This window comes from Aeromicrobium choanae (assembly GCF_900167475.1).
Classification (GTDB): domain Bacteria; phylum Actinomycetota; class Actinomycetes; order Propionibacteriales; family Nocardioidaceae; genus Aeromicrobium; species Aeromicrobium choanae.
The window spans coordinates 2992813-3103588 of the sequence record NZ_LT796768.1 but is presented as its reverse complement, the minus strand read 5'-3'; the positions used below and the strand labels follow the sequence as shown (position 1 = coordinate 3103588).

At 70.9% G+C, this 110776-nt stretch carries 123 protein-coding genes and 4 tRNA genes (2 of these 127 running past the window's edge); 50 read left to right on the top strand and 77 right to left on the bottom strand.

The window, feature by feature from the left end; translation table 11 throughout:
* Positions 1 to 342, bottom strand: partial view of an alcohol dehydrogenase catalytic domain-containing protein gene (locus tag B5D60_RS15065; RefSeq protein ID WP_078701477.1) — the start only. The gene continues 786 nt to the left of window position 1, outside the view; the window shows 342 of its 1128 coding nt (coding positions 1–342); the start codon lies at positions 340 to 342; the stop codon falls past the left edge of the window.
* A 98-nt stretch (positions 343 to 440) separates the two neighbouring features.
* Between B5D60_RS15065 and B5D60_RS15060 the strand changes: the two genes are divergently transcribed.
* The gene (locus B5D60_RS15060) at positions 441 to 758 is read left to right on the top strand and encodes a DNA gyrase subunit A (protein WP_078700913.1); all 318 of its coding nucleotides are present in this window, start codon (positions 441 to 443) and stop codon (positions 756 to 758) included.
* On the opposite strand, the gene B5D60_RS15055 is transcribed toward B5D60_RS15060, so the two are convergent.
* Positions 759 to 1604, bottom strand: coding sequence for an SDR family oxidoreductase (locus B5D60_RS15055; RefSeq protein WP_078700912.1), 846 nt, complete (start codon positions 1602 to 1604; stop codon positions 759 to 761).
* Between the two features lie 80 nt (positions 1605 to 1684).
* Here B5D60_RS15055 and B5D60_RS15050 point away from each other — a divergent pair, with 80 nt between their 5' ends.
* Both B5D60_RS15050 and B5D60_RS15045 read left to right on the top strand, forming a co-directional pair.
* Complete coding sequence (locus tag B5D60_RS15050; protein ID WP_078700911.1) at positions 1685 to 2161, top strand: Rrf2 family transcriptional regulator; 477 nt, start codon at positions 1685 to 1687, stop codon at positions 2159 to 2161.
* A gap of 5 nt (positions 2162 to 2166) precedes the next feature.
* Positions 2167 to 2910: an alpha/beta fold hydrolase gene (locus tag B5D60_RS15045; protein ID WP_078700910.1), complete on the top strand. Its 744-nt coding sequence runs from the start codon at positions 2167 to 2169 to the stop codon at positions 2908 to 2910.
* Here the strand turns inward: B5D60_RS15045 and B5D60_RS15040 are convergent.
* The 4 genes from B5D60_RS15040 to B5D60_RS15025 all read right to left on the bottom strand — a co-directional run bounded on the left by B5D60_RS15040 (position 2848) and on the right by B5D60_RS15025 (position 5375).
* Positions 2848 to 3270 (bottom strand): DUF6069 family protein, encoded by a 423-nt coding sequence (locus tag B5D60_RS15040; protein ID WP_078700909.1) that lies wholly within the window; start codon positions 3268 to 3270, stop codon positions 2848 to 2850. The genes B5D60_RS15045 and B5D60_RS15040 overlap by 63 nt on opposite strands.
* Entirely contained in the window at positions 3267 to 4253 is a 987-nt protein-coding gene (locus tag B5D60_RS15035) for an RNA polymerase subunit sigma-70 (protein WP_078701476.1), read from the bottom strand. Before B5D60_RS15035 ends, B5D60_RS15040 begins: the two co-directional genes overlap by 4 nt.
* A 76-nt stretch (positions 4254 to 4329) precedes the next feature.
* Positions 4330 to 4857, bottom strand: a complete 528-nt coding sequence (locus tag B5D60_RS15030; RefSeq protein WP_153303055.1) for a (2Fe-2S)-binding protein — start codon at positions 4855 to 4857, stop codon at positions 4330 to 4332.
* A 59-nt stretch (positions 4858 to 4916) separates the two neighbouring features.
* Positions 4917 to 5375, bottom strand: a complete 459-nt coding sequence (locus B5D60_RS15025) for a GNAT family N-acetyltransferase (protein ID WP_172806385.1) — start codon at positions 5373 to 5375, stop codon at positions 4917 to 4919.
* A 425-nt stretch (positions 5376 to 5800) separates the two neighbouring features.
* Between B5D60_RS15025 and B5D60_RS16840 the strand changes: the two genes are divergently transcribed.
* The gene (locus tag B5D60_RS16840; RefSeq protein ID WP_172806384.1) at positions 5801 to 6349 is read left to right on the top strand and encodes a C40 family peptidase; all 549 of its coding nucleotides are present in this window, start codon (positions 5801 to 5803) and stop codon (positions 6347 to 6349) included.
* 60 nt (positions 6350 to 6409) lie between these two features.
* Here B5D60_RS16840 and B5D60_RS15015 read toward each other — a convergent pair whose 3' ends face one another.
* From B5D60_RS15015 to B5D60_RS14985, 7 genes are read right to left on the bottom strand one after another with little or no spacing between them, the layout of a single operon-like run.
* Complete coding sequence (locus B5D60_RS15015; protein ID WP_078700906.1) at positions 6410 to 7366, bottom strand: NAD(P)-dependent alcohol dehydrogenase; 957 nt, start codon at positions 7364 to 7366, stop codon at positions 6410 to 6412.
* Positions 7367 to 7392: 26 nt separating this feature from the next.
* On the bottom strand, positions 7393 to 8565 hold the full coding sequence (locus B5D60_RS15010) for an SGNH/GDSL hydrolase family protein (RefSeq protein WP_078700905.1): 1173 nt from the start codon (positions 8563 to 8565) through the stop codon (positions 7393 to 7395).
* Positions 8562 to 9158: a TetR/AcrR family transcriptional regulator gene (locus B5D60_RS15005; protein WP_078700904.1), complete on the bottom strand. Its 597-nt coding sequence runs from the start codon at positions 9156 to 9158 to the stop codon at positions 8562 to 8564. The genes B5D60_RS15010 and B5D60_RS15005 overlap by 4 nt, the downstream gene beginning before the upstream one ends.
* 33 nt (positions 9159 to 9191) lie before the next feature.
* Positions 9192 to 9572, bottom strand: coding sequence for a YciI family protein (locus tag B5D60_RS15000; RefSeq protein WP_078700903.1), 381 nt, complete (start codon positions 9570 to 9572; stop codon positions 9192 to 9194).
* The gene (locus tag B5D60_RS14995) at positions 9569 to 10327 is read right to left on the bottom strand and encodes an alpha/beta fold hydrolase (RefSeq protein ID WP_078700902.1); all 759 of its coding nucleotides are present in this window, start codon (positions 10325 to 10327) and stop codon (positions 9569 to 9571) included. The genes B5D60_RS15000 and B5D60_RS14995 overlap by 4 nt, the downstream gene beginning before the upstream one ends.
* A 31-nt stretch (positions 10328 to 10358) precedes the next feature.
* On the bottom strand, positions 10359 to 10598 hold the full coding sequence (locus B5D60_RS14990; protein ID WP_078700901.1) for a hypothetical protein: 240 nt from the start codon (positions 10596 to 10598) through the stop codon (positions 10359 to 10361).
* On the bottom strand, positions 10591 to 11553 hold the full coding sequence (locus B5D60_RS14985; protein ID WP_078700900.1) for a hypothetical protein: 963 nt from the start codon (positions 11551 to 11553) through the stop codon (positions 10591 to 10593). Before B5D60_RS14985 ends, B5D60_RS14990 begins: the two co-directional genes overlap by 8 nt.
* Positions 11554 to 11638: 85 nt before the next feature.
* On the opposite strand from B5D60_RS14985, the gene B5D60_RS14980 reads away from it, so the two are divergent.
* Genes B5D60_RS14980 through efeB form a run of 4 tightly spaced genes read left to right on the top strand, consistent with a single transcriptional unit; the run spans position 11639 to position 16214 of the window.
* Positions 11639 to 12889 (top strand): HNH endonuclease signature motif containing protein, encoded by a 1251-nt coding sequence (locus B5D60_RS14980; protein WP_078700899.1) that lies wholly within the window; start codon positions 11639 to 11641, stop codon positions 12887 to 12889.
* Between the two features lie 15 nt (positions 12890 to 12904).
* Positions 12905 to 13762, top strand: coding sequence for an iron uptake transporter permease EfeU (gene efeU / locus B5D60_RS14975; RefSeq protein WP_078700898.1), 858 nt, complete (start codon positions 12905 to 12907; stop codon positions 13760 to 13762).
* Entirely contained in the window at positions 13759 to 14970 is a 1212-nt protein-coding gene (gene efeO / locus B5D60_RS14970; RefSeq protein ID WP_078700897.1) for an iron uptake system protein EfeO, read from the top strand. The genes efeU and efeO overlap by 4 nt, the downstream gene beginning before the upstream one ends.
* Positions 14967 to 16214 carry an iron uptake transporter deferrochelatase/peroxidase subunit gene (gene efeB, locus B5D60_RS14965; protein ID WP_078700896.1) on the top strand — a complete coding sequence of 416 codons (1248 nt, stop codon included), beginning with the start codon at positions 14967 to 14969 and terminating at the stop codon, positions 16212 to 16214. The genes efeO and efeB overlap by 4 nt, the downstream gene beginning before the upstream one ends.
* Here the strand turns inward: efeB and nusB are convergent.
* Genes nusB through B5D60_RS14875 form a run of 18 tightly spaced genes read right to left on the bottom strand, consistent with a single transcriptional unit; the run spans position 16146 to position 33285 of the window.
* Complete coding sequence (gene nusB, locus B5D60_RS14960) at positions 16146 to 16646, bottom strand: transcription antitermination factor NusB (protein WP_078700895.1); 501 nt, start codon at positions 16644 to 16646, stop codon at positions 16146 to 16148. The two genes, efeB and nusB, sit on opposite strands and share 69 nt — an antisense overlap.
* Complete coding sequence (gene efp, locus B5D60_RS14955; RefSeq protein ID WP_241733185.1) at positions 16646 to 17212, bottom strand: elongation factor P; 567 nt, start codon at positions 17210 to 17212, stop codon at positions 16646 to 16648. Before efp ends, nusB begins: the two co-directional genes overlap by 1 nt.
* Positions 17209 to 18282 (bottom strand): M24 family metallopeptidase, encoded by a 1074-nt coding sequence (locus tag B5D60_RS14950; protein WP_231948903.1) that lies wholly within the window; start codon positions 18280 to 18282, stop codon positions 17209 to 17211. Before B5D60_RS14950 ends, efp begins: the two co-directional genes overlap by 4 nt.
* A complete protein-coding gene (gene aroB / locus B5D60_RS14945) occupies positions 18275 to 19357 on the bottom strand; it encodes a 3-dehydroquinate synthase (protein ID WP_078700892.1) in 1083 nt (360 codons plus the stop codon). Before aroB ends, B5D60_RS14950 begins: the two co-directional genes overlap by 8 nt.
* Positions 19354 to 19866 (bottom strand): shikimate kinase, encoded by a 513-nt coding sequence (locus B5D60_RS14940; protein ID WP_078700891.1) that lies wholly within the window; start codon positions 19864 to 19866, stop codon positions 19354 to 19356. Before B5D60_RS14940 ends, aroB begins: the two co-directional genes overlap by 4 nt.
* Positions 19863 to 21041 (bottom strand): chorismate synthase, encoded by a 1179-nt coding sequence (gene aroC, locus B5D60_RS14935; RefSeq protein ID WP_078700890.1) that lies wholly within the window; start codon positions 21039 to 21041, stop codon positions 19863 to 19865. The genes B5D60_RS14940 and aroC overlap by 4 nt, the downstream gene beginning before the upstream one ends.
* 37 nt (positions 21042 to 21078) lie before the next feature.
* The gene (locus tag B5D60_RS14930; RefSeq protein WP_153303053.1) at positions 21079 to 21735 is read right to left on the bottom strand and encodes a prepilin peptidase; all 657 of its coding nucleotides are present in this window, start codon (positions 21733 to 21735) and stop codon (positions 21079 to 21081) included.
* A 10-nt stretch (positions 21736 to 21745) separates the two neighbouring features.
* Positions 21746 to 22549 carry a shikimate dehydrogenase family protein gene (locus tag B5D60_RS14925; protein ID WP_078700888.1) on the bottom strand — a complete coding sequence of 268 codons (804 nt, stop codon included), beginning with the start codon at positions 22547 to 22549 and terminating at the stop codon, positions 21746 to 21748.
* A 1-nt stretch (position 22550) separates the two neighbouring features.
* Positions 22551 to 23690 carry an endolytic transglycosylase MltG gene (mltG, locus tag B5D60_RS14920; RefSeq protein ID WP_078700887.1) on the bottom strand — a complete coding sequence of 380 codons (1140 nt, stop codon included), beginning with the start codon at positions 23688 to 23690 and terminating at the stop codon, positions 22551 to 22553.
* On the bottom strand, positions 23687 to 24166 hold the full coding sequence (gene ruvX / locus B5D60_RS14915; protein ID WP_078700886.1) for a Holliday junction resolvase RuvX: 480 nt from the start codon (positions 24164 to 24166) through the stop codon (positions 23687 to 23689). Before ruvX ends, mltG begins: the two co-directional genes overlap by 4 nt.
* Complete coding sequence (gene alaS / locus B5D60_RS14910; protein WP_078700885.1) at positions 24163 to 26820, bottom strand: alanine--tRNA ligase; 2658 nt, start codon at positions 26818 to 26820, stop codon at positions 24163 to 24165. Before alaS ends, ruvX begins: the two co-directional genes overlap by 4 nt.
* Entirely contained in the window at positions 26820 to 27089 is a 270-nt protein-coding gene (locus B5D60_RS14905; protein WP_078700884.1) for a DUF6167 family protein, read from the bottom strand. Before B5D60_RS14905 ends, alaS begins: the two co-directional genes overlap by 1 nt.
* Positions 27086 to 27592, bottom strand: coding sequence for a hypothetical protein (locus tag B5D60_RS14900; RefSeq protein ID WP_078700883.1), 507 nt, complete (start codon positions 27590 to 27592; stop codon positions 27086 to 27088). Before B5D60_RS14900 ends, B5D60_RS14905 begins: the two co-directional genes overlap by 4 nt.
* Before the next feature lie 10 nt (positions 27593 to 27602).
* On the bottom strand, positions 27603 to 28964 hold the full coding sequence (locus B5D60_RS14895) for a replication-associated recombination protein A (RefSeq protein ID WP_172806383.1): 1362 nt from the start codon (positions 28962 to 28964) through the stop codon (positions 27603 to 27605).
* Between the two features lie 16 nt (positions 28965 to 28980).
* Positions 28981 to 29517 (bottom strand): DinB family protein, encoded by a 537-nt coding sequence (locus B5D60_RS14890; protein WP_197684337.1) that lies wholly within the window; start codon positions 29515 to 29517, stop codon positions 28981 to 28983.
* On the bottom strand, positions 29514 to 31274 hold the full coding sequence (aspS, locus tag B5D60_RS14885) for an aspartate--tRNA ligase (protein ID WP_078700882.1): 1761 nt from the start codon (positions 31272 to 31274) through the stop codon (positions 29514 to 29516). The genes B5D60_RS14890 and aspS overlap by 4 nt, the downstream gene beginning before the upstream one ends.
* Positions 31271 to 32593 (bottom strand): histidine--tRNA ligase, encoded by a 1323-nt coding sequence (gene hisS / locus B5D60_RS14880; RefSeq protein ID WP_078700881.1) that lies wholly within the window; start codon positions 32591 to 32593, stop codon positions 31271 to 31273. The genes aspS and hisS overlap by 4 nt, the downstream gene beginning before the upstream one ends.
* Positions 32590 to 33285, bottom strand: a complete 696-nt coding sequence (locus tag B5D60_RS14875) for an MBL fold metallo-hydrolase (protein WP_078700880.1) — start codon at positions 33283 to 33285, stop codon at positions 32590 to 32592. Before B5D60_RS14875 ends, hisS begins: the two co-directional genes overlap by 4 nt.
* Positions 33286 to 33341: 56 nt before the next feature.
* Between B5D60_RS14875 and B5D60_RS14870 the strand changes: the two genes are divergently transcribed.
* Positions 33342 to 34565 (top strand): DUF349 domain-containing protein, encoded by a 1224-nt coding sequence (locus B5D60_RS14870; RefSeq protein WP_078700879.1) that lies wholly within the window; start codon positions 33342 to 33344, stop codon positions 34563 to 34565.
* Positions 34566 to 34642: 77 nt separating this feature from the next.
* Here the strand turns inward: B5D60_RS14870 and B5D60_RS14865 are convergent, their stop codons facing one another.
* The 21 genes from B5D60_RS14865 to thrS form a co-directional block, all read right to left on the bottom strand.
* Complete coding sequence (locus tag B5D60_RS14865) at positions 34643 to 36964, bottom strand: RelA/SpoT family protein (RefSeq protein WP_078700878.1); 2322 nt, start codon at positions 36962 to 36964, stop codon at positions 34643 to 34645.
* 127 nt (positions 36965 to 37091) lie between these two features.
* Positions 37092 to 37622 carry an adenine phosphoribosyltransferase gene (locus B5D60_RS14860; protein ID WP_078700877.1) on the bottom strand — a complete coding sequence of 177 codons (531 nt, stop codon included), beginning with the start codon at positions 37620 to 37622 and terminating at the stop codon, positions 37092 to 37094.
* Positions 37619 to 37906, bottom strand: coding sequence for a preprotein translocase subunit YajC (yajC, locus tag B5D60_RS14855; RefSeq protein WP_172806382.1), 288 nt, complete (start codon positions 37904 to 37906; stop codon positions 37619 to 37621). Before yajC ends, B5D60_RS14860 begins: the two co-directional genes overlap by 4 nt.
* 10 nt (positions 37907 to 37916) lie before the next feature.
* Entirely contained in the window at positions 37917 to 38969 is a 1053-nt protein-coding gene (ruvB, locus tag B5D60_RS14850) for a Holliday junction branch migration DNA helicase RuvB (RefSeq protein ID WP_197684336.1), read from the bottom strand.
* Between the two features lie 2 nt (positions 38970 to 38971).
* The gene (gene ruvA / locus B5D60_RS14845; protein ID WP_078700874.1) at positions 38972 to 39562 is read right to left on the bottom strand and encodes a Holliday junction branch migration protein RuvA; all 591 of its coding nucleotides are present in this window, start codon (positions 39560 to 39562) and stop codon (positions 38972 to 38974) included.
* On the bottom strand, positions 39559 to 40071 hold the full coding sequence (gene ruvC, locus B5D60_RS14840) for a crossover junction endodeoxyribonuclease RuvC (protein ID WP_197684488.1): 513 nt from the start codon (positions 40069 to 40071) through the stop codon (positions 39559 to 39561). Before ruvC ends, ruvA begins: the two co-directional genes overlap by 4 nt.
* 87 nt (positions 40072 to 40158) lie before the next feature.
* Positions 40159 to 40551 carry a hypothetical protein gene (locus tag B5D60_RS14835; protein ID WP_078700872.1) on the bottom strand — a complete coding sequence of 131 codons (393 nt, stop codon included), beginning with the start codon at positions 40549 to 40551 and terminating at the stop codon, positions 40159 to 40161.
* A gap of 24 nt (positions 40552 to 40575) precedes the next feature.
* Positions 40576 to 41334, bottom strand: a complete 759-nt coding sequence (locus tag B5D60_RS14830) for a YebC/PmpR family DNA-binding transcriptional regulator (protein WP_078700871.1) — start codon at positions 41332 to 41334, stop codon at positions 40576 to 40578.
* 19 nt (positions 41335 to 41353) lie between these two features.
* Positions 41354 to 41947, bottom strand: coding sequence for a pyridoxal 5'-phosphate synthase glutaminase subunit PdxT (pdxT, locus tag B5D60_RS14825; protein WP_078700870.1), 594 nt, complete (start codon positions 41945 to 41947; stop codon positions 41354 to 41356).
* 17 nt (positions 41948 to 41964) lie between these two features.
* Entirely contained in the window at positions 41965 to 43029 is a 1065-nt protein-coding gene (locus B5D60_RS14820) for a signal peptidase I (RefSeq protein ID WP_153303052.1), read from the bottom strand.
* A gap of 2 nt (positions 43030 to 43031) precedes the next feature.
* The gene (locus tag B5D60_RS14815) at positions 43032 to 43586 is read right to left on the bottom strand and encodes a hypothetical protein (RefSeq protein WP_078700868.1); all 555 of its coding nucleotides are present in this window, start codon (positions 43584 to 43586) and stop codon (positions 43032 to 43034) included.
* A 138-nt stretch (positions 43587 to 43724) separates the two neighbouring features.
* The gene (locus tag B5D60_RS17135) at positions 43725 to 44732 is read right to left on the bottom strand and encodes a signal peptidase I (RefSeq protein ID WP_197684335.1); all 1008 of its coding nucleotides are present in this window, start codon (positions 44730 to 44732) and stop codon (positions 43725 to 43727) included.
* A gap of 4 nt (positions 44733 to 44736) precedes the next feature.
* Positions 44737 to 45339 (bottom strand): SipW-dependent-type signal peptide-containing protein, encoded by a 603-nt coding sequence (locus B5D60_RS14805; protein ID WP_078700866.1) that lies wholly within the window; start codon positions 45337 to 45339, stop codon positions 44737 to 44739.
* A 16-nt stretch (positions 45340 to 45355) separates the two neighbouring features.
* Positions 45356 to 45991 carry a SipW-dependent-type signal peptide-containing protein gene (locus B5D60_RS14800; RefSeq protein WP_172806381.1) on the bottom strand — a complete coding sequence of 212 codons (636 nt, stop codon included), beginning with the start codon at positions 45989 to 45991 and terminating at the stop codon, positions 45356 to 45358.
* Positions 45984 to 46667: a hypothetical protein gene (locus tag B5D60_RS14795; RefSeq protein ID WP_078700864.1), complete on the bottom strand. Its 684-nt coding sequence runs from the start codon at positions 46665 to 46667 to the stop codon at positions 45984 to 45986. The genes B5D60_RS14800 and B5D60_RS14795 overlap by 8 nt, the downstream gene beginning before the upstream one ends.
* A complete protein-coding gene (locus B5D60_RS14790; RefSeq protein WP_231948902.1) occupies positions 46664 to 47257 on the bottom strand; it encodes a signal peptidase I in 594 nt (197 codons plus the stop codon). The genes B5D60_RS14795 and B5D60_RS14790 overlap by 4 nt, the downstream gene beginning before the upstream one ends.
* A 22-nt stretch (positions 47258 to 47279) precedes the next feature.
* Positions 47280 to 47783 (bottom strand): alternate-type signal peptide domain-containing protein, encoded by a 504-nt coding sequence (locus B5D60_RS14785; protein ID WP_153303051.1) that lies wholly within the window; start codon positions 47781 to 47783, stop codon positions 47280 to 47282.
* 279 nt (positions 47784 to 48062) lie between these two features.
* Positions 48063 to 48974, bottom strand: a complete 912-nt coding sequence (gene pdxS / locus B5D60_RS14780) for a pyridoxal 5'-phosphate synthase lyase subunit PdxS (protein WP_078700862.1) — start codon at positions 48972 to 48974, stop codon at positions 48063 to 48065.
* A 70-nt stretch (positions 48975 to 49044) separates the two neighbouring features.
* The gene (pgsA, locus tag B5D60_RS14775) at positions 49045 to 49650 is read right to left on the bottom strand and encodes a phosphatidylinositol phosphate synthase (RefSeq protein ID WP_078701471.1); all 606 of its coding nucleotides are present in this window, start codon (positions 49648 to 49650) and stop codon (positions 49045 to 49047) included.
* Positions 49650 to 50156, bottom strand: a complete 507-nt coding sequence (locus B5D60_RS14770) for an HIT family protein (protein WP_078700861.1) — start codon at positions 50154 to 50156, stop codon at positions 49650 to 49652. The genes pgsA and B5D60_RS14770 overlap by 1 nt, the downstream gene beginning before the upstream one ends.
* The gene (thrS, locus tag B5D60_RS14765) at positions 50156 to 52126 is read right to left on the bottom strand and encodes a threonine--tRNA ligase (protein ID WP_078700860.1); all 1971 of its coding nucleotides are present in this window, start codon (positions 52124 to 52126) and stop codon (positions 50156 to 50158) included. Before thrS ends, B5D60_RS14770 begins: the two co-directional genes overlap by 1 nt.
* 146 nt (positions 52127 to 52272) lie before the next feature.
* Here thrS and B5D60_RS14760 point away from each other — a divergent pair, with 146 nt between their 5' ends.
* Positions 52273 to 53031: a hypothetical protein gene (locus B5D60_RS14760; protein WP_078700859.1), complete on the top strand. Its 759-nt coding sequence runs from the start codon at positions 52273 to 52275 to the stop codon at positions 53029 to 53031.
* A 24-nt stretch (positions 53032 to 53055) separates the two neighbouring features.
* On the opposite strand, the gene B5D60_RS14755 is transcribed toward B5D60_RS14760, so the two are convergent.
* From B5D60_RS14755 to B5D60_RS14740, 4 genes are read right to left on the bottom strand one after another with little or no spacing between them, the layout of a single operon-like run.
* Positions 53056 to 54363, bottom strand: coding sequence for a PucR family transcriptional regulator (locus tag B5D60_RS14755; RefSeq protein WP_078700858.1), 1308 nt, complete (start codon positions 54361 to 54363; stop codon positions 53056 to 53058).
* Positions 54360 to 55793 (bottom strand): phytoene desaturase family protein, encoded by a 1434-nt coding sequence (locus B5D60_RS14750; protein WP_078700857.1) that lies wholly within the window; start codon positions 55791 to 55793, stop codon positions 54360 to 54362. Before B5D60_RS14750 ends, B5D60_RS14755 begins: the two co-directional genes overlap by 4 nt.
* Positions 55790 to 57583, bottom strand: a complete 1794-nt coding sequence (locus B5D60_RS14745) for a DUF3556 domain-containing protein (protein ID WP_078700856.1) — start codon at positions 57581 to 57583, stop codon at positions 55790 to 55792. The genes B5D60_RS14750 and B5D60_RS14745 overlap by 4 nt, the downstream gene beginning before the upstream one ends.
* Positions 57584 to 57607: 24 nt before the next feature.
* Positions 57608 to 59071, bottom strand: coding sequence for a class I adenylate-forming enzyme family protein (locus tag B5D60_RS14740; protein WP_078700855.1), 1464 nt, complete (start codon positions 59069 to 59071; stop codon positions 57608 to 57610).
* Between the two features lie 230 nt (positions 59072 to 59301).
* Here B5D60_RS14740 and B5D60_RS14735 point away from each other — a divergent pair, with 230 nt between their 5' ends.
* From B5D60_RS14735 to B5D60_RS14725, 3 genes are read left to right on the top strand one after another with little or no spacing between them, the layout of a single operon-like run.
* Complete coding sequence (locus tag B5D60_RS14735; protein WP_078700854.1) at positions 59302 to 60078, top strand: MBL fold metallo-hydrolase; 777 nt, start codon at positions 59302 to 59304, stop codon at positions 60076 to 60078.
* A complete protein-coding gene (locus tag B5D60_RS14730) occupies positions 60075 to 62117 on the top strand; it encodes an alkaline phosphatase family protein (RefSeq protein WP_078700853.1) in 2043 nt (680 codons plus the stop codon). The genes B5D60_RS14735 and B5D60_RS14730 overlap by 4 nt, the downstream gene beginning before the upstream one ends.
* Positions 62114 to 62296: a hypothetical protein gene (locus tag B5D60_RS14725; protein ID WP_078700852.1), complete on the top strand. Its 183-nt coding sequence runs from the start codon at positions 62114 to 62116 to the stop codon at positions 62294 to 62296. The genes B5D60_RS14730 and B5D60_RS14725 overlap by 4 nt, the downstream gene beginning before the upstream one ends.
* A gap of 1 nt (position 62297) precedes the next feature.
* On the opposite strand, the gene B5D60_RS14720 is transcribed toward B5D60_RS14725, so the two are convergent.
* The gene (locus B5D60_RS14720; protein WP_078700851.1) at positions 62298 to 63302 is read right to left on the bottom strand and encodes an asparaginase; all 1005 of its coding nucleotides are present in this window, start codon (positions 63300 to 63302) and stop codon (positions 62298 to 62300) included.
* Between the two features lie 50 nt (positions 63303 to 63352).
* On the opposite strand from B5D60_RS14720, the gene B5D60_RS14715 reads away from it, so the two are divergent.
* Positions 63353 to 63811 carry an RrF2 family transcriptional regulator gene (locus B5D60_RS14715; protein WP_078700850.1) on the top strand — a complete coding sequence of 153 codons (459 nt, stop codon included), beginning with the start codon at positions 63353 to 63355 and terminating at the stop codon, positions 63809 to 63811.
* Positions 63812 to 63824: 13 nt separating this feature from the next.
* On the opposite strand, the gene B5D60_RS14710 is transcribed toward B5D60_RS14715, so the two are convergent.
* Together B5D60_RS14710 and B5D60_RS14705 are read right to left on the bottom strand one after the other, a co-directional pair.
* Positions 63825 to 64004 carry a hypothetical protein gene (locus tag B5D60_RS14710; protein WP_078700849.1) on the bottom strand — a complete coding sequence of 60 codons (180 nt, stop codon included), beginning with the start codon at positions 64002 to 64004 and terminating at the stop codon, positions 63825 to 63827.
* Between the two features lie 93 nt (positions 64005 to 64097).
* Positions 64098 to 64703: a phosphoribosylanthranilate isomerase gene (locus B5D60_RS14705; protein ID WP_078700848.1), complete on the bottom strand. Its 606-nt coding sequence runs from the start codon at positions 64701 to 64703 to the stop codon at positions 64098 to 64100.
* 59 nt (positions 64704 to 64762) lie between these two features.
* Between B5D60_RS14705 and B5D60_RS14700 the strand changes: the two genes are divergently transcribed.
* A complete protein-coding gene (locus tag B5D60_RS14700) occupies positions 64763 to 65131 on the top strand; it encodes a bleomycin resistance protein (protein ID WP_078700847.1) in 369 nt (122 codons plus the stop codon).
* Here B5D60_RS14700 and B5D60_RS14695 read toward each other — a convergent pair.
* Positions 65128 to 65715: a TetR/AcrR family transcriptional regulator gene (locus B5D60_RS14695; protein ID WP_078700846.1), complete on the bottom strand. Its 588-nt coding sequence runs from the start codon at positions 65713 to 65715 to the stop codon at positions 65128 to 65130. The two genes, B5D60_RS14700 and B5D60_RS14695, sit on opposite strands and share 4 nt — an antisense overlap.
* A 79-nt stretch (positions 65716 to 65794) precedes the next feature.
* Here B5D60_RS14695 and B5D60_RS14690 point away from each other — a divergent pair, with 79 nt between their 5' ends.
* The 3 genes from B5D60_RS14690 (at position 65795) to B5D60_RS14680 (ending at position 68851) form a co-directional block, all read left to right on the top strand.
* Entirely contained in the window at positions 65795 to 66943 is a 1149-nt protein-coding gene (locus B5D60_RS14690) for an MFS transporter (protein WP_078700845.1), read from the top strand.
* 55 nt (positions 66944 to 66998) lie between these two features.
* Positions 66999 to 67391, top strand: a complete 393-nt coding sequence (locus B5D60_RS14685) for a DUF1304 domain-containing protein (RefSeq protein ID WP_231948900.1) — start codon at positions 66999 to 67001, stop codon at positions 67389 to 67391.
* Between the two features lie 92 nt (positions 67392 to 67483).
* The gene (locus tag B5D60_RS14680) at positions 67484 to 68851 is read left to right on the top strand and encodes a YncE family protein (protein ID WP_231948898.1); all 1368 of its coding nucleotides are present in this window, start codon (positions 67484 to 67486) and stop codon (positions 68849 to 68851) included.
* On the opposite strand, the gene B5D60_RS14675 is transcribed toward B5D60_RS14680, so the two are convergent.
* The 4 genes from B5D60_RS14675 to B5D60_RS14660 form a co-directional block, all read right to left on the bottom strand.
* Positions 68852 to 69646, bottom strand: coding sequence for an MBL fold metallo-hydrolase (locus B5D60_RS14675; protein WP_197684334.1), 795 nt, complete (start codon positions 69644 to 69646; stop codon positions 68852 to 68854).
* Positions 69647 to 69655: 9 nt separating this feature from the next.
* Positions 69656 to 70492, bottom strand: coding sequence for an alpha/beta hydrolase (locus B5D60_RS14670; protein WP_078700844.1), 837 nt, complete (start codon positions 70490 to 70492; stop codon positions 69656 to 69658).
* Positions 70493 to 70525: 33 nt separating this feature from the next.
* Complete coding sequence (locus B5D60_RS14665) at positions 70526 to 71428, bottom strand: alpha/beta hydrolase (protein ID WP_197684333.1); 903 nt, start codon at positions 71426 to 71428, stop codon at positions 70526 to 70528.
* 147 nt (positions 71429 to 71575) lie between these two features.
* On the bottom strand, positions 71576 to 72400 hold the full coding sequence (locus B5D60_RS14660; RefSeq protein ID WP_078700843.1) for an alpha/beta fold hydrolase: 825 nt from the start codon (positions 72398 to 72400) through the stop codon (positions 71576 to 71578).
* Positions 72401 to 72652: 252 nt separating this feature from the next.
* Here B5D60_RS14660 and B5D60_RS17130 point away from each other — a divergent pair, with 252 nt between their 5' ends.
* Entirely contained in the window at positions 72653 to 73297 is a 645-nt protein-coding gene (locus B5D60_RS17130; protein WP_197684332.1) for an ATP-binding protein, read from the top strand.
* Positions 73297 to 75465 (top strand): helix-turn-helix domain-containing protein, encoded by a 2169-nt coding sequence (locus tag B5D60_RS14655; RefSeq protein ID WP_197684331.1) that lies wholly within the window; start codon positions 73297 to 73299, stop codon positions 75463 to 75465. The genes B5D60_RS17130 and B5D60_RS14655 overlap by 1 nt, the downstream gene beginning before the upstream one ends.
* A 3-nt stretch (positions 75466 to 75468) precedes the next feature.
* Here the strand turns inward: B5D60_RS14655 and B5D60_RS14650 are convergent, their stop codons facing one another.
* From B5D60_RS14650 to B5D60_RS14635, 4 genes are all read right to left on the bottom strand, one after another.
* Entirely contained in the window at positions 75469 to 76434 is a 966-nt protein-coding gene (locus B5D60_RS14650) for a helix-turn-helix domain-containing protein (RefSeq protein WP_078700842.1), read from the bottom strand.
* Positions 76435 to 76732: 298 nt separating this feature from the next.
* Positions 76733 to 76804 (bottom strand) — tRNA-Val (locus tag B5D60_RS14645).
* A gap of 68 nt (positions 76805 to 76872) precedes the next feature.
* Positions 76873 to 77064: a hypothetical protein gene (locus tag B5D60_RS14640; RefSeq protein WP_153303050.1), complete on the bottom strand. Its 192-nt coding sequence runs from the start codon at positions 77062 to 77064 to the stop codon at positions 76873 to 76875.
* 45 nt (positions 77065 to 77109) lie between these two features.
* On the bottom strand, positions 77110 to 77943 hold the full coding sequence (locus B5D60_RS14635) for an aminotransferase class IV (protein ID WP_078700840.1): 834 nt from the start codon (positions 77941 to 77943) through the stop codon (positions 77110 to 77112).
* Positions 77944 to 78024: 81 nt separating this feature from the next.
* On the opposite strand from B5D60_RS14635, the gene B5D60_RS14630 reads away from it, so the two are divergent.
* From B5D60_RS14630 to B5D60_RS14610, 5 genes are all read left to right on the top strand, one after another.
* Positions 78025 to 78096, top strand: a tRNA-Gly gene (locus tag B5D60_RS14630).
* 28 nt (positions 78097 to 78124) lie between these two features.
* Positions 78125 to 78195: transfer RNA gene (locus B5D60_RS14625), tRNA-Cys, on the top strand.
* A gap of 21 nt (positions 78196 to 78216) precedes the next feature.
* Positions 78217 to 78288, top strand: a tRNA-Val gene (locus B5D60_RS14620).
* 150 nt (positions 78289 to 78438) lie between these two features.
* Positions 78439 to 79197, top strand: coding sequence for an SGNH/GDSL hydrolase family protein (locus tag B5D60_RS14615; RefSeq protein WP_078700839.1), 759 nt, complete (start codon positions 78439 to 78441; stop codon positions 79195 to 79197).
* Between the two features lie 22 nt (positions 79198 to 79219).
* Entirely contained in the window at positions 79220 to 79693 is a 474-nt protein-coding gene (locus B5D60_RS14610) for a YbaK/EbsC family protein (RefSeq protein ID WP_078700838.1), read from the top strand.
* Here the strand turns inward: B5D60_RS14610 and B5D60_RS14605 are convergent, their stop codons facing one another.
* Both B5D60_RS14605 and B5D60_RS14600 read right to left on the bottom strand, forming a co-directional pair.
* Positions 79694 to 80602, bottom strand: coding sequence for a zinc ribbon domain-containing protein (locus B5D60_RS14605; protein ID WP_078700837.1), 909 nt, complete (start codon positions 80600 to 80602; stop codon positions 79694 to 79696).
* A complete protein-coding gene (locus B5D60_RS14600) occupies positions 80599 to 80853 on the bottom strand; it encodes a helix-turn-helix domain-containing protein (protein ID WP_172806380.1) in 255 nt (84 codons plus the stop codon). Before B5D60_RS14600 ends, B5D60_RS14605 begins: the two co-directional genes overlap by 4 nt.
* 90 nt (positions 80854 to 80943) lie before the next feature.
* On the opposite strand from B5D60_RS14600, the gene B5D60_RS14595 reads away from it, so the two are divergent.
* The 4 genes from B5D60_RS14595 to B5D60_RS14580 all read left to right on the top strand — a co-directional run bounded on the left by B5D60_RS14595 (position 80944) and on the right by B5D60_RS14580 (position 85566).
* On the top strand, positions 80944 to 82587 hold the full coding sequence (locus B5D60_RS14595) for an acyl-CoA dehydrogenase family protein (protein WP_078700835.1): 1644 nt from the start codon (positions 80944 to 80946) through the stop codon (positions 82585 to 82587).
* 264 nt (positions 82588 to 82851) lie between these two features.
* Positions 82852 to 84528 (top strand): nitrite/sulfite reductase, encoded by a 1677-nt coding sequence (locus B5D60_RS14590; protein WP_078700834.1) that lies wholly within the window; start codon positions 82852 to 82854, stop codon positions 84526 to 84528.
* 79 nt (positions 84529 to 84607) lie between these two features.
* Positions 84608 to 84808 (top strand): hypothetical protein, encoded by a 201-nt coding sequence (locus B5D60_RS14585; protein ID WP_078700833.1) that lies wholly within the window; start codon positions 84608 to 84610, stop codon positions 84806 to 84808.
* The gene (locus B5D60_RS14580; RefSeq protein ID WP_078700832.1) at positions 84805 to 85566 is read left to right on the top strand and encodes a sirohydrochlorin chelatase; all 762 of its coding nucleotides are present in this window, start codon (positions 84805 to 84807) and stop codon (positions 85564 to 85566) included. The genes B5D60_RS14585 and B5D60_RS14580 overlap by 4 nt, the downstream gene beginning before the upstream one ends.
* 30 nt (positions 85567 to 85596) lie before the next feature.
* On the opposite strand, the gene B5D60_RS14575 is transcribed toward B5D60_RS14580, so the two are convergent.
* Entirely contained in the window at positions 85597 to 86433 is an 837-nt protein-coding gene (locus tag B5D60_RS14575) for a PPK2 family polyphosphate kinase (protein ID WP_078700831.1), read from the bottom strand.
* Between the two features lie 37 nt (positions 86434 to 86470).
* Here B5D60_RS14575 and B5D60_RS14570 point away from each other — a divergent pair, with 37 nt between their 5' ends.
* The 5 genes from B5D60_RS14570 (at position 86471) to B5D60_RS14550 (ending at position 89546) form a co-directional block, all read left to right on the top strand.
* A complete protein-coding gene (locus B5D60_RS14570) occupies positions 86471 to 87169 on the top strand; it encodes a pyrimidine reductase family protein (RefSeq protein WP_172806379.1) in 699 nt (232 codons plus the stop codon).
* 9 nt (positions 87170 to 87178) lie between these two features.
* Positions 87179 to 87676, top strand: a complete 498-nt coding sequence (locus B5D60_RS14565) for a universal stress protein (RefSeq protein ID WP_078700829.1) — start codon at positions 87179 to 87181, stop codon at positions 87674 to 87676.
* A complete protein-coding gene (gene msrB / locus B5D60_RS14560) occupies positions 87673 to 88092 on the top strand; it encodes a peptide-methionine (R)-S-oxide reductase MsrB (protein ID WP_078700828.1) in 420 nt (139 codons plus the stop codon). Before B5D60_RS14565 ends, msrB begins: the two co-directional genes overlap by 4 nt.
* Positions 88093 to 88305: 213 nt before the next feature.
* Positions 88306 to 88839: a DUF6318 family protein gene (locus B5D60_RS14555; protein ID WP_153303048.1), complete on the top strand. Its 534-nt coding sequence runs from the start codon at positions 88306 to 88308 to the stop codon at positions 88837 to 88839.
* Between the two features lie 275 nt (positions 88840 to 89114).
* Positions 89115 to 89546, top strand: a complete 432-nt coding sequence (locus tag B5D60_RS14550) for a hypothetical protein (protein ID WP_078700826.1) — start codon at positions 89115 to 89117, stop codon at positions 89544 to 89546.
* Between the two features lie 31 nt (positions 89547 to 89577).
* On the opposite strand, the gene hemQ is transcribed toward B5D60_RS14550, so the two are convergent.
* From hemQ to hemE, 3 genes are read right to left on the bottom strand one after another with little or no spacing between them, the layout of a single operon-like run.
* The gene (gene hemQ / locus B5D60_RS14545) at positions 89578 to 90270 is read right to left on the bottom strand and encodes a hydrogen peroxide-dependent heme synthase (RefSeq protein WP_078700825.1); all 693 of its coding nucleotides are present in this window, start codon (positions 90268 to 90270) and stop codon (positions 89578 to 89580) included.
* 10 nt (positions 90271 to 90280) lie between these two features.
* Complete coding sequence (gene hemG / locus B5D60_RS14540; protein WP_078700824.1) at positions 90281 to 91615, bottom strand: protoporphyrinogen oxidase; 1335 nt, start codon at positions 91613 to 91615, stop codon at positions 90281 to 90283.
* Between the two features lies 1 nt (position 91616).
* A complete protein-coding gene (gene hemE / locus B5D60_RS14535; RefSeq protein WP_078700823.1) occupies positions 91617 to 92678 on the bottom strand; it encodes a uroporphyrinogen decarboxylase in 1062 nt (353 codons plus the stop codon).
* 66 nt (positions 92679 to 92744) lie between these two features.
* Between hemE and B5D60_RS14530 the strand changes: the two genes are divergently transcribed.
* From B5D60_RS14530 to B5D60_RS14520, 3 genes are all read left to right on the top strand, one after another.
* Positions 92745 to 93323, top strand: coding sequence for a DUF3000 domain-containing protein (locus B5D60_RS14530; RefSeq protein WP_078700822.1), 579 nt, complete (start codon positions 92745 to 92747; stop codon positions 93321 to 93323).
* Positions 93320 to 94555: an HRDC domain-containing protein gene (locus B5D60_RS14525; RefSeq protein ID WP_078700821.1), complete on the top strand. Its 1236-nt coding sequence runs from the start codon at positions 93320 to 93322 to the stop codon at positions 94553 to 94555. The genes B5D60_RS14530 and B5D60_RS14525 overlap by 4 nt, the downstream gene beginning before the upstream one ends.
* Before the next feature lie 70 nt (positions 94556 to 94625).
* A complete protein-coding gene (locus B5D60_RS14520; RefSeq protein ID WP_078700820.1) occupies positions 94626 to 95216 on the top strand; it encodes a hypothetical protein in 591 nt (196 codons plus the stop codon).
* A 170-nt stretch (positions 95217 to 95386) separates the two neighbouring features.
* Here B5D60_RS14520 and B5D60_RS14515 read toward each other — a convergent pair whose 3' ends face one another.
* Positions 95387 to 96355: an aldo/keto reductase gene (locus B5D60_RS14515; RefSeq protein ID WP_078700819.1), complete on the bottom strand. Its 969-nt coding sequence runs from the start codon at positions 96353 to 96355 to the stop codon at positions 95387 to 95389.
* A 31-nt stretch (positions 96356 to 96386) separates the two neighbouring features.
* On the opposite strand from B5D60_RS14515, the gene B5D60_RS14510 reads away from it, so the two are divergent.
* The 8 genes from B5D60_RS14510 to tgt all read left to right on the top strand — a co-directional run bounded on the left by B5D60_RS14510 (position 96387) and on the right by tgt (position 104496).
* Positions 96387 to 96731, top strand: a complete 345-nt coding sequence (locus B5D60_RS14510; RefSeq protein WP_078700818.1) for a hypothetical protein — start codon at positions 96387 to 96389, stop codon at positions 96729 to 96731.
* A gap of 65 nt (positions 96732 to 96796) precedes the next feature.
* A complete protein-coding gene (gene secD, locus B5D60_RS14505) occupies positions 96797 to 99097 on the top strand; it encodes a protein translocase subunit SecD (RefSeq protein ID WP_078700817.1) in 2301 nt (766 codons plus the stop codon).
* Positions 99098 to 99117: 20 nt separating this feature from the next.
* Complete coding sequence (locus B5D60_RS17255; protein ID WP_078700816.1) at positions 99118 to 99528, top strand: TM2 domain-containing protein; 411 nt, start codon at positions 99118 to 99120, stop codon at positions 99526 to 99528.
* A 36-nt stretch (positions 99529 to 99564) separates the two neighbouring features.
* Positions 99565 to 100938 carry a cystathionine beta-synthase gene (locus B5D60_RS14495; protein WP_078700815.1) on the top strand — a complete coding sequence of 458 codons (1374 nt, stop codon included), beginning with the start codon at positions 99565 to 99567 and terminating at the stop codon, positions 100936 to 100938.
* Entirely contained in the window at positions 100935 to 102080 is a 1146-nt protein-coding gene (locus B5D60_RS14490) for a cystathionine gamma-synthase (RefSeq protein ID WP_078700814.1), read from the top strand. The genes B5D60_RS14495 and B5D60_RS14490 overlap by 4 nt, the downstream gene beginning before the upstream one ends.
* A 49-nt stretch (positions 102081 to 102129) precedes the next feature.
* The gene (locus B5D60_RS14485; RefSeq protein ID WP_078700813.1) at positions 102130 to 102795 is read left to right on the top strand and encodes a hypothetical protein; all 666 of its coding nucleotides are present in this window, start codon (positions 102130 to 102132) and stop codon (positions 102793 to 102795) included.
* Between the two features lie 56 nt (positions 102796 to 102851).
* Positions 102852 to 103256, top strand: a complete 405-nt coding sequence (locus B5D60_RS14480; protein WP_078700812.1) for a hypothetical protein — start codon at positions 102852 to 102854, stop codon at positions 103254 to 103256.
* A 34-nt stretch (positions 103257 to 103290) separates the two neighbouring features.
* Positions 103291 to 104496 (top strand): tRNA guanosine(34) transglycosylase Tgt, encoded by a 1206-nt coding sequence (tgt, locus tag B5D60_RS14475; protein ID WP_231948888.1) that lies wholly within the window; start codon positions 103291 to 103293, stop codon positions 104494 to 104496.
* Here tgt and B5D60_RS14470 read toward each other — a convergent pair.
* Entirely contained in the window at positions 104481 to 105203 is a 723-nt protein-coding gene (locus tag B5D60_RS14470; protein ID WP_407922760.1) for a queuosine precursor transporter, read from the bottom strand. The two genes, tgt and B5D60_RS14470, sit on opposite strands and share 16 nt — an antisense overlap.
* Before the next feature lie 65 nt (positions 105204 to 105268).
* Between B5D60_RS14470 and B5D60_RS14465 the strand changes: the two genes are divergently transcribed.
* The 5 genes from B5D60_RS14465 (at position 105269) to cspE (ending at position 109679) form a co-directional block, all read left to right on the top strand.
* Positions 105269 to 106525 (top strand): geranylgeranyl reductase family protein, encoded by a 1257-nt coding sequence (locus tag B5D60_RS14465; RefSeq protein ID WP_078700809.1) that lies wholly within the window; start codon positions 105269 to 105271, stop codon positions 106523 to 106525.
* A 51-nt stretch (positions 106526 to 106576) separates the two neighbouring features.
* On the top strand, positions 106577 to 107377 hold the full coding sequence (locus B5D60_RS14460; protein ID WP_078700808.1) for an exodeoxyribonuclease III: 801 nt from the start codon (positions 106577 to 106579) through the stop codon (positions 107375 to 107377).
* A 33-nt stretch (positions 107378 to 107410) separates the two neighbouring features.
* Positions 107411 to 107836 (top strand): MarR family winged helix-turn-helix transcriptional regulator, encoded by a 426-nt coding sequence (locus tag B5D60_RS14455; protein ID WP_078700807.1) that lies wholly within the window; start codon positions 107411 to 107413, stop codon positions 107834 to 107836.
* A complete protein-coding gene (locus B5D60_RS14450) occupies positions 107823 to 109115 on the top strand; it encodes an MFS transporter (protein WP_078700806.1) in 1293 nt (430 codons plus the stop codon). The genes B5D60_RS14455 and B5D60_RS14450 overlap by 14 nt, the downstream gene beginning before the upstream one ends.
* 360 nt (positions 109116 to 109475) lie before the next feature.
* Entirely contained in the window at positions 109476 to 109679 is a 204-nt protein-coding gene (cspE, locus tag B5D60_RS14445) for a transcription antiterminator/RNA stability regulator CspE (protein WP_078700805.1), read from the top strand.
* A 269-nt stretch (positions 109680 to 109948) separates the two neighbouring features.
* Here cspE and B5D60_RS14440 read toward each other — a convergent pair whose 3' ends face one another.
* Positions 109949 to 110776, bottom strand: the 3' portion of a protein-coding gene (locus B5D60_RS14440) for a PQQ-dependent sugar dehydrogenase (protein ID WP_078700804.1). The gene runs 297 nt beyond the window's last position; the window shows 828 of its 1125 coding nt (coding positions 298–1125); its start codon lies off the right edge, out of view; its stop codon occupies positions 109949 to 109951.

The window sequence follows — 110776 nt, the reverse complement described above, 5'->3', positions numbered from 1 at the left end:
GTAGGTGAAGCCGGGCTGCTGCTGGTCGGGGCAGACCTGCGCGTCGCCGGCCAGGCACCACTCACAGGTGCCGCAGCCGGCGACGAACGGAACCGTGACGCGGTCGCCCACCTGCCAGAGCGTGACGCCCGGCCCGACCTCGGAGATCACACCCGCCAGCTCGTGGCCCGGCACGTGGGGGAACGCGACGCCGTCGTCGTGGCCGGCCCACGCGTGCCAGTCGCTCCGGCACAGGCCCGTGGCGACCACGCGGACCACCACTCCACCGTCCGGAGCCGCCGGCTCGGGGACCTCACGGATCTCCGGCCGGGCCCGGACGGCATCGAGGACGAGCGCGCGCATCGGCATCACCTTTCGAACACGTGGGGCGTGACCATTCTGACCGGTGCGCCCATTGCGCGAACACACCCTCCGCCCGCGTCGGCCCATGGAATGCGCGCATGGACGACGAGGCATACGAGTACTCAGACGACGACGTCCGCCTCATCCGTGAACGCCTGCACGTCCTGCAGCCCATCCACGACGCTTTGCAGCGGTGGCCCGAGGTCTCCGACGTGGTCCACTCCTCGAAGTCGGAGCAGCACGCCAGGCGTCGACTGCGCGAGCTGATGGGGTTCGACGACCTCCAGGCACAGGCCGTGATGGACACCCAGCTGAGACGGACCTCCGAGCACGAAAGAGAGCGGCTCAGCCAGCAGCTCGACGAGCTGAAGGACGAACTGGTCGTCGCCCTGGAGCAGCAGCGCCGTCGGTCCTGATCAGGAGAGCAGGCTCTCCAGGGCGGTGGGCGTGCGGCCACCGACCCGCTCGACCACGTCGGTGACCCGGGCGAGCTTGCCGAGCCGGATCGAGGCGCCGAACGACACGAGCAGCGGCGCGAACGCCTCGGGCACGCCGGCGGCGACGAGTCCTCCCTCGTAGGCCTCGTCGTCGACGTTGATGACCTCGATGGGGCGTCCGGCGAGCTTCGTGGCGAGCGCGGCCAGGTCGGTGGCGGTCACGGCCGCGGGACCGGTCACGTCGTAGGCCTGGCCCTCGTGGCCCTCGCCAGTCAGGACGCCCACCGCGACGGCGGCGACGTCGTCGCGGGTGACGTAGGCGGCTCCGCCGTCACCGGTGTTGGTGAACAGCTGGCCGCTGGCGGCCGCCTGCTCGACCGTGCCGACCTGCATCTCGGCGTAGAGGTTGTTGCGCAGCATCGTCCAGGACAGGCCGCTCTCGCGGAGCGCGTCCTCAGTGGCCGCGTGGTCGGGGACGACGCCCGAGGGGTTGTCCTCCGTCGGCTCGGGGATCGACGTGTAGGCGACGTGCCGCACGCCGGCCTTCACCGCGGCCTCGATGGCGGCGCGGTGGCCGTCGAGCCGGGCTCCGACGACGTCGGTGGAGATCAGCAGCATCCGCTCCACGCCCGCGAGCGCGTCGACGAGTCCCTCCGGCTGGCCGAAGTCGGCGGCGCGGACGGTCGCACCGCGGTCGGCGTAGTCCGAGAGCTTGGCGGGGTCGCGCGTGAGCAGCACGACCTCGGAGGGATCGACGGTGGCGAGGAGCTGATCGGCGACGAGGCGGCCGAGCTGGCCGGAGGCACCGGTGATGGCGAGGGTCATGGGGGTTTCCCGATCTGTAGTTACGGTGATGACAGTTCCTAACTGTAGTCACGCCGATGGCGATATGACAAGATGGGGGCATGGCCAGGTCGACCAACACCCAGTTCGCGGTGGCAGTGCATGTGCTGACGTACCTCGCCGCCAGCGCGGCGGCGGGTCGCGTCGCGCCCGTGGGCTCCGAGGAGCTGGCCGGCAGCACCGCGGTGAACCCCGTGCACGTGCGCAAGGTCCTGGGCCCCCTCCGCGCCGGCGGGCTGGTGCGCTCCCGCCCCGGCGCCCGCGGTGGCTGGGAGCTGGCCGCCGACCCCGCAGCCGTCACGCTCGCGCAGGTCTGGAAGCTGCTCCAGGGCGACGATCCGGTGCTCGGGATCCACGGCCCGAACCCGGCGTGCGCCGTCGGCGGCAGCATCCAGGGGGTGCTGACCGACCTCGACCGGCGCGTGGCGGACGCCATCGTCGCGCGGCTCGACGCGATCTCGCTGAAGGACGTCCTCACGGACGCGGGCTTCGACGCCGACGACTACGCGGCGCTCACGTCGATGGCCGGGATGCCCTGAGGCCCATGGCCGAGCTCGACGGGGTCTGGTGGTCCTCGGTGGGCGAGGGGCCCGCGGTCGTCGTGCCGCGCCTGAACGTCGACTGGTCGTCGATGGACCTGTCCGCCCTCACGGAGCGGTGCCGGGTGGTGATCGTGGCCCCGCGCGGCTTCGGGCCGAGCGAGCGTCCGGGGTCGTACGACATGAGCGGTTTCGTGCGCGACGTCGAGCGGGTGCTGGACCACCTCGGCATCGACTCGTACGCCACGTTCGGGTACTCGATGAACGGCGTGATGGCCGCACGGCTCGCCCGGAGCAGTGCCCGCGTCACCGCGGTGGCCTGCGGCGGCTTCCCGCTCACCGCCGACCTCACCGGCATGGGCCATCGTGCTCGGGCCCGCAACGCCGCGGCGCGCCAGGACCCGCAGGCGTGGGAGGAGGTCCTCGCGACCTACGACCCGGTGGCCGCCGAGGCCTTCTGGGACGACATCGCCTCGCTGCCCCGCGCCGCGCTGGCGGACCTCGACCGCCCGCTCCGCGCCTGGTGGGGCGAGGAGGACGCCGTGGTGGCGTCGCTCCTCTCCCCCGTCCAGCTGGAGCGAGACCTCGACGCACGCGGCATCCCGTACGAGGTCGTGCCGGGGCTCGACCACGACGGGATGCTGCGGCGCATCGATCTCGTGCTGCCCGCGATCAGCGCGTGGCTCTCACGGAGTGCGGAGCGCCCGCGCCACGACCGGGATCACCACGGCCGCGGCGACGAGGTGTAGCCCGACCAGGGTGGCGGTCGTCGCCGCGTTGCCTCCGGCGAGGAACGGCGGGACCAGCGAGGCCGTGGTCAGGGCCAGCGTCACCTGCAGGAACCGCTGCGCCGGGCGAGCGCTCCTGCGCCCGAGTGCGAGCGCGACGGCCACGCCGACGAGCGAGAAGAACCCGGTCACCGTGGCGAAGCCGCCCACGGGGATGGCCTCGCCCCCGTCGGGGACCTCGAAGTCGACGCCGGCCGCCTTCGCGAGCGCGGCGCAGGCCGTGGTGACCGCCGCCGCCACGACCGCGGCACCGACGCCGGTGACGGTGACCCTGCCGAGCCGGGGCCGGGTGCCGATCCGGGCCTCCGTGGCGCCGCTCATGACGCCGCCTCCAGACGCTCGGGCAGTCCCAGCCGCGGGAACTGGTCACCGTGGAACGTGAGGATCTCGCTGATCTTCCCGCCCTCGATCCGCAGCACGTCGACCGTGAGGGGCAGGTAGGCGTTCTCCTGCTCCCGCCACAGGTAGGCCCCGACGGCGGGCTGCCGGTTGGCCGAGGTGGCGACGACGCGCAGGCCCGTCATGCTCTCGAACCCGCTCTCGACCCAGTCGCCCACGACCGCATCGCGGCCGATCTGCAGTCCCGGCGTCGGCGGCATCGAGCAGCGCACGTCCTCGCGCAGCATCCCCGCGATCGAGTCGATGTCCGTGGCGACGCAGGCCTCGGTGTAGCGGCGCACCAGCTCGAGCGTCTCGGGGTCGTCAGCGCCTCCGGTCCAGTCCTGGCGTTCGGCCGGAAGGTGCTCGCGCATCCCGGCGCGGGCCCTCTGCAGTGCCGAGTTCACCGAGTTCACGGAGTCGCCGAGGAGCTCAGCGACGTCCTTCGCCGGCCAGCCGACCACGTCACGCAGGATCAGCGCGGCGCGCGGCCGCGGCGCAAGGTGCTGGACCGCGATCAGGTAGGCCAGCTCGATCGTCTCCCGTGCGACGACCTGCGACTCGGGCTCGTCGGCGTCGTCGGCGCGCAGCTCGTCGAGCAGCCGGTCGGGGTAGGGCTGCAGCCACAGCACCTCTCCGCCGGTGGCCGGCTCCGGGCGTCGCTTGGCCAGCAGGTCCAGGCAGGCGTTCGTCGCGATCTTGTAGAGCCAGGCGCGGAACGTCGAGCGACCCTCGTAGGTCTCCCGGCGCCGCCAGGCCCGCAGGAACGTCTCCTGCACGGTGTCCTCGGCGTCCTCGAAGGAGCCGAGCATCCGGTAGCAGTGCACGTGCAGCTCCCGCCGGTGCCGCTCGGCCATCGCCGAGAACGTCGTCTCGTCGACCTCGGTCATGTCGCCCCGCTCCCCCACTCGCGTGTCCACACTCATGGTCATCCTCTTCCGTCTCGTCAAGTCCTGTCACAGGTAAGACGGCAGAGGGAGCGGGAACTCATCACCCGGGTGGTCAGGCGCTCGGAGCGGCGCCTCTGGCAGACGTGCGGTTCGCCGTTCCCTTCGTGAGGGCCAGGTGCCCTCCGAGCAGGCCGGCACCGACCATGACGAGGTTCCCCGCGATCGCGAACTTCGAGCCGGCGGCATGGTTCCCGCGCATCCGCGCGACGAGGGAGCCGAAGAGCAGGCACGTGGCGATGTCCGTGCCGGCGGCGTGCACCGCACCGATCCTGCGTTCCGCGCCGGACAGCTCCGTCCAGTCCGCGGCGCCGGCGAGGGCCGTCGGCACCGACGCGGCGAGTCCGCTCGCGACGAGGAGTCTTGCGCTGGCGCGCGCGCCCGACCCTCCCGCGGCGTCGAGGATCGAGGCGCTGAGCCAGCACCCGAGGGTGACGTCCGTGAGCACGGGATGCACCGAGTGGCCGAGCACCCCTGAGTGAAGGGGGCTTCGCCTGGCCCACTCGAGCAGCGGGCGGTAGACGGTCTGCTGGGCGTCGGAGAGTGCCTCCGCGACCGGGCTCTCGCCCACGGCCCGGATCACGCCTTGCACCATCGAGCCCGACGACACCCTTTCAACGTACGCCCGTGCTCCGGTCGGGGCTAGGGGCGCGGGCGCCTCAGGACGATCTCGTCGTCGGAGAGCTCGCCCGTCTCGATGAACCCCAGCGACCGGTAGAGCCCGAGCGCGACCTCGTTGCCGGCCGAGACCGACAACGCCGCCTCGCGGTACTCCGTGCCCGAGAGCGACGGCTCCTCGCGCTCCCAGAGGGTCAGCAACGCCTCGACGGTGGCACGACCCAGGCCTTCGCCCTGTCGTTCGGCGTCGATCACGAGACCACCGATCCAGTGGCTGTCGTCGTCGGGATCGACGGCCCACATGACGTGGCCGACGGTCGTCCCGTCCTCAGTCCGCACCGCACACGAGCGCCACAGTCCGTCGTACGCCGAGAGGCACAGGTAGTACGTGGGCTCGGCGACCCATTCCGACTGGGACTCGAGAGGGCGGACCCGTGCGATGTCGCGCCAGTTCTCGGCGGTGGCGGGGCTCAGGACGACCATGGCCCCATCCTCCATGATGTGACCCGTGGGGCTCCTGAGCGTGAGATGGATCACGTTGCGCCGTCTCCGGCAACCCACGTTTTTCCCTGCAATCACAGTCCGGGCCTGTCCCGAGGAGCCGAAGTGGCCGAATCCCTCCGATTCGTGGTCGCCCTCGGGTCGTGCCTATGGTCCCTGAGGCCCCTCTTGGGCCAGGCCGTGAGCACGCTGAACTCGCCGAGGTTCACGGGACCAGTCAATCCACACACAATCGGCGAGCCGGGGAAACCAGCATTGCGTCGCGTTTTCGCGACTTGGGGCTAACCACCGAACGTGGGGCACACCTTCACTGCCAGTCCGACAGGTCTCTCCTCGAAGGCGTTGAAGGAGATCCCCCTATGCGACATGTCGCAACGATTCTCGCTGCCTCACTGGCAGCCTCCATCATGACCGTCAGTGCTCCCGCCCAGGCGGCACCGGCCACCGTCAGCTCGAGCGGCGCCCAGAGCACCGCCGCCACCACGACCGCGGCCCCGACCGCGGCCCAGCTCCGCTACCAGCGCATCGTGAAGCGCAAGGCCGCGATCAAGCGCAAGAAGTACGTCATCGCCCGCAAGAAGGCGATCAAGCGCAAGCGCGCCATCGTCCGCGGCAAGAAGATCATGAACGCCGCCGCGAAGTACAAGGGCACCCCGTACCGCTATGGCGGCGCCAGCCCCTCGGGCTTCGACTGCTCCGGCCTCGTCAAGTACGTCGTGAAGAAGTCCGTCAAGAAGAGCATGCCGCGCGTCGCCGGTGCCCAGATGAAGAAGGGCAAGAAGGTCTCCAAGGGCAACAAGCGCAAGGGCGACCTGATCGGCTTCTACAACGGCTCGGGCGTCTACCACATCGCGATCTACGCCGGGAACAACAAGATCTGGCACTCGCCCCGTCCGGGCAAGTCCGTCGAGAAGGTCAAGATCTGGACCGGCTCCTACAAGGTCCGCCGGGTCTGATCACCCGCAGATCCCGTCGAGGGCGAGTCACCGCACGGTGGCTCGCCCTTGGCATGTCCATCACGAGGTCGGGACCACCACGACCTTGCCGAGCGCCCGCCCCTCGCCGACACGGGCGAGTGCCTCCGGAACCTCGTCGAGGCTGTAGGTCCGGTCGGTGTGAACCGTCACCTCGCCGCGGCTGACCAGGTGCGCGAGCGGCGCGAAGTGCCCGGGGCCCTCCTTCACCGCGAGGACGCCCAGCGAGCGGCCGGTGGCCTTCCCGACGAGCGCGCCGGCGGTGAGCACCCTCAGGAGCGTGCCGACCGAGCCGCCCACACAGCGGTAGGTCCCGCCGCGAGCGACCGAGCGCCGGTAGGCCAGGACCGAGCGGTGGGCCACCAGATCGAGGACGAGGTCGTACGGCCCGGTCCGGGTGAAGTCCTGAAGCCGGTAGTCGAGGACCTCGTCGGCCCCGACCGCGCGCATGAACTCCAGCTTCGTGGCGTTGTCGACGCCGGTCACGTGGGCGCCGAGCCGCTTCGCGAGCTGGATCGCGAACGAGCCCGAACCACCGCCGGCGCCGTTGACCAGCACGCGCGAGCCCGGCCGCGCCCAGGCGGTGCCCTGGATCGCGATCGCCCCGGCCTGGGGAAGCGTCGAGGCGTCGGTGAACGAGAGCGCGGCCGGCTTGGCCGCGAGCGCCGACTCCGGGGCCACCGCGTACTCCGCGAAGCCGCCCTTCAGCGCGAGATTGTCGCCGTACACCTCGTCGCCGGGACGGAACCCCGTCACGCCCGCTCCCACGGACTCGACGACGCCGGCGATGTCGGACCCGAGGGTCCGGCGGGCCGGGGCCCGCAGACCGCCGATCCGCGCGTACGCCGGCGACCCGACGAGGCACTCCCAGTCGCTCAGGTTCACCGAGGTCGCCTCGACCCGCACCAGCACCTGACCGGACGACGGCGTCGGGACGGGCACGTCCTCGACCCGCAGGACCTCCGGTCCGCCGTACCGGTCGTGGACCACCGCTCTCATGTGCGACATCATCCCCCAGGGCGGGATCACTCACCGAAGATCCCGCCCGCGGCGAACGCGAGCGTTGCGAAGCGCTCCCCCATGAGGCGGTGGGTGGCGGCACTGGGGTGGAGCGCGTCGGGCAGCGGGTCGGTCTCGAAGTCGGCCTCGCCGTAGAGCTCGCGCCCGTCGAGCAGATGCAGGTTCGGGTCGTCGAGCCGCCGGGACTCGACGATCTGCGTCATCTGCTCGCGGATCACGCGCAGCGTGAGCTTGCCGAACGCGACGTCGGCCGGGTCGCCGCCGGCCTTGAACCGGACGTTGTCGGTGCCGAGCGTCGCCGGGTCGACGAGTCCCGGTCCGGGCGTGTCCTCATGGATCGGGCACAGGATCGGCGAGACGAGCAGCAGGGGCGCGTCGGGGTGGCCGTCGCGGATCGTGTCGAGGAAGCCGTGCAGCGCCGCGACGAACCCGCGCACGCGCATGAGGTCGGCGTTGACGAGGTTGATCCCCATCTTGACGCTGATCAGGTCCGCCGGGAGGTCGCGCATCGTGCGCGCGGTGGCCGGGTCGAGCAGGGCGCTGCCGCCGAAGCCGAGGTTCACCAGGTCCACTCCCCCGGCGGTCGCCGCCACGGCGGGCCAGGTCCCGGTGGGGCGCACGGCGGCGGAACCGTGGCTGATCGAGCTGCCGTGATGCAGCCACACCCTCCGGTCACCCGCCGGCATGGTGGCCACGGGCGCGTCGGCACGCAGTTCGACGACTTCCGTCAGCTCGTTGTGCGGGAGCCAGATCTCCACCGTCTTCTCGGTCGCCGGGAGACCTTCGAAGGTCACGGCGCCGGGCTCTCCGTGGGTCACCTCGCGTCCGCCCGTGCTCATGTCGATCGTGAGCACGTCTCCCCCGACGACCGATCCGCGGCCGGCCGGCACACCGTCGACGAGCAGCTCGTAGACGCCCAACGGTCGGGGCGGCGCCCCGACGTAGGCCACGCGCGTCGGCTGAGCGGCGATCTCGATCGTCGTGGCCGCCGTGCGCATCACGAGGCGGACACCGGAGGGCTGAGCCTCGGCCATGAGGAGCTGCGGGTCGGGCAGCTGGCGCCGCGCCCACGCCGGCAGCCGGTGCGGCTGCACGCCGCGAGCCGTCGGCTCGAGATCGACCACGCCGCGGAACAGCGCCTCGGTGAGGGGGACGTCGTGCAGGGTCGGATGCGTCATCGCGGGCTTTCCTGATCGGGTGCGACCGTGACCGGCCAGTGCGTGAGCGCGCTGTCGAGCGCCTGGGTCATGCGGAGCCACGAGTCCTCAGGGTCGGGCTGTGAGTGGTCGAAGCCGCCGTTCACGTGCAGGCGCACGAAGCCGTTGACGGTGCTGCCGACGAGGCGCACGGCGTGCGTCTGCTCCTCCTCCGGCAGCCCGTACGCCCGGACGACGCCGAGCATCAGCGCACCGACGCGCACACCCGGCGGCCCGGCCTCCGGCGCGGTGATGCGCACCTGCGTGGCCTCCCACCGTCCTGGGTGCTCGAGCGCGTAGCCGCGCACCGTGTCGACGAGGGCTCCGAGCGCGTCCCGTCCCGCGCGCCCGGCGAGCGCGAGGGCCAGCCGGTCACCGAGCTCGGCGAGAGCCAGCGCACTGACGCGACCACGCAGGTCGTCCGCCCCGTCGAGGTGGAAGTACACGCTCGCGGGCTTGACCCCCGCTCGCCGGGCGACCTCGGAGACGCTGAGCCGCTCGAAGCCGAGCTCGTCGGCGATGTCCGCAGCCGTCGTCGCGAGCGAGTCGGGGGTGAGAGTGGGTCGGGAGGACATGGAAACTACTTCCTGTAGGCGTTCACCTACAGTCTATAGGTTGTTCATGAAGCGACGGTCCCCCACCGTCCCCTCCGCGCCGGGGAACGCCAGCGAGCCCGCGCCGATCCACCACTGCATCACCTCGAACGTCAGCCTTCCGGCTAGCACCGACGGGTCCTCACCCGAGAGGCGCGCGGCCTCGTCCGGGTCGCACGCGAAGATCGACATCCCCCGGAACGACTGGTCGGACTGCTCCAGGAAGGGTCCGTTCGCGACGAGGAAACCTCTCCGCCCCAGTTCGGCGCGATATGCGAGGTGACGAGCCTGGAGAGCGTCGAGCTCGTCCTCGGGCAGCTCCGGGGCGTCCGCAGGTCTCCGGAGGATCACCACCGTGAGGACGTCGAAGGCGTCGGGAATGTCGCCGGCCGTCACGGGGCCACCCGGGCCAGCCAGTGGCGGATCAGCGCGCCCAGCAGCTCCGGCTGCTCGTGCGGGAGCGCGTGACCCGCGTCGTCGACCACGGCGAGCGTCGCGCGCGCATGGACGTCGAGCAGGTCGGCCGCGCCGGCGTACCCCACCGTCGAGTCCATCCGACCCGCCACGACCAGGGTCGGCCCGGGGTAGGGCGCGGCGGCCAGCGAGAGTCCCCAGTTCTCGCCGATGCGCTCCATCGCCGCCTCGTCGACGAGCTCGGCCGAGGGCGCGACGAACCGCTCGTACCGCTCGAGCATCTCCGGGGTCTGGACGACGAAGTAGTCGCGGAAGACGTCGTCCCCGAGGCCACCCGGCCCGGCGATCACCTGGTGCTCGGGCACGTCGTGATCGCCCGTCAGGACCGGGCACACGAGAGCCAGGCCGGCCACCTGCTCCGGAGCCCGCGCGGCCATCTCCCGTGCGAGGTACGCGCCCCAGGAGTGGCCGAGGAGCAGGAACGGCTCGCTGCCGCACTCGGCATGCACGAAGTCGAGCATCAGGTGCAGGACGTCGTCGGACGACCGCAGCGTCTCCGGCGCCGGCGAGCGTCCCATGCCCGGCAGGTCGGGATACACGCGCCGAAGGCCGGGGACCTGCTCGAGGATCGGCTCGAAGCACGCCTCGGGCTCGCGGTGGTCGACGCCGGCGCCGTGCAGCACCACCACGGGGCGACCCTGCCCGTGACGGACGACGTGGAGTGCTGCGGGCTCCATCCTCGCAACGTAGTCCCCCGCGCTGCCGGAGTCAGCCCATCTTGTCGACCCAGCGCACGAGCCGGCCGCGCTCGTCGACGTCGTGGTACGCCGGCGGGCCCGGGACGGGGTCGTCGCGCAGGCACGCGATGACCTCGGCCGGGCCGTGCAGGTGCTCCTCGACGGCGGTGGTCCAGTGCACGTCCGGGGCGAGGCTGCGCTCCAGGCGCTCCCAGTCGCGCCGCTCGATCAGGCTCAGGATGTTGCCGACGGCAGGGACGAACTCAGCCACGATCTCCTCCTGCCTCCGGCGACGGCGACGTCGTTGCGCGCCAGACCGAGATCCGCTCGCGCAGCGTCGGAAGGAAGTCAGGATCATCGACGCCCGTCGCGTGCACCATCCACGTCCATCCGTCGCTCGTGGTCCACACGTCTGTCGCTTCGTCCGCGTCCTCGGGATCCATCGACTTCACGCCCCGGACGGTGACGAAGAAGTCCTCCGTCAGATCGATGACGACGGTGCCCTCATCCATCCACGAGACCTGAAACTCCAGCGGCACCAGCGTCGAGATGGGTGAGAGATCCAGCCCTCGCTCACCCTCGGCTGACCGCTGCGCCCTGGTTAGCAGCTGCTCACGAAGCTCGGGCGGGAGATGATCCATGCCGTCGTCGGCCGATGACGTCCCGACGTAGGCGAACCACCCGGCATACCGGGTCTCGCCATCCCACCGCAGGAGCGCCTCGTCGATCTCGCCCAGCACCTCGAACTCCAGCCATCGCATGACGGTCTCGCCGGCATCGACCACCTCGAACGGCATGCCGGTGACGGCATCGACCACCAAGGTCAGCGCGAGGTCGTCGTCGCGGACATGCGGGAGGGACACGGTCAGCGTCGGCCGCCCGAACCGCTCGCCCGACTCGACCGGACCGTCGGCGCGCCGGTCATCCAGCTCCAACTGGTCCAGGCGTGGACGCGTGATCGGTGACCAAGGAGCCTCCTCGTCCTCGAACGCGAAACTTCCCCGGCCGCTCGCGACGGGCAGCTCGTGATCGTCCGAGAAGGTCACGAGTCGCTCTGGCTCCCTGATGGCGCACAGATCGCCGTCTTCGGTCTCCACGCGAAGCCGGTCCGCATGCTTCCAGATCCGGAAGCGCCGCGCTTCCACCTCCACCAGGCCGCGCAGCGGCGGCTCGCTCGGCTCCCCACAGACCATCCGGACCAGGAGTTCGACGACGTGTTCATCCACAGCGACAACCTAGTGTTCGCGCTCGCCTCGCGAAGGGCTTTCCGCGCTCGCGGTTTCTGTCGGTGGGGCCCACTAGGTTGGGTCCATGAGTTCGAACCGGGCGATCGTGGTGGGCGACGCGGTGCGTCGTGCGCGGGCGGTCGCGGAGTTCGAGGAGTGGGAGTTCGTGGCCTCGTTCCACGCCAAGCGCGTCGCCGAGATCGACCGTACCGACGACATCGCGCTGTCGAAGGATCTGGCGCGGCGTGAGGTGACGCTCGAGCTGGCTCAGGCCCTGCACGTCACCGAGCGCCAGGTGTGGTCCATGGTCACCGAGGCCACCGCGATCCGCGAGCGAGTCCCGGCGGTCTGGTCGGCGTTCCGGGTGGGAGACATCGACGCTGTTCGTGTGTCCGCGATCTCCGACACCGCCGAGCGGCTGGAGACTCCGGAGGCGTGGGCCGTGCTGGAGGCCTCCGCGCCCGAGTACGCCTCCACGCACACGATCACCGAGCTGCGAGCCTGGCTGCGGCGGCTGCGCGCGCGGCTCGAGCCCGACCAGGTGCAGCAGGAGACCGATCGGGCGGTCGAGGAGCGCCGTGTCTCGATCAGCCACAACAGCGACGGGACGTCGTGGCTCAACGCCCTGCTGCCCACCGGCGTGGCGATCGCCGTCGGTGACCGGCTGCGTCGCGCCGCGAAGGCTCTGCCGTCGGTGGATCCTGAGAGCGGCGAGAAGGACCGTCGCACGCGCGAGCAGAAGCAGGCCGACCTCGTGGCGCACTGGCTCACGTCCTGCACCGGCACCAGCACCGACATCCGCGCCGAGATCGCGATCAGCGTCGCGGTCACCGACCTCATCGGCCTGACCGACGGCCCCGGGCTCACCCTCGATGGCGAGCCGGTCGGCAGTGCGTGGGCTCGTGAGCTCGCCCAGTCGGAGCACGCGATGCTCAGGCGACTGGTCCTCGACCCCGTGGGCGAAGTCCTCGACACCACCGTCCTGGCCTACCGACCACCGGAGTCACTCAGGCAGGCGCTCCGATGGCGGGACGGAACCTGCAGAGTCGCCGGCTGCCGCGCACCGGTCCACGAGACCGACCTCGACCACGCGAAGGCCTATGACAGCGGCGGCACCACCAGCGGATCCAACCTCAGGTGCCTGTGCAGGAAGCACCACAACATGAAGTCCCACGGTCACCTCGACGACCGGTACCTCGACGCGCCCGTGCGGCACGTCGAGCGCTACCGGATCGCCCTGCGGCGCCCACGTGGCTTACTACACACGTCCTGCGTCGACGCGCGGCCGGCGCAGGAGTACCTTGGTGAGGCTGACCTAACACCAGGTCGACCCTGAAGCTGAAAGTCGCTGATGCTCGGTACCTTCCTGATCGGTCTGCGCGAGGGCCTCGAGGCCGCGCTGATCGTCGGCATCCTCATCGCCTACGTCCGCAAGATCGGCCGTGACGACGTGGTGCCACGCATCTGGGCCGGCGTCGCCATCGCCGTGGCGCTGTCGCTCGGACTCGGCGCTCTGCTCACCTTCGGCACCTACGGCCTGACGTTCGAGGCCCAGGAGATCATCGGCGGCACCCTGTCGATCGTGGCCGTCGGGCTCGTCACGTGGATGATCTTCTGGATGGCCCGTACCGCGCGCGGCCTGAAGGGCGAGCTCGAGCAGCAGGTCGACTCCCGGCTGGACGGGCCGGGATGGGGGCTCGTAGCCGTTGGCTTCCTCGCGGTCGCCCGCGAAGGCCTCGAGACCGCGCTCTTCCTGTGGAGCGCCGTCCGCTCCACCGATGACACCCCTCTGGCCTGGGTCGGCGCGGTGCTCGGCCTGGCCACGGCGGTCGCCATCGGCTGGCTGATCTATCGCGGCATCGTCCGCATCAACCTCGGCACCTTCTTCACCTGGACGGGAGCCCTGCTGATCGTGGTGGCCGCCGGAGTCCTCGCCTACGGCGTCCACGACCTCCAGGAGGCCGGTGTGCTTCCCGGACCGTGGACGCAGGGCGAGTCCGCGTGGGCGTTCCGGCTCAGCGACACGATCGATCCGTCCGGACTCCCGGCCGCCCTGCTCAAGGGCACGGTCGGGTTCTCCCCCGACATGACCAAGCTCGAGCTCGCCGTCTGGGCGACGTACCTCGCCGTCGTCGGCTTCGCGTACGCACGCGTCGTCCGACGACCCACCCCGACCCGACCCGTCACGACCGAAGGAACTCCCGCATGAACCGTCGCTCCCGCTCCACCGTGCTGGCCGTCGCCCTCACCGCGACGCTCGGCCTGAGCGCCTGCGTCAAGAACTCCGACTCCGACTCCGCCGCGATCAAGGTCTCCAGCACCGCCGACGGGTGCGAGGTGTCCGAGGTCGAAGCCGGCAGCGGCACCATCACGTTCGACGTCGCGAACGACGGGGACAAGATCACCGAGTTCTACCTGCTCGACAGCGACAAGCTGCGGATCATCGGCGAGGTCGAGAACATCGCCCCGGGCACCTCGCGGAACCTCACGGTCCAGGCGCAGCCCGGCGACTACTTCACCGAGTGCAAGCCCGGCATGGTGGGCGACGGCGTCGGGAACGCGCAGTTCACCGTGACCGGTGACGACGTCGAGGTCGACCAGGACCAGCAGAAGGCGATCGACACCGCCGTCGCTTCATACACCGCCTACACGAAGGACCAGGTGGGCGAGCTCGTCACGAACGTCGACGACTTCGTCGACGCGTACACCTCCGGCGACGACGAGACCGCGCGCCGGCTCTTCCCGATCACGCGCATCAACTACGAGCGCATCGAGCCCACCGCCGAGCAGTTCGGCGACCTCGACCCCAAGATCGACTACCGCAAGCCCGGGGCCGAGGCCGAGAACCTCCCCTTCACCGGCTTCCACCGCATCGAGATGGACCTGTGGCTCGACGAGGCGCGCAAGAACTACCCCGACGAGAAGCTGGCGGCGCTCGACGAGGCCGGCCGTGCCGAGCTGGGTGCCCAGCTGAAGACCGACATCAAAGCGCTCTACGACAAGGTCCACTCCGACGAGTTCGTCCTGACGATCGGCGACATCACCAACGGCGCCATCGGCCTTCTCGACGAGGTCGCCGCGCCCGACGGCAAGCTGCCCGGCGAGGAGGACGAGTTCAGCCACACCGACCTCTACGACTTCTACGCCAACGTGGAGGGCGCCAAGGTGGCCTACGCCTCGGTCCGCGGGATCGCCGAGAGCAAGGGCGCCGACGGTGAGCAGCTCGTGAGCAGCCTCGACGAGCAGTTCGGGTCGATGTTCGCCCTGCTCGAGACCCACGGCGACTACGACGAGGGCTTCGTCTCGTACGACACGGTCGAGCAGCCGCAGCGCAACGAGCTCGGGGCCCAGCTCAACGCCCTCAGCGAGCCGCTGTCGCAGCTGACGCACACCGTCCTCGGGGTCTCCTCGTCGTGACCGGTCCCCGCCTGTCGCGGCGCTCCGCCCTGGGCCTGCTGGGGGCCGCCGGTGCCGCCGGAGCCGTCGGGGTGGCCGGCGGCTTCGCCGCGGGAGCCGCGCAGGACGGCGCCCCCAGCGGCACCGACCTCGCCGTCCCGTTCCACGGCAAGCACCAGGCCGGGATCGCCACGACGGTGCAGCAGCACCTGTACTTCGCGTCGTTCGACATGACGTCCACGGCCGATCGCGAGGACCTCCGGGCCCTGCTGGCCGACTGGACCGACGCGGCCGCGCGGATGACCACCGGTCGTGAGGTCAGCCCCGAAGGCGCCGTCGGCGGTGGGCCGTACAAGCCGCCGGACGACACCGGTGAGGCGCTCGACCTGGCCGCCAACGCGCTGACGATCACGTTCGGCTTCGGCCCGACGCTGTTCGACGGGCGGTTCGGGCTCGCCGGCCGCCGGCCGAAGGAGCTCGTCGAGCTGCCGTCCTTCGCGTTCGACCTGCTCGAGGACCGCTTCAGCGGCGGCGACCTGTGCATCCAGGCATGCGCGAACGACCCCCAGGTCGCCGTCCACGCGATCCGCAACCTCTCGCGCATCGCCTTCGGCCGGGCCCAGGTGCGGTGGACCCAGCTCGGCTACGGCCGCACGTCCACCACCTCCAAGGCGCAGTCCACCCCGCGGAATCTCTTCGGGTTCAAGGACGGCACGGCCAACATCTTCAGCGACGACACGTCCGACCTGGCGGCGTCGGTGTGGACCGACGGCTCCGACCAGTCGTGGATGGCCGGCGGCACCTACCTCGTGGCCCGCAAGATCCAGATGCTGATCGAGTCCTGGGACCGGGTGCGGCTGGAGGAGCAGGAGGCCATCATCGGCCGCGACAAGGGGCAGGGAGCTCCCTTGTCGGGCGGCACCGAGTTCAGCGAGCCCGACTTCGACGTGGTCTCCACGAAGGCCGGCGGGCCCGCGATCCCCGAGACGGCACACGTGCGGCTGGCTCATCCCGACCGGAACGGCGGGGCACGGCTGCTGCGCCGCGGCTACAACTACGTCGAGGGCAACAACGACCTCGGTCAGCTGAACGCCGGGCTGTTCTTCCTGGCGTTCAGCCGCTCACCGCTGCAGTTCATCACGATCCAGCGGTCGCTGGCCGGGGATGCGCTCAACGAGTACATCCGCCACATCGGGTCAGCGCTCTTCGCCGTCCCCGGGGGCGTCCGTCCCGGCGGGTCCGTCGGCGATGGCCTCTTCACCTGACGGGTCCACGGGCTCGGGCTCACCGAGCGTCAGGGTCGACTTGATCTGCGAGACCTTCGACAGCAAGCCGTTGACGAAGCGCGGCGACTCGTCGGTCGACAGCTCCTTCGCCAGCTCGACGGCCTCGCTGATGGCCACCGGGTCCGGCACGTCGTCGGCGTAGAGGATCTCGTAGACGCCGATCCGCAGCAGGTTGCGGTCGACTGCCGGCATGCGGTCGAGGGACCACGCGTGCGAGTGCTCCTCCAGGAGGGCGTCGATCTGCCGGGCGTGCGCCGCGACGCCCTCGACCAACCCGACCGTGTACGGGTTGACCGGAGGGTCGTTGACCTCGAGCCGGTCGGCGAGGGTGCCGCCGGCGGACAGCCCGCGGGACTCGGACTCGAACAGGATGTCCAGGGCCCGCTTGCGGTACTTGGTGCGTGCAGCCATCAGGCCTTCACGCGACCGAGGTAGCTGCCGTCCCGGGTGTCGACCTTGACCTTCTCGCCCGAGCCGACGAACAGGGGCACCTGGATCTCCTTGCCGGTCTCCAGGCGGGCGGGCTTGGTGCCACCGCTGGAGCGGTCGCCCTGCAGGCCCGGATCCGTGTGCTCGATGACCAGCTCGACCGAGGCGGGCAGCTCGACGTAGAGCACGCGGCCCTCGTTCGTGGCCACGACGGCGTCCTGGTTCTCCAGCAGGTAGTCGACGGTGTTGCCCATGACCTCGGGCGTGACCTCGATCTGGTCGAACGTGGACGTGTCCATGAACACGAAGCTCGAGCCGTCGTTGTACAGGTACTGCATGTCGCGCTTGTCGACGCTGGCCGTCTCGACCTTGGTGCCGGCGTTGAAGGTGCGATCGAGCGTCTTGCCCGACTCGACGTCCTTGAGCTTCGTGCGGACGAAGGCGGGGCCCTTGCCCGGCTTCACGTGCTGGAACTCGACGACAGCCAGCAGCCGTCCGTCGATCTTGAGCACCATGCCGTTCTTGAGGTCGTTCGTGGTTGCCATCAGTCGATCTCCAGGAGTTCTTTGGTCGTATCGGTGAGCACGTCGGGCTCACCGCCGTGGTCGGGGTCGGTGACGAGGACGGTGTCCTCGATGCGCACGCCCCCACGGCCCGGAAGGTAGATCCCCGGCTCCATCGTCAGGACGGTGCGGCTGGCAAGTCTACCGGTGTGGGACGACGCGATGAACGGGTCCTCGTGGATCTGCAGTCCGACGCCGTGGCCGAGGCCCGTCGTGAACGCATCCAGCCAGCCCGAGGCCTCGAGCGATCCGCGCGCCGCCGTGTTCGCATCGGCCACCGGAACCCCGTCGCGGAGGCGGTCGAGACCCGCGGCCTGCGACTCGCGGACGGCGGCGTGGATCTCGCGCTGCCAGTCCTGCGCTGGACCCAGGACGAAGGTGCGCGTGCAGTCGGCGTGGTAGCCGTCGACGCGCGCGCCGAAGTCGATCTTCAGCAGGTCGCCGCGACGCAGCTCGCGGTCGGTGGGGTCGTGGTGCGGGATCGCGCTGTGCTCCCCCGCCGCCAGGATCGTCTCGAACGCCTTGTCCTCGGCGCCCAGCTCGAGCATCCGCCACTCGAGGTCGCGGGCCACCTCGCGCTCGGTGCGGCCGACGAGCGGGCCGGCCACGAGTGCCTCCAGCGCCTGGCAGGAGATCTCGCACGCGCGACGCAGGGCGGCGATCTCGGTATCGTCCTTGGTCTCGCGGAGCCGCTCGACCAGGCGTCCCGAGCGCTCGGGGCGGTCCAGCTGCTGCCACGAGTCCACGTCGAGCAAGTGCGTCTCGGCCACGAGGTCGGCCGGGGCACGGCCCGCCGCCACTCCGAGGAGGTCGCGGGTGACGACGATCTCGATGTCGTCGTTCCCGGCGGCGGCGAGCTCGGCGGCGGACTGGTCGCGGTACCGACCGTCGGTCAGGAAGACCGCCTCGCCGTCAGCGCGCACGAGACACGCGCCGTTCGATCCGGTGAATCCGGTCAGGTAGCGCACGTTGACCAGGTCGGAGACGTACATCGCGGCGTGCCCGGACTCGGCCAGCAGGCCACGCAGCAGGTCGAGGCGGGTCGGCTCAGCCACGGACGGCCTCCCAGCTGGCGCGCAGGACGTCCTCATCGGGTCCGGCCAGGACCCGCGGGGACGCCAGCGCGTCGAGCACCACGAACCGCAGCTGGTCGCCGCGCGTCTTCTTGTCCAGGCGCATGCCGCTGAGCAGCTCCTCGAACGTCGCTCGGTCGTAGTTCGTCGGCAGGCCCACGAGACCCAGCGTGGCACGGTGCCGGGCCAGCAGCGCGTCGTCGATCAGGCCGGAGCGGTGGGCGAGCTCGGCGACGAACACCATGCCCACGCTGATCGCCTCGCCGTGGCGCATCGTGTACTTCTCGTGCCGCTCGATCGCGTGGCCGAGGGTGTGGCCGTAGTTGAGCGCCTCGCGGCCGATCGATCCGTCCGCTCCGGTCTCGCGCAGGTCGCCGGCCACGGTGCGGGCCTTGACCGCGATGCCGCGGGTGACGAGGTCGGCGAGCAGGTCGTCGGCGGGGTCGAGCGCACGCTCGGGAGCGGACTCGACGTCGTCGAGGATCGACGGGTCGGCGATGAACCCGCACTTGACCACCTCGGCCAGTCCCCCGCGCAGCTCGCGCGCCGGCAGCTCGGCGAGGGTGGCGAGGTCGCACAGCACGCCGACGGGCTCGTGGAACGCGCCCACCAGGTTCTTGCCGGCGGCGACGTTGATCCCGGTCTTGCCGCCGACGGCGGCGTCGACCATCCCGAGCACGGTGGTGGGCACGGTGACGAAGCGGACGCCGCGCAGCCAGCTGGCGGCGACGAAGCCGGCCAGGTCGGTGGTGGCCCCGCCGCCGACGCCGATGACGAGGTCGGAGCGGGTGAAGCCACGCAGCCCCAGCTGGTCCCAGCAGTGCGCGAGGAACTCGACGGTCTTGGCCTGCTCGCCGTCGGGCGCCTCGATCAGCAGCACCTCACGACCGGGCAGGTGCTGCGCGAGCCCCTCCGCCACGCCGAGCACCGGGCCGGCGTGGATGATCGCGACCCGCAGCGCGTCCTCGGGCACGAGGCTCTCGAGCTCGGCCATCACGTGGTGACCGACGACGACCTCGTACGGCTGTGCCGTCTCGACCGCGACGCGGCGGGTCATCGGCCGAGCTCCTTCAGGACGCGGTCGACGACCTCGTCCGGGCTGAGGTCGTTCGTGTCGATCGCGAAGGTGGCGACCGCGTTGTACAGCGGTCGGCGAGCGTCCATGAGCTTCTTGAGCTGGCCGCGAATGTTGCCCATCAGCAGCGGGCGGCCCGTGTTCATCCCCACGCGTGCGGCCGCCTGGGCCAGCCCGACGTCGAGGTGGGCGACCGTGTGGTCCGCCAGCAGCACGCGGGTGCCCTCGTCCATCACCGCGCCGCCGCCCAGGGCGAGGACGCCGTCGTGCGTGCGCAGGGCCTCGGCCACCGCGGCCGCCTCGAGCTCGCGGAAGACCGGCTCACCGCGGCTGACGAAGATGTCCTGGACGGTCTCGCCCTCGTTCGCCTCGACGTCCTGGTCGGTGTCGCGGACCCGGACCCCCAGCCGGTCGGCGAGGAGCTCGGCGACCGTGGTCTTGCCCGCACCCGGCGGGCCCACCACGACGACGACCGGACGGGTCCCGGTCACCGGTGGCTCAGGTTCTCGAGGTAGGTGCGCACGTTGCGTGCGGTCTCGCCGACGGAGTCGCCACCGAACTTCTCCAGGAGCGCGTCGGCCACGACGAGCGCGACCATCGCCTCGGCCACGATGCCGGCGGCCGGAACGGCGCAGACGTCGGAGCGCTGGTGGTGCGCCCGGGTCTCCTCGCCGGTGGCGACGTCGACGGTGCGCAGGGCCCGCGGCACGGTGGCGATCGGCTTCATGGCGGCGCGGACCCGCAGCAGCTCGCCGGTGGTCATGCCACCCTCGGTGCCGCCCGCGCGACCGGAGACGCGACGGATGCCCTCGGCCGTGGGGACGATCTCGTCATGAGCGAGCGAGCCGCGGGTGCGCGCCAGCTCGAAGCCGTCGCCCAGCTCGACGCCCTTGATCGCCTGGATGCCCATGAGCGCGGCGGCGAGGCGGCTGTCGAGCCGGCGGTCCCACTGCGTGTGCGAGCCCAGGCCCGGGGGCAGTCCCTCGACGATGACCTCGACGACGCCACCGAGGGTGTCGCCGTCCTTGTGGGCGGCGTCGACCTCGGCCACCATCGCCTGCGACGTCTCGGGGTCGAAGCAGCGCAGCGGGTCGGCGTCGAGCCGCTCGACGTCGGCGTGGGTGGGCAGCACGCCCGCGGGCGCCCTGACGGTGCCCAGCTCGACGACGTGGCTGACGATCCGGGCGCCCGTGGTCTGCGCGATGAACTGCGCGGCGATCTCGCCGAGGGCGACGCGGGCCGCGGTCTCGCGGGCACTCGCGCGCTCGAGGATCGGGCGGGCCTCGTCGAAGTCGAACTTCTGCATGCCCGCGAGGTCGGCGTGGCCCGGACGCGGACGAGTCAGCGGCGCGTTGCGCTTGAGCCCGGCGAGGGTCTCGGGATCGACCGGGTCGGCCGCCATGACCTGGTCCCACTTCGGCCACTCGCTGTTGCCGATGCGCATCGCGATCGGGCTGCCGAGCGTGCGGCCGTGGCGGATGCCGCCGATGATCTCCAGCTCGTCGGCCTCGAAGGCCATCCGGGCACCGCGGCCGTAGCCGAGGCGGCGCCGCGCGAGGGCGGCCTGGATCTCCTTGCTCGTGACCTCCACACCGGCCGGGAGGCCGTCGAGGGTCGCGACGAGTGCGGGGCCGTGTGACTCACCGGCAGTCAACCAACGAAGCATGGGGCGATTCTCTCAGACCCCCCGGCGTCAGCCTCTTTCAGACCCAGAGTGAGGCGAACGCACCGAGCAGCAGGTACGGACCGAACGCGATCGGGATCCGCTGGCCGATGCGACCGCGCACGAGCACCAGGCCGACGACGGCGCCGATGCACAGGCCGAAGAACACGCCGTAGTACGTGGCCACCAGACCGAGGGGGCCCAGCCCGACGCCGACCACGGCCGAGAGCCGGACGTCGCCGTATCCCATGGGTCCGAGGACGGCGAGCAGGAAGTAGAAGCCGAACACCGCCACGTTGCCGATCAGCGCGTGCAGCAGCACCGAGGCATCCTGCATCCACAGCGCGCTCACGCCGATCAGCAGCCACGAGACGACGTACAGCCGCGAGACGATGAGGTACGGCAGCAGGTGCACCTTCCAGTCCACCCACGCGAGGACGGGAGTGGCGGCCGCGATGGGGATCCACACCGGCAGCAGCCTCGGCTCGGAGATCGTCGCGGCGGCGACCGCTCCCAGCGCGGCCGCCGGCAGGGCCAGCCACAGCCCGAGCCGGGGCACGGCCGCCAGGTCGGCGTACGGGATCTTCGGCGGCATGTCGTCGTCCGGCTCGGCCGTGGGCTCGGGGAGCCGGGCGAGCAGCAGCGGGGAGACCGCGGCCAGCAGACCGGCCAGCAGGGCACTCAGGACGATGGGCACGAGGTGCACCCTAACGGCTGGCGAGCGCCTCCATGGCCGCTGTCACCAGGACGGCCGGCTCGACCGTGTCGCCGGCCATGAGGCTCACCTGGAGCACCGCCTGGTGCCCCAGCAGGTCGAGCCCGGTGGCCAGCGAGCGGCCCTCGGACCGGGCCGACCGCATGAGCGCTGTCGGCCACGGGTCGTACACCGCGTCGAACACCGCGTTCGTCGCGCCGACGAACCCGTGCTCGCGCCCGGCCAGCGACCCGTCGGGGACGGTGTTGACGAGCAGGTCGACCGACTCGAGCACCTCGACGTGCAGCGGGACCACCGTGACGGCCAGGCCGAGGCCCTCGATGGTCCGCGCCGTGGAGGCTGCACGGGCGGTGTCGCGGACCCGCAGCTCGACCTCCCGGGCGCCGAGGCGCCGGCACGCCAGCGCCATGGACGCCGCCGTGGCTCCGGCACCGACGATCCGCACCGAGCGCAGGGAGCCGACGCCGATCTCGTGCAGCGCGCTCACCGCCCCCGGCACGTCGGTGTTGTGGGCGGACCAGCCGCCGTCGATCGCGACGAGGGTGTTCGCGACGCCGAGGGCCTCGACGTACGGGTCCCGCACCGCGGCCAGGCCGGCCGCCTCGCGCTTGAGCGGCGCGGTGACGGAGTAGCCGCGCCAGCCCTCACGGTGCTCGGACACGAACTCGGTGAGCTCGCCGTCCTGCACGTCGAAGGCGCCGTAGCTCCAGTCGAGGCCGAGCTGGCGGTACGCCGCGCGATGCATCGCCGGCGACAGCGAGTGCGAGATCGGCGAGCCGACGACGGCGCACCTCATGTCAGCCGCCGCACGAACCGGCGCCGTACTCGGCCTGGCAGTCGGAGTTGTGCTTGCCGAAGTCCTCGTTGTAGACCACCGAGCCGTCCTTCTTCGCGAAGAAGTACAGCCACGGGCCGTCGGCCGGGTTCAGCGCGGCCTCGATCGAGGCCTGGCCCGGCGAGCCGATCGGGCCCGGCGGCAGTCCCTGGTGCTGGTACGTGTTGTAGAGCGACGGGTTGGCGCGCTCCTCGGCCGTGGTCCACACGTCGCCCTTGCGCTCGCTGACGTAGGACACGGTGGAGTCCAGCTGCAGGGGCATGCCCTGCTCGATGCGGTTGTAGAGCACGCGGGCGATCTTGGCGTAGTCCTCGGGCTTCTGGCCCTCGTACTCCAGGATGCTGGCCACCGTGAGGACCTCCTCGCCGGACAGCCCCAGCGCGGGCGCCCGGGTGCCGATGTCGAGGTCCTTGGCCACTTTCAGCGTCTGCTGCACCATGCGGGAGAGGACGGCCTTGGCGTCGTCGCCCGGCTCCACGAAGTACGTCTCGGGGTAGAGGTAGCCCTCCGGGTTCCCGTTGGCGTAGTCCGGCAGGCCGATCGAGGCGGGGTCGTCGAGCGCGGCCTCGAGGTCCTTCGTCTCCAGCTCGGTGTTCTTGGCGATGATCTCCACGATCTGGCCCACGCGCGCCCCCTCGGGCACGGTGAACTTCGCCTGGACCCGGGCCGACGGGTCGACCAGCGCGGTGAGCGCGGCCTCGGCGGACATCTGCTGGCGCAGCGTGTAGGTGCCGGGCTGGATCTGCTGGGCGCGCGCATCGGTGAGGCTGAGCTGGTAGAACGCCTCGGACGACTTCACGACGTCCTGCTCGGCCAGCAGCCGGGCGATCTGGATGCCGTTCGCGCCCGACGGGATGGTCACCTCGGCGGTGCCGGTGCCGGAGCCGGAGTAGTCCTCGGCGCCGCCCATGCGGTCCATGACCTTCGTGACCACGACGTAGCCGCCGATGAGGATGGCGATGACCGCGATCAGGGCGATCACGTTCTTCAGGCCCGACTTCTTCTGGGCCGGGGGCTCCTCCTTGCGGCGCGAGCCCGGACGGTTGCGTCGGGGCTCCTCCTCGCCGGTCAGGATCTCCAGCCCGCCGTCACTCTCGCTCATCCGTCGTTCCCTTCCGTCGCCACCTCGACCACCTCGCCGGGCGCGGTTCCGCGGGTCTTCTCAGCGTCGATCGCCGACTGGAGAATCACCACGGCCGCCGCCTGGTCGATGACCGAACGTGACGATTTCGTCGTGCGCCCGCTCGCGTGCAGCTGGGCCTGGCCCGCCACCGTCGAGAGTCGTTCATCGATCAACCGTACCGAAACCCCGCGAAGAGCCCCTGCGAGAGCGGTCGCGAAGGCCCTCACCTTGACCGCGGCGGGGCCCTCGCGACCCGACATCCCGAGGGGCAGGCCGACGACGACCTCGAGCGCCTCGTACTCCTGCGCGAGTGCCACCAGGCGGGCGATCGAGCCCTCCCCCGCCTTCACGGTCTCGACCGGTGTGGCGATCAGCCCGTCGGGGTCGCACGACGCGACCCCGATGCGGGCGTCGCCGACGTCGACCCCGAGGCGGCGTCCCCTGCGCCAGGTCATCCGCGCAGGGCGTCCCGGACGGCGGCGAAGGCCGCATCGATGCCACCGAGGTCGGTGCCACCACCCTGGGCGACGTCGGCCTTGCCGCCACCGCGGCCGCCGATCCGCTCGCCGACCGTGGCGATCAGCTGCTGGGCCGAGAGGCCGCGCTCGATGGCGGCCGGGCTGAGCGCGACGACCGCGGACGGCTTGTCGCCGGCCGTGCCGATCACGACGACCACGGCCGGCCGGTCGGCGAGGCGGCCCCGGATGTCGAGCGCCAGCTGGCGCACGTCGCCGCCGCCGACGCCCTCGGCTCGGTGGCCGACGAACGCGACGCCGTCGATGTCCTCCGCCGACTTCGCGACGTCGCCGGCACCGGCCTGCAGCTGCGCCGTCCGGAACTTCTCGAGCTCCTTCTCGGTCGACTTCAGGCGCGACACGAGGTCCTGCACGCGGGCGGGCAGGTCGTCGGCCTTGGCCTTCAGCACGTCGCTGAGCTGCAGCACGAGGTCGCGCTCGCGCGCCAGGTACTGGAACCCTTCGATGCCCGTGAGCGCCTCGATGCGGCGGTTGCCCGCGCCGACCGAGGAGTCCGAGGTGAGCACGACCGTGCCGATCTGGCTGGAGCGCTCGACGTGCGTGCCACCGCAGAGCTCGCGCGACCAGGGGCCGCCGATCTCGATGACGCGCACCTCCTCGCCGTACGTCTCACCGAACAGCGCGAGGGCGCCGAACTCCCTGGCCTCGGGCAGGGTCATCCAGTGCTGCGAGACCTGCAGGTCCTCACGCAGCGCCCGGTTCGAGACCTGCTCGACGTGGTGGAACTGCTCGGGGTCGAGCGCGCCGCCCCAGCCGAAGTCCAGGCGCAGGTAGCCGGGTCGGTTGTACGAGCCGGACTGCAGCGCCGTCGGGCCGAGCACCTCGCGCAGCGCGGCGTGCACCACGTGCGTGCCCGAGTGCGCCTGGCGGGCGCCGATGCGCCACTCGTGGTCGACCTCCGCCGACAGGTCGGAGCCCGCGGTCAGCTCGCCCTGGAGGACGCGCACCTGGTGCACGACCAGGCCGCGGATCGGCCGCTGGACGTCGAGCACCTCGGCGTGGCCGCCGTCCCAGCGCAGCACACCGGCGTCGGCGTTCTGGCCACCGGACTCGGCGTAGAAGCCGGTGCGGTCGAGCACGACCTCGCCGACCTGGCCCTCCGTGATGACGGGCACGGACTGCCCGCCCGACAGCAGCGCCAGCACCTTGGACTCGGTGATCAGGTTCGTGTACGCGACCCAGTCGGTGGGCCCGAACGCGTCGATCGTCTCGCGGTACACCGTGGTGTCCGCGTGCAGGCCCTTCTTCGACTTCGCGTCGGCCTTGGCCCGCGCCCTCTGCTCGGCCATCAGGGAGCGGAAGCCCTCCTGGTCGACCGAGAGGCCCTGCTCCTGCGCCATCTCGAGCGTGAGGTCGATCGGGAAGCCGTACGTGTCGTGCAGCTGGAACGCCTGGCTCCCGCTCAGCACACTGCCGCCGGACTGCTTCGTCTCCCCCGCGGCCACGTCGAAGATCTGGGTGCCCTTGCCGAGCGTCTGGCGGAACGCCTCCTCCTCGGCATAGGCGATCTGGCTGATCCGAGCGAAGTCCGTCTCCAGCTCGGGGTAGGACGCCTTCATCCGCTCCATGCTCACCGGGAGCAGCTGGGGCAGCGCGGGGTCCTCGTAGCCCAGCAGGCGCATCGAGCGCACGGCACGGCGCAGCAGGCGGCGCAGCACGTAGCCACGGCTCTCGTTGCCGGGCGTGACGCCGTCGCCGATCAGCATCAGGCTGCTGCGAACGTGGTCGGCGACCACGCGGAAGCGCACGTCGTCGGTGTGGTCGGCGCCGTAGGTGCGACCGGTGAGCTCGGCGGCCCGCTCGATGACGGGGAAGACCTCGTCGATCTCGTACAGGTTCTCCTTGCCCTGGAGCAGGTACGCCACGCGCTCCAGGCCCATGCCGGTGTCGATGTTCTGCTTCGGCAGCGGCTGGATGACGTCGAACTGGTCCTTGGCGGTGACGTTGGCGATCTCCTCCTGCATGAACACGAGGTTCCAGATCTCCAGGAAGCGGTCCTCGTCGGCCTCGGGGCCGCCGTCGGGTCCGTACTCGGGGCCGCGGTCGACGTAGATCTCCGAGCACGGGCCACCCGGGCCCTCGACGCCCATGTGCCAGTAGTTGTCGAGCAGGCCGCGGTTCTGGATCCGCTCGTCGGGCAGGCCGGCGACCTTCTTCCACAGCTCGCGGGCCTCGGTGTCGGTGTGCAGCACCGTCACCCAGATCTTCTCGGGGTCGAAGCCCAGGCCGCCGTCGTCGACGGACTTCGTGATCAGCTCCCACGCGAGCGTGATGGCGCCTTCCTTGAAGTAGTCGCCGAAGCTGAAGTTGCCGTTCATCTGGAAGAAGGTGCCGTGACGGGTGGTCTTGCCGACCTCCTCGATGTCGAGCGTGCGCACGCACTTCTGCACGCTCGTGGCGCGGTCGAACGGCGGCGTCTCCTGGCCGAGGAAGTACGGCTTGAACGGCACCATGCCGGCGTTGACGAACAGCAGGTTCGGGTCGTCGAACAGCAGGGGCGCCGAGGGCACCACCGTGTGGCCGGCGTTCTCGAAGTGGGAGAGGAATCGGCGCCGGATCTCAGCGGTCTCCATCAGTGGGGGTCCTTTGGTTCAGGGGGTTCGGTGGGCTCGGTCAGCGCGAGCCGGGGTTCGTGGTCGAGCAGGTGGTGGCGCAGGTGGTCCTCGCGGGCGTGCATCCCCTCGTGCATCTCCGCCCGGAAGGCCCGCACGCCCGAGCCGAGTGCGGCGGCCTGGTCGATCAGGCCCGGCATCGAGAGCCGGTAGGCCGCTCGCCTGGCCTTGACGCTGGAGTAGACGCCGGCCGCCGCTCCCGCGACGAACCAGGCGAGACGGGCGCTCACGAGCCCACCCAGCCCTGGCCGCCGGACGCCGGGGGCGGGCCGTTGGTGGCGCGAGCCGCCGCGCGGGCGGCCCGCTGGCGAGCTCGCCTCCGCGCGCGGTACTCGCGGCGCATCAGTCCGAGGATCCGGTCGCGGCTCTCGGGCCGCAGCGCGTGCGCGACGCCGCCGAGGAGGATGTTCAGGCGCACCGACGGGCGCGTCATCGTGGCCGCGACGACCTGGTCGTGGGTGGGCTGCACGATCACGCGGCCCTCGACGACCCGCACGACCTCGGCGGTCGGCACGGGCTCGACCCGGTGATCGAGTGCCGCCGAGGAACGAGGCGGTGCATCGAGATCATGTGAGTCCTCGAGGTGATCTCGATACGCCGCTCCTTCGTCGCGCGCTACTCGATCACCGATGCGGCGCAGCTCACGGACGGAGCGCACGGTCACCACGGCCGCTACGACCGCCACGACCGCCAGGACGGCGGTGGCGACGAGCATCGCGAGCTGCACGGACATGGGAACGAGGTTACCGGTCTCGGACGATCGCGCGGATTCGGGCGAGACGCTCGGCGATCGCTCCCTCGGCGCCGTGAGGGCCCGGCTCGTAGTAGTCGGAGCCGTCGACGTCGTCGGGCGCGTACTGCTGCGGGACGACGCCGCGGGGGTCGTCGTGCGCGTACACGTAGTCGTGCCCGTGGCCCAGCTTCTTCGCGCCGGAGTAGTGCGCGTCGCGCAGGGCGGGCGGCACCGCGCCGACCTTGCCCGCGCGGACGTCGGCCATGGCCGCGTCGATCGCGCGGATCACCGCGTTCGACTTGGGCGCCGTCGCGAGGTGGATCACCGCCTGCGCCAGCGGGATCCGGGCCTCGGGGAAGCCGATCATCGCGACCGCCTGGGCGGTGGCCGTCGCGAGGGGAAGCGCCGTCGGATCGGCCATGCCGATGTCCTCGCTCGCGTGGATCATCAGCCGGCGCGCGATGAAGCGCGGGTCCTCCCCCGCCTCGATCATGCGGGCGAGGTAGTGCAGGGCCGCGTCCACGTCGGAGCCGCGGATCGACTTGATGAACGCGCTCGTCACGTCGTAGTGCTGGTCGCCCTGGCGGTCGTACCGGACGGCCGCCTTGTCCACGGCGAGCGCGGCGTCGTCGAGGGTGATCTCGGCGTGGCCCTGGTCGGAGGCGGCTCCCGCGGCGGCCTCGAGGTACGTCAGCACGCGGCGGCCGTCGCCCCCGGCGAGCCGCACCAGGTGGTCGCGGGCGTCCTCGCTGATCGCGATGTCGCCGCTGTAGCCGCGCTCGTCGGCGATCGCGCGGTCGACCAGCACCGCGATGTCGTCGTCGGTCAGCGGCTGGAGGGTGAGCAGGAGCGAGCGGCTCAGCAGCGGCGAGATCACGCTGAAGTGCGGGTTCTCGGTGGTGGCCGCGACGAGGCTGACCCACCGGTTCTCCACGCCGGGCAGCAGCGCATCCTGCTGCGCCTTGCTGAAGCGGTGGACCTCGTCGACGAACAGCACCGTCTCCTTGCCGCGGGACAGCGCCTGGCGGGCTCCGGCGATGACCTCGCGGACCTCCTTGACGCCGGCACTCACGGCCGAGACCTCGACGAAGCGGCGGTCGGTCTGGCGGCTGATGAGGCTCGCGAGCGTGGTCTTGCCGGTGCCGGGCGGTCCCCACAGCAGCACGGTGAGCGGGGCGTTGCCCTCGATCATCCGCCGCAGCGGCGACCCGGGTGCGAGGAGGTGCTGCTGGCCGACCAGCTCGTCGAGCGTCTGCGGTCGCATCCGCACCGCCAGCGGAGCGCTCGAGTGGGTGTTCCCCGCGAGGGTGCCGCTGGAGTCGCGGCGTCCCGAGGCGGGTGCCTCAGGCAGGTCGAAGAGTCCGTCGGTCACCCCACGAGCCTACGGCTCATTCCCCGGTGCGGCCGTCGATGCACTCACGCAGGAGGTCGGCGTGGCCGTTGTGGCGGGCGTACTCCTCGATCATGTGCACGAGCAGGTCGCGGATCGCGACGGTGCCACCGCGATGGTGGGGCAGCTCGCGGCCGAAGTCGGCCTCGTCGATCCCCTCGAGCCACGCCTCGGCGCGGGCGATCTGCGTGCGCAGGGCCTCGAACGCCTCGTCGACGCACTCCTGCGTGCCGACGGCGTCGTTGAAGTCCGCGTCGCTGTCCTGCACCTTCAGGAACAGCGGCTCCTCGGCCGACTGCTGTGCCACGCGCACGAACCACGTGTGCTCGACGTAGGCCATGTGCCGCACCAGGCCGAGCAGCGACAGCGTGCTCGGCGGCACGCTGCGGTGCGCGAGCTGCTCCGGTGAGAGGCCCGCGCACTTGAGCTGGAGCGTCAGCCGGTGATTGCCCAGGTACTCGAGGTACGTGGCCTTCTCACCGACGGGGTCGCCCTCGGTGCGCGGGTCGTCCGCCGGAGGCAGCCAGCGACTCACTCGGCGTCGTCGCCTTCGTCGGGCTCGGCGTCGACGCCGGCCTCGGCGCGCTGCTCGGGCGTGATCGGGGCCGGAGCAGCCGTCAGCGGGTCGTAGCCGCCACCGGACTTCGGGAACGCGATGACCTCGCGGATCGAGTCGGCGCCGGCGAGCAGCGCGACCGTCCGGTCCCAGCCGAACGCGATGCCGCCGTGCGGCGGGGCGCCGTACTTGAACGCCTCGAGCAGGAAGCCGAACTTCTCCTGGGCCTCCTCGGCACCGATGCCCATGATCTCGAAGACGCGCTTCTGCACGTCCTCGCGGTGGATGCGGATCGAGCCGCCGCCGACCTCGTTGCCGTTGCAGACGATGTCGTAGGCCTGAGCCAGCGAGTCGCCCGGCGTGGCCAGGGTCTCGGGGTCCTGGGGCGCGGTGAAGGCGTGGTGCACCGCGGTCCACTCGCCGCCGCCGACCGCCACGTCACCGGAGTCGAGCTCGCTGACCGACTCGAACATCGGCCAGTCGACGACGAAGGCGAAGGCCCACTTCGACTCGTCGATGAGGCTCTCGCGCTTGGCGATCTCGATGCGCGCGGCACCGAGCAGCTGGCGCGAGCTCTTGACCGGTCCGGCGGAGAAGTACACGGCGTCGCCGGGCTTCGCGCCGACGGCCTCCACGAGGCCCTCGCGCTCGGCGTCGGACAGGTTCTTCGCGACGGGACCGGTGAGGGACCCGTCCTCCTGCACGAGCACGTACGCCAGGCCGCGGGCGCCGCGCTGCTTCGCCCACTCCTGCCAGCCGTCGAGCGTGCGGCGGGCCTGCGCGGCGCCGCCGGGGTGAACGACCGCGCCGACGTACGGCGCCTGGAACACGCGGAACGGCGTGTCCTTGAAGTAGTCGGTCAGCTCGACGAGCTCGAGGTCGAAGCGCAGGTCGGGCTTGTCGGAGCCGTACTTGCTCATCGCATCGGCGTAGGTGATCCGCGGGAACGGCGTGGGCAGGTCGACGTCGATCAGCTTCCACAGCGCGACGTAGATCTCCTCGGCCAGCGCCATCACGTCGTCGGGCTCGACGAAGCTCATCTCGATGTCGAGCTGGGTGAACTCGGGCTGGCGGTCGGCGCGGAAGTCCTCGTCGCGGTAGCAGCGCGCGATCTGGTAGTACCGCTCGAGGCCGCCCACCATGAGCAGCTGCTTGAACAGCTGCGGGCTCTGGGGCAGGGCGTACCAGCTGCCGGGACGCAGGCGGGCCGGCACGAGGAAGTCGCGCGCGCCCTCGGGCGTGGAGCGGGTCAGCGTGGGCGTCTCCACCTCGACGAAGTCGTGGCGGTCCAGCACGGCGCGGGCCGCGGCGTTGACCTTCGAGCGCAGCCGCATCGCGTGCGCGGGCGCGGGCCGGCGCAGGTCGAGGTAGCGGTGCTTCAGGCGCGCCTCCTCGCCGACTTCGACGTGCTCGTCGATCGGGAACGGCAGTGGCTCGGACCGCGACAGGATCACGACGTCGTCGGCGATGACCTCGATCTCGCCCGTGGCGATCGCGGCGTTCTCGTTGCCCTCGGGGCGGCGCTGGACCGTGCCGGTGACCTTGAGGCAGAACTCGCTGCGCAGCTGGTGGGCGACGTCCTCGCGGACGACGACCTGGGCGACGCCACTGGCCTCGCGCAGGTCGATGAAGGCGACACCGCCGTGGTCGCGGCGGCGGGCGACCCAACCGGCGAGCGTGACGCTCTCGCCGATGTTCGCGGCCGTCAGGGTTCCGGCGTCATGGGTGCGGATCACGCTGTCGTCTCCTTGTGGGTCACCTGCGGTCGCAGGTCGGTCTCGGGGGGCGTCCAGGCGTCGGGATCGGCCGACACCTGCTCGCCGGTTCTGATGTCCTTCACCTGGTCGCCGTCGTCGGTGACGAACCAGACGAAGGGGATGCCGCGGCGCTCGGCGAAGCGGATCTGCTTGCCGAACTTCTGGGCCGCGGGCGCCACCTCGCAGGCGATCCCGCGGGCGCGCAGGCGCTGCGCGATGGCGTCGCTGCCGGGACGCGAGTCCTCGTCGTTGACCGCCACGAGGACGGCCGACGGCACCGCGCGCGACGCGGTGATGCCGCTCGTCGTCAGCGTGGAGAGCAGGCGGGAGACACCGATCGACAGCCCCACACCGGGGTAGGTGCGCTTCCCGTCGCTGGCGAGCTCGTCGTAGCGGCCGCCGGAGCAGATCGAGCCGAGGCCCGGGTGCTCGGCGACACGGGTTTCGAACACCGTGCCCGTGTAGTAGTCCAGGCCGCGCGCGATGCGCAGGTCGGCGGTGACGGTCACGCCCTCGACGGTGGCACACCCCGCCACGACGGCCTCCAGTTCGGCCAGTCCCTCGTCGAGCATCGGGTGCTCGACGCCGAGCTCGCGGACCTGCTGGACGAACGACGTGTCGGTGGTGACGATCTCGGCCAGGGCGAGGCACGACGTGGCCTGCGCCTCGGTCAGGCCCTGCTCGCCGAGCAGCTCGGCGATCTTGTCGGCCGAGAGCTTGTCGAGCTTGTCGATCACCTGCATGACGGCCGTGGGCTGCTCGACGCCCAGGCCGAGGTAGAAGCCCTCGAGCACCTTGCGGTTGCTGACCTGCAGGGTCAGCGACAGGCCCGGGATCGGCAGCCCCGCGAGCGCCTCGGCCATGACCCGCGCGACCTCGACGTCGAAGTGGAAGGGCAGCGAGCCGTCGCCGACGATGTCGATGTCGGCCTGGGTGAACTCGCGGAACCGGCCCGCCTGGGGGCGCTCGCCACGCCAGACCTTCTGGATCTGGTAGCGGCGGAACGGGAACTGCAGGTGGCCAGCGTTCTCCACCACGTAGCGCGCGAAGGGCACGGTGAGGTCGTAGTGCAGGGCCAGCTCGGAGGCCTCGGACTCATCGGCGTGGAGGCGACGGACGGCGTAGACCTCCTTGTCGATCTCGCCCTTGCGCAGCAGGGTCTCGAGCGGCTCCACCGCACGCGTCTCGATGTTGGCGAAGCCGTGCAGCTCGAACACGCGGGCCAGGTGGTCGAACACGGCCAGCTCGACGCTGCGCTCCGCCGGCAGGAACTCAGGGAAGCCGCTGAGCTTGCTCATGGCGCCAGCTCCAGGAGGAACGGGTTCGTGGCCTTCTCGCGGCCGATCGAGGTCTGCTGGCCGTGACCGGGTAGCACGACGACGTCGTCGGGCAGCGTCAGCACCTTGCTCTGCAGGCTGCGCAGCATCTCGGCGTGGACGCCGCCGACGAGGTCGGTGCGGCCGATCGAGCCGAAGAACAGGAAGTCGCCGGAGAACATGATCTGCGAGACGGGCTCGGGCCCGGTGTAGTCGACGCGGTAGGCCACCGTGCCCGGCGTGTGGCCCGGGCAGTGGTCGACCGTGAGCGTCAGGTCGCCGACCTGGATCGTGGCGCCGTCGACGGCGTCGCGGACCTCGGCCGGCTCGGAGAACTGCGACTCGTCGATCTCACCGAGCTGCTGGCGCAGCATCGCGGCCGACTCGTTCGAGATCGCGGCCATCGGGTCGGCCAGCAGGTGCCGGTCGGCGGGGTGGATCCACAGCGGGCAGCCGTACTCGTCGGCGACCTGCGCGGCGTCCCACATGTGGTCGAAGTGGCCGTGCGTCACCAGGACGGCGGCAGGGGCCAGGTCGTGCTCGGCCACGACGGCGCGCACCCCCTCGGCGGACTCCATGCCCGGGTCGACGATCGCGCACGGGGAACCCGGACCGGAGGCGACGAAATAGCAGTTCGCCTGCAGTGGTCCGGCGGGGAAGGCGGTGAGCAGCACGCCTGTCAGGGTACGCGAGGAGGACCTGGCGCCGCGAACCTCCTAGACTGACCGCCATGAGTGATTGGGGCCGCGTCGACGCGGACGGCAACGTCTACGTCAAAGAGGGCGACGGCGAACGTCTGATCGGGCAATGGGTCACCGGAGGCGACGCCGCTGAGGCGCTCGCGTTCTACACCCGGCGCTTCGACAACCTCGAGACCGAGGTCGACCTGCTGGAGAAGCGCATCGAGGCCGGAACCGTGTCGCCCGACGACGCGACGAAGGCCGTTGCCACGATCCGCGAGCAGCTCGTCGACGCGCAGGCGGTCGGCGACCTCGCGTCGCTGTCGGCGCGCCTCGACAAGGTCGAGCCGGCCCTGGGCGAGCTCCGCGCCAAGCGCAAGGCCGAGCGTGAGCAGCGCACCGCCGAGGCCACCGAGGCCAAGACGCGCATCGTCGCCGAGGCCGAGAAGATCGGCGCCGGCCAGGACTGGCGCAACGGCGCCGACCGGCTGCGCGCCCTGCTCGACGAGTGGAAGGCGCTCCCCCGCCTCAGCAAGTCGGCCGACGACGAGCTGTGGCACCGGTTCTCCAGCGCTCGCACCGCCTACACGAAGAAGCGCAAGGCCCACTTCGGTGAGCAGAGCGTGCGCCGTGACGAAGCGAAGAAGATCAAGGAGAAGCTGATCGAGGACGCCGAGGCGCTCTCCGGATCCACCGACTGGGGCGCCACGTCGGGCGCCTACCGCGACCTCATGCAGCGCTGGAAGGCCGCCGGCTCCGCTCCTCGCAACGTCGAGGACAAGCTGTGGAAGCGCTTCCGCGCCGCGCAGGACGTCTTCTTCCAGGCCCGCGAGGCCGCGAACGTCGCCCAGGAGTCCGAGTTCGCCGAGAACGCCACGGTGAAGCGCGAGATCCTCGTCGAGGCCGAGGCCCTGCTGCCGATCAAGGACCTCGAGGCCACCCGCCGCGCCTGGCACGACATCGCCGATCGCTGGGAGGCCGCGGGCAAGGTGCCGCGCGACCAGATCAAGGAGCTCGAGGGCCGCATCCGCGCCGTCGAGAAGGCGATCCGCGACGCCGGTGACCAGGAGTGGAAGCGCACCGACCCCGAGAAGTCGGCCCGCGCGGACGACATGATCACCAAGCTCGAGGACGCCATCGCCGGCATCGAGGCCGACATCGCCAAGGCCGAGGCCGCCGGCGACGCCAAGAAGGTCAAGAGCCTGCGCGAGAACCTCGAGTCGCGCCAGGCCTTCCTCGAGATCGCCCAGCGCACCGCCTCCGACTTCAGCTGATCGCGGCTCGCCGGTGATCGAGTGCCGGCGAGCGCAGCGAGACGGTGTGTCGAGATCACGTCTCGACTCTCGGGCGGCTACTGGGTGACGCGGTAGGCGTCGAAGACGCCCTGGACGCCGCCGACGGCCTTCAGGACGGCGCCGAGGTGCTTGGCGTCGGCCATCTCGAAGGTGAAGCGGCTCTTGGCGACGCGGTCACGCCCGGTGCTGAGGGTGGCCGACAGGATGTTGACGTGCTGGTCGGAGATCACCTTGGTGATGTCGGACAGCAGGTGCGGACGGTCGAGGCCCTCGACCTGCATCGCCACCAGGAACGTGGTCTTGGCGTTGGCGACCCAGCGCACCTGCACGACCCGCTCGGTCTGGTGCGCCAGCTCGACGAAGTTGACACAGTCCGAGCGGTGCACCGAGATGCCGGAGCCGCGCGTGACGAAGCCCTGGATCTTGTCGCCCGGCACGGGCGTGCAGCAGCGCGCGAGCTTCGCCATGACGTCGCCGGAGACACCGACCACCTCGACACCGGCATCGCCGCGGGCCGTGGACGGCCGGCTGGAGCGCATCGGCATCGCCGTGGCCTCGGCGGCCTCCTCCTCGGCACCCTCGCGACCGCCGGCGAGGTCGATGACGCGGTCGACGACGCCCTGCGCGCCGACGTTGCTCTCCCCCACCGCCGCGTAGAGCGCGGAGATGTCGGCGTGGCCCATCTCCTTGGCCACCGTGTCGAGGTTCGCCTGCCGGAACAGGCGATGCATCGGGAGACCCTCCTTGCGCATCTGCTTCGCGATGAGGTCCTTGCCGTGGTCGATCGCCTCCTCGCGGCGCTCCTTGGTGAACCACTGCCGGATCTTGTTGCGCGCGCGGGGGCTCTTGACGAAGTCGAGCCAGTCGCGGCTCGGGCCGGCCGTGGGCGACTTCGACGTGAAGATCTCCACCACGTCGCCGCTCTCGAGCTCGGACTCCAGCGAGACGAGGCGACCGTTGACGCGCGCGCCGACGCACGCGTGACCGACCTCGGTGTGGACGCCGTAGGCGAAGTCGACGGGCGTGGCGTGGGCCGGCAGCTGGATCAGGTCGCCGCGGGGCGTGTACGCGTAGACGCCCGCGTTCTGCATCTCGAAGCGCAGCGAGTCCAGGAAGTCACTGGAGTCCTCGGTCTCGGACTGCCAGTCCACCAGCTCGCGCAGCCACATCATCTCGTTGCCGCCGGGCCCGTCCATGCTGGCCTTGCCGCCCACGGCCGCGAGCGACTCGGCCTTGTACTTCCAGTGGGCCGCGACGCCGAACTCCGCGCGCCGGTGCATCGCGTACGTGCGCAGCTGCAGCTCCACGGGCTTGCCCTGCGGGCCGATCACCGTGGTGTGCAGCGACTGGTACATGTTGAACTTCGGGACGCTGATGTAGTCCTTGAAGCGGCCCGGGATGGGGTTCCACCGGGCGTGCAGGACGCCCAGCACGGCGTAGCAGTCGGCGACGTCGTCCACGAGGATGCGCACGCCGACCAGGTCGAAGATGTCGGAGAAGTCGCGGCCGCGCACGAGCATCTTCTGGTAGATCGAGAAGTAGTGCTTCGGCCGGCCGGTGACCTTCGCCTTGATCTTGGCGTGACCGAGGTCGGAGTTCACGTCGCGGATGACGCGCTCCAGGAACGCCTCGCGCGACGGGGCGCGCTCGGCGACGAGCCGCACGATCTCGTCGTAGACCTTCGGGTGCAAGGTGGCGAACGCGAGGTCCTCCAGCTCCCACTTGATCGTGTTCATGCCCAGGCGGTGGGCCAGGGGCGCGAAGATCTCGATGGTCTCGCGGGCGATGCGCTCCTGCTTGTCCTGGCGCAGGTAGCGCAGGGTGCGCATGTTGTGCAGGCGGTCGGCCAGCTTGATGACGAGCACGCGGATGTCGCGCGCCATCGCGACGACCATCTTGCGGATCGTCTCGGACTGGGCGGAGTCGCCGTACTTGACCTTGTCGAGCTTGGTGACGCCGTCGACCAGGTGGACGACCTCGTCACCGAAGTCCTTGCGGAGCTGCTCGATCGTGTAGGAGGTGTCCTCGACGGTGTCGTGCAGCAGGGCCGCGCACAGGGTGGGCGCGGTCATGCCGAGCTCGGCGAGGATCGTCGCGACGGCCAGCGGGTGCGTGATGTACGGGTCGCCGCTCTTGCGCTTCTGGCCCTCGTGCATCGCCGCGGCGACCTCGTAGGCCTTCTCGATCGACGAGACGTCGCCCTTGGGATGGGTGTCGCGGTAGACCTTGATCAGCGGGTCGAGCACCGGGTTTCCGGCGCCCGTGGACTTGCCGCCGATCCGTGCCAGCCGGCTGCGCACGCGCGCGGAGGTACGTGCCGAGTCCGGTGTCCTGGACTCGGCAGGCTTCGTCGACGGTCCATCGATGCGCTCGGCCACGCGTGCCTCCTTCAATCCATCCTACGGAGGGGGCGTCAGAGCGCGCCGGTGAACACCGAGGCGAGCACGCCCAGGACGAGCGCCGCGATGGCGACGATGGCGACGATGCGGACGGTGCGCTGGCTCATCAGTACTCCAGGAGTGCGGTCAGGGGGACGTCGCCGAGCACGGCGCGACCCCCGAGGGCGGGCAGTTCGATGAGGACGAGGTTGCCGGCCACGACGGCCCCGGCGCGCTCGAACAGACGTCCGGCGGCGGCGAGCGTTCCCCCGGTGGCGAGGACGTCGTCCACGATGAGCACGCGGGCACCCTCCGGAACGGCGTCGGCGTGGATCTCCACGATGGCGTCGCCGTACTCGAGCGAGTAGGACTCCGACAGGGTGCGTGCGGGCAGCTTGCCGGCCTTGCGCACGGGCACGAGGCCGATGCCCAGCGCCTCGGCGATCAGCGGCGCGAGCAGGAAGCCGCGAGCCTCGACGCCGGCGACGACGTCGAGCGGTCCGAAGGCCTTGGCCGCCTCGACCAGCGCCGAGACGGTGGCCGCCAGCCCCTGCGGATCGGCCAGCAGCGGGGTGATGTCGCGGAACGTGACGCCGGCCTCGGGCCAGTCGTCGATGGCGCGGATGAGCCGCGCGGCGGTGTCGGGGAAGTCGCTCATGCCTGGGGGTCGATCACTTCGGGGTCGACCACCTCGGCGACGGCCGCGCGAGCGACGGTGACGATCACGCCGGGCGCGATCTCCAGGCCGACGGTCTCGTCGTCGATCGTCGAGATGGTGCCGTGGATGCCGCTGCTGATCATCACGCGAGCGCCGGGCTGCAGCGCCGACTGCATCTGGCGCAGCGCGGAGTACTGCTTCTGCCGCTCACGCATCGGACGGATGATCAGCAGGAAGAAGACCAGGGCCAGCAGGATCAGGGGGAGGAAGTCAGCGAAGGTCACCGGATGGAGTCTAGTCGGCGGAGTCGAAGGGCAGCTGCCCGGCATCGGCCCCGGCCGGAGGCGTCAGGCCGAGGTGCCGCCAGGCAGCCGGCGTGGCGATCCGGCCGCGCGGCGTGCGGGCCAGGAAGCCCAGCCGCACGAGGAACGGCTCGGCCAGCTCCTCCACCGTCTCGCGCTCCTCCGACACCGCGACCGCGAGCGTGGCGATGCCGACCGGTCCCCCGCCGAAGTTGCGGCACAGGACGTCGAGGACCGCGCGGTCGAGCCGGTCGAGGCCGAGGTCGTCGACCTCGTACAGGTCGAGGGCGGCCTTCGCGATCGCGTGGTCGACGGTGCCGTCGGCGCGGACCTCCGCGTAGTCGCGCACGCGCCGCAGCAGCCGGTTGGCGATGCGCGGGGTGCCGCGGGAGCGCGAGCCGATCTCCGCGGAGGCCTCGGCGCTGACCTGGAGGTCCAGCAGGTCGGCCGAGCGCCGCACGATCCGGTCGAGGTCGGACGGCTCGTAGTAGTCGAGCTGGGCGGTGAAGCCGAACCTGTCGCGCAGGGGGCCGGGCAGCAGGCCGGCGCGGGTGGTGGCGCCGACGACGGTGAAGGGCGGGATCTGCAGCGGGATGGCCGTGGCGCCCGGACCCTTGCCGACGATGACGTCGACCCGGAAGTCCTCCATCGCCATGTAGAGCAGCTCCTCGGCGGGGCGCGACATCCGGTGGATCTCGTCGATGAACAGCACGTCGCCCTCGTTGACGCCCGAGAGGATGGCCGCGAGGTCGCCCGCGTGCTGGATCGCCGGGCCGCTGGTGAGGCGCAGCGGTGCAGCGAGCTGGTTCGCGATGATCATCGCGATCGTGGTCTTGCCCAGCCCGGGCGGACCCGACAGCAGGACGTGATCGGGGGTGCGCTCGCGCGCCACCGCGGCGTCGAGCACGAGCGCGAGCTGCTCGCGGACGCGCTCCTGCCCGACCAGCTCGTCGAGGGTGCGCGGCCGCAGGGCCTGCTCGAAGGCGCTCTCCTGCGGCGACGCGGCCTCGGCCACGATCGACTCGAAGTCGTCGTACTCGTCCATGCTCATCGGCCTCGGTCCATCGATCGCAGGGCATCGCGCAGGATCGCCGAGATGTCCGGATCCGGACCGACGTCCTCGGCCACCCGGTCGATCGCGGCGTCGGCGTCCTTGGCCGACCAGCCCAGCCCGACGAGTGCCTCGTGCACCTGCTCCCGCCAGGCGGCACCGGCCGGGGCGACGGCGGACGAGGCGACCGCGCCCACCCGGTCCTTGAGCTCCACGACGATCCGCTCGGCACCCTTGCGGCCGATGCCGGGCACCTTCGTCAGGGTGGCGTGGTCGGACGAGGCGATCGCGGTGCGGAGCCGCTCGGGCGGCAGCACCGCGAGCATCGCCTGCGCGACCTTCGGGCCGACGCCGCTGGCGGTCTGCACCAGCTCGAACATGTCGCGCTCCTCGGCGTTGGCGAAGCCGTAGAGCGTCATCGAGTCCTCGCGCACGACCATCGAGGTCCACAGCGTGGCCTCCTGGCCGAGGCGCAGGTCGGCGATCGTGGAGGGGGTGCACATGACGTGGTAGCCGACGCCCTGCAGGTCGAGCACGGCGGAGTTCAGGGAGACCGCCGCGACGGCACCGCGCAGGTGGGCGATCATCGGGCCGCTCCCGCCGCGGCGACGGCTGCGGCCAGTCGGTTCTGGGCGGCGCCGCGCCAGATGTGGCAGATCGCCAGGGCGAGGGCGTCCGCCGCGTCGGCGGGCTTGGGCGGCGCGTCGAGGCGCAGCAGCCGGGTGACCATCGCGGCGACCTGGGCCTTGTCGGCGCGGCCGCTTCCGGTGACGGCGGCCTTGACCTCCGAGGGCGTGTGCAACTGGACCGGGATCCCGTGCCGCGCGGCGACCAGCATCGCGATCCCGCTGGCCTGAGCCGTGCCCATCACGGTGCGCACATTGTGCTGGCTGAAGACCCGCTCGACCGCGACCACGTCGGGACGCTGCCGCACGACGATCTCGTCGAGCGCGCGCTCGAGGCGCAGCAGGCGCTTGGCGAGGTCGAGATCGCTGGGGGTGCGGACGACACCGACGTCGACGAGGTCCAGCGGACGACCCACGATCCCCTCGACGATGCCGACGCCGCACCGGGTGAGACCGGGGTCGACGCCCAGGACACGAAGGGAACGCATGTTCGACACTCTAGGCGGTGGCGGCGACGCGCCTGCGGAGGCACGCCGCCCGAATCCCGGGCTCGGCGGTCAGCTCGTGAGCTTCTCGTCGGGGGTGCGTGCGATCTCGTCGGCCAGCTCCGCGGCGACGCGACGGGCATTCACCCGGCCGGCGACGAGGGTGCGGTGCAGGGGCCGGTCGGAGCCGTCGCGGCGCAGCTCCACCGGGTAGCGCGCGAGCAGGAGCCAGCCCGCGACCAGGAGCACCGGGACGAACGCCAGCGCCCACGCGCGGTCGCTCTTGACGAGGACCGGCGCGAGCACCGCGAGTAGGACGAGACCGGCCACGACCAGCAGCGGCGCGAAGCCACCGGCCGCCGGGGTGCCGCCGACGACGAGGTCTCCCTCGCTGCCGCGCAGTGCAGGACGGCCGACGCGGACGCTCCAACCGACTCCGTCGGGAGTGCGCACGCGTCGGTCCATGGCCACATCATGGCCGAGGCCGGCTCAGAGGTCGGCCATGACCTCGTCCGGCGCGTCGAAGTTGGCGAACACGTTCTGCACGTCGTCGCTGTCCTCGAGGGCGTCGATGAGCCTGACGACCTTGGCGGCGCCCTCCGCGTCGACCTCGACGTGGACGCTGGGCACGAACGAGGCGTCGGCCGAGTCGTAGTCCAGGCCGGCCTCCTGCAGCGCCGTGCGCACGGCGACGAGGTCACCGGGCTCGCACAGCACCTCGAAGCTGCCGTCGTGGTCGTTGACCTCCTCGGCGCCCGCGTCCAGCACGGCCATCAGGACGTCATCCTCGTTCGTCGGGCCGTCCTCCTGCTCGGCGGGGACGATGATGATGCCCTTGCGGCTGAACATGTAGGACACCGAGCCGGGGTCGGCCATCGTGCCGCCGTTGCGGGTCATCGCGGTGCGGACCTCCATGGCGGCCCGGTTCTTGTTGTCGGTGAGGCACTCGACGAGGAACGCCACGCCGTTCGGGCCGTAGCCCTCGTACATGATCGTGGTGTAGTCCACTCCCCCGCCGTCGGCGCCACCGCCGCGCTTGACCGCGCGGTCGATGTTGTCGTTGGGGACCGACTGCTTCTTCGCCTTCTGGATCGCGTCGTAGAGCGTGGGGTTGCCCTCGGGGTCAGGGCCACCCGTGCGCGCCGCGACCTCGATGTTCTTGATCAGCTTGGCGAACAGCTTGCCGCGCTTGGCATCGATCGCGGCCTTCTTGTGCTTGGTGGTTGCCCATTTGGAGTGGCCCGACATGACGTTCCTTTGCGTAGTCCTAGCTCTGCTTCACGAGGTCAACGAAGAGTCCGTGCACACGGTCGTCGTCCCCGACCTCGGGGTGGAAGGACGTCGCCATGAGCGGCCCCTGCCGCACCGCGACGATTCTACCGGCGGCCTCCCCCGAAGGGACCTCGGCAAGCACCTCGACACCGGGGCCGACCTCCTCGACCCACGGCGCACGGATGAACACGGCGTGCACGGTACGGTCGACGCCCGCCATCTCCAGGTCGACCTCGAACGAGTCGACCTGGCGACCGAAGGCGTTGCGGCGCACGGTGACGTCGAGGCCGCCGACGGTCTCCTGGCCGGGCGCGCCGTCGCGGATCCGGTCGGCGAGCATGATCATCCCGGCGCACGTCCCGAACGTCGGCATCCCGTCCTTCACACGCCGGCGCAACGGCTCGAGCAGGTCGAAGGTGCGGGCGAGCTTGTACATCGTAGTCGACTCGCCGCCGGGCACGATGAGCCCGTCGCACCGCTCCAGCTCGGCGGGCCGGCGGACGGTGAACGCCTCGACGCCGAGTCGCTCGAGCGCCTGCAGGTGCTCGCGCACGTCGCCCTGCAGGGCGAAGACGCCGATCGAGGTCACGCAGTGAGTTTAGTGCGTCAGTTGGCCGGGGAGATGTTCGACCCGCAGTCGTAGCTGACCGTACCGAAGGTGCGCGCCACGGAGTATGCGCGATAGCTCGACGACCGCCAGGTCACGGCGCCGGCGCTGGTCACGTACGCCGAGTAGACCCGGATGTAGTAGTCCCGCGCGGTGAACCAGCCCCCGGACGTCGCGCCGCTGAACTCCACGGAGTTCGTGCCGGTGGGCTGGATCACTCCGGTGACCTTGTCGGAGCCGGACCAGTCAGGTTCCTGGGCGATCTCGTAGTAGTAGCCGTACCTGGGGCTGTCGTCGGCCCACGACACCGTCGCCACCCGGAAGCCCACGATGCCGGTGCGGACGCACGTGATGCTCGAGGGTCGAATCGGCAGCGCCGCGGCCGTGAACGTCCCCGAGGTCATCGTGGCCGTGTCGGTGAACGCGGCCTGGGCGGGCTGGACCGCCACCATCATGCCGAGGACGAGCACGACGGGCCCGATGAGGAAGGTGTGCCTGTTCCGCTTCGCCGCCGAGCCGTCTCCCGCCACCTCCTCGGTCGAGCCGGCATCCTCCTGCGCCTTCGCCACGCTCCCACCGCCTCCACCGCCGCCGCGACCGCCGAAGGCGACGAACAGGGCGGCAGCCGCCAGCAGTCCTCCGACGAACATGCCGATGGGCGAGCCGGCGGCGTCGACGACATAGCCCGCCTTCGGCACGTGGAACAGCACTCTCTCGGCCGTGGTGACCGCGTACGGCTCGACGTCGGGCTCTGAGTTCGCGTCACCCTTGAGCACGACCACCGCACCGTCGTCGGTCGGGTCGACCCGCACGACGCGGTGGGTGATCCGCACGCCCTTCTCGTTGACCACGCTGAGGATGTCCTCGACCTCGATCTCGTCCGCGTCGATCGTCTCGGCGAAGGCGAGGTCGCCGGCCTTGATCGCGGGCGACATCGACCCGGACGTGAACACCAACGGCGTGAGTCCGAAGGCGAACATGACGATCGTCCACAGGATGCACAGCACCCCGAGGACGGCACCGACCCACAGGACGATCTCGCGCAGGCGCTCTCGGCCGGTCATGATCACGCTCCCGGAGTCGTCGCGTTGAAGGCGAACGTGAGGGTGGTGGACAGTGCTGCCGCCGTGGTCGGCGTCGTCGTCGGCAGGGTCACGAGGAGGCACAGGTTGTCCACCTGGGCCACCGTCGGGATCGCCGCCGGCGTGGCGAGCGTGGTGCGGCTGCCGAACAGGGCAGTCGGAGTCGTGCCCAGTGCGGTACCGGCGGTCCCACCGGCGAGCTGGGTGGTCGTGGGACAGGCCGTCCCCGAGGTCGCCGACCCCGCGTAGACCTTGAGCCGCACATTGGTGCTGAAGGCGTTGGAGGTCGTCACGGAACCGGTGGCACCGTAGGTGAAGGCGGTCGACCCGACGGCCCGCTGCACGGGCACCGTCACCGCGACGGACTCGCCCGGGATCATCGCCGGCGCCGCGAACGACGTCGCGCTCCAGGCGTCCTGGCCGCTCAGCCTGATGTCCAGGTTGGCTGCCTGGATCGTTCCCGTCGTCATGCTCACGGTGTCGGTGAAGACCGCGAGCGTGGTGACGGCACCGACCCCCACGACGATCCCGAGACTCATCAGGGCGCGGAGGCGAGGCGACACTCGTCGCCCTTCCGGCGCTGCGCCCTCTTCACGATCGAGCATGCAACCCCCTCACCGGTCATTGTGCCGGAAGTGAGGGTTTCTGCGCAGGGCCCGAGCCGGCGACGAGGTCGCTCAGGCGTGACCGCAGCCCATGTTGTTCCAGAACAGCGCAGTGGTGAAACGTCGGACGGGAGTCGTGGTGGTGGTCGCGGCGGCCCAGCTCGTGCTGGTCGAAGGGCGCGCCGTGACCACGATGTTGTAGTTGCCGTTCGACGTTCCGGCAGGTCCCACGGTCACCGAGACCTGGGCGCCCTGGGCCACTCCGGCGCCGACGGTTCCTGACTGCACCACCGTGGTGGACCCGTTCGGCCGCAGCTCCCAGGCGTAGACGTAGCGCGGGTCGACCTGGTTCCACCGGAGCGTGACGGTGTCCTCGCCGAGGGTGACCGTGTTGGCCGTGCAGGAGGGTGCCGACTGGCTGGCCACGGTGTGAGCACCGAACGTGCCGGTCGTCGCCGCGGCCGGGTCGGTGAAGGCGGCACGGGTGGGCTGCACCGTGGTCGTCATGCTGACGGCGGCGACCGCGAGCAGAGCGGCACCGACGGTGATCGTCCCCCGCGCTCGGGAGCCTCCCTGGCGCGGTTCGGCGTCATCCGCCGGCTCCCTCGGGCCGGGCCTGCGGCCGAAGGCCACGGCGAGGGCCAGTGCCACGAGCAGTCCCGCGGCGAACGTCCCAGCGGGCGACGCGGCGGCGTTGATGACGTAGCCGGCCCGGGGTACCGCGAACGCGACGCGCTCGACCGAGGTGACGGCGTACGGCTCGACGTCCGGTGCGGCGTTCGCGTCCCCCTTCAGGGTGAGCGTCGCGCCGTGCTCCCACGGCTCTGCCTCGACGACGCGGTGCGTGATGCGGACGCCCTCGGCGTTCACGACGCTGACGACGTCCCCGGTCCGGATGTCGTCGGCGTCGATCGTCCTGGCGAAGGCCAGGTCACCGGCGGCGATGGCGGGCGACATGGACCCCGACGTGAAGACCAGCGGCGTGAGGCCGAAGGCGGCCATCACGAAGGTCCAGCCCAGGCACAGGGTGCCGAGCGCTGCGCCCGCCCAGAGGAGGGCCTCACGAACTCTGTGGGTCACGTGATCAGCTCAGCTGCGTCGCGTTGAAGGCGAAGGTGGCGGTCGCGGACTTCGCCTGCGTGCCGTTGCCCGCCGCCGACGGCAGGATCGCCTGGATGCACAGGTTCTCGGTCACCGCGGTCGGCTGGACGGTGCTCGGCGTCGCCAGAGCGGTGCGGTTCGTCACCAGGTCGGTGGCGGTGGCGAGCGCGATGCCGTCCGTGCCGCCGGCGAGCTGGGTTCCTCCACAGGTCTGCGTGCGGATGCCGTTCGCGTTGGCGGTGGACGTGCCGGCGACGCCGGCGAAGAGCTTGAACCGCAGACCCGTCGCCAGCTCGTGGGTCTCGTTCACCTTTCCGTTGACCGAGTAGGTGAACGCGACCGTGCCCGGCGCGCGCTGGACGTTGACCGTGGCGGCGACGCTCTCGCCGGGCACCATGTTCGTGATCGCGAGCTTCGTCGTGGAGGGCAGGTTGTCCGCGCCGTCGAGCTTGAGGTCCAGCGAGCCGGACTGGATCGTGCCGGCCGCCAACGTCGCCTCATCGGTCCAGTACGCGAGAGTGCTGACGCTGCCGAGCCCCAGGATGATGCCGAGGCTCAACAGGGCTCGAGCGCGGGTGGACTTCATGACGTTGCCTTTCGGGTCACGACAGCTGGGTCGCGTTGAAGCTGAAGGACGCGGTGGTCGACAGGCCCTGGGCACCGTTGCCCGTGCCGGACGGCAGACTCGCCTGGATGCAGATCGTGTCGGTGTAGACGGTGGAGCTCACGGCCAGCGGCGTCGCCAGGGCCGCGCGTCCCGTGACGAGCGACGTGGGGGTGCCGCCGACCAGGCCCACACCACCGCTCGTCGAGAGCTCGGTCCCGGTGCACGTCTGCGTGCGGACGCCGTTGGTGGTGGTCTGGGTGTTCGCGGAGCCGGTGTAGACCCGGAACCGCAGCGCCTGGGCGAACGCGTTCGTCGCTGAGGTCTGACCGGTGATGCCGTACGTGAACGCGACGGAGTTGGCGGCACGGTTGACGTTCACGGCGTACGCGACGCTCTCACCCGGAATCATGTTCGCGAGGGCGAAGGTGGTCGCGGCGTGCGAGTTCGCACCGTTCAGCTGGATGTCGAGGGTGCCGGACTGGATGGTGCCGGTGTTCAGCACCGCCTCATCGGTCCAGAAGGCCATGGTGCTGACGCTCGTCAGGCCCAGGACCACTCCGAGACTCAGCACGGCCCGGGTGCGCACCGACTTGAGCACGGTGAAGAACCCGGGACGCTTGCGCTCACTCATGAGTTTCGCTTTCTTCAAGTTCATCGCGACGGCGGCCAGCAGCCACGAAGGCGATGCCGACGGCAGTGACCAATACGGCCAGCCAAAGGACGAGGAGGGATGCTGGGGCGCCCGTCTGCGGAAGCCACCCAGTCAGGTCGTCGGAGTCTCCGGCTGCGGGCGCGCCGTCCGTGCCGGGGGCGTCACCGGTGCCATCGACGGCATCGAGCACGCCGGTCAGCCGCAGTTCGAGTGTCACGTCGGACGCGTCCCTCTGCGACGCGTTCGACGACCCCGGGGAGAACGTCGCCTGGAGATCGACCGGCACGATTCCGCCGGCGCCGATGCTCGCCGCCGTGAGATCGTCCGAGGGCTCACCGTTGCGCAGCGTGAACCACGTGCCGTTCGCCCGAGCACGCAGCGTGACGTGATCAGCGGTCAGCAGACCGTCCGGATCGTTCGCTCGGACGGTCACCGTCAGCTCGCCATCCGACTCGGCCTGGTTGCGGACGTAGAACGTCACGGTCCGACTGTCTCCCGGCACCCAGCGGAGGTCCGCGTCGAACAGCGGCACGGTCAGGTCGTCGACCCAGTTCACACCATCGCTGCTCAGGCCGATCTCGTCGCTCGCCGTGGCCGGTGCGACGCCGGCGAGGAGCAGACCCACCGCAAGCGCCACGGTCAGCAGGCGCCTCATGACTCGGACCTTCCGGACGGGCGGCGCGTACGCATCCGCTCGCGCAGTGACCCGCCGAACATCCACGCCGCGTAGAGGGCCAGGCCCCCAGCCGCCGCATACACGCCCAGCTGGCGCTCACTCCCGGTGAACAGCTGACTGAGCCGACCGAGGAACGGCACGGAGTACCACACGGTTCCGCGGACCTGGACCGGTCGGACGAGGTCGGAGTCCGCGACCGGGTTGTCGTCGCCCTGCGTGCGCAGCAGTCGCTCCCCCTCGAGGGAGGAGACCACGGAGACCACGCGGTGCGTCACGACGGTCGGCTCTCCCGACTCCACCTGGTACGTGACGACGTCACCGACCTTGATCTGGTCGATCGTCGCCGGCTTCACCACGACCAAGGTCCCCGGCGGCATCGTCGGCCGCATGGATCCGGTCAGGATCGTGTAGGGCGTCGCCCCGGAGAGTCGCGGAATGAGCACCGCGATCACCAGGAGCGCTGTCGAGCCGAGGAGAACCACCCACACGACCACGCGCCAAAGCCACGCCAGGGTGCCGGGCAGCTTGCGCTGCTCGGCCCCGGGCATGACTTCGACGGTGGTCGTCATGATGGTCGATTGCTAACCGGACTCAGGCGGCGTCGTGGGTCTGGACGGCCTCGAGCTGCAGGTCGTCCAGCGTGGCGGTGCTCAGCTGCGAGTCGTTGGTCGCACCCGGTCCGTCGAAGACGACCGTGATGTCCACGGTGACGTCGTACGTACCGGGGGCGGTGATCGCAGCGGCGGGCGCCGTCATGCTCGCGGTGATGTCGACCTCGTCGTTGAACGCGGCCTCGGCGTCAGCCACGGAAGCAGCGTCGAGCGTGACCGTCGCGCCGATGTGGTCGCCCACGAGCGTCAGCGTGCCCGTGCAGGACTTGGTGACCGTGTCGCCGGGGACGATCGTGGTGACCGGGGTCGCACCCTCGAGCCACGAGGCGCCACAGGTGACGGCGGACAGGTCCATCGACCCCGCCGTGATCGTCCCGGCATCGGCCGTGGCCGTGTCGTTCCAGTACGCGAGTGAGCCCGCGCCTCCGAGCAACAGGACCGCGGCAGCTCCGGCGGCGAGTGCGCCCTTGGTGGACTTCTTCATGTCTTCTCCTACTTCGTCTGGATGATCGACCATCGATCACGGCTTTGACTCTCCATCAATGTAACGACGAATACTGAGAAACGTGACGCGTATTTTGAAGAAATGATGGAGATGGGACACACATCACGACCGATCCATGACATATGGCACCCCTCGAAGTGACTAGAGACATCATTCGAATGTGACTAGTGACATCACCCGATAGGGCCACAGGTCCCGGAAACGACACAACGCCCCCGGAAGACCGGGGGCGTCGTGGCTTGATTCTAGTGATGCAGGTCACCAACCGCGAGTCTCCAAGCGGTGCGGCTCCGGGATCTCGTCGACGTTGATGCCGACCATGGCCTCGCCGAGACCGCGCGAGACCTTGGCGATGACGTCGGGATCGTCGTAGAAGGTGGTCGCCTTGACGATCGCCTCGGCCCGCTGGGCGGGGTTGCCGGACTTGAAGATGCCCGAGCCGACGAACACGCCCTCGGCGCCGAGCTGCATCATCATGGCGGCGTCGGCCGGGGTGGCGATGCCACCGGCGGTGAAGAGCACGACCGGGAGCTTGCCGGCCTCGGCCACCTCGACGACCAGGTCGTACGGCGCCTGGAGCTCCTTGGCCGCGACGAACAGCTCGTCCTTCGGCAGGGTCTGCAGCCGGGCGATCTCGGCGCGGATCTTGCGCATGTGACCCGTGGCGTTGGAGACGTCGCCCGTGCCGGCCTCGCCCTTCGAGCGGATCATGGCCGCGCCCTCGGTGATGCGACGCAGCGCCTCGCCCAGGTTCGTCGCTCCGCACACGAAGGGAACCGTGAAGGCCCACTTGTCGATGTGGTTCGCGTAGTCGGCCGGGGTCAGGACCTCGGACTCGTCGACGTAGTCCACGCCCAGGCTCTGCAGGACCTGCGCCTCGGCGAAGTGACCGATGCGCGCCTTGGCCATCACGGGGATCGAGACGGCCTCGATGATGCCGTCGATCAAGTCGGGGTCGCTCATCCGCGCGACGCCGCCCTGGGAACGGATGTCGGCGGGAACGCGCTCGAGGGCCATGACGGCGACGGCGCCCGCGTCCTCGGCGATCTTGGCCTGCTCGGCGTTGACGACGTCCATGATGACGCCGCCCTTCAGCATCTCGGCCATGCCGCGCTTGACCCGGGCGCTGCCGGTCGTGGACTGGTCGTTGCTGGGGTTCTGGGTGCTCACAGGGCAAGTCTACGAGGCACCTGCGGCGCATCACGCATCGCTCGGCGTCCGCGAGACCGACGGCCCCGGATCAGGCCGCTTCGGCCTGGCGCTTGACCATCGCCATCCGCTGGGCGACGGTCACCAGGCTCGCGACCGCGAGGGCCCAGAGCGCGATGTGCTGCAGGATCGGCAGGTCGAACAGGCCCGAGAGACCGGTCATCACGAGGATGGCCACGAGGCGGTCGGAACGCTCGGCGATGCCGCCCTTGGCCTCCATGCCGAGCGACTCGGCCCGGGCCCGCGCGTAGGACGTGAGGCCGCCCAGGACGAGGCAGGCCAGCGCGAGGCACAGGTACACCTTGGAGTCGCCCTCCCACGCGTACCAGAGGGCGATGCCGGCGAAGATCGCCGCGTCGCCGATCCGGTCGAGGGTGGAATCCAGGAACGCCCCGTACTTGGAGGTGCGGCCGAGCTTGCGCGCCATCGTGCCGTCGATGATGTCGCTGAACACGAACGCGGTGATGAACATCGTGCCCCAGAAGAACTCCCCCTGCGGGAAGAGCCACAGGGCGCCGACGCAGACGCCGATCGTGCCGACCCACGTGACCATGTCGGGGGTCACGCCGATCTTGATGAGTCCGTCGGCGACCGGCGAGAACAGCCGGTTCCAGAAGGCACGGAAGCGCTCGAGCATCAGGCCACCCCCTCCCACACGCCGCGCAGCAGCGCGGCGGACTCCGCGATCGTCTGGGGCAGCGCCTTCGTGCGACCGACGACCGTCATGAAGTTCGCGTCACCGCCCCACCGCGGGACCACGTGCTGGTGCAGGTGCTGCGAGATCGAACCGCCCGCGGAGGCCCCGAGGTTGAGGCCCACGTTGAAGCCGTGCGGCGAGCTGACCTCGCCGATCGCGCGGATCGCCTGCTGGGTCAGCAGGGTCAGCTCGGTGGACTCCTCGAGCGACAGCTCGGTCAGGCCCGACTCGTGGCGCAGCGGCAGCACCATGAGGTGCCCGGGGTTGTACGGGTACAGGTTCATCGCCACGAAGCAGTGCTCGCCGCGCACGACGATCAGGTCGGTCTGCCGCTCCCCCGCGACCATGGCGCAGAAGGGGCATCCCGCGTCGTCGTTGCCGGCCTCGCGGACGTACGCCATGCGGTAGGGCGCCCACAGCCGTTCGAGGCCGTCGGGATCGGGCATCAGACCTGCACCCGCTCGCGGACCGCCGTCACGATCTTGTCGATCGCGTCGTCGAGCGAGACGCCGTTCTCCTGCTCGCCGTTGCGGAACCGGAACGACACCGCGTTCGCCTCGACGTCCTTGTCGCCCACCAGCACCATGAACGGCACCTTCTGGGTCTGGGCGTTGCGGATCTTCTTCTGCATGCGCTCGTCGGAGTCGTCGACCTCGAAGCGGATCCCCTCGGCGCGCAGGCGCACCGCGAGCCGCTCCAGGTACTCCACGTGCCGCTCGGCCACGGGGATGCCGACCGCCTGCACGGGCGCGAGCCACGGGGGGAATGCACCGGCGTAGTGCTCGACCAGGACGCCCATGAACCGCTCGATGGAGCCGAACTTCGCCGAGTGGATCATCACCGGTTGCTGGCGGGTGCCGTCGGCGGCGACGTACTCGAGGTTGAACCGGTCGGCGGACGGCATGTTGAAGTCGTACTGCACGGTGCCCATCTGCCACGTGCGGCCGATCGCGTCGCGCGCCTGCACCGAGACCTTGGGGCCGTAGTAGGCGGCGCCGCCGGGATCGGGCACCAGCTCGAGACCGGTCGCCGTGGCGACCTCCTCCAGCACCTTCGTGGCGTTCTCCCAGTCCTCGTCCGAGCCGATGAACTTGTCCTTGGACGCGTCACGGGTCGACAGCTCGAGGTAGTAGTCGTCCATGCCGAAGTCGTCGAGCAGGCTCAGCATGAAGTTCAGCAGGTGCGCGACCTCACCGGGCGCCTGCTCGGGCGTGACGTAGGAGTGCGAGTCGTCCTGGGCGAAGCCGCGCACGCGGGTCAGACCGTGGATGACGCCCGACTTCTCGTTGCGGTAGACGTGACCGAACTCGAACAGGCGCAGCGGCAGCTCGCGGTACGAGCGCTGGCGCGACCGGAAGATCAGGTTGTGCATCGGGCAGTTCATCGCCTTGAGGCGGTAGTCGCCCCCGTCGATCTCCAGCGCCGGGAACATGCCCTCCCCGTAGTGCGGCAGGTGGCCGGACGTGTAGAACAGCCCTTCCTTCGCGATGTGGGGCGTGCCGACGTACTCGAAGCCCTCCTCGATGTGCCGGCGGCGGACGTAGTCCTCCATCTCGCGCTTGATGACGCCACCGCGCGGGTGGAACACCGGCAGGCCCGAGCCGATCTCGTCGGGGAAGCTGTAGAGGTCGAGCTCGGTGCCGAGGCGGCGGTGGTCGCGGCGCTGGGCCTCCTCGATGCGGTGCAGGTGCGCCTCGAGGTCCTCCTTGGTCGCCCAGGCGGTGCCGTAGATGCGCTGCAGCTGCTTGTTCTTCTCGTCGCCGCGCCAGTAGGCCGCGGCCGAGCGCATCAGCGTGAACGCCGGGATGCGCTTGGTGGTGGGCAGGTGCGGGCCGCGGCACAGGTCCTTCCACGCCAGCGACCCGTCGCGCTTGAGGTTGTCGTAGATGCTCAGGCCGCCCTCGCCGACCTCGACGCTGGCGCCCTCCGCTGCGCCGCCGGCCGTGGACTTCAGGCCGATCAGCTCGAGCTTGTACGGCTCGTCGGCCAGCTCGGCGCGGGCGTCGTCGTCGCTGATCTCGCGCCGGCTGAACTTCTGGCCCTCCTTGACGATCTTCTTCATCCGCGACTCGACCTTGGCGAGGTCCTCGGGGGTGAAGGGGATCTCGACGTCGAAGTCGTAGTAGAAGCCGTCGGTGATCGGCGGGCCGATGCCGAGCTTCGCGTCGGGGAACAGCTCCTGCACGGCCTGGGCCATGACGTGGGCCGTGGAGTGGCGCAGGATGTCGAGGCCGTCGGGCGAGTCGATCGCGACCGGCTCCACCTCGTCGCCGTCGGCCAGCTCGCGGGAGAGGTCGACCAGGTCACCGCCCACGCGTGCGGCGATCACCTGCGGATCATCGGAGAACAGCTGCCACGCCCGCGTCCCGGGATCGACCTGCTGCTGGGCTCCGGCGACGGTGACGGACAGACTCATGTGAACCCCTCGGTGACTGGGCGGCCCCTACGGCTGGGCGGCGCTCTTGGGCTCACCCTACCGAGGTCGTCGTTTGGTCACGGGGACCGTCCCGGTCCGAGTATGATAGGTCGACTTTGCCCCTCATCTCGGAAAGGCGTCACTCCATGCGCCGCACCATCCTCGGCCTCCTGGCCGCCCTCGCCGTCGGCGCCAGCACGACGCTCGTCGCGGCACCCGCCCAGGCGGCCCCGAAGCCGGTCACGATCAAGAAGATCTCGAACAAGTCGATCGACTGGTACGGCACGGCGCTGGTGAAGCCGAACGTCAAGAAGATCAAGAAGGTCACGATCCTCAAGAGGGCCATGACCATCAAGCAGGGCGGCAAGGTGCTGCGCAAGAACCGCACCGCGGTGAAGCTCAAGCCGGGCGCGTACGTCGTGACGACGAAGATCACCTACAAGTACAAGGGCAAGAAGCGCGGCGCCTTCGCCAAGCAGCGGCTCATCATCAAGCAGGGACGCTGCGCCACGGTCCAGAACCTGCGCACGCTGAAGGCCGATCCCACGTTCTCTCCCGACATCGTGGGCGACAGCGTCGCGACCGTCTCGAAGAAGCTGCGCTCGGCTGGCGAGGGCGACGTCTACACCCCCGCCGAGATCCTCGCCCAGCTCGAGGCGCTCAAGGTGCTGATGGGTGACGAGATGCCGGAGATCGTGGCGCTCCTCGACGAGGCGATCGCCGAGCTCAAGGCGCTGCAGGCCAAGGGCGTGACGCGACTCGAGGACCGCATGTACGAGGGCTGCGGCAAGCAGGACATCGACGCCTACGCCACGTTCGCCAACGGCGAGCTGCTGTCGGCCGAGGACGACTCGGACCTCATGGGCATGAGCTCCGTCCGAGCCGCGGTCACCGCACTGCGCTGATCTCTCCGCCCTCCCGGCCGGGGCTCAGCCCTGGCCGGGGCGGCGGTGTCCGTCGGGCTCGCGCAGCAGGTCGTCGCCGAGCAGGCGGCACGCCAGCAGCGCCAGCTCGAGGTCGACCCGGCGGTCGCCGAGCCGTTCGTCCAGCTCAGTGCTGATCCGCTCGATGCGGTACTTGACCGTGTTGCGGTGGACCTGCAGGGCCTCGGCCGTGGCCTGGAAGTTGCGCTCGTGGTCGAGCCACGCGCCCAGCGTCTCCCTCGCACGGGCAGCCGCGGGCGAGACCTCGCCGAGCGGCCCCAGCACGTCGCGCACCCAACGGGGCAGCGCGCCCGGTTGCTGCAGCAGCATCGAGATCAGGGCGATCCCCCGGCCGTCGTAGCCGACGACCTGGCTGATCCGGTCGCCCGCCGCGAGAGCCAGCTCGAAGGTGTCCCGCGCCTGGGCGTGCGTGCGCCGGAACCCGTCGATGCCCGACTCGGGCAGCCCGACGGCCGCGCCCACGTCGGGGAACTTCGCCAGCACCTCGCGCACCTGCCGCACGATCGGCTCGGCGCGCAGCCCGCGCCCGATCCACAGCCACGCGGTCGTGCGGTCGACGGCGGAGAACAGGGGTGCCGTGCCCGTGCCGACGGTGCCCTCCAGCTCGCGGCTGATCCGCTCCATCGCGACGAGCGCGTCGGTGATGCCGTCCTCGTCCCGCGACCAGAGCACGAGGCCGACGTGGTGCTGGTCGAACCGGTAGCCGGTCTCGGACTCGAAGTCGTGCACCGAGGTGTCCACGCCGCGCAGCAGTCCCTGCAGCATCGCCGAGGCGACGTTGCCCGACGTGGTGGCCCACCGGCCCCGCTCGTCCTCGTACCGGTCGAGCAGGTGCAGGCAGATCCAGTCGATGTACTGGTGGACGTCGTCGGCGATGACCTTGAGCGCACGCAGGGTGAGCGTGCGGTCGGCGTCGATCGCCTCGGCCTCGTCGAGCACCACGGTCATGAGGTACTCCTGGCCCATCTGGTAGGCGCGGACCAGCGAGTACGACGGCACACCGCGCTGCGCCAGCCGCAGCGCGTACTCCACGGCGGCGGTCGGCGCCTGGATGCGGTCGACGGGGATCGCGTTGATCAGCAGGTGCACGATCGTGTTGATGTTGCTGTCGACGCTCGCGTCCAGCAGGTCGATCAGCGGCTGGTCCAGGTCGAGGTCGCCGATCGAGCGGATCTTGTCGGTCAGGACCCGGGTCAGGTAGGGCTGATCCTCGGACAGGCGCTGTCCGAGGATCGCCACGAGCCGCCGGACCTCGGCGGAGTCGGGACCCGCTCCGGGGGGCGGCTGGGTCATGGCCCGATGGTCCCGGCGATGCCCACATGGCGCAAGGCCCTCGTGGCGGCGAGATGGCCGCACATGCCGTGGGCGCCCGCACCCGGCGGCGTCGCGGCCGAGCACAGCCACGTCCCGGGGATCCCCGTGGCATACGGGTCCAGGCCCACCCGCGGACGGAAGATCAGCTGCCGCGGCGTGTTGGCGCCCGTGACGATGTCGCCGCCGACGTAGTTGGCGTTGTCGCGCACGATCTGCTCGGTCGAGCGGACCGACATGGCGACGACGCGCTCGCGGACGCCCGGGGCGAACCGCTCGATCTGGGACAGGATCGCCTCGGTGGCGTCGCCCGTGAACCCCGACGGCACGTGGGCGTAGGCGTCGATCGGGTGCACGTCCCCGGCGCGACGGCCCGGGTCGGCCTGCGACTGCTGCCCCAGCAGGATGAAGGGCCGCTCGGGCATCCGGCCGCGCCACACGTCCCGCTCTGCGGCGGCGATCTCGGCCATCGATCCGCCCAGGTGGACGGTGCCCGCCTGACGGGTGGGCTCATGCGTCCAGGGCACGCCACCCTCCACGGCGAGCGCCACCTGGAACGCGCCCGGACCGAAGCGGTAGCCCCGGTAGGCGCGTGCGATGCGGCCCGGCAGGGCGTCGCCGAGGATGTCCGCCGCGGCGCCGGGGCTCGTGTCGAGCATGACGATGTCGGCGTGGGCCACCTGCTCACGTCGCGTGACGCGGATCCCGGTGGTGATGGTGCCGCCGAGGGCGGTGAGGCGCTGGGCCATGGCCCGCGTGATGGCCGCCGACCCGCCCTCGGCGACCGGCCAGCCGTAGCGGTGCGCCGCGGTGCCGAGCGCGACGCCGATCGCCGCGGACATCGGGGCGCCGAGGGGCCGGAAGGCGTGCGCCGCGACCCCGGCGAACAGGGCCGCCGAGTCCTCTGACCTCAGCAGGCGCCCCAGCCACGTCGCGGGCAGCAGGCTGGCCATGCCGAATCCGGCCAGCGCGATCGGGTGCCGCGGCACGTGCACCATGGGCTGCAGGAACTCGTGCGCAATCTTGTCGAACCGTGCCGAGAGGGGACCGAACAGCCGTCGGTAGGCCCGCCCGGACTCCCCCAGCGCCTGCGCGGTCCGCTCGACGTCGCGCCAGACGGCGGCGCCGCGGCCCCCGTCGAGCGGGTGGGCGTACTGCACCTCCGGCCACCGCCACGCCAGCCCCTCGCGGGAGAGGTCGAACGCCCGGCTGAAGGCGGTGTCCACCGCCAGCGGGTGGAAGCCGGAGCACTCGTCGTGCAGGACCCCGTCGGCCGTGTAGTGACCGCTGCGCGTGCCACCCCCGATCTCGTCGGCCGCCTCGAGCAACTCGACCTCGACCCCGGCCTCCGCGAGGGTGAGGGCGGCAGCGAGCCCGTTCGGCCCGCTGCCGACCACCACCGCTGTCGTCACGTCGTCACCTTCTCCTCACCGGAGAGCTCGCCTGCCGGGCGGTACCCCGGGGCCTGCCACGTCACCGTGTGCTTGACGCCGTTCGGGATCCAGGGTTGCTCGGTGACAGCATCGCGCACGTCGTACCAGCCGCGCTCGACGACACCCAGGGCTGCGTCGATCACCTTGTACTGCACCTTCGTGGTGTGGATCGGCTGCGACTCGGTGAACGTGGTGACCCACTCCCCCGGCTCGAACCCGCAGCGCTCCTGTACGGCGGCGATGGTGCGCTCGTCGAACAGGTGCCCGTCGCCGAACTGCCAGCCGAGCAGGACCGTGCAGACGACCTCGCCCTCGCGCAGCCGGTAGTTCTCCAGCGCGTCCACGTGACGCTGCATGAGCGCGAGCTGCACGCGGCCGTGGCTGTGCATGCTGCGGAACGCGACGCACTTCTGCAGAAAGACCTCGGCGACGCCGTAGCCGTAGACGGCGGCGAGCTGCTCGCGCTGGATCTTCATGCCCTTGGTGAGGCCCGCATCGAGCTTGTCCTCCGCGCCGTTCATGCGGAACGCCATCGTGCCCGAGGCCCAGTTGCCCGCGTACTGGCGCATGGAGATGAGGAACGACACCCACTCGGGCTTGAGGTTGCCCAGGATCGGCCCCGTCAGGAAGCCGACCAGGACCGCGACCAGCAGCCAGGGGCTGGTGAAGTCGCCCACGCCGTAGCCGTCGCCGGCGAAGAAGCCGCCGAACAGGAACGGCGTGACGAAGATGAAGAAGATGTTCCACTCCAGCGGCACCGCCAGGGGGTAGGTGGAGTAGATGAACAGGTGGAACGCCATCATTCCGACGATCGCGAGCCACGTGACCGTCTCGTTCGTCGAGAACAGCAGCACGAGCGGCAGCACCAGCTCGACGACCGTGCCGCCGATGTGCGCCCAGGCGAACGCCATCCTCGTCGGCATCAGGTCGCCGTTCTCGACGTCGCGGTAGAGCGTGCGCTTGAACCGCTTCGAGGTCAGCCACGGCGTGTTGCTCATCATCGCCTGCACCACGAACGTGAGGTGGTGGCCGAACTTGGACACGCCGGCGCCGAGCCAGATCGTGACCATCGCGATCTTGGCCACGAGGATCATGTCGACGTGCGACGCCAGCACCCCGAACGCCAGCAGGCACAGCGCGTACTGCTCGGGGCGCGAGGCCAGGAAGACGACCTTGTCGCGGAGCGCCATCACGAGCAGGCCCACCACGTAGGCGATCAGCGGCCACGTCGCGATCAGGCCCGCCTCGGAGTACGCAGCCGCGGTCTGCTGTCCGGGCAGGACCAGCGCGACCACCAGCAGCGCCACGAGCGCCAGGTACAGCGCCACGTCGAAGACGGTCCGGCCCGAGCCGGCGGTGCCGGGGATCTTGTCGCCGTAGGGCGGGCAGCGCAGCGTGCCGACCCTCGTCCAGTACTTCCAGCCGCCGGTGAAGGGGCCGAACTTGAACGACAGCGGTCCCCACGACGCGGCGTGTCCCGTGATCTCCCACAGCACGATCCAGACCATGAGCTTCTGGTAGACGATCAGCTCGCCCCACCAGCCGCCGAGGTCGAACAGGCCGAGGCCGGGCGTGGTCAGCCCGACGACCAGCCAGCCGCCGACGATGAACACGACGGTCTTGACCAGGTAGAGCGCGTGCATCTGCTTGGGGCCGCCGAAGCCGTAGTCGGCCCAGTGCAGCGCGAGCATCCTCATCCGGTCCATGACCGGCATCTGCTCGAACTGCTCCGGATCGACCGGCGGCATGTCTGCTGTCGTGAATCCCATGAACCTCGACCTTCCTCGATGTGATCAGGCGCTGCGCACGAGTCGGCGCAGGGTGGGCTTGTCGATCTTTCCGACCGGGTTCTTCGGCAACGCCTCGATGACGTCGACGGCGGCGGGGACCTTCACCCGGGTCAGCTCGCGGCGGCAGGCTGCGAGGACGTCGTCCTCGGTCAGCACGGCCCCGGGGTAGGCGACGACGAACGCGACGGGCACCTCGCCCAGGACGTCGTCGGGGCGGCCGACGACCGCGACCTCGAGGACGCCCTCGATTCCGGCGATCGTGTTCTCGATCTCCTTGGGGTACAGGTTCTCGCCGCCGCGGATGATCATGTCCTTGATCCGGTCGACCAGCTGCAGGTAGCCGTCCTCGTCGAGGCGGCCGACGTCGCCGGTGTGCAGCCAGCCGCCGACCACGGTGTCGACGGTGGCCTGCGGCTGGTTGAGGTACCCCTGCATCACCGTGGGGCCGCTGATCAGCACCTCGCCGACCTCGCCGACCGGCAGGTGCTCGCCGTCGGGACCGCCGATCGCGATCCGCTGCCCCGGCAGGGCCGGGCCGACCGTGCCGAGCTTGCGGACCGCGTCCGGCCCCACGGGGTTGCAGGCCGAGGCGCACGTGCCCTCGGTGAGCCCGTAGCCCTCGACCATGAGGAAGCCGAAGCGCCGCTCGCAGGCGGTCAGCAGCTCCTGCGACACCGGCGCCGCCCCGCACACGACGAAGCGCAGCGACGACGTGTCGGGCCGCACCTCGTCCGGCAGGGACGCCAGCAGCGCGTAGATCGTGGGCACGGCGGAGAAGTACGTGGGCCGGATCCGCTCGACCTCGTCGAAGAAGGTCGGGGGGCTGAAGCGACCGACGATCGTGAGCCGGCCCCCGACCCGCAACGGGGCCAGCAGCGAGACCATCACGGCGTTGACGTGGAACAGGGGAAGGATCAGCAGGCAGTGGTCGTCGGCGTCCAGCTCCATGTGGCGCGCCATCGTGTCCGACATCGCGTCGACGTTCGCGTGACTGAGCATGACGCCCTTGGGACGACCGGTGGATCCGCTCGTGTAGACCAGCAGCGCCAGGTCGTCCGGCGCGAGCTCGACCGGGGCGGCGCCCGTGGGGGTGGCCGTGGCGAGGGAAGCCACGGTGACGGGTCGGGCGCCGCCGGTCGGTGCGTCGTCACTCTCGACGACGATGAGGCGAGCGCCGGAGTCGGTCACCTGATGGGTGGCCTCGACCTGCGTGAAGGCCGGGTTCACCGGGGTCGCCACCCCGCCGAGTCGCCAAGCGGCGAACAGGCACACGACCAGCTCCACCCGGTTCGGCAGCATGACGGCCAGCACGTCGCCTCGTCCGAAGCCCTCCTGCGCCAGTCGCCCCGCCACGGCGTCGACGCGGGCGTCGAGCTCGGCGAAGGTGAGGGACAGTCGGTCGTCCGCGACGGCCGGCGCGGCACCGAACCGCTCGGCCAGTGCGTCGGCCAGGTACGGCAGGGTCATCGGGCATCCTTCCGGTTCTTCACGGTCGACGTGCACGGATGTGACGTGCACCACATGCGTGGACGCTAGGGCACCCTCCAGGCCTGCTGAACCTGCGTTTCGGCAGAACTTTGGGGCCCGGACTGTGCACCACGGACAAACGGGGGCGCATGGCACGCACGCCTTGTGCGTCGTGCACAACTTGGCGGCGTCTCTTGTCACTTCGGCCCATGGAGGGGCCACACTGAGGCATGACTGCCGTCACGTGGTGGGGACACTCGTTCGTCACGGTCGAGCTCCCGGGGGCCACCGTGGTGACCGACCCCCTGATGTCCCGCCGGCTGTTCCACGTGCGGCGCGCCTCGGAGCCGCCCCCGGCGCACGCCACCCGTGCGGACCTCGTGCTGATCTCTCACCTGCACCACGACCACCTGCACCTGCCGACGCTGCGCCGGTTCGACGACGCGGTGCCGATCGTGGTCCCGCGAGGTGCCGTGAAGGCCGTGCGCTCGCTCGAGCGCCTCGAGACGATCGAGGTCGTGCCGGGTGACCGGCTCACGGTCGCCGGTGTGGACGTCGAGGTGCTGCCCGCGCGTCACGACGGCCGCCGCGACAAGCGACCGGGCGCCGCAGAGGCCACCTCCCTGGGCTTTCGCTTCGGCCGTGACGGTGCCACGTGCTGGTACCCGGGCGACACCGGCGTGATGGACTTCGGGGCGGTCGAGCCGGTCGACCTCGCACTGGTGCCGATCGGCGGCTGGGGGCCCTCCCTCGGCGACGGCCACCTCGACCCCGAGCAGGCCGTCGAGGCAGTCCGTGCCGTGGGCGCCCGCTGGATCCTGCCTGTCCACCACGGCACGTACTGGCCGGTGGTGCTGCGCTCCTCCGGCCCGACCCACGAGCAGTGGTTCCAGCGACCGGCGCCGCGGTTCCGGGCCGCTGCCGCGGGTGCCGGGCTCGGCGCCCGCGTCGTGATGCCGCCGATGGGTGTCCGCACGCCCCTGCCGCGTGGGAGCATGCCCGTGTGAGCCAGACCACGCCCGTCGGCTGGGCCGATGCGCCGGTGACCGCCCAACGCCGATCGCGCTGGGTGCCCCGCGTGCCCGACCTCCTGCAAGCCCTGTGGTCGGTCGTGGTCACCGGGGTCGCGGTGACCCTGGGCCTCCTCGCCGTGGGCGAGGAGGTCTACGACGAGCTCGAGCTGGTCCTCGTCGTCATGGTGGCGATGTTCCTGGTGGACGTCGTCCTCGCCACTCCGCTGCGCGTACTGGCCTCGCGCGGCAGCGTGCTGCTCGCGATGGCTCTCGGGCTGGGCGCCCAGGTGCTCGTCCTCGGCGCCGCCATCAGCGCGGGCGCTCGAGCGAATCTGACCGTCGGGGACACGGTCGTCGTGCTGCTGGTCGCCTCGGCGGTGATGGCGGTCGGCCGCTGGTTCTCCGGGGCCACCGACAGCGGCTACGTGGTGGGCGCCGCCACCGCCCGCACCTCGCGTGCCCTGCGCTCCCGGACGGACCCCGATGGGCGCGGGATGCTCATCGTGCAGCTCGACGGACTGGCTCTGCCCGTGCTGCGACGCGCCATCGCCGGCGGCCAGGCTCCCAACATCGCCCGCTGGATCGGCTCGAGCCACACGCTCAGCGGGTGGTGGGCCACCATCCCGTGCACGACCCCCGCCAGCATGGCCGGGTTCCTCCACGGCAGCCCCGACGTGCCCGCGTTCCGATGGTGGGACCGACGGTCGGGCCGGCTGCTCGCCGCGGGCAACCCCGCCGACTCACGCCTCGTCGAGTCGCGGTTCCCGCCCGACTCGGGGCTGCTGACCGAGGGCAGCGCCATCAGCACCACGTACACGGGCGGCTCGTCACGGGCCTTCCTCACGATCAGCAAGGCGACCCGTGCCCGCGACCTCGGCTCCGGGTCGGCTTACCTTTCCTTCTTCATCCGCCCGTTCCTGCTGCCCGGCGCTCTCGTGATGACGATCGGCGAGGTGCTGAAGGAGCTCCACCAGGGCTACCGCCAGCGCGCGCGCGACGTGCAGCCGCGCATCCCACGCAAGGGCGGCTACGTGGTGCTGCGCGGCGTCACGAACGTGCTGCTGCGCAAGCTCAACCTGTCGCTCGTCGCCGAGGAGATGGCGAGCGGCTCGCCGATGATCTTCGTGGACTTCGTCGACTACGACGAGATCGCGCACCACGCGGGTCCGGAGCGACCCGAGGCGATGCGCGCGATCGAGGGTCTCGACGGCGTCCTCGCCGCGCTCGAGGACGTCGCGCGCTCGGTCGCCACCCCGTACGACCTGGTGCTGGTCTCCGACCACGGGCAGAGCCTCGGTGCACCGTTCTCCCAGCTGACCGGCTCCTCGTTCCCCGACCACGTCGCGGCGCTCATGCGTCCCGACCGCGGCGGAGCCTCGCTGCTCACCACGACCGGAGGCGGCGAGGAGCTCGGCCCGCTGAACGCGCTGGCCTCCTCCGTCGTCGGCGAGGGCAAGCGCCGCCCGGAGAAGGTCGTGTCCGACTCCGCCGATCCCGAGGTGGTCGTCACGGGTGGTGGCAACCTCGGCATGGTGTGGTTCCCGCGGAGGGACTCGCGGCCCACGCTCGCCGAGGTGGACGCCGCATGGCCGCGCCTCGTGCCGGGCCTGCTGGCCAGTCCGGGAGTCGGCCTCGTGCTGGCCACCGACGAGGCGGGAGCTCCCCTCGTCCTCGGGCCCGACGGCACGCGCGGTCTCGGTCCCGACGGCGGCTCCACGGGGAACGATCCCCTCCGCGGCTACCCGTCCCGCACCGCACACGACCTCGCGCGACTGCACGCGCTGGAGGACGCCGGCGACCTCGTCGTGATCTCCACCGTCGACGAGCTCGGCGGCATCCACGCCTTCGAGGGCCAGGTCGGGTCGCACGGCGGCATCGGCGGCCCGCAGAACCATGCCGTGCTGATCCATCCCCGCGAATGGAAGATCGACCCCGAGCTCGTCGAGCACGTGCCGGAGCTGGGTGACTCCCCCGTCATCGTCGGCGCCTGGAACGTACACCGTCAGCTGCGCACGTGGGCGGCCAAAGCATGACCTCCGCGATCGACCAGCTCGAGCGCTGGGTCACCCACGGCGGGACGTGTCGCCTCGAGGAGACCGACGCCGCAGGCGCCGAGGTCGTCCTGTGCCGGTGCGACGGGGGCGAGGAGGTCGAGCGGTTCCGGACGAGCGACGCGGCCGTGATCGCCTGGGTGCGCCGGCGGGCGGACTAGCTCAGAAGGCCGCGCGGATCGCTCCGACGGCCCGGCCAGCGCCCAGCACGGCGCGCTCGCGCAGCGACTCCACCGCCTCGTGGTCGACGCCGTCCCCGGCGAACGCACCGAGCGCGTCGAGCGCCGTCACCAGCACGGGAGCCAGCGGACGCTCCGCCCCGTCGAGCACCTTGAAGGCCACGGCCCGCCCGTCGGGCAGGCCGGCCGCGAAGATCCCGTCGGCGCCGTCCTTCGCCACCAGCCCGGGCACCGCACGCATCAGGGTGGTGGTGGGACGCTGACCGCCGGCGACCATGTGCGGGTGCGTCGACATCGCGTGCGCCACGCGCGCCTCGGCCGAGTCGGGAGCCTGCTGCGGCGACGCCGCGAGCCGCCCGAACCCGCGCGCCAGGCCCGTGACGGTGGTGGCGAACAGCGGAGCCCCGCAGCCGTCGACGGTCTCGTGGGTGACGGGCACGCCGGTGAGCTCCCCGATCGTCTCGCGGACGGCGCGCTGCAGCGGGTGGTCCGGCGCGAGGTACGTCTCGGTGTCCCAGCCGGCCGTCACGCACGTGAGCAGCATCGCGGCGTGCTTGCCCGAGCAGTTCTGGCTGATCTGCTCGGGACCCTGGCCGCTCTCCAGCCAGTCGCGCATCGCCGTGGTCCCCCACGGCAGATCCGGAGTGTTGCGCAGGGCGCGCTCGTCGAGCCCGGCGCGGGCGAGGATCGCGAGCGCGCCGGCGATGTGGTCGGGCTCGCCGTTGTGGCTCGCCGCCGCCAGTGCCATGAGGCGCTCGGGGAGGTCGAGCCCGTGGCGGACCATCGCGACGGCCTGGAACGGCTTGACGCTGGAGCGCGGCCACATCGTGACCTCCGGGTCGCCGAGCGTCAGCACGGGTGTGCCGTCCGCCGCCAGGGCGACGAGGTGGCCGAGGTGCACCGATTCGACGAGATCACCCCGCACGACGTGCGCGAGCGGGGCGGCGGTCCGGGTGGAGACGTCGGGGAAAGCGGCTTCAGTCGTCACATTCGGAGGATAGCCACGGAATGGCGGGTCGGCTTTGGGACACTGGAGCGGTGAGAGTCTCGACGAAGTCCGACTACGCGCTGCGGGCGCTGATCGAGTTGGCGGCCGAACCGGGCGACAAGCCCGTCACCGCCGACGAACTGGGCCGTCGTCAGGACATCCCCCACGGCTTCCTGCAGTCGATCCTGGGCGACCTGCGCAAGGCGGGCATCCTGCTGTCGCAACGCGGGCAGTCCGGCGGCTGGCGGATGGCTCGCCCTCCGTACGCGGTCACCGTCGCCGACGTCTTCCGCGCGGTCGACGGGCCCATCGTCTCGATCTACGGGCTGCGCCCCGAGGCCGTGGAGTACAACGGCCGCGCCGAGATCCTCAAGCCGGTGTGGATCGCCGCGCGCGACGCCCTGCGCGAGGTGCTGGAGACGGTCACGATCGAGCAGCTCGCCGAGGGCGAGCTGCCGTCGTCGGTCATGAAGCGCACCGAGCACATCGAGGCCTGGCACTCTCGCTGAGCACCCGGCGTCGTCAGGACGCCAGCGCCGCGAACGCCTCGTAGACCATGTAGGCGGGCCAGAAGAGGCCCTGGAAGATCGCGTAGAGGTGCTCCCAGAGGCCGTCGGCCTCGGTCCAGAACCACACCCACGCGCCGAACATCCCGAGACCGTAGATCGCGCCGCCGCCGGCGGCCGCCGTGCCGTTGGCCATGTCACGCCTCCCACCCCGTCGCGGAGGGTTCCGCTGCTCCCACTGTCGCGAGGGCACGGGTTCACGCGCAACCGCCCGGTGGGGCGGGTGGGCTCAGGCCCGCAGCGCCGCCTCCACGAAGGCGCGAATGAGCTCCGAGGACTTCTCGCCGGGCGCCGTCTCCACACCGCTCGAGACGTCGACGCCCCACGGACGGACGGCGTCGACGGCCTCCCGGACGTTCGCCGGGGAGAGGCCCCCGGCGACCATCCACGTGCCGTCCGGCGCGCGATCGGCGAGGTCCGAGAGGTCCCACCGCTCCCCCGACCCCGGCTTCGGCGCGTCGAGCAGCAGCACTTCCTCGCCCCACGCACCCACCTCCAGCGGCGGGTCGAGGTCGAGCGAGGTCGCCCGCCAGACCCGCGGGACGACCTCGAGCGCGGCGGCGAAGTCCTGCTCGCCGTAGGCCCTGCCGTGCAGCTGGAGCACGTCGAACCCGAGCCGCCGCGCGGTGCGCGCGGCGTGCTCCGCCGGCATGTCGTTGACGACCAGCACGGTGTCGGCGCTGCCACGCGAGGCCTCGATCACGGCTCGCGCCTCGTCGTCGCTGGCGCGGCGCGCGCTGGTCCGGTTCATCACCACGCCGACAGCGTGGGCCCCCGCCTCGATCGCGGTCTGCGCGTGATCGGCCGTGCGGAGGCCGCAGATCTTGACGTACACGCGTCCATCCTCCCAGTCCGCCCTGGCCCGGTGGCCCCACGGCGGGAGACACTGGCCGCGTGACCGAGACCATCCCCATCCTGCCGAGCGCCGACCTCGACGTCACGGCGCGATTCTGGGAGCGCTTCGGCTTCACCACCCGCGGGCGGTGGGACGAGTACCTGGTCCTGCGTCACGAGGACCTCGCGATCGAGCTGCACTTCTGGCTCGACGCCACGGTCGACCGCTGGACGAACGACGTCGCCTGCTACGTCCGCTTCCCCGATCCCGAGGCGGCGCGCGCATGTCACGCGCAGTGGAGTCGCGCCGAGGTCCCGGAGCCGGCGGTCCTGAGCTCCCCGCGCGACGAGCCGTGGGGTGCGACCGAGTTCCACGTAATCGACCTGCACGGGAACCTCGTGCGGGTTGGCGGGTTCCCGGCCGCTTAGCCGACGAGCCGTTCGGCGATGTCCCGCGCCACGGCGAGCATCCGTCCGTCGCCGTCGATCCCGCGCTGCGCGACCCCGCCCTCCAGCAGGAGGAACAGGTGATCGGCGAGCGCGGCGGCGTCGGGCGCGTCGGGGCCGTCCGCGCGGAGCAGCTCCTCGAGCTTGCTGCGCACCGCCGTCTTGTGGGCCCGGATCACGGCGTGCCCGGGGTGTCCGGCGGGCAGCTCGCCCGCGGCGTTGAGGAACCCACAGCCCCGGTCGATCGCCGGCGCGTCGAGGGCGTAGGCGTCGAAGACGGCGAGCACGCGCGGGGCGGCCGCCCCCGCCAGACGCTGCTCGAGGCGGTCCCACCACGCGGCGTGGCGAGCCTGCAGGTAGGCGGCGACCAGTGCGTCCTTGGAGCCGAACCGGTCGTAGAGCGTGCGCTTGGTGACACCGGAGGCCGCGGCGATCGCGTCGACGCCCACCGCGTGGATGCCCTGGCGGTAGAACAGGTCCGCCGACGCGTCGAGGATCCGCCGGGCGCCGGGCGTGAGGTCGGGGACGCGCAGCGCCTCGTCGTGCCCGATGGCTGACTCCACCATGCGTTCCTCCCATCGACTTCACCGGTCAGTGTAGTACGGTCGGCAGGGTGGTTCACCGATCAGTGAAGTTCAGGTCCCGATGAGCTCCGTCTCCTCCCGTCGCGACGAGCTCGCCCTCAGCGCCGCGGGCCTGTGCCTCATCGGCGCGTGCTACGGACTGGCGCGATTCGCCTACGGCCTGTTCGTGCCGGCGTTCCGGGACGAGTTCACCCTGGGCGCCGCCGCAGCCGGGACGATCGCGGCGGGCGGATACGTCGTCTACTGCGCCGCGATCCTGGCCTCCTCCACGCTCACCCCGCGGCTCGGGGGCCGCGCGGTCGCGGTCGCGGCCGGCTCCCTAGCCACGACCGGAACGCTGACGATCGCGCTGGCGCCGAGCACGCCGGCTCTCGTCCTCGGCGTGCTCCTGGGCGGGGCGAGCACGGGCGTCGTCTCGCCGGCGCTGGCCCACGCGGTCGCCCACACCGTGGCGCAGGAGCGGCAGGGCCGGATCCAGACCGTGATCAATGCCGGCACCGGCATGGGCGTGGCCATCGCCGGACCGATCGCGCTGCTGACCCAGCAGGAATGGCGCGCCGCCTGGCTGGCCTTCGCCGCTCTGAGCGCCCTCGCCACCCTAGGAGCCGCCCTCCGGGTGCCCCGGGGCGAGCGATCGGGCGAGCGCGAGCCGTTGCTCCCGCGACCGCTGCTCCCTGCCGGCAGCGCGCGGCTCACCGTCGCCGCCGCCCTCGCGGGCGTCGCCAGCGCCGCGGTCTGGACGTTCGGACGGGACCTCATGGTCACCGACGGCGGCCTCTCCGAGCAGGGTTCGACCATCGCGTGGATCCTGCTGGGCGCATTCGGCGTGATGGGTGCCGCCGCGGGCGACCTCTCCTCGCGGTACGGCCTCCGCGCCGCCTGGACGGCGACCGCCTTGGTGCTCTCCGGTGCCACCGCCGCCGTGGCGGCCTGGCCCGGGAGCCTCGTCGCCGCCTGCCTCGCGATGGCGGCCTTCGGCGCGGCCTACATCGCCGCGAGCGGCCTGCTCCTGCTGTGGGGCACGCGCGTGCATCCGCGAAGTCCCGCCGCGGGCGTCGGCTGGGGCTTCCTCGTGCTCGCGCTCGGGCAGGCCGTGGGCTCGGTCGCGCTCGGTGCCGTGGCGGAGGCCTCCAGCACTCGGCTCGCCTTCGCGGTGGCGGCCGTGGTGGCGGTCGCGGCTGCTGCCGCGCGACCGCGCGGGGTCGCCTAGTCCGGACGGAGCGAGCGAGGACCTACTCTCGAAGGACTGTCCACGGAAGGGACCCATGACCATGCTCGTCGCCGGTGCGATCCTCGCGGGCCTCGCGGCCCTGCTGCACGTGTACATCTTCGTGATGGAGTCGGTCACCTGGACGAGCGCCGGCACGCGCGCCACGTTCGGGATGAGCCTCGAGGAGGCGGAGTCGACGAAGCAGCTGGCGTTCAACCAGGGCTTCTACAACCTGTTCCTCGCCATCGTCACCGCCGTCGGGATCGCGTACATCGTGGGTGACTCGACCGATGTCGGCGTGGCGCTCGTCCTCGCGGGGATCGGATCCATGGCCGCGGCGGCGCTCGTGCTCCTGGTGTCCGACCCGACCAAGCGCGGCGCGGCCATCAAGCAGGGCACGCTCCCGCTGCTGGGCATCATCGCGCTCCTGATCGGCGTCCTCGCCTGACCGACCCTCACTTCAGCCCCGAATGTGACCCAGATCACCAAGGGGTGAGACAGGGGTGTCACACGGAGTTACACCGGGTGCATGATCCTCCCATGCCCCTGAGTCCACGCCCCACCCGCATCGCCGCCACCCTCGCCGCCGCCGTCACGGCGGCTGCCCTGGTCCCGTCCGCAGCGGCGACGGGCGCCGCCGCAGGCCCCGACTCGCTTCGCGACGTGATGTTCGTGGGCAACAACTGGGCGGGGACCGCCTCGATCGTGGACGCCCACGACCCGAAGATCCTCAAGTCGGGCATCGACCTGGTCCCGGACAAGGCGCAGGAGCTGCGGGACATCAACCGCAACCCCCTGCGCCTGATCACCTTCACGGCGGTCCGCGTCGGCCCCGGGCAGGGCCACGACCAGTTCGTCGACGACATGTTCAGCACCCAGGACGGCCGGTTCCTCGCCGTGTCTCGCCCGAGCTTCGCCGATGTCGTGTGGATCGACATCGCCAAGGCCGTCGCCGGCGACAGCGACTCGATCGTCGCGGAACAGCCCATGGACGGATACCGCAGCGACCACGCGGGCCTCTCCCCCGACGGCAAGCGACTCCTCGTCAGCGACTCCGTGGAGCGCCAAGTCATCGAGTTCGCCATGGTCGACCAGACCCTGCCCGACGGCCGGAGCGTCAAGATGGGCGATCGCCTCCGCAGCTTCGAGTCGGGCGACACCCCGCACGAGAACAACTACACCCCCGATGGCCAGCGCATCTTCCACGCGTCCATCGGCTCGGCCTACACGGCCTTCGACGGACCCCTCGGCGACTGGACCAAGGGAGACCGTTGGTTCGAGATCGTGCGCAACGACGACTTCGGCATCGACAAGCGCTGGGACATGGGCAAGGAGCTCGCCGAGGCGGGCCACCTGCGGATGAGCTCGGCCGTGCGGCCGATGGCGATCGCCCCGGGTGAGCGCTTCGTCTACTTCCAGGTCTCCTACTTCCACGGGTACGTCGAGTTCGACACGATGGCCGCGGACATCAACGGCAAGGCCGACTACTCGACCGGCAAGATCGCCGAGCCCCGCACGGGCGCCGTGACGCGCCTGGTCCCGCTGCCCAACCGGGTGCCCAAGATGCCCATCACCGACTACGTCAACGACTCCGCGCACCACGGTCTGTCCATCGACAAGGACGGAACGACCCTGTGCGTCGCCGGCACGATGGACGACTACGCAGCGCTCGTCGACCGGGCCACCGGCGCCCCGACGTTCTTCGACACCGCGACCACGGGGCACAGCTACCTCAAGCCGTACTGGACGACCGAGGGACTGAACGACACGTGCTGGATCTCGCTGTCGGACTCCGACTCCGTCGCCGTCCTCGACGTGCGGACGAAGAAGGAGATCGCCTACCTGCCCGTCGGCGACCACCCCCAGCGCGTGCGACTCGGAACCGTGGAGCGCGCCCTCTTCGGCTGATCAGGCCACCGTGGGAGTCCCGCGCGTCAACCAGCTGATCCGGCTCAGCACGTCTCGAGGGGCGGCATCCAGCACCGCGTGGAGATCGCGCTCCTGCTGCGAGAAGTGCGACCAGCCCTCGAAGTGGACCGGCACGGCGACCCGCGGCCGAAGCAGCTCGATCAGCTCGATCGCGTCCTGCCCGCTCATCGAGTAGCGCAGGGGTCCGGTCAGGGGGAACCCGACCGCTCCCAGGTGGATCAGGGCGACGTCCACGTCGAGTCGCGTGGCCGCGTCACGCAGGGCGCCGTGGAGCACGGTGTCCCCCGTCATCCAGAAGGAGCCTCGGGTCGACTTGCCCTCCCAGGTGAGGTCGAACCCGATGACGTCGCCACTCACCGGCCGGCTCAGGGGCGGGCCGTGCCGGCAGGGAGTGGCGGTGACGGTGAGACTCGGCCGACCGGGGGCGCTCACGACGGTGGTCTGCCACGGAGCCAGGCCACGGACCTGATCCGAGCCCAGGCGCCGCTGTCCGCCACGCGTCGTCAAGGTCACCGGCACCCGCGCCAGCAGCGCGCGTCCGAGGCCGTCGAGGTTGTCGGCGTGATGGTCGTGACTGAGCAGCACGAGATCGACGTCGGGCAGGTCGCGCGGCTCGATGGCGGGCCCTTCGACCTTCGTGGACGAGGTGCCCCACCCGAAGGAGTAGGTGCGGCCGGGCGGGTCGAAGGTGGGATCGGTCAGGATCCGCCAGCCGGCCACCTCGACCAGGACGGTCGGCCCACCGATGTGGGTGAGCCGCACGTCGTCACTCACGTCGGGCGCTCACACGGTGTCCGGCGAGACGTCGCTGGTGGGCCGCGCGTGCTCGAGGGCCCACTCGAGGGCGTAGTCGGCGACGTCCTCCCAGCCGGGCTCGGCGCAGGTCCAGTGGGACCGGCCCTCGAAGAGATGGAAGTCGGTGAGGGCCTTGCTCTTCCTGTACTTGCGGTGGTTGGACCGGTTCACCGCCGGCGGCATGATGTGGTCCTCGCCCCCGGCGATGAAGAGCAGCGGCGCGCGGTCGTCGTTGTCGTAGTCCACCCAGGTCTCCTGCTTGCCGGGCTTGAAGTTCGCCAGGAGGCCGTAGTCCCAGATCCACCGTCCGGGCGCGCCGATCGCGTACCTGTCGTAGGCGGCCTTGGCCGCTGCCTCGTCCAGCGTGTTCGTGAAGGCGTAGTGGAACTGCTTCTCGGTGAACTCGACGGCCTTGTGGTGGTTGGCCGGGTTGTTGAGCGCGGGGAACAGCGACTTGACCTGCGAGGGCGGGGTGACGCGCACTCCTTCGGTGGGTGCGGAGTTGATCACGACGCCGGCCGCCCCGAGTCCGCGGTGCAGCAGCATCTGCGTGAGCGTCCCCCCGAAGGAGTGCCCCATGATGATCGGCGGGTTCTCCACCGATCGCACGACGTCGGCCAGGTGGTCGATCGTCTCGGTGATGTCGCAGTCGGCGATGGGGCTGGGATCTGCGCGGAGCGCTTCGACCTCGACCTCGAAGCCCGGGTAGGCAGGAGTGAGGACGCGGTAGCCACGCTCCTCGAACCGCTGCACCCACTGCTCCCAGCTGCGCGGGGTGACCCAGAGGCCGTGGACGAGGACGATGGTGTCGGGCTGAGTGGACATGTGGTTCTCCTTGGGGGGTGAGGTGCGCTGGGCTCAGTGCTGCTGGTCGGCCAGCAGGATCTGGTCGGTGACGCTCTTGGCACGCGTGATCAGCAGTGCGTGAGAGCTCTTGTAGGTGCTGGTCCTCGCACCGGCCCGCTGGGCCATCGCGGCCTGCGCCTGCGGCGGGATGACGCGATCCTCCTTGGCGACCAGGAAGTACGACGGGATCGTCTTGTAGCCGGGTTCGCCCGCCGGGATGACCAGCGAGGACAGGGTGGCGGGTCGCTGAGCCGTCGCCATGGTCCGTGTCACCCGGTGCGGCAGGTCCTGGGCGAAGACGTTGCGGAACCGTGACGGCTGGATCGTGGCGTCGCCGTCGCCCTCCGGTGCGCCGGGGTACGGACGCACGGTGATGCTGTCGATGACGTCGCTGTGGCCACCACCGAGCTCGTTGGCCTGGGCGACGGTCTCCCCGTTCGCCAGCGCGTACGCCGCCACGTAGACCAGCGAGACGACGTTCTCGTTGCCCGTCGAGGCCTGCGTGATGACGGCGCCGCCGTACGAGTGGCCCACGAGGATGATCGGTCCCGCGATCGTCCCCAGGAACGAGCGCAGGTACTCGCCGTCGGAGCTCACGCCACGCAGCGGGTTCGCCCACGCGTGGACGGTGTACCCCCGGTCCAACAGCCGGCTCTGGACGTCGGTCCATCCGGACGCGTCGGCGAACGCACCGTGCACCAGGACGACCGTCGCCTTCTTGCCCCTCAGCGACTTCCGGGTTGCGTTGGCTGCGGCGAGGACGCGGGTGGCGTCCTGGCCATCGGCCGCCCTGCCTGCGCCGTGGACGGGGCTGGTCCGCGTGTCGAACGCGACGACAACGGCTGCGAGGAGCAGGGCGAGCGCGGTGAAGGCTGCGGCCGCGCGGGCCTGGCCTCGGGACATGGTGAGGTGCATCGGGATCTCCTGCGGTGGGGTGCGTGTCGAACGCTGCTGCGTGTGGCTCCTGGCCCGATCCTGCGCCTGGGGGCGACCCGGGCGAATCACGTGCACCGCGTGGTCGTGGGCCGTGGGCCCGCCCACGCACTACGCGCGACGCGGTCGTCAGTCGTCGATGAAGGCGAGCAGGTCACGGTGGAGCCGGTCACGGTCCGTGTCGGGCAGCGCGTGTCCGCTGCCCTCGTAGACCTTGAGCTCGGCGCCGTCGATCATGGCTGCCGACCGCTGGCCCCCGACCTCGAAGGGAACGATCTGGTCGTCGTCGCCGTGGATGACCAGCGTCGGCACGTCGATCCGCTCCAGGTCGGGTCGGAAGTCGGTCGCCGAGAAGGCCGCGATGCACTCGTACGCCGCTCGGTGTCCGCACGCCATGCTCTGCAGCCAGAAGGCGTCCCGGAAGCCCTGGTCGATGTCGCCCGTGCGGTTGTGGCCGAAGAAGGGTCCGTCGGCCAGGTCCCGGTAGAGCTGTGAGCGGTTGGCCTTCTCGCCGGCACGGATGCCGTCGAAGGTCTCGATGGGGAGACCTTCGGGGTTGTCGTCGGTCCGCAGCATCAGCGGCGGCACGGCGCCGACCAGGACGAGCCTGGCGACACGAGCGGTCCCGTGACGGCCGACGTAGTGGACCACCTCGCCACCGCCGGTCGAGTGCCCGACCAGGGTGACGTCGTCGAGCTCCAGCTTGTCGACGAGGCACGCCAGGTCGTCGGCGTAGGTGTCCATCTCGTTGCCGTGCCAGGTCTGGGTCGACCGGCCGTGTCCACGTCGGTCGTGCGCGATCGCGCGGTGGCCGTTCTCGGCCAGGAAGAGAGCCGTGGCCTCCCACGCGTCGGCATTCAGGGGCCAGCCGTGGCTGAGAACGACGGGCGTTCCCTCGTTCCCCCAGTCCTTGTAGAAGATCTGTGCTCCGTCGTCGACCGTCACGTGCGGCATGGGGTGCTCCTCGTTCGTGCCCGGAGGGTGGGCGGGTGGGTGAACTGACCGTGTCCTCCCACCGTGCGGGCGAACACGGCCCTGCGGACCACGCGCCGTTCGTAGTCCTCCAGCACGCCTCTCGAGCGCGACCGTGTGGCACGCACAGCCCCCAAGTTGGCACCGTCCGACCTGTGAATGCCGTCGTCGGCTCCCTAGATTCACGGTCAGGTACCGCACCGGAGAAGTGGCCGTCCGAGGAGGAGTGGGCGCATGCACGATCGCGACGTCGAGCCCGATGCCGGCCCGCCCCAGGCTGCTCTCGGTGGGACGGCCCGCCCGCCGTTCTTCGGACGGGACGCGGAGCTGTCCCGGATCCGCAGCCTGTGCCACCACGCGAGGAACGGCCGAGGTGGGTCGCTCCTGCTCCTCGGCGAACCCGGCATCGGCAAGACGTCGGTGCTGCAGGCCGCGACGCGGGACCTGCGCGACGTGCTGCTGGTGGAAGTCCGCGGGTACGAGGCGGAGATGGCGATGCCGTTCGCAGCCGTGCAGCGACTCGTCCGACCGCTGCTGTCCCACGTGGATCTCCTTCCCGAGCAGCATCGGCACGCCCTGCAGGTCGCGTCCGGCCGGACGGACGGGCACCCGCCTGATCGGTTCCTGGTGGGACTCGGCGTGCTGGGGCTGCTCGCGTCCGCCGGCGAGGCTCGTCCCGTGGTGTGCGCCGTGGACGATGCCCATCTCCTCGATGCAGAGTCCTTGGACGTCCTCGGCTTCGTGGGACGCCGACTGGAAGGAGAGTCCGCCGTCCTGCTGATCGCTGGACGCGAGACGACGTCGATCGTGTCCCATGTCGCCGGCGTGCCCACCATGGCAGTGGCCGGGCTGCCCCCGACATCGCGGTCCGACTGCTGATGACTTCGCTCGCGCGGCCCCTGGACCCCTCCGTCGCCGTCAAGGTCGTGGCCGCCACGGGCGGGAACCCCTTGGCGCTGGTCGATCTCGCCGCCGAGCTGACCGTCCGGGAGCTGACCGAGTCGAGCTTCGGTGACGAGCCACTCCCGATCGGTCGCCACCTGGAGCAGCACTACCTGCGCCAGGTCAGGAGGCTCCCCGTTCCTGAGCAGCTGTGGCTCGTGATCGCAGCAGCCGAGGCGTCGGGACAGCTGGACGTGATCAGCGCGGCCGCCGCGGAGCTGTCCCTCCCGCCGGACTCAGGGGATGCCGCGGAGATCGGCGGTCTGGTCCAGCTGGGGCGTTCGGTGAGCTTCCGGCACCCGCTCGTGAGGTCGGCGGCCTACAACGCGGCGACCGGCAGGGATCGGCGTCGAGTGCACCGTGCTCTCGCCGTGATCGCGGAGAAGCTCGGCAACGCCGAGCAGTCGGCGTGGCACTCCGCGAAGGCCACCCTCGGAACGGACGAGGAGGTCGCGCAGCAGCTGGAGCTCGTGGCCGATCTGGCCGCTGCCCGAGGTGGGTTCGTGTCACGTGCGCGGGTCCTGGTGGAAGCGGCGTCCCTGACGCCTCCGGGGGGTCGCAAGTACGCGCGACTCGTCGGAGCAGCCGAGGCGGCCCTCGCGGCAGGAAGCGGCCAGCTCGCCAAGGACCTGCTCGACGAGATCGACGAGGACCTGCTCGACCCCGTCGACCGCGGACGCCTGATCAGCGTCGGGGCCGACTACTCGATGTTCGTCGCTGCACCCTCACTCGTGACCGCGGCGGCCGAGATGCTGGTCGCCGCGGACTGCTTCCACGGCGAGGACGACGATCTCGAGCAGACCAGCCTCATCAGGGCGTGGGAGTGGGCGCTGCCGCCCGAGAGGCTGGCTGAGGGCTTCTCGTGGGACGCGCTCGGAGCTCGGCTCCTGGCAGGGGCCGACGTCAAGGAGGGCAAGCCCGCGACGATCCTGAGGGGCATCAGCGCGATCATCCTCAAGCCGTACGCGGAAGCCGTGCCCACCGTACGGAACGCCCTGGACGTCTTCGACGAGATGAGCGCTGACGAGCTCCTGCAGTACGGGCAGTCGGCGATCGCGTTGGCGACCTACCTCTGGGACCTCGAGGCACGCAGCCGGATCATGCAGCGCTGGGCCGACGCCGCCCGCGACGCCGGGTCGCTCAACAAGCTCGACACCGCCCTGTGGGTTCTCTCGCTCACGGAGGTGGTGGGTGGAACACCCAGACGCGCCGTCCAGTACATGGAGCAGGTGCGCGAGCTCCGACGCGCCATCGGGTGGGACGCCGAGCACGTCATCAACGTCGCAGTCCTGGCGTGGTCGACGACCGCCAGGACGCAGGTGGGCGAGATCGCGGCGATGACCCGCGACATGGGATTCGGCGGCGTCCAGGCCACGGCGATGGCGAGCCTGGCGACCACCGAGATCGCCGAGGGTGGGTACGCCGACGCCTACGCACGGTTGAAGCCCTTCGTCGATGACCCCTTCTTCCACGTGACTGCCATGATGTGGCCCGACTTCGCCGAGGCGGCGGTGCACAGTGGTCACACCGCCGAAGCCGTCGCGACGGTCGAGAAGCTCGAGACGATCGCTCGACTGAGCGGGTCCTCCTGGGCCGCGGGGGTCGCGTGGAGAGCACGGGCGCTGCTGGGCGACCACGGACTCGGTGCCGATCCGCAGGTGGAGAGCGGTGAGGTCGAGGCGTCCTTCACCCACTCGATCCAAGCGCTGGAGGGCTCGCAGGCCCTGGTGGACCTGGGCCGCGCACACCTGGGTCTCGGCGAGTGGCTGCGTCGCACGAAGCGGCGCCGCGATGCCCGACCGCACCTTCACGCGGCGGCCGACCTGTTCGCGCGGGCCGGCGCGGAGCCCTACGTCGCCCGCGCGAACCGGGAGCTCGAGGCGACGGGCGAGCCGGCTCGGGACTCAGATCCGGGGCGGCCGGGCAACCTGACCGAGCAGGAGCTGACCGTCGCCGAGCTTGCGGCGTCCGGCCGCACCAACGCCGAGATCGCGGCGACGATGTTCCTCAGCGCGAACACCATCGACTATCACCTTCGGAAGGTCTACCGAAAGCTGGAGATCTCCTCGCGCAGGCAGCTCGCGGACAGGCTCGGCGACAGGTGATGCTCATCGCCTCGGCGGCGAGGCGCCGAACTGGGCACGGAACTCATGGGGCGTGAGTCCGTACTCGGACTTGAACCGCCGGACGAAGTGACGAGGGTCCTTGAACGCGAACCGGTAGGCGATGCTGGCAATGGGGGTGGCCGGATCTCCTGATTCCAGCTCGTTCCGGGCGGCTTCGAGCCTCGTGCTGATGACGTACTGCTCCAGGCTGGTCGGCTCGGCGGAGAACAGGCGGTAGATCGTCCGCCGGGAGACGTTGACGGCCTGGGCGATGCGCGTCGCGTCGAGGTCGGCATCCCGGGCATGCTGACGGATGTAGGCCTGCACGAGCGACAGCAGGGTCGAGTCGCTCGTCTCCTGGGTGAATCGGTGGTCGCCCCTCGTGCTGATGATGAGCGCCCTGAGCAGGGCCACCGTCGAGCCGTCGACCTCCGTGCCGACAGGTCCCTGCAGCAGCTCGTCCGGGAGTCGCGCGAGCTCGACCATGTGACGACGGAGCATCGGATAGAGCGGGCTGTGCTGAACCCCTGCGGCGGCAAGGTCCTCCTCGGCTCGACTGAAGCCGAGCAGCTCGCGGGGCACGAGGTAGGCCGCGGTGTGCGAGATGTCCGGCCACCTCACGTCGAACCCCGACCGCTGGTCGACGATGAACACGTCCCCAGGGCGTTCGAGACGCTCTCCGGTCGGTGTCCTTCGGAGCGCGGTGCCCTCGAGCTGGATGGCGACCGCGAGGAACGCATCGTCCGCGTCGGCGGCCTCACGCGGCGACAAGGAGATGCGAGTGCTCGAGCTGCGGTTCGTGAACAGCGATCCCTGCCCGGTCGGCGTGAATCGCATGCGACTCGTCGGCGTCCCGCGACCGAGGTCGGGCTCGACCACGCTCGACCTGGAGGTCGTTCGCATCACCTCGACGAACTGTTCGGTCCGATCGGCTTCAGGCAGCGCCTCGGTGTCCAGGATCAGTGGCATCCTGGTCGCCTCCCCATGCGGAGCATCGAGACCGCGCCGGCAGCCGGCGGGTGGGTGTCCAGAACCAGCACCGTGACCTCGCAGGATGGGTGAGTGACCGCAGGATGCGTGGGTCAACTGTCTCGGATCACCCGATCCCGGTCAATCGTTTCTCGCCGCGATGGCAGCCAGGCCCGCCACCCGAGGCAGTGCGGCGGTGGGTCGATGCGAAATGGCGTCCGTTCCGGGAGCCGCGAGAGAAGCGACGCATGACAGACGGAAGCCCCGGAATCCTTGCGATTCCGGGGCTTCTCTCGGGTGGGCGATACTGGGTTCGAACCAGTGACCTCTTCGGTGTGAACGAAGCGCGCTACCACTGCGCCAATCGCCCGAGTGCGACGACCAGACTAACGCACGCCGCCGGCGCAGCACGAATGGGGTGGTCATTCGCAGACGAGGTCAGCGCTGATGGGCGTGGCCACTCGCTCCGAGACGTTCCTCGATCGCTGCATCGAGCATCCCGCGCATGGCCACGAGCGCACGCATCTTGTCCAGCGGGGAAGCGGTGGTCGAGGTCAGAAGACGCTCGGCGCCTTCGAGCTGAGAGAGAAGTACATCGGTGGATCCGGCGGAGGCGGTCGTCGAGGTCATGGAGCCGACACTAGGGACGACCACCGACACCGCCCCCGGGCGTCGTCACGGGTCGGTCGACTCGGCCTCCCGCGCGCGCCAGATCTCCTGCGCCCGCTGGGTGATCGGGCCGGGAGCGGGCAGCTCACGGTCGTCCACGCGACTGATCGCCTGGATGGTCCGCGTGGTCCCGACGAGCATCACCTCGTCGGCCTCGAACAGCACCTCCAGCGGCGCGTCGCGCTCGACGACGTCGAGCTCCCCCGCGAGCCACTCGATGGCCAGCGCCCGGGTGATGCCGGCCAGGCAGCCCGACTCCAGCGTCGGAGTGACGATCTGCCCGTCGAGCACGTACATGATGTTGGATCCGGTGCCCTCGCACAGGTCGCCGCGGGTATTCGCCATGACCGCCTCGGAGGCGCCCCGCGCCCGCGCGTACTCGACCATCTTCGCGTTCTCGGCGTACGAGGTCGTCTTGAGCCCGACCAGGGCTCCGCGCTCGTTGCGCGTCCACGGGACGGTCGCGATCGCGCTGACCGCCGGCGGGCGGTCGGCCGGCTCCGTGACCACCACGTGCGTGAGCCCGGCGCTTCCCCGCGGCGACCCGAGCGGACCCTCACCCGAGGTCACGGTGATGCGGATCCGCCCGAACGCCAGGTCCTGCCCGGCCATCGTCGCCGCGATCCCCTCACGCAACGTCTCGATGTCCGGACGCCCGATGCCGAGCCCCTCCGCCGACGTCGCGAGGCGGTCCAGATGACGGGTCATCGCGAACGGCTCACCGTCGATCACCGCGGCCGTCTCGAACACTCCGTCACCGACGACGAGCCCGTGATCGAGCACACTCAGCGCCCGATCGTGCGGAGATTCCAGCAGCTGACCGTTGACCCACGCCTTCATGCCTCGACCTTATGCCGACCCGGTTTGGTGCGCTCCCGACCCATCGGTTAATGTTTCTTGTCGGCCGGGAAATCGGTCGCTGCGGACATAGCTCAGTGGTAGAGCATCACCTTGCCAAGGTGAGGGTCGCGAGTTCGAATCTCGTTGTCCGCTCGGAGAGGGTCTCGGCAGACCCATCTGCGGTGGGTTGGCCGAGAGGCGAGGCAACGGACTGCAAATCCGTTTACACGGGTTCAAATCCCGTACCCACCTCTTCGGAAAACTGAATAGCACGGGCGATTGGCGCAGCGGTAGCGCGCTTCCCTGACACGGAAGAGGTCACTGGTTCAAACCCAGTATCGCCCACAGAAGAAGCCGCAGGCCCATGGTCTGCGGCTTCGTCATGTGCCCTGGGCGTCCGCGAAACGAGAATGTCACCGCGTGGCTCGCGGACCCGGCGCTCGGGCACGCTATCTTCTACTGACTCACCAGTAACGACACCACGGAGGAACCGGCGTGACGAGCCGTGCCCACTTGCCCCGCAAGCGCCTCGGCCTTGTCGTCCTCACCATCGCCGGCACCCTGACCGCACTGGTCACCAGCGCCGGAGCCGCAGCACCCTCCACGCCCTCCGCGGCCAGTCCCACGGTCGCGCCGCTGGCCGCCCCGGCCGAGCCCGAGAAGATGCTCGTCATCGGCGACTCCTACTCCTCGTACTACGGCGACCGCCACAGCCGCTATCCCGGCTGGTGGGCGATGGTCGCGTTCCAGCTCGGTCTCGAGCCGCAGCTCGACGCGATGGGCGGCACGGGGTTCCTCTCGCGCAGCAGCTCGTGCGAGCACACCCGGTTCAAGTCGCGCCTCGACACGGTTCGCGCCGTCGCCCCACGGATCCTCGTGGTGGAGGGCGGGCGCAACGACTGGCGCCGCTGCACGAAGGACGGACGCGTCGTCGAGGCCACCCGCACCGAGATCGAGCGCGCCGCCGAGGGCTTCTTCGACGAGCTCGCCGAGGTCTGGGACGAGCTGGGCCGGACGCCCGACGACGTCCTCGTGCTGACACCGTGGGGCACCACGAAGGAGCGCAAGGGCCGGATCATCCGGCCCATCGTGCGCGAGGCCGCCCAGCGCCACGGCTTCTCCTGGGTCGAGACGCGGCCGTTGACCCTCGAGCAGGCACCGGACGGCGTCCACCCCAACAACGACGGCAGCCGCCTCCTCAGCGAGCAGGTCCTGCAGAGCTCCAGCCTCGCCGACCGCTTCCCGCGCGCCTGACGTCGTCAGGCAGGATCGAGCCATGTCGATCGAGAGCGTGCGCGAGTTCCTGACCGGTCACGGCCGCGAGGGCGACATCCTGCAGACGTCCGGCTCCAGCGCCACGGTGGCCGAGGCGGCGGAGGCGTTCGGTGTCGAGCCGGCCCGCATCGCCAAGACCTTGTCGTTCCGGGGCGACTCCCCCGACACCTGCGTGCTCGTGGTGATGGCCGGCGATGCACGCACCGACAACGCAGCCTTCAAGACCACCTTCGGCCGCAAGGCCACGATGCTCAAGGCCGACGAGGTCGAGGCGCTCACGGGTCACCCCGTGGGAGGCGTGTGCCCCTTCGCCAACCCCGCGAACGCGACCGTGCACCTGGACACCTCGCTGAAGCGCTTCGACACGGTGTTCCCGGCGGCCGGGAGCGCCGACTCGGCCATCGAGCTGACCCCCGCCGAGCTCGAGGACCTGTCGGGCGCCGCAGGGTGGGTCACCGTGAGTCGTCTGCCCTGATCAGGGCGCGCCGCACGTCGCACAGTGCGGCGACCCCACACGCCGCGGCGAGCCGCACGCGGCGCAATCCGCGATGACGTCGCGGCCGCAGCCCGCACAGTGCGGTCCACCGTCCAGACCGGCATCGTGCAGCGGGAACCCGCAGAACGGGCACTCCCCCTTGCGCACCCGCCGGCCGGGCACACGAGCGGCGAGGTGCTTCTGCAGCACCCGGAAGGCCACCACCGTGGCCACCACACCGAGGGCCGACAGCACGAACGGTCCGAGGTCCAGCGGATCGACGTAGTCGGTGATGTAGTCGACCGCGAAGACCAGCGCCATGATCGCGCCGACCGCGGCGCCGGCGAACGCCAGCGTGAGGTACCGGGACTCGCGTCGCCGCAGCCGGGCCATCAGCTGGTACGCGCCAACGGTCCACCCGGCGACGAAGGCGAGGCGGATGCCGGCGACGAGCCAGGCCTTCAGGCCCGAGCGGTTCTCCTGCTCGTAGGCATCCCGCGCCTGTTCGGCCTCCTTCTCGGCGATGCCGGACGCTGCGGTGGCAGCCTTCAGCTCCGCGTCGACCTGGTCGTACTTGGCCTGGGCCTGCCCGTACTCCTGCCGCGCGTCGGCGACGCCCTCGCCCTCCTGCAGCGCGACCTTGTACTCCTCCCGCTCGAGGTCGAGCTGCAGTCGTGCCTCGTCGCGTTCAGTCTCGGCGTCCCACCGCGCCTGGTCGGCCTCCGCCTGTCGGCTCTCGGCCTCGACCACCGCCGTGTCGTCGACCTGCGGCAGCGCGCCGTCGACCCAGGCGGGGACCTTCGCGTAGAACCACACGGCGCCCACGAGCAGGAAGGCGGCGAGCAGCACCGCGAGCAGCTTCTCGCTGCGGGTGGACTCGATCTGCTCGGTGTCGACTCGAGTGCTCATCGGGACTCCTTCGTGGGCCGCGTTCGCGGGCGGAACGTGACGTCGAGCTCGCAGTCCAGCGCCGCGGCGATCCGCAGCAGCGTGTCGAGCTTGGGTGGGCGCGAACCGGACTCGAACCGGGCGATCGCCGACTGGGTCGTGCCGCACAGGTCGGCCAGCTCACGCTGGGACAGCCGTCGGAGCGAACGCTGCTCGACCACCTGTCGGGCGATGCCCTCGTAGAAGTCGTCGTGCTCGATCGGTCCGCGCATGCCGGGACCGTATCGCATGCGTGCTATGCCTGTCCATAGCACGCGTGCAATGTATGCAGGCGTGTCGTCGCGAGGAATTACGGTGAGTCCATGGATCCCGTGCAGCGCATCCCCGAGAACCAGGCCGTGCCCTTCGACGACGTGAACATCGCGGTCGCCGACACCCCACTGATGGACGCCGTCGCGGCGCTGGGGGGCGCTCAGGCGGGCGAGATCCGCGAGTACCTGCAGCCGATCGGCGCGCTCGCCGGCACGGCGGAGGCACGCGAGCACTGGCACCTGGCCAACCAGTACCCGCCGGTCCACGAGCCGGTCGACCGATTCGGGCGTCGCATCGACGAGATCCGCTTCCACCCGTCGTGGCACTGGCTCATGGAGCGCGGAGTCGGCTTCGGCCTCACCGCGGCGCCGTGGACCTCCGACGACCCCGCCGCGCACCTGCGCCGGGCCACCGGCTTCTACACGTGGGGACAGGTCGAGCAGGGGCACATGTGTCCCATCACCATGACCTACGCGGTCGTGCCCGCCCTGCGCACCGACCCCGAGCTGGCCGCGCAGTGGACGCCGGGCCTGGCGTCCACCACCTATGACTTCGGGCTGCGCGCGCCACAGGAGAAGGCGGGCCTGCTGGCCGGCATGGGGATGACCGAGAAGCAGGGCGGCTCGGACCTGCGGGTCAACAGCACCATCGCCAAGGCCACCGACGTCCGTGGCGAGTACCGGCTCACGGGCCACAAGTGGTTCACCTCGGCCGCCATGAACGACGTCTTCCTCGTCCTGGCCCAGACCGACTCCGGCTCCACCTGCTTCGTCGTGCCGCGGGTGCTGCCCGACGGCTCGCGCAACCCACTGACGATCGTGCGGCTGAAGGACAAGCTCGGCAACAAGTCCAACGCCTCCAGCGAGCTCGAGTTCGACGACACCTGGGCCGTGCGCCTCGGCGAGGAGGGGCGCGGGATCCGCACCATCATCGAGATGGTCTCGGCCACGCGGATGGACTGCATCCTCGGATCGGCCTCGATCATGCGCAAGGCCTTCGCCGAGGCCGCGTGGCACGCACGGCACCGCTCGGCCTTCGGCGCTCGGCTGATCGACCAGCCGGCCATGGTGGGCGTCCTGGCCGACCTCGCGCTGGAGTCCGAGGCGGGCATGCTGGCCGGCCTGCGCCTGGCCGCGGCGATGGATCGCCCCGACGACGAGCACGAGCGCAACCTCCGGCGGATCGGTCTGGCCCTGTCCAAGTACTGGGTCTGCAAGCGCACGCCAATGATGGTCGGCGAGGCGCTCGAGTGCCTCGGCGGCAACGGCTACGCGGAGGAGTCCGGCATGCCGTTGCTCTTCCGTGAGTCCCCGCTCAACTCGATCTGGGAGGGCAGCGGCAACGTCAACGCGCTCGACGTCCTGCGAGCTCTCTCGCGCGAGAACGGCACCCTCGACGCCTGGCGCACCGAGGTCGGCACCGTCCGCGGCGAGGACGCGCGCCTCGACGCCGCGGTAGACGAGGTGCTGCGCCGCCTGGCCGATCCCGCCGACGCCGAGGCCTCCGCGCGCTGGGTCGCGTCCCGCATGGCGGCGATCCTGCAGGGCTCCCTGATGATCCGGTACTCCAGCCCCGCCGCGGCCGATGCGTTCTGCGCCTCCCGTCTCGGCGGCCAGTGGGCCGGCACCTTCGGCACGCTTCCCAGCGGCCTCGACCTGCAGGGCATCGTCGAGAGGGCTCAGCCGGCCGCGTGAATTCAGGCTGGAGTTCCAGCCGTTCGCACTGTCGCGTCTCGCGATACGGACGGCGGTCCCACTATTCGAGACGTCCGTTTGTTGGACCGCCGTCTCACTGGACAGACTGTCTGCATGCTCGCCGCACAGACCACCTGGCTCGTGGAACGACTCCACGTCGACCTCGGTCGTGCGCGCTCCATGATGTGTCGTTGATCTGCCCCACCCCGCAGCCCCCGCGCTGAGCCATGCCGCTCGCGCCCAGCCACGCGACAGAGAGCACCGATGACCACCACCCCAGCAGCACCTGCCCGTCCCCGCCGCCGTAAGGGCGAGGGCCAGTGGGCCCTGGGCTACCGCGAGCCCCTCAACGCGAACGAGCAGTCCAAGAAGGACGACAACCCGCTCAACGTGCGCGCCCGCATCGAGAACATCTACGCGCACCGCGGCTTCGAGAGCATCGACGGCGGCGACCTGCGCGGACGGTTCCGCTGGTGGGGCCTCTACACGCAGCGCAAGGCCGGCATCGACGGCGGCAAGACCGCCACGCTGGAGCCCGAGGAGCTCGACGCCGACCGCTTCATGATGCGCGTGCGTGTCGACGGCGGTCAGCTCTCGCTCGAGCAGCTGCGCGCGATCGCCGACGTCTCGGTCGACTTCGGTCGCGGCAGCGCCGACGTCACCGACCGCCAGAACATCCAGTACCACTGGATCGACGTGCGCGACGTCCCCACGATCTGGCAGCGCCTCGAGTCCGTCGGCCTGTCCACGCAGGAGGCGTGCGGCGACTGCCCCCGCGTCATCATGGGCAGCCCCGTCGCCGGCGTGTCGGCCGACGAGATCATCGACGGCCGGCCCGCGATCGACGCGATCGAGAGCCGCTACATCGGCGACCAGGCGTTCTCCAACCTGCCGCGCAAGTTCAAGACGGCCATCAGCGGCCACCCCGGCCACGACGTCGTCCCGCAGATCAACGACGTGGCGTTCATCGGCGCGGTCCACCCCGAGCACGGCCCCGGCTTCGACGTCTGGGTCGGCGGGGGCCTCTCAACCAACCCGCACCTCGCCCTGCGCCTCGGCGCCTGGGTGCCGCTCGACGAGGTTCCCGCGGTCTGGGAAGGCGTGGTCAGCATCTTCCGCGACTACGGGTACCGCCGACTGCGGTCGCGCGCCCGCCTGAAGTTCCTCGTGCAGGACTGGGGCATCGAGAAGTTCCGCGAGGTGCTGGAGACGAAGTACCTCCAGCGCCCGCTGATCGACCTCGACGCTCCCCCGGTCCCTGACACCCCGGTCGACCACGTGGGCGTGCACCGCCAGGTGGACGGCAAGTTCTACGTCGGCGCCGCCACCACGGTGGGTCGCATCTCCGGCCCGATGCTGCAGCAGCTGGCCGACGTCGTGGAGGCGCACGGCTCCGACCGCGTCGCGCTCACGCCGATGCAGAAGATCGTCGTCCTCGACATCGAGGAGGACCGCGTCGAGTCGCTCGTCGCGGCGCTCGCCGAGCTCGGCCTGCACGCCCGTCCGTCGCAGTGGCGCCAGCACACGATGGCCTGCACCGGCATCGAGTACTGCAAGCTCGCGATCGTCAACACGAAGGACCGCGCCGCTCACCTCATCGACGAGCTCGAGCAGCGCGTCCCCGAGCTCGACACGCCCATCACCGTCAACGTGAACGGCTGCCCGAACTCCTGCGCTCGGATCCAGACCGCCGACATCGGCCTCAAGGGCCAGCTCGTGATGAACGAGCAGGGCGAGCAGGTCGAGGGCTTCCAGGTCCACCTCGGTGGCGCCCTCGGCCTGGACGCCGGCTTCGGCCGCAAGCTCCGCGCCCACAAGGTCACCGGCGAGCAGCTGCCCGACTACGTGGAGAAGCTGTCGCGCACCTACTTGGCGCACCGCGAGAACGGCGAGTCCTTCGCTGCGTGGGTCGCCCGGGCCGACGAGGAGGTCCTCCGATGAGCGAGCGCCAGCGAGCGATCCGTCGAGCATCACGAATCGCGGCACCGACCTACCGTCGCTTCTCCAAGGCGGTGTCGCGATGAGTGAACGTCTCGTGCCGTACTCGTGCCCGTACTGCGCCGACGAGGACCTGCGTCCCCACGGCGAGACGCACGGCGAGTGGGAGTGCCGCAGCTGTCTGCGCGCGTTCCGGCTCAAGTTCCTGGGCCACCTGGCCCGCACCACCACCGATACCGACATCACCAGCACAGCACCGCAGGAAGGGAGGAATGCACGATGACCGCACCCGCACTGATCGCCCTGGCCCATGGCAGCCGCGATCCGCGATCGGCCGAGACCATCAACGACCTCACGGAGGTGGTGGCGTGCATGCGCCCTGACCTGCGTGTGGAGTCCGCGTTCCTGGACCTGTGCGGCCCCAGCTTCGACGAGGTCGTCGAGCGACTGGTCGCCGAGGGCTTCAGCGAGATCGTCGTGGTCCCGCTGCTGCTGACCGAGGCCTACCACGCGAAGGTCGACGTGCCCCAGGCCGCGAAGACGGCCTCGGCCAAGCACGACGTCCGCATCGAGGTCACGAAGGTCCTGGGCATCGAGGGCACGTTCCTCAACATCCTGGACCGCCGCCTGCGTGAGGCGCTGCGCGAGAACCGCGTCCGCGAGCTCGACGCGCTCGTGCTCACCGGCGCGGGCTCGTCGGACCCGATGGCCAACGCGATGATCTCGCGGGCCGCCCGGGCGTGGGGCGCGCACCACAAGCTGCCCACGATCGCGGCGTTCGCCTCCAGCGTCCCGCCGGCGGCCAGCGAGGCCGTGCGCGCCCACCGGGCCGACGGTCGTCGTCACATCGCCGTGGGCATGCTGTTCCTGGCGCCGGGCGTCCTGCCCGACCGTGCGAAGGAGCTGGCGCTCGAGGCCGGCGCCGTGGCGGTCGCCGAGCCGCTGGGCGTGGCCGACGAGGTGGCCGAGGTCATCCTGGCCCGCTACGCCGTGGGCGCCGTCGACCTCGTGCCGATGGATGCGCTCTTCGCGGACGTCTGACCGTTCGAGAGCACAGGAGGAGACGCCCGGTCACATCGTGGCCAGGCGCCTCTTCTGCTCCTCCACGTCGAAGTCGGCGGCGGGCCAGTCCAGGCCGAGCCCGTCCAGCGTCTCGCCGAGCATCGTGGCGATCGCCCAGTTCCGGTACCACTTGCGGCCGGCCGGGACGACGTACCACGGCGCGTGCTCGGTGGAGCAGCGCTCGAGGGCGATCTCGTAGGCCTGCTGGTACTGCGGCCACAGGGCGCGCTCGTCGAGGTCGCCGGTGTTGTACTTCCAGTACTTCGTCTGGTCCTCGAGCCGCTCGGCGAGCCGTTCCTTCTGGTCGTCGGCGCTGATGTGCAGGAAGCACTTCAGCATGACTCCCCCGCCGTCGACGAACTCCCGCTCGAACGCATTGATCTCGTCGTAGCGGCGCTCGATCTCGTCGGCGGGCACGAGCTGGCGCACCCGCCCGATCAGCACGTCCTCGTACTGCGACCGGTCGAAGACGCCGATCATCCCCGACTCGGGCAGCTGTCGCCGGATACGCCAGAGGAAGTCGTGCTGGCGCTCCTCCTCCGTGGGGGCCTTGAACGCGGTGATCTTCAGGCCCTGGGGATCGACGAGTCCGGCCACGTGCCGCAGCGTGCCGCCCTTGCCGGAGGTGTCCATCCCCTGCAGCAGGATCAGGACCTTGCGCTCGGTCGTCCCCGCGCGGCCGTTGGCGAAGAGGAGCTCCTGGGAGTCCATCAGCGCGTCGCCGATGCCCGGGAGCAGTCGTCGGGCGTCCTTCTTCGCTCCCTCGAAGCCCGGCGTGTCGTCGGAGGGCCTCGTGGACAGGTCGATCGGCCCGGTGGTCGCGAGCATGGAGCGCAGGTCCGTCATCTCGGCAGTATGCCCCAGGTCGCCCTACCGTGGTGCCATGCCAGATTTGGACGAGCTCGCTGACCTGTACGCCTACCCCGAGTCCCACAAGCCGTGGCTGCGGACCAACTTCGTCGCCTCCGTCGACGGCGCGGTCCAGGACCCCGAGGGTCTCTCGGGCCACCTCGGCGGTGAGCCGGACGCCGCGGTGTTCAAGGTGCTGCGCAGCCTGAGCGACGTGGTGCTGGTCGGCGCAGGGACGGCCCGCGCCGAGGGATACCGCCCGATCTCGGCCGACTCGATCCACGAGTCGCTGCGCGAGGGCCGCCCGCGCGTGCCGCGGCTCGCCGTCGTCAGCCGCAACCTCGACATCCCCGAGTCGCTGCTGACTCCCGGACTCATCATCCTCACGCCGGCGTCCTCCCCGGCCGAGGCCCGCCAGCGGCTCTCAGAGACCGCCGAGGTCGTCGTCGCCGGCGAGAACGCGGTGGACTGGCCCGCGGTTCTGGACGCATTCGCCGCGCGCGGCCTCAACCGCATCCTGTGCGAAGGCGGCCCCGCACTGCACGGGACGCTGGTCGATCTCGACCTCGTCGACGAGGCCTGCGTGACCGTCTCGCCCCACCTGGTGGGTGGCCCGGCCAAGAGAATCACCGAGGGCGCCAAGGCCGTGGAGCTGCCGATGCGACTCGGCCATGTGGTCGAGGAGGACGGCGTCCTGCTGACACGGTGGGTCCGCGACCGCCGCGCGGCCTAGGCTGGGGGCATGTACAACGTGGCCCTGCTGGTGGAACGCCAGCTCATCGCCCTGGACGCCGATCAGATCCTCGCCCTCCATGAGGGTGTCGACGACGACGTCACGTATCACATGCTGCTGCCGGTGGACTCGTCCCCGGCAGCGCTGAGTGCGTCCATGACGGCGTTCGGCGGGGCTCAGTTCGTCCCGCTGGAGGAACCGGCCGCCTACACCCGCATCGAGGACGACCTGCGCCAGGACGGGCAGACCGAGCTCGAGGCCTCCGCCGCCCTGCTCGTCGAGCGTGGCCAGAAGGTCACCACGAAGCTCGTCGAGTACGACCCGATCGACGCGCTCGTCGATGTCGTGAAGGAGAAGTCGTGCGAGGAGGTCATCATCCTGACCGAGTCGCACGTGGTGCGTGAGTTCCTTCACCTCGATTGGACGTCGCGGGCGAGAAGAAAACTGGACGTTCCTACGTTGCACCTGTTGGAACACCTGACTTTCGACGAACAGGCGGAGATGTGAGCAACCAGACTGACAAGACCTATGCGGTCGACCGTCCCGACGACGAGTGGCGCAAGGACCTCAGCGCCGCCGAGTACCACGTGCTGCGTCAGGCCGGGACCGAGCGCCCCTTCAGCAGCGACTACGAGCACGACGCCACTGTCGGCGTGTACCGCTGTCGCGGCTGCAACGCCGAGCTCTTCCGCAGCGACACCAAGTTCGACGCCCAGTGCGGCTGGCCGTCGTTCTACTCCCCCTTGGCGGAGGACCGCGTCGAGTACATCGAGGACTCCACCCTCGGCATGAAGCGCACCGAGGTCCGCTGCGCCAACTGCGGCTCGCACCTGGGCCACGTGTTCGCCGGCGAGGGCTTCGCCACGCCCACCGACCTGCGCTACTGCATCAACGGCATCGCGCTGGACCTGCAGGCCGACTGATCCCTCCGCGCCCCCGGGCGCGCGGGATGTGTAGCGGTGTCCATCTTTTTTCGCGCCCGCCGCGAGGATTCCGGTGGCACCGCTACACCTGTCTCGGGGCCTTCGTCCACAGGCCTGAGACGGAGGGCTGACGTCCCCCCGGGCCGTCGCTAGAGTGCGTAACTCGAAGTGACGTAGTTCGGGGGAACGATGCGGATACTCACGTGTGCCTTCGTGGCGACACTCGCGCTCACCATGAGCGCCTGCGGCGAGGAGGACCCGCCACCTCCTGAACCCACCAGCGCGGCCACGACTCCCGCGAACCCCGACGCCACGCTGCCGCCGATGCCCGCGGAGGTCCGGGAGTTCACACCGAGTGGTTTGTCGACCTTCACACGTCACTACGTGGCCGTGATGGATTACGCCGCGGCCACCGGGGATGTAGGTGAACTTCAGCGGCTGTCCGATCCGGACTGCGAAGGATGCGCTGAGTACATCAAGTTCTTCGAGAGCATCTATGGCGACGGCGGGTTCATCCGGCAGGAGTGGTCCGCTCCAAGTGGTTCAAGCGTCCGATTCGACAGGCGTAGTTCTCCTGACGCCCAATCGTTCGTATCGACGGCCATGAAGATCTCCCCCGGAGAATTCAAGGAAAATGCCACGGCATCACCGAAACGCACCTCAGCATCGAACGACACCGTGACTTTCGGACTCCGCCACGACGAGGGTTGGACGGTCACGCAACTTTGGCTCGGGGAGTACGAGTGATCGCGATACTGACGGCGTTGATCCTCGCTGCGCCCTCCGGAGACGTCGAGGTCATTCCGAACCCGACAAGCCCAGAGGTCCGCCTGGAAAACGTGAGAAGAAGTCCGCCGGAGGGCCCCGCGCCGATCCGGGTGAGAAACCCGGGTGCGCCAGAGCCAGCCCCAATAGAACAAGAAACGGACCCGCTCTACTGCCGACCGGAGGCGCCGTTCCCTCAGGAGGAGTGCATACCGTTCCCCGAGCCGGCGGAGCCCACGGAGGCGCCGGAGCGGGAGGTGACGCCCGGCGATGTCGTGGAGGCGGTGGAGCGGGTCGGCCTGCCCCGGCTGCGCGTGGCCGTCCAGCCGGCCGGGTCGACGCTGGTGAACCTCGACACGATCTTCCACACCAGCTCGGCACCCTTCGAGGAGACCGTGGACATCCTCGACTCCACCGTCGACCTGCGGGCCACGCCTGCGAGCTACAGCTGGCACCACGGCGACGGCACCGCGCAGACCACCACGAGCCCGGGTCGCCCCTATCCCGCGCTCGACGTCATCCACCGGTACCGCCGGCCGGGCGGCGTGAGCGCCCGCGTCGACGTCACCTACCGGGTCACGTACCGCGTCGACGGCGGCGCCTGGCAGGAGCTCGACTCCACCATCACCGCCACCGGACCGGCCACGCCGCTGCGCGTCCGCGAGGCGCGCCCCGTGCTCACCCGCTGACTCCGCGGGTGGGGCGGGCAGCGGTGACGGGTCAGGGCCAGAGGGCGGTCAGCTCGGAGACCGAGAGGGCGCGGCCGGTGTAGAAGGGCAGCTCCTCGCGCACGTGGTGGCGGGCGCCGGTGGCGCGCAGCTCGCGCATGAGGTCGACGATGCGGTGCAGCTCGTCAGCCTCGAACGCCAGCAGCCACTCGTAGTCGCCCAGCGCGAACGACGCGATCGTATTCGCCCGGACGTCGGCGTAGTCGCGGGCGGCCTCACCGTGCTCGCGCAACAGCTGGCGACGCTCGTCGTCGGGCAGCAGGTACCACTCGTACGAGCGCACGAACGGGTACACGCAGATGTACTTGAGCGTGTTCTCGTCGGCCAGGAAGTTCGGCACGTGCGAGCGGTTGAACTCCGCCGGGCGGTGCAGGCCCGCGTTCGACCAGACGGGCGCGAGGTGCGAGCCCAGCTCGGTGCGACGGAAGGCGTTGTAGGCGTCCTGCAGGGCGTCGGCCGTCGGCGCGTGCCACCAGATCATCAGGTCGGCCTCAGCGCGCATGCCGCTCACGTCGTAGGTGCCGCGCACCACGACGTCGTCGAGCTTCGCGAAGAGCGCGTCGACCTCGTCCGCCATCGCGGCACGGTCGCCGTCGCCCAGCGGACGGTCGATCCGGAACACCGAGTACATCGCGTAGCGGATGGTGGAGTTGATCTGCTCAGGGTCGACCTCGTGCGAACTCATGCGTCCATTCTCACCCGGCCACGGTTCGCTCGGCCGCGGCCCTCCCGGTGGCCACGACGGCAGCGATCCCCACGCCCTCGTAGGCCGCGCCGCAGACCTCGAGCCCGGGCACGGCAGCCACGTCGTCGAGCACCGTGCGCACCAGCTCGCGGTGTCCCACCTCGTACTGCGGCAGGCCCCCGCCCCAGCGCTGAACCATCGAGGCCGTGACCGAACCGATCGCTCCCCCGGGCTCGACGACCGAGCGCAGGTCCGCGACCGCGAGGTCGACCAGCGAGGCATCGTCGCGCTGGAGCACCGCCGTGTCGCCCGCGCGCCCGATCGACGCGCGCAGCACCGTGGCGCCGCCGGCGGCCTCCGCGAGCCAGGCCCACTTGCGCGACGAGAAGGTCGCGGCCTTGATCTCCAGCGGCTCCACCGGGGGCACGAGGAAGCCGGTGCCCGAGGGCAGGTCGGCGCCCTCCAGCAGCAGCGACACGACCACCATCGAGGCGTAGTCCACACCCGCCAGGGCGAAGGCGGCCCGCGGGGCGACCTCGGCCAGCAGCCGCGACGCCGCCGGCGCGGGAGCGGCCATCACCACGGCGTCGAAGCGCTCGCGCACGGGTGCCGTCGTGGGCCCCACGACCAGCTCCCACCCCGTCCCGTCGCGTCGGATCGACCGCACGGTGGCGCCGGTGCGCACCTCGAAGCCGGCGGCCGCGACGACTGCCGCGGGAACCCGTCCGACCCCTCCGCGGACTCCGACGAGCGCCGGACCGGAGGCCTTCGGCGCGGCGGCCCGCGCGGCGGCGCCGGCCAGCAGATCCGGACCGAGCTCGGAGATCACGGGCGCCGCCGAGCGCAGCGACAGCCGGTCGGCGTGGCCCGCGTAGACGCCGCCGAGCAGCGGCTCGACGAGGCGGTCCACCACCTCGCGTCCCAGCCGGTCGCCCACGAACTGCGCCACGGAGACGTCCTCGTCGGGCACGGGCAGCGGCGTCGAGGTCACGGGGCCCGCGAGGACGCCCGACGCGTCGAGGGCGGCCAGGTCGGACGGCACGCCCATGATCGTGGGCGGGAGCGCGCGCAGCGCCCCGCGGCTCCACACCATCGACGGGATCGGCTCGGGCGCCACGACGTCGGCGGAGAGACCGACGGCCTCCACGAGGTCGAGGGCTTCGGGACGGCGCGCGAGCATCGCCTCGGCACCCACGTCCACCGTCAGGTCGCCGAGTCGCGCCTGGCGGACCTTCCCGCCGATCTCGGGCGAGCCCTCCAGCACCACAGGCTCGGCCCCCGCAGCGGCGAGACGGAAGGCCGCCGACAGTCCGGCGATCCCGCCGCCCACGACGGCGACCCGCACGTCAGGCCTCCGGCTCGTACGCGTGCACGAAGTCGACGAGGCGCGTCAGCGCGTCGGCGTCGGTCGCCGGGAGCACGCCGTGCCCGAGGTTGAAGACGTGGCCCTGGGCAGCGCGTCCGGCCTCGATCACCTCGGCCGCGCGGGCGTGGACGACCTCGGTGGGCGCGAACAGCAGCGTCGGGTCGAGGTTGCCCTGGACGGCGCGATCGCCGACCCGGCCGATCGCCTCGGACAGCGGCACGCGCCAGTCGACGCCCACGACGTCGGCGCCGGCCTCGCCCATGCGCGACAGCAGCTCACCCGTGCCGACACCGAAGTGGATGCGCGGCACGTCGAGGTCGGCGACGGACGCGAGGACGGCCTCGGAGTGGGGACGCGCGTAGGTGTCGTAGTCGGACGGCGACAGCGCCCCGGCCCACGAGTCGAACAGCTGGACCGCGGAGGCGCCTGCCTCGACCTGGAGCCGCAGGAACTGCCCCGCGATGGCCGCGATCCGCCCGAGCAGCGCGTGCCACAGGTCGGGATCGCCGTACATCAGCTCCTTGGTGCGCCGGTGGTCGCGCGAGGGACCGCCCTCGACGAGGTAGGAGGCGAGCGTGAAGGGTGCGCCGGCGAAGCCGATCAGGGGCGTCCCACCCAGCTCGCCGACGAGGCCACGCACGGCGTCGGTGATCGAGGTGACGTCGTCGGGCTCCAGGTCGCGCAGGGTGCCGAGCTGGTCGGCCGAGCGGATCGGGTCGGCCACCACGGGCCCGGTGCCCGGGACGATGTCCAGGTCGACGCCGATCGCCTTCAGCGGGACGACGATGTCGGAGAAGAAGATGGCCGCGTCCACGCCGTGGCGGCGCACCGGCTGCATCGTGATCTCGACGACCATGTCGGTGCGGAAGCACGACTCGAGCATGGGCACGCCCTCGCGGATCGCGAGGTACTCCGGCAGGGAGCGACCGGCCTGTCGCATGAACCAGACCGGCGTGTGGGAGGGCTCGAGTCCACGGCACGCACGCAGGAACGGGCTCGTGATGGCGCTGTCGACGGGGGCGTCGCGAACATCGTTGGTCACGTCACGAGTCTGTCACGCCTGCGTGTCGGGCCTCCGGCCCCCGCATTCCGTGCCTAAGATCACGGTGTGGGCGCCCGAACCAAGCTTGAAGGCATCCCGGCACCGTTCACGCGGGCTGTCGAGGAAGTGAAGCGCGCCGTCGCGCGCCCCGAGCTCGAGCTCGGTGAGATGCCGGCTCCGCAGCGCATCGCCCCGTTCGCCCACGCCATGACCGCCGACGTGGTCGTCGCCGACGTCGAGCTGGGCACGGGTCGCTTCATCCTGCTGCACGATCCGGCCGGCAACGACGCGTGGAACGGCACGTTCCGCTGCGTCACGTTCGCCCGTGCCGACATCGAGCAGGAGATGGCGACCGACCCACTCATCACCCAGGTCGGCTGGAGCTGGCTGACCGACGCGCTCGAGGGCGCCGGCGCCGAGCACACCAACCCGGCGGGCAGCATCACCGTCGTTCGCTCGGAGGGCTTCGGCGCGATGACCGACGACGAGACCGACGCCCAGATCGAGGTGCGCGCCTCCTGGACGCCCCACGGCGGGCTCGAGCCGCACGCCTCGGCGTGGATGGAACTGCTCGGCAAGCTCGCCGGCCTGCCGCCCCTGGCACCCGGTGTCGTCCCCCTCACTCGTAGGCGCGCCTCCCGTTGACGAACGAACCCGAAGAGATCATCGACGAGGCTCCTGAGCCCGTCCTCCCCCGACTCGGCCTCCGCGAGCCGCTCACTCCGGTCGTCGACACCGACGACGCACTGGCCCGCGCCTGCGCCGAGATCTCCCTCGGCGAGGGACCGATCGCCCTCGACGCCGAGCGCGCCTCGGGCTACCGCTACTCCCAGCGCGCCTACCTCGTCCAGGTTCGCCGTGAGGGCTCGGGCAGTTGGCTGATCGACCCGATCGCGTTCCCCGACCTCGGCGAGCTGGGCCTGGCCTTCGGCGACGCCGAGTGGATCCTGCACGCCGCCACCCAGGACCTGCCGTGCCTGGCCGAGGTCGGGCTGCGGCCCGCGTCGCTGTTCGACACCGAGCTCGCCGGCCGGCTGCTGAACCTGCCGCGCGTCGGCCTGGCGGCCCTCGTGGAGCACTACCTCGGCATGAGCCTGGCCAAGGAGTTCTCGGCCGCCGACTGGTCCACCCGGCCGCTGCCCGAGCCGTGGCTGGAGTACGCGGCGCTCGACGTGGAGGTCCTGCTCGAGCTGCGCGAGCTCGTGCTGGCCGACCTGAAGGCCGCGGGCAAGGACGGCTGGGCGCGCGAGGAGTTCGACGCGCTCCTGTCGTTCACCGGGCCGCCCGAGCGCAAGGACCCGTGGCGCCGCACCTCGAGCATCCACAAGATCCGCAGCCGCCGTGCCCTGGCCATCGTCCGGGCCCTGTGGCACACCCGCGACGAGATCGCCGCCGACCGCGACATCACCCCGGGCCGCATCCTGCCCGACGCGTCGATCGTGTCGCTGGCCACGCACGCCCCCGACTCGTTCACGGCGCTCAAGAACGACCCCACGATGCGTCGGCGTGGCCCGCGCCGGTTCCTCGACGACTGGTTCGACGCGATCGAGGAGGCCCTCGGCCTCCCGGAGGACGAGCTGCCCACCTCGGGCCAGCGCTCCGACGGTCCCCCGCCTCCGCGCGCCTGGGCCGACAAGGACCCGGTCGCCGCCGCGCGCCTGGTCCGCGTGCGCGCCGAGGTCACCCGGATCGCCGAGCAGTACAACGTCCCGGCCGAGAACCTCATCGGCCCGGCCATCGTGCGTGCGCTGGCCTGGCAGCCGCCGAGCGACCTCGACCCGGCCTCGATCGCCGAGGAGCTGCGCGAGCGGGGCAGCCGGAACTGGCAGATCGAGCTGGTGGCGGCGCCGATCGCCGCCGCGCTCATCGACCCCTGATCCTGCGCGCATCCGCACGACACCGGACATCTGCTCACGCAGTCACCGGCCCGGGTTTACGCTCGAACGCATGGCCGACTTCCACAAGCCGTCGTTGCCCGGGGCAGCCGTGTTCGACTCGCTGCCCGACCCGGACGACCCGGCGGAGCGCACCGCCGCCGGCCACCGGATCGCCTCGCTGCTGGTGCGCGGGGCGCGCGACCGCGCCGACCGCGACCTGGTCGAGCGGGTGCTGCACCTGGCCGACTCCGAGGGCATGGGGGTCATCGCCGAGATGTGGGCCAAGGCTCCGCCCGAGACCGTCGCGGGGGCCCTCTGGCGGCTCTACGCCCTGCGCACGTGGGTGCACCACAACCCCGTGCAGGCGTCGCGCGAGTTCGCCGCGGGCCGTGCCTATGCGCCCGTGCAGGAGGTCCTCGCCGGCGTGGTCGACCCGCCCGGACCGAACGAGGTCGTCGAGCTGGTCGACACGGTCGTGCGCGGCATCGTCGCCGCCGACTTCGACGTCTCCCTCGACCGGGCGGCGGCGTTCGCGCACATCGTCGGCGTCGGCCGCGGCCAGATGGAGGGCGGGGACACCGCCAGCGCCGCCCGCCTCGTCGACACGGCCCGCCATCTGAGGGCCGCCGCCGAGGCGGAGCGCCACGGCGAGCTGCACTGAGCCGCTTCCCGAAATGCCTCGGTGATCCCCTGCGTTTGGTCCCGATGCATTAAAATGGTGAGTGCGCCGGGTCGAGGTAGCCCCGGGTCCCAACATCAGCCGCTACGAGCGGCCACGCGCCGTGAGGCGCTCCCGACCCGGCGCGCCCCTCCCTCTCCATGCCCTCCGCATCAGCGCGGAGCGAACGTCGTGTACGAGTGCTCGGGCGCCAGCAGATCGTCCAGGGCGGCCGAGTCCTCCGCCGTCGGAGTCCAGCTCGCGGCAGCCACGTTCGACGCCACCTGCTCCGGGCGTGAGACGCCGGCGATCACCGAGGACACGGCCGGCCGTGACGCGAGTCCACCCATCGCGAGCTCGAGCAGTGTGATGTCCCTCTCATCGGCGAAGGCCTGCAGCAGGTCGATCCGCTGCCAGTCCGCGCCCTCCCAGCGTGCTCGCTGTCCGGCCAGGCGCGTGCCCGCCTCGGGCTCGGCGTCACGCGAGTACTTGCCGGTGAGCAGCCCGTAGGCGAGCGGGAAGTACGGCAGCAGGCCCACGCCCAGCTCGAGGCAGGCCGGCACCAGCTCGACCTCGGCCGCGGGGTTGTACAGCGAGTACTCGTTCTGCGCGGTCGCGAAGTGCGCGAGCCCCGCGGTCCGGGACACCCAGTCGGCATCGACCAGCTGCCACGCGGTGAAGTTCGAGCAGCCGATCGCACGGACCTTGCCCTCGTCGACCAGCTCGGTCATCGCGCCGAGCGTCTCCTCGATCGGCGTGCCCGGATCCGGGGTGTGCAGCTGGTAGAGGTCGATGACGTCGGTGCCGAGACGGCGCAGGCTGGCCTCGGCGGCACGGCGGACGTAGGCCGCGCTCCCCCGCCGTCCACCGTCGTCGCCGTTGCGCCCCTGCATGTCCATGCCGAACTTCGTGGCGATGACCACCTCGTCGCGGCGCCCCTGCAGTGCGGCGCCGAGCAGCGTCTCGCTCTCGCCGAGGGAGTAGGTGTCGGCCGTGTCGAAGAACCGCACCCCGTGCTCGAAGGCGGCGTCGACGACGGCGACCACCTGGTCGCCGTCGATGCGCGCCCCGAAGGCGTTGCAGCCGATCCCGACGGGGCCGACGTCGATACCGCTCGTTCCCAGGACATGTCGTGTGCTCACGCACCCACCGTAGGGCGGTTACACTCGGCGGGTGATCCGGACCACCCATGCCGCGCGACGTCTCGTCGCGGCCCTGGCAGCCGTGCTGCTGGCCGGCATGCTCGGGCTGGGTGCCCTCGCCGGACTCTCCGGTGCCGAGCGGCGTGCCACGGGCACGACGATGTCGGCCGGGGACGAGCCCGCACAGCCGCGGGTCACGGTCGCCAAGGCGACCTCGGACGACCACTCCGTGTCCGTCGACCTGCCCGCGGGCACGCTCGACACCACGCTGTCGCTGATCGCTGCCGCCATGGTGGCGTTCGCCGCCGCACTGGTCGCCGCACAGGTGGGCCGAGCGGTTCCCGCGCCGGCCGGGCGCGCACCGCCGCTGGCCTGACCGGCCCGGTCCGTCTTCGCCACCCCTCGTACTTCGCCGTCCTCGGCCCCCATCGAAAGTCACCCATGTCCTCCAAGACCAATTTCTGGCGCGGGCTCATCTGCCTCGTCGTGATCGTCGGCTCGCTCGCGATCGCCTTCACCATGAAGCCCAACCTGGGCCTCGACCTGCGCGGCGGCACGCAGATCACGCTCGAGACCCAGTCCACCGACCGCGTCGAGGCGAACGCCGAGTCCACCGATCGAGCCCTCGAGGTGCTACGCGGCCGCGTCGACGCCCTCGGCGTCTCCGAGCCCACGCTGGCGCGATCGGGCGACAAGCGGATCATCGTCGAGCTGCCGGACGTGCAGGACCCGAAGAAGGCCGCCGAGGTCATCGGCCAGACGGCCACCCTGGAGTTCCGCGAGGTCAAGGCCCCCGCGGACGAGAACACCAAGCCCGCCGAGGGCGAGGTCGTCCTGCCCGACGAGCAGGGCGGGAACATCCTCCTCGGCCCGGTCGCCTTCGACGGCAACGGGATCAGCGACGCGAACGCTGCGCTGCCCCAGCAGGGCCTGGGCGAGTGGGTCGTCAACGTCGAGTTCAACGGCACCGGCCGTGCGCCCTGGCGCGACCTGGTGACCTCGGCGTGCGCCAACACCGCGGCTGGCAACCGGATCGCGATCATCCTGGACAACGAGGTCATCTCGTCCCCCGGCATCGTCCCCGAGCTGTGCCAGTCCGGTGGCGGCAGCTCGACCAGCATCACCGGTGACTTCACCCAGGCCAGCGCCGACGAGCTCGCCGCGCTGATCAAGGGCGGCGCCCTGCCGGTCCCGGTGGAGATCATCGACCAGCGCACCGTCGGCCCGACGCTCGGCCAGGCCGCCATCGACGACTCCATCCAGGCCTCCATCATCGGCCTGTTCCTCACCGGACTCTTCATCATCTTCATCTACCGTGCGACCGGCGTCATGGCCACGATCGCGCTGTGCGTCTACGCCCTCGTCTCCTACGCCGCGCTGGTGCTGCTCGGGGCCACGCTGACCCTGCCCGGCCTGGCGGGCTTCGTGCTCGCGATCGGCCTGGCGATCGACGCCAACGTGCTGGTCTACGAACGAGCGCGCGAGGAGTATCACGAGAATCCGAAGTCCGGCCTGCTCTCAGCCCTGACCACGGGCTTCTCCAAGGCCTGGTCCGCGATCATCGACTCCAACGTCACGACGATCCTGGCCGCGCTGCTGCTGTTCTTCCTGTCGGCCGGCCCGGTCAAGGGCTTCGGCATCACCCTGACCATCGGCGTCATCGCCTCGATGTTCTCCGCCCTGGTCGTGGCCCGCTGGCTCACCGAGATGCTGGTCAAGCGCAGCTGGATCCGCTCGCACCCGCAGGTCAGCGGCATCGCCGGCATCTCCGGCGTGCGTCGCTGGCTGAACGAGCACGGCCCCTACCTCGTCCGCCGGGCGGGCATGTGGGTCGTCATCTCCCTGGGCGTCGCCACCGTCGCGATCGGCGGCATCATCGTGCGCGACCTGAACCTCGGCGTCGAGTTCGCCGGCGGCCGCCAGATCGAGTACTCGACCGCCGAGGTGGTCACCCCCGACCAGGCCCGCGAGGCCGTGGCCGACGCCGGGTTCCCCGAGGCGGTCGTGCAGTCCTCGTCCGCCGACGGCGGGGAGAACATCTCGGTGCGCCTGCCCAAGATCAACGAGGACCAGGCCGAGCAGGTGCGCTCGTCGATCGCCGAGGTCGGCGGTGAGACCGTCCAGGTCCGCTCCGACACGATCGACCCCACGCTGGGCAAGGAGCTGCGCAACAAGGCGCTGCTGGCCTTCCTCATCGCGGTGGCGGCGCAGATGGCCTACCTGGCGTGGCGCTTCCGCTGGACGTGGGCCGCGGCCGCCATCGTGTCGATGGCCTCGGTCGTGCTCGCGGTCGTGGGCGTCTTCGCCTGGTGGGGCAAGCCGATCGACGGCGTGTTCCTGGCGGCCATCCTGTCCATCATCGGCCTGGCCGTGAACGACTCGATCGTCGTGCTCGACCGCATCCGAGAACGCACCCGAACCCGCGACATCCCGTTGCGCGAGATGGTCAACGAGGCGATCCTGTCGACCCTGCCACGAACCATCAACACCGCGATGGGTGCCACGTTCATCCTGGCCGCGCTGATGGTGCTGGGCGGCGACTCGCTGCGCGACTTCTCGATCGCGGTGCTGCTCGGCCTGCTGTTCGGCCACTTCTCCACGGTGTTCACGGCGGCCACGCTGGGTCTGCTGCTGGAGGAGCGCTGGCCGTACCACCCGGACAAGGACCCGCGCCACAAGGCCGACCCGTACTCGCACATCCTCGACGGGCGCGGCATGCCCGACGAGGGCGCGGTGGTCTGATCCAGCGGTAGCGTGCGGTCATGACCACCCCGCCGGACGAGCCGTACCCCGATCCCGACCAGGGAGCGGGCGACCACGATCCGACGCTGCGGTTCGGCGGGCCCTCGGGCCCGCCGAACCCACCGCCGCCGCCTCCTCCTCCCCCGCCGCCGCCGCCGGGAGGGTGGGCGATGCCGGGGGCGCCGTACGGCATCGATCCCAAGACCGGCATCCCGTTCTCGGACAAGTCGAAGATCGTCGCGGGCCTGCTGCAGATCCTGATCCCTCTCGGCATCGGTCGGTTCTACGCCGGCCACACGGGGATCGGCCTGGCCCAGCTGCTCGTCACGGTCTTCACGTGCGGCCTGGGCGCGATCTGGCCCTTCATCGACGGGATCATCATGCTCGTGTCCGATTCGCGCGACGGCAACGGTCGGCCGCTCCGGTCCTGATCGGGCGCGTCAGACCCGCGGTGCGATGATGGGGTCATGGCCATCGCGAACCACGTGGTCGACCTCATCGGCGACACACCCCTAGTCCGGCTGAACTCCGTCGTACCCGAAGGCGCGGCCACCGTCGTGGCCAAGCTCGAGTACCTGAACCCCGGAGGCAGCGCGAAGGATCGCATCGCGGTCAAGATGGTCGACGAGGCCGAGGCCTCCGGCGCCCTCAAGCCCGGCGGCACGATCGTCGAGCCCACGTCCGGCAACACCGGCGTCGGTCTCGCTCTCGTCGCCCAGCAGCGCGGCTACTCGTGCATCTTCGTGTGCCCCGACAAGGTCAGCGAGGACAAGCGCAACACGCTGAAGGCCTACGGCGCGCAGGTCGTCGTGTGCCCCACGGCGGTCCCGCCGGACCACCCGGACTCGTACTACAACGTCTCCGACCGCCTCGTGCGCGAGACCGAGGGCGCCTGGAAGCCCGACCAGTACTCCAACCCGGCCGGCCCGGCCAGCCACTACGAGACCACCGGTCCGGAGATCTGGCGCGACACCGAGGGTGCGATCACCCACTTCGTCGCCGGCGTGGGTACCGGTGGCACGATCTCCGGCGCCGGGCGCTACCTCAAGCAGCAGCGACCCGACCTGAAGGTCATCGGTGCCGACCCCGAGGGCTCGGTCTACTCCGGCGGCACCGGGCGCCCGTACCTCGTGGAGGGCGTCGGCGAGGACTTCTGGCCCTCGGCCTACGACCCGGCGATCCCCGACGAGATCATCGCCGTCTCCGACGCCGACTCCTTCGACATGACGCGCCGCCTCGCCCGTGAGGAGGGCCTCCTGGTCGGCGGCTCCTGCGGCATGGCCGTCGTCGCCGCCGTGCGCGTGGCCGAGCGCCTCGGTCCGGACGACCTCGTCGTGGTGCTGCTTCCCGACGGCGGACGCGGTTACCTCTCGAAGATCTTCAACGACGACTGGATGGCCTCCTACGGCTTCCTGCGCACCCCGCTCGACGGCCACCCGGCCGACCTGCACGTGCTCGACATCCTGCGCCGCAAGAGCGGGGCCATGCCCGCGCTGGTGCACACCCACCCGTCCGAGACGGTGCGCGACGCGATCGAGATCCTGCGCGAGTACAACGTCTCGCAGATGCCCGTCGTCGGCCCCGAGCCGCCGGTGGTCATCGGCGAGGTCGCCGGCAGCGTCAGCGAGCGCGAGCTCGTCAGCGCGGTCTTCGAGGGCCGCGCCCAGCTGACCGACGCCGTCGCCCAGCACATGGAGCCGCCGCTGCCGATCATCGGCTCGGGCGAGGACCTGTCCGCCGCCCTCGACGCCTTCAAGGGCAGCGACGCACTGATGGTGGTCGACGAGGGCAAGCCGCTCGGCGTCCTGACCCGTCACGACCTGTTGGGAGTCCACGTATGAGCGACCTCGGCGGCTTCTCCACCCGCGCGATCCACGCCGGCCAGGATCCCGATCCGCGCACCGGCGCGGTGAACATCCCGATCTACGCCAGCTCCACGTTCGCCCAGGACGGCGTCGGGGGCATGCGCGAGGGCTTCGAGTACGCGCGCACCGGCAACCCCACCCGCCGGGCGCTCGAGGCGAACCTCGCCGCGCTCGAGGGAGGCACCCACGGACGGGCGTTCTCCTCGGGCATGGCGGCCACCGACGCGGCGCTGCGCGCGCTCCTGCGCCCGGGCGACCACCTGGTGATCCCCGACGACGCCTACGGCGGCACCTTCCGGCTCATCGACAAGGTGTTCTCGCACTGGGGCATCGAGCACACGCCCGCGCCGGTCAACGATCCCGACGCCATCGCGGCGGCGATGACCGACCGCACCAAGGTGGTGTGGCTCGAGACCCCGACCAATCCCCTGCTCAACGTCGCCGACATCGCGGCCTCCGCGGAGATCGCGCATGCCGCTGGGGCGAAGCTGCTCGTCGACAGCACGTTCGCGTCGCCCTACCTCCAGCAGCCACTGGCCCTGGGGGCCGACATCGTCCTGCACTCGTCCACGAAGTACCTCGGCGGGCACAGTGACGTCGTCGGTGGCGCGCTCGTCACCTCCGACCCCGCGCTCGACGAGGCCTTCGCGTTCCTGCAGAACGGTGCGGGCGGCGTGCCCGGGCCGTTCGACGCCTACCTGACCCTGCGCGGCATCAAGACCCTCGCGGTCCGCATGGATCGCCACTGCGACAACGCCGAGGCGATCGCGCGGATGCTGGTCGACCACGAGGCCGTCAGCCACGTCAGCTACCCCGGCCTGGCCGACCACCCGGGCCACGAGGTCGCGGCGCGCCAGATGCGGCGGTTCGGCGGGATGATCTCGCTGCGCCTCGCCGGCGGCCGCAAGGCGGCCCTCGACCTGTGCTCGCGCACCCGGGTCTTCACCCTCGCCGAGAGCCTCGGCGGAGTGGAGTCGCTCATCGAGCACCCGGGCGCCATGACCCACGCGTCGACCGCCGGATCGCAGCTCGAGGTCCCTGAGGACCTCGTCCGGCTGTCGGTCGGGATCGAGGACGTCGAGGACCTGCTCGAGGACCTCCAGCAGGCCTTGGCCTGACGTTCGCGGGCACCCGGGGAGGTGGGTCCGCCTCGTTAGTCTGGAGGTCATGTCTCGCAACGGCTCCTTCTCCGGACTGTCCTGGCTCCAGTTGGTGGCCGGTGCACTCGCGGCGATGACGTCGGCGTGGGTCGCGTCCTACCTCGGTGTCGCAGGCACGATCATCGGCGCCGCGGTCGGCAGCCTCGTGGCGTCGATCGCCAGCGCCTTCTACGTGCGCGGTCTCGACCGCGGCACCACGTTCATCACCGAGAGCGGCACGGTCGTGTCACGATCGGCGCCCGCGGGCGAGGAGAACGGCGAGGAGGGTGAGATCCTCGTCACCGAGCAGGCGTCCGCCATCGCGGTCGAGGACTCCGAGCGCGCGCTGTCGTGGAAGCGCATCCTCGTCTGGGCCGGACTCGCCCTCGGCACCGCACTGCTGGCCATCGGCGCGTACGAGCTGGCCACCGGGGCGTCCTTCGGCAACACCGACAACCCCACGATCGGACGCCCCTGGCAGGACCGCGGCACGGGCACCGACCCGCAGGACGAGCCGGATCCCACCGCGTCGACCGGGCCCACGGACGGCCCCTCCGACGACCCGACCACGGCTCCAACGACCGCCCCCACCACCGCGCCGACCACCGCAGCGCCCGCGCCGCAGTCTCCCGATCCCACGACCAACCCCACGGTCGAGCCCGCCCCGGAGGCCACGCCCGGCGCCCAGGACTGACCCGGGAACATTCCGCACCCCTGCGCCGTTGGAAGCGGTGACGAGAGGAGCGGAACATGACCATCTGGATGAAGCCCACGCTGACGGACGAGAAGATCGAGGCGATGGAGCCGTTGGAGGCGTTCCGCTACGCCGAGGAGCTCCTGGACTCCCGCTTCCCGCGTGAGGCCGCCCGCGTGCTGCGCCCCGTGGCCGAGCTCGAGCCGCGCAACGCCGCCGTGTGCGAGCTGATGGGTCGCGCCCACTTCGCCGCCGCCCACCTGGGCCCGGCCGAGGAGGCGTTCCGCACGCTCACCGAGCTCGAGCCGACCAGCGCCTGGGCCCAGAAGGCCCTCGGCCTGGCCCTCGACCGGCAGAGCCGTCACCGGGAGGGTGCGGTGCACCACCGGCTCGCCGCGGCCATGGGCGCCAGCGAGCGCGATGCCACGCGCGTCGAGCTGGTCGACCGCCCCGGCGCCTGACGTCGGACACGGCCCCGTCTGTTTGGATGGGGCCGTGTTCACCGTCGGAAGCACCCTGCCGGACGCCCCCGGAAGATCGGGCACCATCGAGACCCCCCACGGCTCGATCCGCACCCCGGCGTTCATCCCGGTGGGCACCAAGGCGACCGTGAAGGCCGTGCTCCCCGAGTCGATCTCCGACCTGGGCGGGCAGGCCGTGCTGGCCAACGCCTACCACCTGTACCTCCAGCCCGGCGCCGACATCGTGGAGGCCGCCGGCGGCCTCGGCGCCTTCATGAACTGGCACGGCCCGACCTTCACCGACTCCGGTGGCTTCCAGGTGCTGAGCCTGGGCGCCGGCTTCAAGAAGACCCTGGCGATGGACGCCGTGGGCGCCGAGGCCGACGACGTGATCGCCCCCGGCAAGGACCGCCTCGCCCACGTCGACGAGGACGGCGTCACGTTCAAGAGCCACCTCGACGGGTCGAAGCACCGGTTCACGCCCGAGGTGTCGATGGGCATCCAGCACCAGCTCGGCGCCGACATCATCTTCGCGTTCGACGAGCTGACCACGCTGATGAACAGCCGCGAGTACCAGGAGGACTCGCTGCGACGCACGCAGGCGTGGGCGCAGCGCTGCCTCGCGGAGATCGAGCGGCTGCGGGCGGCCCATCCCGAGCGCCCGCGGCAAGCTCTCTTCGGCGTGGTGCAGGGTGCCCAGCACGAGGACCTGCGACGTCAGGCCGCGCGCGGCCTGGCCGACCTGGCGTTCGACGGCTACGGGGTCGGCGGCGCCATCGAGAAGGAGAACCTCGGCGCGATCGTCCGCTGGGTCACCGACGAGCTGCCCGACGACCGTCCGCGCCACCTGCTGGGCATCGGCGAGCCCGAGGACCTGTTCGCCGGCGTCGAGGCGGGCTGCGACACATTCGACTGCGTCACGCCCACCCGGGTCGCCCGGTCGTCGCGGGTCTACAGCGCCACCGGCCGCTACAACCTCATGGTGGCGGCATCACGGCGCGACTTCGGCCCGATCGAGGAGGGCTGCGACTGCTACACCTGCGCCCACTACACGAAGGCCTACCTGCACCACCTGTTCAAGGCGAACGAGTACAACGCCGCGACCCTGTGCTCGATCCACAACGAGCGCTTCTTCGTACGTCTCGTCGACTCGATGCGCACGGCGATCGAGGCCGGCGACTTCGCGGCGCTCAGGACCGAGTGGCTGGGTCGCTACCTCGCGGGTCAGGCGGCCAGGTAGGTGGGCTCGCGCCGCTTGAGCCACGCGATGACCCGCACGGTGAGGGGCATCACGAGCAGCTCGACCCCGACCTTCAGCACCACGCCCATGACGAAGTAGTTCACGAAGGCGCCGAACGTGGAGACGCCGATGGCCGACGCTGCGATCGCGCAGAAGATCAGGGTGTCGGCCACCTCGCCCACGCCGGTGGAGCCGATGAGGCGGGCCACCAGCCGGCGCTCGGCGTTGCGCTGCTTCATCCGCACCAGCACCCACGAGTTGAGGAGCTGGCCGACGAGGTACCCCGCCAGGCTGGCCAGGACGATCTGCGCGACCGGGCCCAGCACCGCCTCGTACGCCGCCTGGTTCTCATACCAGGAGGCGCCGGGCATCAGCTGGACCACGAAGAAGGTGCCCGTGGCGAGTGCGGCGGCGGCGAAGCCGGTGAGGATCGCCCGGCGGGCGGCGCGCAGGCCGTAGACCTCCGAGATCACGTCGCCGAGCACGTAGGCCAGCGGGAACAGCACGACTCCCCCGTCGACCACCAGCGGCCACAGCTGCACCGGGCCGAGCATGACCACGCCCGAGCCGATCTCGACCGCCTTGCTGGCGACGATGTTCGACACGACGATCACGACGCAGAACAGGGCGAGCAGGATGTCGTAGTGCGACGAGCCGCGGGACGCGAACCGGACGACGTCGGGGCTCGGGGCAGGCGTGGTGGACACGACCGCCATCCTCCCACGGCGCGCCCCGTGCCCTCGCGTCGTGGGCACGGTGGGAGAATCGTCACATGAGCCTGCCGACCACCACCGACGTCCTCGTCGTCGGCGCCGGGCCTGCCGGCTCCTCCGCCGCGGCGTGGACCTCGCGGCTCGGCATGGACACGGTCCTGGCGGACGCCGCCACCTTCCCGCGCGACAAGACCTGCGGCGACGGACTGACCCCGCGCGCCATCGCCGAGCTCGACCGGCTCGACCTCGGCGACTGGGTCCGCGGCCACACCGTGAACCGCGGCCTGCGCGCCGCCGGCTTCGGCCAGGAGCTGCTGCTGCCGTGGCCCGGCGGCTCGCTGCCCGACCACGGCTCGGCCGTCCCGCGCACCGAGCTCGACGACCGCATCCGCCTCCGCGCGCTGGACGCGGGAGTGACCGGCGTCGACGGTGCCCGCGCGGTGGACGTCGAGCGGGCGGCCGACGGCTCGGTCACCGGCGTCGTCTTCGACACGGCGCAGGGTCGCCACACGATCGCGTGCCGGCGCCTCGTCGTCGCCGACGGCGTCCGCTCACCCCTCGGCCGGGTGCTCGGGCGAGAGTGGCACCGCGAGACCGCCTACGGCGTCGCCGGCCGCAGCTACGTGAAGTCCGGCCGCAGCGACGACCCGTGGATCTCCTCGCACCTCGAACTGCGTGGCGCCAATCTCAACGGTTCTGGGGGCGAGCTGCTGCCCGGCTACGGGTGGATCTTCCCGCTCGGCGACGGCCGCGTGAACCTCGGCGTGGGCGCGCTGGCCACCGCGAAGCGACCCGCGAAGATCCAGATCCGCCCGCTGATGGAGTACTACGCCACCCTGCGCCGCGAGGACTGGGACCTCGGCGCCGACCTCGACCTGCCCACCTCGGCCCTGCTGCCGATGGGCGGTGCCGTCTCGGGGGTGTCGGGGCCCAACTGGATCGTGATCGGTGACGCGGCGGGCTGCGTGAACCCGCTCAACGGCGAGGGCATCGACTACGGCCTCGAGACGGGTCGCATCGGCGCCGAGCTGCTGGCCACGGGCGACTCCCCCGAGGCGGCCTGGCCCGCGATGCTGACCGCCCACTACGGCCCCGCCTTCTCGATCGCGCGCCGCCTGGCCGGGCTGATCACCGTGCCCCACCTGCTGCCCGCGGCCGGCCCGATCGGGATGCGCTCGCACACCCTCATGACGATCGCGCTGCGCGTGATGGGCAACCTCGTCACCGACGAGGACCGCGACCTCACGGCCCGGGTCTGGCGGTGGGCGGGGCGCCGCTCCATCCGCCTCGACGAGCGCCCGCCGTTCTCCGCCTGACCCCTCCCTCCCGCTCCGAAAGTGGTGGGTGGCGGCCGGTAGCCTCGCAGGGTGCTGAGGATCTCGACCGTCAACGTCAATGGCATCCGCGCCGCGTGGCGCAAGGGGATGAAGGAGTGGCTCGAGAGCCGCGACGCCGACATCATCACGCTGCAGGAGGTCCGGGCACCCGACGCGATCGTGCACGAGATCCTCGAGGGCACCGGCTACCACGTGGTCCACACCGAGGCCGCCGCCAAGGGGCGCGCGGGCGTCGCGGTGATCAGCCGCCTCGAGCCCACCAGCCACCGCATCGGCAACGGCGACGCGTTCTTCGACGACACCGGCCGCTGGATCGAGTCCGACCTCACGCTCGCCGACGGCTCCGTCCTCACCGTGGTCAGCGTCTACGTGCACTCCGGCGAGGCCGGAACGCCGCGTCAGGAGGAGAAGTTCCGCTTCCTCGACCAGATGACCAAGCGCATGGCCGAGCTCGGCGGCATGGACGGGCACGCGCTGATCACGGGCGACCTCAACGTCGGCCACACCGAGCTCGACATCCGCAACTGGAAGGGCAACGTGAAGAAGGCCGGGTTCCTGCCCGAGGAGCGCGCCTACTTCGACCAGTTCTTCGGCGACCTCGGCTGGTACGACGTGCACCGCCACCTGGCGGGGCCCGTCGACGGCCCGTACACGTGGTGGTCGATGCGCGGCCAGGCCTTCGACAACGACACGGGCTGGCGGATCGACTACCAGATCGCGACGCCCGAGCTGGCGCAGTCCGCTCGCGTGGCCACGGTCGATCGCGCCGCCAGCTGGGGCGAGCGCTGGTCCGACCACGCACCGCTGACGATCGACTACGACCTCGGCTGACCGAAGTACATAACCCCGTGATATAACGAGGTTATGGAAACTTCACCCCTCGAGGTCGCTGCAGGGCTGCGCGAGCTCGCGAACGCGATCGTGCGACGCATGCCGCGCCGCGAGATCAGTCGTGCCGCGGCCGGCACCCTGCACGCCCTGGAAGCCGAAGGACCCCAGCGGATCACCGCGCTCGCCGAGCGCGAGGCCGTCTCGCAGCCGGCGATCACGAACCTCGTCCAGCGGCTCGAGGCGCAGGACCTGGTCTCGCGGTCGGCCGACCCGGCCGATGCGCGCGCGAGCCTGATCTCCATCACCGCGCACGGCTCGGCCGTGCTGCACGAGCGACGCGTCCTGCTGGACGAGCTGATCGGCTCGACCTTCGAGCGCCTCTCCCCCGACGACCGCGCCGCGATCGTCGCCGCCCTGCCCGCCCTCACCCACTTCACGGAGTCGCATGAGTCACGCTGACACCCCGCACCTGTTCCGCCAGCCGAAGGCGGTCTACGCCGTCGCCTTCGCGTGCGTCATCTCGTTCATGGGCATCGGCCTCGTCGACCCGATCCTGCCGGCCCTCGCCAGCGAGCTGGACGCCACGCCCAGCCAGGTGACCCTGCTGTTCACCAGCTACCTGGTCGTCACGGCCGTGATGATGCTGGTGACCGGCTGGGTCTCCAGCCGCATCGGCGCGAAGCGGACCCTCATCGTCGGGCTGGCCATCATCGTGGTCTTCGCCGCGCTGGCCGGCTCCGCCACGAGCATCGGCGGCATCGTCGCCTTCCGTGCCGGCTGGGGCCTGGGCAACGCCCTGTTCATCGCGACGAGCCTCGCGGCGATCGTCTCGAGCGCCCGCGGCGGCTTCGCCGGCGCCATCATCCTCTACGAGGCGGCCCTGGGCCTGGGCATCGCCGCTGGCCCCCTGCTCGGTGGTGTGCTCGGCGAGATCAGCTGGCGCGGCCCGTTCTACGGGGTCGCCGCCCTGATGTCGATCGCCCTGGTCGCCACGGCACTGCTGCTGCCGTCGGCGCCGCTGCCGGAGCATCCCACGTCGCTGACCGCTCCCCTGCGCGCCCTGCGCCACCGCGGGCTCTTCCTCATGAGCATGACCGCGCTGCTGTACAACTGGTCGTTCTTCACGATGCTCGGGTATGCCCCCTTCCCCATGGAGCTCGGCGCCCTGCAGCTCGGCTGGGTCTTCTTCGGCTGGGGCCTGCTCGTCGCGATCTTCTCGGTCATCGGCGCCCCGCGCCTGCAGGCCGCGTTCGGCACCGCCCGCTCCCTGTACGGCGCCCTGTTCGGCTTCGCGGTCGTGCTGGCCTGCATCGCGGTCTCCCCGGAGAACCGCACCGTGCTGGTCGTCGCCGTGATCACGTCGGGCATCTTCATCGGCATCAACAACACGCTCACCACGCAGGCCGTCATGGTCATCTCGCCGGTCGAGCGACCGGTCGCCTCCGCGGCCTACGGCTTCGTGCGGTTCATCGGCGGCGGACTCGCGCCCTTCGCGGCCGGCAAGCTGGTGGAGCACTTCAACCTGCACGTCCCGTTCGCGCTGGCCTCGATCACCGCACTGGCCGCGATCGGCGTGCTGACGCTGAACCACCGCGCCCTGGAGCGGGCCGACGCCGGCCTGGACGAGACGGGGAGCGAGGACCGCGACCCCGGGCGGATCGGGGACGAGATCGCCGACGAGTTCGGTGGCGCCCCGGGCGCGCTGGACGACCTCGAGGCCGCGACGCAGCGCCGCTGACCCCGCACACAGGTGCGGGGGACGCGCCGTCCCCCCGGATGCACGCCCCCCGCTCGGCCCCCGGCGTCGCCGCGGGCACCACCCCCTGCGAGGTGGTTCTTCCTGACTATACGGCGTAGTCAGTCCGACCGGTGTAGTGACCCGGCGCGTTCATCGGACATTCACCGCATCGCGTCGTCTCCGGAGCCTGCCACCGCCCGTCCGGGTGTCGTAGGGTGGTGGAAGTTGCACGACGTTGGACAGCAAAAGGATGCGGTTCCCTCCGGGGCGTGGTTCCTCTCGCGGTTGGATGTGCGTCGCGACCGTCGGGCGTGAAGAGCGCGTCCGACCATCGCCAGAAGGATCAAGAGGAGAAAGACCATGGCCACCGGTACCGTCAAGTGGTTCAACGCTGACAAGGGCTTCGGATTCATCGCCCCCGACGACGGCGGCGAGGACGTGTTCGCGCACTACTCGGCAATCCAGTCGGGCGGCTACCGCTCGCTGAACGAGAACCAGAAGGTCGAGTTCGACGTGGAGCAGGGCCAGAAGGGCCTCCAGGCCGCGAACATCCGGCCGCTCTGAGTCCACCCGGACCCGAACGCCAAGAACCCCACCACCGAGAGGTGGTGGGGTTCTTGCTGTCAGTGCCGGGAGGGAGCCGGACTCACAGGGCGGCGAACCGCCTCACCTGCTCGTGGTTCCGAAGTGGTCACGAGAGGTGACGAAGGACGATCCGGGCAGCCGCGCGGGTCGTAGACCCAGAGGCGCTGCATTCCCCATTGACGTCGGCGTGCCGAGTCGTCCCCCACCGATGACGATAACCACCGTGGGCCCGAAACGCCAGTGAAATCTCAGCCGGATATCGCAACACGCACGATCCGGTCGTCGGCGCGGCCGGGCCGGCCCCGGCCGTCGGTGTTGGAGGTGCCCAGCCACAGGGAGCCGTCGGGCGCGGCCGCCACGGCGCGCAGTCGCCCGAGCTCGCGGGTGAAGAACGCGCGCGGCTCCCCGGCGGAGGTGCCCTCGAGCGGGACCTGCCACAGCCGCTCCCCGCGCAGCGCCGCCACGAAGGCACGGTCACCGCTGATCGCCAGCCCGGCGGGCGACGCGTCCGCCGTCGGCCACGTGACCTTCGGGCGGACGAAGCGCTCGTCGTCGCTGTCCCCCTCCACCAGCGGCCAGCCGTAGTTGCCGCCCTTGACGATCCGGTTGAGCTCGTCCTGGCTGCGATCGCCGAACTCGCTGGCCCACAGGCGCCCGGACGCGTCCCACGCCAGCCCCTCGACGTTGCGGTGCCCGTACGACCACACCTCGTTGCCGAACGGGTTCCCGTCGACCGGGCGGCCCTGGGTGTCGATGCGCAGGATCTTGCCGTTCAGCGAGGAGCGGTCCTGCGGGGTGGCGGTGTTCGCCGCGTCGCCGACCGCGACGAAGAGCCGGCCGCGGCGGTCGAACGTCAGCGCCCCGCCCTGGTGGTTGAACGCCTTCGCGAGGCCGGTGAGGATCGGCTCGGCGCCGCCGATGCGGTCGCCGTCGAACTCGAGGCGCACCACGCGGTTGTCGTCGGGTCCCGTGAGGTAGGCGTAGAGCGCCGACTCGTCGGGCGCCACGGCCAGCCCCTGCAGGCCGCCCTCGCCGCCGGGGGCCACGCCGGGGACGTCGCCCACCTTGGACACGTC

Coding starts and splice junctions, on each gene's coding strand:
- B5D60_RS14805 (WP_078700866.1), bottom strand. CDS start 45,339: ATGAAGTCCACCCGCGCTCGAGCCCTGTTGAGCCTCGGCATCATCCTG.
- efeU (WP_078700898.1), top strand. CDS start 12,905: ATGCTCGGTACCTTCCTGATCGGTCTGCGCGAGGGCCTCGAGGCCGCG.
- B5D60_RS15025 (WP_172806385.1), bottom strand. CDS start 5,375: ATGGTCGTCCTGAGCCCCGCCACCGCCGAGAACTGGCGCGACATCGCA.
- hisS (WP_078700881.1), bottom strand. CDS start 32,593: ATGAGCAAGCTCAGCGGCTTCCCTGAGTTCCTGCCGGCGGAGCGCAGC.
- B5D60_RS14870 (WP_078700879.1), top strand. CDS start 33,342: ATGAGTGATTGGGGCCGCGTCGACGCGGACGGCAACGTCTACGTCAAA.
- B5D60_RS14680 (WP_231948898.1), top strand. CDS start 67,484: ATGCCCCTGAGTCCACGCCCCACCCGCATCGCCGCCACCCTCGCCGCC.
- ruvA (WP_078700874.1), bottom strand. CDS start 39,562: ATGATCGCCCACCTGCGCGGTGCCGTCGCGGCGGTCTCCCTGAACTCC.
- B5D60_RS14785 (WP_153303051.1), bottom strand. CDS start 47,783: ATGAAGAAGTCCACCAAGGGCGCACTCGCCGCCGGAGCTGCCGCGGTC.
- B5D60_RS14995 (WP_078700902.1), bottom strand. CDS start 10,327: ATGGAGCCCGCAGCACTCCACGTCGTCCGTCACGGGCAGGGTCGCCCC.
- B5D60_RS14580 (WP_078700832.1), top strand. CDS start 84,805: ATGACCGCACCCGCACTGATCGCCCTGGCCCATGGCAGCCGCGATCCG.
- B5D60_RS14450 (WP_078700806.1), top strand. CDS start 107,823: ATGAGTCACGCTGACACCCCGCACCTGTTCCGCCAGCCGAAGGCGGTC.
- B5D60_RS14860 (WP_078700877.1), bottom strand. CDS start 37,622: ATGAGCGACTTCCCCGACACCGCCGCGCGGCTCATCCGCGCCATCGAC.
- B5D60_RS14800 (WP_172806381.1), bottom strand. CDS start 45,991: ATGAGTGAGCGCAAGCGTCCCGGGTTCTTCACCGTGCTCAAGTCGGTG.
- B5D60_RS14670 (WP_078700844.1), bottom strand. CDS start 70,492: ATGTCCACTCAGCCCGACACCATCGTCCTCGTCCACGGCCTCTGGGTC.
- hemQ (WP_078700825.1), bottom strand. CDS start 90,270: ATGAGTTCGCACGAGGTCGACCCTGAGCAGATCAACTCCACCATCCGC.
- B5D60_RS14655 (WP_197684331.1), top strand. CDS start 73,297: ATGACTTCGCTCGCGCGGCCCCTGGACCCCTCCGTCGCCGTCAAGGTC.
- ruvB (WP_197684336.1), bottom strand. CDS start 38,969: ATGGACGAGTACGACGACTTCGAGTCGATCGTGGCCGAGGCCGCGTCG.
- B5D60_RS14610 (WP_078700838.1), top strand. CDS start 79,220: ATGTCGATCGAGAGCGTGCGCGAGTTCCTGACCGGTCACGGCCGCGAG.
- B5D60_RS14980 (WP_078700899.1), top strand. CDS start 11,639: ATGAGTTCGAACCGGGCGATCGTGGTGGGCGACGCGGTGCGTCGTGCG.
- B5D60_RS15060 (WP_078700913.1), top strand. CDS start 441: ATGGACGACGAGGCATACGAGTACTCAGACGACGACGTCCGCCTCATC.
- B5D60_RS14520 (WP_078700820.1), top strand. CDS start 94,626: ATGGCCGACTTCCACAAGCCGTCGTTGCCCGGGGCAGCCGTGTTCGAC.
- B5D60_RS14740 (WP_078700855.1), bottom strand. CDS start 59,071: ATGACCCTGCCGTACCTGGCCGACGCACTGGCCGAGCGGTTCGGTGCC.
- mltG (WP_078700887.1), bottom strand. CDS start 23,690: ATGAGCGAGAGTGACGGCGGGCTGGAGATCCTGACCGGCGAGGAGGAG.
- ruvX (WP_078700886.1), bottom strand. CDS start 24,166: ATGACCTGGCGCAGGGGACGCCGCCTCGGGGTCGACGTCGGCGACGCC.
- B5D60_RS17255 (WP_078700816.1), top strand. CDS start 99,118: ATGACCACCCCGCCGGACGAGCCGTACCCCGATCCCGACCAGGGAGCG.
- B5D60_RS14465 (WP_078700809.1), top strand. CDS start 105,269: ATGAGCCTGCCGACCACCACCGACGTCCTCGTCGTCGGCGCCGGGCCT.
- aroC (WP_078700890.1), bottom strand. CDS start 21,041: ATGCTTCGTTGGTTGACTGCCGGTGAGTCACACGGCCCCGCACTCGTC.
- B5D60_RS15010 (WP_078700905.1), bottom strand. CDS start 8,565: ATGACGCATCCGACCCTGCACGACGTCCCCCTCACCGAGGCGCTGTTC.
- B5D60_RS14495 (WP_078700815.1), top strand. CDS start 99,565: ATGGCCATCGCGAACCACGTGGTCGACCTCATCGGCGACACACCCCTA.
- B5D60_RS14660 (WP_078700843.1), bottom strand. CDS start 72,400: ATGCCGCACGTGACGGTCGACGACGGAGCACAGATCTTCTACAAGGAC.
- B5D60_RS14710 (WP_078700849.1), bottom strand. CDS start 64,004: ATGGCCAACGGCACGGCGGCCGCCGGCGGCGGCGCGATCTACGGTCTC.
- B5D60_RS14575 (WP_078700831.1), bottom strand. CDS start 86,433: ATGACGGACCTGCGCTCCATGCTCGCGACCACCGGGCCGATCGACCTG.
- B5D60_RS14815 (WP_078700868.1), bottom strand. CDS start 43,586: ATGAGTCTCGGGATCGTCGTGGGGGTCGGTGCCGTCACCACGCTCGCG.
- B5D60_RS14795 (WP_078700864.1), bottom strand. CDS start 46,667: ATGAGGCGCCTGCTGACCGTGGCGCTTGCGGTGGGTCTGCTCCTCGCC.
- B5D60_RS14900 (WP_078700883.1), bottom strand. CDS start 27,592: ATGTCCGTGCAGCTCGCGATGCTCGTCGCCACCGCCGTCCTGGCGGTC.
- aroB (WP_078700892.1), bottom strand. CDS start 19,357: ATGACCCGCCGCGTCGCGGTCGAGACGGCACAGCCGTACGAGGTCGTC.
- secD (WP_078700817.1), top strand. CDS start 96,797: ATGTCCTCCAAGACCAATTTCTGGCGCGGGCTCATCTGCCTCGTCGTG.
- B5D60_RS14570 (WP_172806379.1), top strand. CDS start 86,471: ATGCCAGATTTGGACGAGCTCGCTGACCTGTACGCCTACCCCGAGTCC.
- nusB (WP_078700895.1), bottom strand. CDS start 16,646: ATGGCTGCACGCACCAAGTACCGCAAGCGGGCCCTGGACATCCTGTTC.
- B5D60_RS14725 (WP_078700852.1), top strand. CDS start 62,114: ATGACCTCCGCGATCGACCAGCTCGAGCGCTGGGTCACCCACGGCGGG.
- efeO (WP_078700897.1), top strand. CDS start 13,759: ATGAACCGTCGCTCCCGCTCCACCGTGCTGGCCGTCGCCCTCACCGCG.
- thrS (WP_078700860.1), bottom strand. CDS start 52,126: ATGAGTCTGTCCGTCACCGTCGCCGGAGCCCAGCAGCAGGTCGATCCC.
- B5D60_RS14590 (WP_078700834.1), top strand. CDS start 82,852: ATGACCACCACCCCAGCAGCACCTGCCCGTCCCCGCCGCCGTAAGGGC.
- B5D60_RS14760 (WP_078700859.1), top strand. CDS start 52,273: ATGCGCCGCACCATCCTCGGCCTCCTGGCCGCCCTCGCCGTCGGCGCC.
- B5D60_RS14485 (WP_078700813.1), top strand. CDS start 102,130: ATGTCTCGCAACGGCTCCTTCTCCGGACTGTCCTGGCTCCAGTTGGTG.
- B5D60_RS15055 (WP_078700912.1), bottom strand. CDS start 1,604: ATGACCCTCGCCATCACCGGTGCCTCCGGCCAGCTCGGCCGCCTCGTC.
- B5D60_RS15050 (WP_078700911.1), top strand. CDS start 1,685: ATGGCCAGGTCGACCAACACCCAGTTCGCGGTGGCAGTGCATGTGCTG.
- B5D60_RS15015 (WP_078700906.1), bottom strand. CDS start 7,366: ATGAGAGCGGTGGTCCACGACCGGTACGGCGGACCGGAGGTCCTGCGG.
- B5D60_RS14640 (WP_153303050.1), bottom strand. CDS start 77,064: ATGACCTCGACGACCGCCTCCGCCGGATCCACCGATGTACTTCTCTCT.
- B5D60_RS15040 (WP_078700909.1), bottom strand. CDS start 3,270: ATGAGCGGCGCCACGGAGGCCCGGATCGGCACCCGGCCCCGGCTCGGC.
- B5D60_RS14650 (WP_078700842.1), bottom strand. CDS start 76,434: ATGCCACTGATCCTGGACACCGAGGCGCTGCCTGAAGCCGATCGGACC.
- B5D60_RS14455 (WP_078700807.1), top strand. CDS start 107,411: ATGGAAACTTCACCCCTCGAGGTCGCTGCAGGGCTGCGCGAGCTCGCG.
- B5D60_RS14595 (WP_078700835.1), top strand. CDS start 80,944: ATGGATCCCGTGCAGCGCATCCCCGAGAACCAGGCCGTGCCCTTCGAC.
- B5D60_RS14755 (WP_078700858.1), bottom strand. CDS start 54,363: ATGACCCAGCCGCCCCCCGGAGCGGGTCCCGACTCCGCCGAGGTCCGG.
- B5D60_RS14585 (WP_078700833.1), top strand. CDS start 84,608: ATGAGTGAACGTCTCGTGCCGTACTCGTGCCCGTACTGCGCCGACGAG.
- cspE (WP_078700805.1), top strand. CDS start 109,476: ATGGCCACCGGTACCGTCAAGTGGTTCAACGCTGACAAGGGCTTCGGA.
- B5D60_RS14490 (WP_078700814.1), top strand. CDS start 100,935: ATGAGCGACCTCGGCGGCTTCTCCACCCGCGCGATCCACGCCGGCCAG.
- B5D60_RS14835 (WP_078700872.1), bottom strand. CDS start 40,551: ATGGACCGACGCGTGCGCACTCCCGACGGAGTCGGTTGGAGCGTCCGC.
- B5D60_RS14605 (WP_078700837.1), bottom strand. CDS start 80,602: ATGAGCACTCGAGTCGACACCGAGCAGATCGAGTCCACCCGCAGCGAG.
- B5D60_RS14790 (WP_231948902.1), bottom strand. CDS start 47,257: ATGACGACCACCGTCGAAGTCATGCCCGGGGCCGAGCAGCGCAAGCTG.
- B5D60_RS14820 (WP_153303052.1), bottom strand. CDS start 43,029: ATGACCGGCCGAGAGCGCCTGCGCGAGATCGTCCTGTGGGTCGGTGCC.
- B5D60_RS15045 (WP_078700910.1), top strand. CDS start 2,167: ATGGCCGAGCTCGACGGGGTCTGGTGGTCCTCGGTGGGCGAGGGGCCC.
- B5D60_RS14925 (WP_078700888.1), bottom strand. CDS start 22,549: ATGAGGTGCGCCGTCGTCGGCTCGCCGATCTCGCACTCGCTGTCGCCG.
- B5D60_RS17130 (WP_197684332.1), top strand. CDS start 72,653: ATGCACGATCGCGACGTCGAGCCCGATGCCGGCCCGCCCCAGGCTGCT.
- B5D60_RS14745 (WP_078700856.1), bottom strand. CDS start 57,583: ATGGGATTCACGACAGCAGACATGCCGCCGGTCGATCCGGAGCAGTTC.
- B5D60_RS14770 (WP_078700861.1), bottom strand. CDS start 50,156: ATGCCCGATCCCGACGGCCTCGAACGGCTGTGGGCGCCCTACCGCATG.
- alaS (WP_078700885.1), bottom strand. CDS start 26,820: ATGGAGACCGCTGAGATCCGGCGCCGATTCCTCTCCCACTTCGAGAAC.
- B5D60_RS16840 (WP_172806384.1), top strand. CDS start 5,801: ATGACCGTCAGTGCTCCCGCCCAGGCGGCACCGGCCACCGTCAGCTCG.
- B5D60_RS14480 (WP_078700812.1), top strand. CDS start 102,852: ATGACCATCTGGATGAAGCCCACGCTGACGGACGAGAAGATCGAGGCG.
- B5D60_RS14565 (WP_078700829.1), top strand. CDS start 87,179: ATGTACAACGTGGCCCTGCTGGTGGAACGCCAGCTCATCGCCCTGGAC.
- B5D60_RS14665 (WP_197684333.1), bottom strand. CDS start 71,428: ATGCACCTCACCATGTCCCGAGGCCAGGCCCGCGCGGCCGCAGCCTTC.
- B5D60_RS15005 (WP_078700904.1), bottom strand. CDS start 9,158: ATGTCCTCCCGACCCACTCTCACCCCCGACTCGCTCGCGACGACGGCT.
- B5D60_RS14685 (WP_231948900.1), top strand. CDS start 66,999: ATGACCATGCTCGTCGCCGGTGCGATCCTCGCGGGCCTCGCGGCCCTG.
- B5D60_RS14635 (WP_078700840.1), bottom strand. CDS start 77,943: ATGAAGGCGTGGGTCAACGGTCAGCTGCTGGAATCTCCGCACGATCGG.
- B5D60_RS15035 (WP_078701476.1), bottom strand. CDS start 4,253: ATGAGTGTGGACACGCGAGTGGGGGAGCGGGGCGACATGACCGAGGTC.
- B5D60_RS14690 (WP_078700845.1), top strand. CDS start 65,795: ATGAGCTCCGTCTCCTCCCGTCGCGACGAGCTCGCCCTCAGCGCCGCG.
- B5D60_RS14695 (WP_078700846.1), bottom strand. CDS start 65,715: ATGGTGGAGTCAGCCATCGGGCACGACGAGGCGCTGCGCGTCCCCGAC.
- B5D60_RS14830 (WP_078700871.1), bottom strand. CDS start 41,334: ATGTCGGGCCACTCCAAATGGGCAACCACCAAGCACAAGAAGGCCGCG.
- B5D60_RS14600 (WP_172806380.1), bottom strand. CDS start 80,853: ATGCGCGGACCGATCGAGCACGACGACTTCTACGAGGGCATCGCCCGA.
- B5D60_RS14735 (WP_078700854.1), top strand. CDS start 59,302: ATGACTGCCGTCACGTGGTGGGGACACTCGTTCGTCACGGTCGAGCTC.
- pgsA (WP_078701471.1), bottom strand. CDS start 49,650: ATGCTCGAGCGCTTCCGTGCCTTCTGGAACCGGCTGTTCTCGCCGGTC.